111 protein-coding genes, 1 tRNA gene and 3 riboswitches (1 of these 115 running past the window's edge) are annotated in these 115,343 nt (G+C 43.4%); of the genes, 42 read left to right on the forward strand and 70 right to left on the reverse strand.

The features are described from left to right. Nucleotides 1-152: 152 nt before the first annotated feature. Complete coding sequence (locus AB5N96_RS07215) at nt 153-710, reverse strand: nitroreductase family protein (RefSeq protein ID WP_499705095.1); 558 nt, start codon at nt 708-710, stop codon at nt 153-155. 97 nt (nt 711-807) lie between these two features. Here AB5N96_RS07215 and AB5N96_RS07220 point away from each other — a divergent pair, with 97 nt between their 5' ends. The 3 genes from AB5N96_RS07220 to AB5N96_RS07230 all read left to right on the forward strand — a co-directional run bounded on the left by AB5N96_RS07220 (nt 808) and on the right by AB5N96_RS07230 (nt 3,407). Next, nucleotides 808-1,380, forward strand: a complete 573-nt coding sequence (locus tag AB5N96_RS07220) for a glycerol-3-phosphate acyltransferase (RefSeq protein WP_499705096.1) — start codon at nt 808-810, stop codon at nt 1,378-1,380. Nucleotides 1,381-1,462: 82 nt separating this feature from the next. Further along, a complete protein-coding gene (locus tag AB5N96_RS07225) occupies nt 1,463-2,308 on the forward strand; it encodes a DegV family protein (protein WP_204589568.1) in 846 nt (281 codons plus the stop codon). Nucleotides 2,309-2,378: 70 nt separating this feature from the next. Then, the gene (locus tag AB5N96_RS07230) at nt 2,379-3,407 is read left to right on the forward strand and encodes a DUF2804 domain-containing protein (RefSeq protein WP_499705097.1); all 1,029 of its coding nucleotides are present in this window, start codon (nt 2,379-2,381) and stop codon (nt 3,405-3,407) included. A gap of 343 nt (nt 3,408-3,750) precedes the next feature. Here the strand turns inward: AB5N96_RS07230 and AB5N96_RS07235 are convergent, their stop codons facing one another. From AB5N96_RS07235 to AB5N96_RS07255, 5 genes are all read right to left on the reverse strand, one after another. Continuing rightward, nucleotides 3,751-4,455, reverse strand: a complete 705-nt coding sequence (locus tag AB5N96_RS07235) for a glycerophosphodiester phosphodiesterase (protein WP_499705098.1) — start codon at nt 4,453-4,455, stop codon at nt 3,751-3,753. Nucleotides 4,456-4,895: 440 nt separating this feature from the next. After that, nucleotides 4,896-5,765, reverse strand: coding sequence for a GNAT family N-acetyltransferase (locus tag AB5N96_RS07240; protein WP_499705099.1), 870 nt, complete (start codon nt 5,763-5,765; stop codon nt 4,896-4,898). Further along, nucleotides 5,762-7,591 (reverse strand): ABC transporter ATP-binding protein, encoded by a 1,830-nt coding sequence (locus AB5N96_RS07245; protein ID WP_499705100.1) that lies wholly within the window; start codon nt 7,589-7,591, stop codon nt 5,762-5,764. The genes AB5N96_RS07240 and AB5N96_RS07245 overlap by 4 nt, the downstream gene beginning before the upstream one ends. Next, a complete protein-coding gene (locus tag AB5N96_RS07250) occupies nt 7,575-9,311 on the reverse strand; it encodes an ABC transporter ATP-binding protein (RefSeq protein WP_499705101.1) in 1,737 nt (578 codons plus the stop codon). Before AB5N96_RS07250 ends, AB5N96_RS07245 begins: the two co-directional genes overlap by 17 nt. A gap of 76 nt (nt 9,312-9,387) precedes the next feature. Then, nucleotides 9,388-10,296 (reverse strand): DMT family transporter, encoded by a 909-nt coding sequence (locus tag AB5N96_RS07255; RefSeq protein WP_275580364.1) that lies wholly within the window; start codon nt 10,294-10,296, stop codon nt 9,388-9,390. Nucleotides 10,297-10,435: 139 nt separating this feature from the next. Here AB5N96_RS07255 and AB5N96_RS07260 point away from each other — a divergent pair, with 139 nt between their 5' ends. Further along, nucleotides 10,436-12,130, forward strand: coding sequence for a sensor domain-containing protein (locus tag AB5N96_RS07260; RefSeq protein ID WP_499705102.1), 1,695 nt, complete (start codon nt 10,436-10,438; stop codon nt 12,128-12,130). A gap of 303 nt (nt 12,131-12,433) precedes the next feature. Here AB5N96_RS07260 and AB5N96_RS07265 read toward each other — a convergent pair whose 3' ends face one another. From AB5N96_RS07265 to AB5N96_RS07285, 5 genes are all read right to left on the reverse strand, one after another. After that, nucleotides 12,434-12,925, reverse strand: a complete 492-nt coding sequence (locus tag AB5N96_RS07265; RefSeq protein WP_204589562.1) for a threonine/serine exporter family protein — start codon at nt 12,923-12,925, stop codon at nt 12,434-12,436. A gap of 9 nt (nt 12,926-12,934) precedes the next feature. Continuing rightward, on the reverse strand, nt 12,935-13,675 hold the full coding sequence (locus AB5N96_RS07270; protein WP_204589561.1) for a threonine/serine exporter family protein: 741 nt from the start codon (nt 13,673-13,675) through the stop codon (nt 12,935-12,937). Nucleotides 13,676-14,421: 746 nt separating this feature from the next. After that, complete coding sequence (locus AB5N96_RS07275; RefSeq protein WP_499705103.1) at nt 14,422-16,371, reverse strand: beta-propeller domain-containing protein; 1,950 nt, start codon at nt 16,369-16,371, stop codon at nt 14,422-14,424. A 145-nt stretch (nt 16,372-16,516) separates the two neighbouring features. Beyond that, complete coding sequence (locus tag AB5N96_RS07280) at nt 16,517-17,677, reverse strand: saccharopine dehydrogenase family protein (RefSeq protein WP_499705104.1); 1,161 nt, start codon at nt 17,675-17,677, stop codon at nt 16,517-16,519. A gap of 240 nt (nt 17,678-17,917) precedes the next feature. Next, entirely contained in the window at nt 17,918-19,390 is a 1,473-nt protein-coding gene (locus AB5N96_RS07285; RefSeq protein ID WP_499705105.1) for an aldehyde dehydrogenase family protein, read from the reverse strand. Between the two features lie 209 nt (nt 19,391-19,599). On the opposite strand from AB5N96_RS07285, the gene AB5N96_RS07290 reads away from it, so the two are divergent. Further along, complete coding sequence (locus tag AB5N96_RS07290) at nt 19,600-20,274, forward strand: TVP38/TMEM64 family protein (protein ID WP_499705106.1); 675 nt, start codon at nt 19,600-19,602, stop codon at nt 20,272-20,274. A gap of 15 nt (nt 20,275-20,289) precedes the next feature. On the opposite strand, the gene AB5N96_RS07295 is transcribed toward AB5N96_RS07290, so the two are convergent. The 3 genes from AB5N96_RS07295 to AB5N96_RS07305 all read right to left on the reverse strand — a co-directional run bounded on the left by AB5N96_RS07295 (nt 20,290) and on the right by AB5N96_RS07305 (nt 22,749). Continuing rightward, nucleotides 20,290-20,781, reverse strand: coding sequence for a flavin reductase family protein (locus tag AB5N96_RS07295; protein WP_204589554.1), 492 nt, complete (start codon nt 20,779-20,781; stop codon nt 20,290-20,292). Nucleotides 20,782-21,093: 312 nt separating this feature from the next. Further along, a complete protein-coding gene (locus tag AB5N96_RS07300) occupies nt 21,094-21,843 on the reverse strand; it encodes a gamma-glutamyl-gamma-aminobutyrate hydrolase family protein (RefSeq protein ID WP_499705107.1) in 750 nt (249 codons plus the stop codon). A gap of 39 nt (nt 21,844-21,882) precedes the next feature. Beyond that, on the reverse strand, nt 21,883-22,749 hold the full coding sequence (locus tag AB5N96_RS07305) for a DUF1028 domain-containing protein (protein ID WP_499705108.1): 867 nt from the start codon (nt 22,747-22,749) through the stop codon (nt 21,883-21,885). Between the two features lie 136 nt (nt 22,750-22,885). Here AB5N96_RS07305 and AB5N96_RS07310 point away from each other — a divergent pair, with 136 nt between their 5' ends. Continuing rightward, nucleotides 22,886-23,206 carry a YflT domain-containing protein gene (locus AB5N96_RS07310; protein ID WP_499705109.1) on the forward strand — a complete coding sequence of 107 codons (321 nt, stop codon included), beginning with the start codon at nt 22,886-22,888 and terminating at the stop codon, nt 23,204-23,206. Between the two features lie 127 nt (nt 23,207-23,333). Next, complete coding sequence (locus AB5N96_RS07315) at nt 23,334-25,424, forward strand: type IA DNA topoisomerase (protein WP_499705110.1); 2,091 nt, start codon at nt 23,334-23,336, stop codon at nt 25,422-25,424. A gap of 18 nt (nt 25,425-25,442) precedes the next feature. Here AB5N96_RS07315 and AB5N96_RS07320 read toward each other — a convergent pair whose 3' ends face one another. Further along, nucleotides 25,443-25,811 carry a rhodanese-like domain-containing protein gene (locus AB5N96_RS07320; RefSeq protein ID WP_499705111.1) on the reverse strand — a complete coding sequence of 123 codons (369 nt, stop codon included), beginning with the start codon at nt 25,809-25,811 and terminating at the stop codon, nt 25,443-25,445. A 116-nt stretch (nt 25,812-25,927) separates the two neighbouring features. Beyond that, complete coding sequence (locus AB5N96_RS07325) at nt 25,928-26,782, reverse strand: YflT domain-containing protein (protein WP_499705112.1); 855 nt, start codon at nt 26,780-26,782, stop codon at nt 25,928-25,930. A 183-nt stretch (nt 26,783-26,965) separates the two neighbouring features. On the opposite strand from AB5N96_RS07325, the gene AB5N96_RS07330 reads away from it, so the two are divergent. After that, on the forward strand, nt 26,966-27,163 hold the full coding sequence (locus AB5N96_RS07330) for a hypothetical protein (RefSeq protein WP_392454759.1): 198 nt from the start codon (nt 26,966-26,968) through the stop codon (nt 27,161-27,163). A gap of 182 nt (nt 27,164-27,345) precedes the next feature. Here the strand turns inward: AB5N96_RS07330 and AB5N96_RS07335 are convergent, their stop codons facing one another. Then, nucleotides 27,346-27,810 (reverse strand): YusW family protein, encoded by a 465-nt coding sequence (locus AB5N96_RS07335; protein WP_204589547.1) that lies wholly within the window; start codon nt 27,808-27,810, stop codon nt 27,346-27,348. 97 nt (nt 27,811-27,907) lie between these two features. On the opposite strand from AB5N96_RS07335, the gene ytxJ reads away from it, so the two are divergent. Next, complete coding sequence (ytxJ, locus tag AB5N96_RS07340) at nt 27,908-28,243, forward strand: bacillithiol system redox-active protein YtxJ (protein ID WP_204589546.1); 336 nt, start codon at nt 27,908-27,910, stop codon at nt 28,241-28,243. Nucleotides 28,244-28,257: 14 nt separating this feature from the next. Continuing rightward, nucleotides 28,258-29,082, forward strand: a complete 825-nt coding sequence (locus tag AB5N96_RS07345; RefSeq protein ID WP_392454761.1) for an STAS domain-containing protein — start codon at nt 28,258-28,260, stop codon at nt 29,080-29,082. Nucleotides 29,083-29,127: 45 nt separating this feature from the next. Here the strand turns inward: AB5N96_RS07345 and AB5N96_RS07350 are convergent, their stop codons facing one another. Continuing rightward, nucleotides 29,128-29,361, reverse strand: coding sequence for a YczO family protein (locus tag AB5N96_RS07350; RefSeq protein ID WP_392454762.1), 234 nt, complete (start codon nt 29,359-29,361; stop codon nt 29,128-29,130). Nucleotides 29,362-29,374: 13 nt separating this feature from the next. Next, nucleotides 29,375-29,680 (reverse strand): DUF3243 domain-containing protein, encoded by a 306-nt coding sequence (locus AB5N96_RS07355; protein WP_392454763.1) that lies wholly within the window; start codon nt 29,678-29,680, stop codon nt 29,375-29,377. A gap of 197 nt (nt 29,681-29,877) precedes the next feature. On the opposite strand from AB5N96_RS07355, the gene AB5N96_RS07360 reads away from it, so the two are divergent. Next, complete coding sequence (locus AB5N96_RS07360) at nt 29,878-31,602, forward strand: mechanosensitive ion channel (protein WP_499705113.1); 1,725 nt, start codon at nt 29,878-29,880, stop codon at nt 31,600-31,602. 112 nt (nt 31,603-31,714) lie between these two features. After that, nucleotides 31,715-33,322 (forward strand): AarF/UbiB family protein, encoded by a 1,608-nt coding sequence (locus AB5N96_RS07365; protein WP_204589542.1) that lies wholly within the window; start codon nt 31,715-31,717, stop codon nt 33,320-33,322. Nucleotides 33,323-33,379: 57 nt separating this feature from the next. Here AB5N96_RS07365 and AB5N96_RS07370 read toward each other — a convergent pair whose 3' ends face one another. Further along, a complete protein-coding gene (locus AB5N96_RS07370; RefSeq protein ID WP_239584819.1) occupies nt 33,380-34,570 on the reverse strand; it encodes a CynX/NimT family MFS transporter in 1,191 nt (396 codons plus the stop codon). Between the two features lie 216 nt (nt 34,571-34,786). On the opposite strand from AB5N96_RS07370, the gene AB5N96_RS07375 reads away from it, so the two are divergent. Both AB5N96_RS07375 and AB5N96_RS07380 read left to right on the forward strand, forming a co-directional pair. Further along, nucleotides 34,787-34,981 (forward strand): hypothetical protein, encoded by a 195-nt coding sequence (locus AB5N96_RS07375; protein WP_204589540.1) that lies wholly within the window; start codon nt 34,787-34,789, stop codon nt 34,979-34,981. 163 nt (nt 34,982-35,144) lie between these two features. Further along, nucleotides 35,145-35,233: riboswitch (cyclic di-GMP riboswitch) on the forward strand. A gap of 47 nt (nt 35,234-35,280) precedes the next feature. Continuing rightward, the gene (locus AB5N96_RS07380) at nt 35,281-36,144 is read left to right on the forward strand and encodes an amidase (RefSeq protein ID WP_499705114.1); all 864 of its coding nucleotides are present in this window, start codon (nt 35,281-35,283) and stop codon (nt 36,142-36,144) included. Between the two features lie 142 nt (nt 36,145-36,286). On the opposite strand, the gene AB5N96_RS07385 is transcribed toward AB5N96_RS07380, so the two are convergent. Further along, complete coding sequence (locus tag AB5N96_RS07385) at nt 36,287-37,768, reverse strand: phytoene desaturase family protein (RefSeq protein WP_499705115.1); 1,482 nt, start codon at nt 37,766-37,768, stop codon at nt 36,287-36,289. A 136-nt stretch (nt 37,769-37,904) separates the two neighbouring features. Here AB5N96_RS07385 and pepF point away from each other — a divergent pair, with 136 nt between their 5' ends. Both pepF and AB5N96_RS07395 read left to right on the forward strand, forming a co-directional pair. Then, nucleotides 37,905-39,713, forward strand: coding sequence for an oligoendopeptidase F (pepF, locus tag AB5N96_RS07390; protein WP_499705116.1), 1,809 nt, complete (start codon nt 37,905-37,907; stop codon nt 39,711-39,713). A gap of 75 nt (nt 39,714-39,788) precedes the next feature. Continuing rightward, complete coding sequence (locus AB5N96_RS07395; RefSeq protein WP_499705117.1) at nt 39,789-40,763, forward strand: class I SAM-dependent methyltransferase; 975 nt, start codon at nt 39,789-39,791, stop codon at nt 40,761-40,763. 314 nt (nt 40,764-41,077) lie between these two features. Here AB5N96_RS07395 and AB5N96_RS07400 read toward each other — a convergent pair whose 3' ends face one another. Together AB5N96_RS07400 and AB5N96_RS07405 are read right to left on the reverse strand one after the other, a co-directional pair. Beyond that, nucleotides 41,078-41,977, reverse strand: a complete 900-nt coding sequence (locus AB5N96_RS07400; protein WP_499705118.1) for an acetamidase/formamidase family protein — start codon at nt 41,975-41,977, stop codon at nt 41,078-41,080. 26 nt (nt 41,978-42,003) lie between these two features. Beyond that, the gene (locus AB5N96_RS07405) at nt 42,004-42,561 is read right to left on the reverse strand and encodes a hypothetical protein (RefSeq protein WP_204589534.1); all 558 of its coding nucleotides are present in this window, start codon (nt 42,559-42,561) and stop codon (nt 42,004-42,006) included. A gap of 88 nt (nt 42,562-42,649) precedes the next feature. On the opposite strand from AB5N96_RS07405, the gene AB5N96_RS07410 reads away from it, so the two are divergent. The 3 genes from AB5N96_RS07410 to AB5N96_RS07420 are packed head-to-tail and all read left to right on the forward strand — an operon-like array spanning nt 42,650 to nt 45,199. Next, nucleotides 42,650-43,618, forward strand: coding sequence for an ABC transporter ATP-binding protein (locus tag AB5N96_RS07410; RefSeq protein WP_204589533.1), 969 nt, complete (start codon nt 42,650-42,652; stop codon nt 43,616-43,618). Then, nucleotides 43,615-44,262 (forward strand): ABC transporter permease, encoded by a 648-nt coding sequence (locus tag AB5N96_RS07415; protein ID WP_204589532.1) that lies wholly within the window; start codon nt 43,615-43,617, stop codon nt 44,260-44,262. The genes AB5N96_RS07410 and AB5N96_RS07415 overlap by 4 nt, the downstream gene beginning before the upstream one ends. A gap of 16 nt (nt 44,263-44,278) precedes the next feature. Continuing rightward, nucleotides 44,279-45,199 (forward strand): glycine betaine ABC transporter substrate-binding protein, encoded by a 921-nt coding sequence (locus AB5N96_RS07420; protein ID WP_499705119.1) that lies wholly within the window; start codon nt 44,279-44,281, stop codon nt 45,197-45,199. A 241-nt stretch (nt 45,200-45,440) separates the two neighbouring features. Here AB5N96_RS07420 and AB5N96_RS07425 read toward each other — a convergent pair whose 3' ends face one another. The 5 genes from AB5N96_RS07425 to AB5N96_RS07445 all read right to left on the reverse strand — a co-directional run bounded on the left by AB5N96_RS07425 (nt 45,441) and on the right by AB5N96_RS07445 (nt 50,604). Beyond that, nucleotides 45,441-46,688, reverse strand: a complete 1,248-nt coding sequence (locus tag AB5N96_RS07425) for a NupC/NupG family nucleoside CNT transporter (protein WP_204589581.1) — start codon at nt 46,686-46,688, stop codon at nt 45,441-45,443. Nucleotides 46,689-46,868: 180 nt separating this feature from the next. Next, the gene (locus AB5N96_RS07430) at nt 46,869-47,879 is read right to left on the reverse strand and encodes a FecCD family ABC transporter permease (protein WP_204589530.1); all 1,011 of its coding nucleotides are present in this window, start codon (nt 47,877-47,879) and stop codon (nt 46,869-46,871) included. Then, nucleotides 47,876-48,886: a FecCD family ABC transporter permease gene (locus AB5N96_RS07435; protein ID WP_499705120.1), complete on the reverse strand. Its 1,011-nt coding sequence runs from the start codon at nt 48,884-48,886 to the stop codon at nt 47,876-47,878. Before AB5N96_RS07435 ends, AB5N96_RS07430 begins: the two co-directional genes overlap by 4 nt. A gap of 1 nt (nt 48,887) precedes the next feature. Continuing rightward, entirely contained in the window at nt 48,888-49,808 is a 921-nt protein-coding gene (locus AB5N96_RS07440) for an iron-hydroxamate ABC transporter substrate-binding protein (RefSeq protein ID WP_204589528.1), read from the reverse strand. Between the two features lies 1 nt (nt 49,809). Beyond that, on the reverse strand, nt 49,810-50,604 hold the full coding sequence (locus tag AB5N96_RS07445) for an ATP-binding cassette domain-containing protein (RefSeq protein ID WP_204589527.1): 795 nt from the start codon (nt 50,602-50,604) through the stop codon (nt 49,810-49,812). 119 nt (nt 50,605-50,723) lie between these two features. Here AB5N96_RS07445 and AB5N96_RS07450 point away from each other — a divergent pair, with 119 nt between their 5' ends. Continuing rightward, nucleotides 50,724-51,764, forward strand: a complete 1,041-nt coding sequence (locus AB5N96_RS07450) for an NAD(P)/FAD-dependent oxidoreductase (protein ID WP_204589526.1) — start codon at nt 50,724-50,726, stop codon at nt 51,762-51,764. Between the two features lie 631 nt (nt 51,765-52,395). Here AB5N96_RS07450 and AB5N96_RS07455 read toward each other — a convergent pair. From AB5N96_RS07455 to AB5N96_RS07490, 8 genes are all read right to left on the reverse strand, one after another. Next, nucleotides 52,396-52,842, reverse strand: a complete 447-nt coding sequence (locus AB5N96_RS07455; RefSeq protein ID WP_499705121.1) for a DUF4385 domain-containing protein — start codon at nt 52,840-52,842, stop codon at nt 52,396-52,398. Nucleotides 52,843-53,042: 200 nt separating this feature from the next. Then, nucleotides 53,043-53,222, reverse strand: coding sequence for a hypothetical protein (locus tag AB5N96_RS07460; RefSeq protein WP_239584818.1), 180 nt, complete (start codon nt 53,220-53,222; stop codon nt 53,043-53,045). Nucleotides 53,223-53,284: 62 nt separating this feature from the next. Further along, nucleotides 53,285-54,706, reverse strand: coding sequence for an NAD-dependent succinate-semialdehyde dehydrogenase (locus AB5N96_RS07465; RefSeq protein WP_499705122.1), 1,422 nt, complete (start codon nt 54,704-54,706; stop codon nt 53,285-53,287). Between the two features lie 15 nt (nt 54,707-54,721). Further along, nucleotides 54,722-55,903 (reverse strand): iron-containing alcohol dehydrogenase, encoded by a 1,182-nt coding sequence (locus AB5N96_RS07470; RefSeq protein ID WP_499705123.1) that lies wholly within the window; start codon nt 55,901-55,903, stop codon nt 54,722-54,724. Between the two features lie 11 nt (nt 55,904-55,914). Next, a complete protein-coding gene (gene ahlS / locus AB5N96_RS07475) occupies nt 55,915-56,763 on the reverse strand; it encodes an AhlS family quorum-quenching N-acyl homoserine lactonase (RefSeq protein WP_204589521.1) in 849 nt (282 codons plus the stop codon). A 116-nt stretch (nt 56,764-56,879) separates the two neighbouring features. Continuing rightward, on the reverse strand, nt 56,880-57,890 hold the full coding sequence (locus tag AB5N96_RS07480; RefSeq protein WP_499705124.1) for a LacI family DNA-binding transcriptional regulator: 1,011 nt from the start codon (nt 57,888-57,890) through the stop codon (nt 56,880-56,882). 104 nt (nt 57,891-57,994) lie between these two features. Then, nucleotides 57,995-58,888, reverse strand: a complete 894-nt coding sequence (locus tag AB5N96_RS07485) for a DMT family transporter (RefSeq protein ID WP_239584817.1) — start codon at nt 58,886-58,888, stop codon at nt 57,995-57,997. 12 nt (nt 58,889-58,900) lie between these two features. Further along, nucleotides 58,901-59,830 carry an AEC family transporter gene (locus AB5N96_RS07490; protein ID WP_499705125.1) on the reverse strand — a complete coding sequence of 310 codons (930 nt, stop codon included), beginning with the start codon at nt 59,828-59,830 and terminating at the stop codon, nt 58,901-58,903. Between the two features lie 147 nt (nt 59,831-59,977). Between AB5N96_RS07490 and AB5N96_RS07495 the strand changes: the two genes are divergently transcribed. From AB5N96_RS07495 to AB5N96_RS07515, 5 genes are all read left to right on the forward strand, one after another. Then, nucleotides 59,978-61,159, forward strand: a complete 1,182-nt coding sequence (locus AB5N96_RS07495) for an MFS transporter (RefSeq protein WP_204589517.1) — start codon at nt 59,978-59,980, stop codon at nt 61,157-61,159. Nucleotides 61,160-61,248: 89 nt separating this feature from the next. Continuing rightward, nucleotides 61,249-61,803, forward strand: coding sequence for a glycerol-3-phosphate responsive antiterminator (locus AB5N96_RS07500; protein ID WP_204589516.1), 555 nt, complete (start codon nt 61,249-61,251; stop codon nt 61,801-61,803). Nucleotides 61,804-61,989: 186 nt separating this feature from the next. After that, nucleotides 61,990-62,814, forward strand: a complete 825-nt coding sequence (locus tag AB5N96_RS07505; protein WP_499705126.1) for an MIP/aquaporin family protein — start codon at nt 61,990-61,992, stop codon at nt 62,812-62,814. Between the two features lie 13 nt (nt 62,815-62,827). Then, on the forward strand, nt 62,828-64,318 hold the full coding sequence (glpK, locus tag AB5N96_RS07510) for a glycerol kinase GlpK (RefSeq protein WP_499705127.1): 1,491 nt from the start codon (nt 62,828-62,830) through the stop codon (nt 64,316-64,318). A gap of 218 nt (nt 64,319-64,536) precedes the next feature. Next, on the forward strand, nt 64,537-66,156 hold the full coding sequence (locus AB5N96_RS07515) for a glycerol-3-phosphate dehydrogenase/oxidase (protein ID WP_204589580.1): 1,620 nt from the start codon (nt 64,537-64,539) through the stop codon (nt 66,154-66,156). 85 nt (nt 66,157-66,241) lie between these two features. Here the strand turns inward: AB5N96_RS07515 and ptsP are convergent, their stop codons facing one another. After that, nucleotides 66,242-67,960 carry a phosphoenolpyruvate--protein phosphotransferase gene (ptsP, locus tag AB5N96_RS07520; RefSeq protein WP_499705128.1) on the reverse strand — a complete coding sequence of 573 codons (1,719 nt, stop codon included), beginning with the start codon at nt 67,958-67,960 and terminating at the stop codon, nt 66,242-66,244. Next, on the reverse strand, nt 67,957-68,226 hold the full coding sequence (locus tag AB5N96_RS07525) for an HPr family phosphocarrier protein (RefSeq protein ID WP_204589512.1): 270 nt from the start codon (nt 68,224-68,226) through the stop codon (nt 67,957-67,959). The genes ptsP and AB5N96_RS07525 overlap by 4 nt, the downstream gene beginning before the upstream one ends. Nucleotides 68,227-68,344: 118 nt before the next feature. Here AB5N96_RS07525 and AB5N96_RS07530 point away from each other — a divergent pair, with 118 nt between their 5' ends. Continuing rightward, nucleotides 68,345-68,494 (forward strand): hypothetical protein, encoded by a 150-nt coding sequence (locus AB5N96_RS07530; protein WP_499705129.1) that lies wholly within the window; start codon nt 68,345-68,347, stop codon nt 68,492-68,494. Here AB5N96_RS07530 and AB5N96_RS07535 read toward each other — a convergent pair. Next, nucleotides 68,480-69,766 (reverse strand): Zn-dependent hydrolase, encoded by a 1,287-nt coding sequence (locus tag AB5N96_RS07535; RefSeq protein ID WP_239584816.1) that lies wholly within the window; start codon nt 69,764-69,766, stop codon nt 68,480-68,482. The genes AB5N96_RS07530 and AB5N96_RS07535 overlap by 15 nt on opposite strands. Next, the gene (locus AB5N96_RS07540) at nt 69,766-71,292 is read right to left on the reverse strand and encodes an AbgT family transporter (RefSeq protein WP_499705130.1); all 1,527 of its coding nucleotides are present in this window, start codon (nt 71,290-71,292) and stop codon (nt 69,766-69,768) included. The genes AB5N96_RS07535 and AB5N96_RS07540 overlap by 1 nt, the downstream gene beginning before the upstream one ends. A gap of 204 nt (nt 71,293-71,496) precedes the next feature. Between AB5N96_RS07540 and AB5N96_RS07545 the strand changes: the two genes are divergently transcribed. Beyond that, a complete protein-coding gene (locus tag AB5N96_RS07545; protein ID WP_204589509.1) occupies nt 71,497-72,678 on the forward strand; it encodes a M20 family metallopeptidase in 1,182 nt (393 codons plus the stop codon). 4 nt (nt 72,679-72,682) lie between these two features. Then, nucleotides 72,683-74,428: a helix-turn-helix domain-containing protein gene (locus AB5N96_RS07550; RefSeq protein ID WP_499705131.1), complete on the forward strand. Its 1,746-nt coding sequence runs from the start codon at nt 72,683-72,685 to the stop codon at nt 74,426-74,428. Nucleotides 74,429-74,486: 58 nt separating this feature from the next. Here AB5N96_RS07550 and AB5N96_RS07555 read toward each other — a convergent pair whose 3' ends face one another. From AB5N96_RS07555 to AB5N96_RS07575, 5 genes are all read right to left on the reverse strand, one after another. Further along, nucleotides 74,487-75,296, reverse strand: coding sequence for a DUF368 domain-containing protein (locus tag AB5N96_RS07555; RefSeq protein WP_499705132.1), 810 nt, complete (start codon nt 75,294-75,296; stop codon nt 74,487-74,489). A 109-nt stretch (nt 75,297-75,405) separates the two neighbouring features. Continuing rightward, nucleotides 75,406-75,960, reverse strand: a complete 555-nt coding sequence (locus AB5N96_RS07560; protein WP_499705133.1) for a class F sortase — start codon at nt 75,958-75,960, stop codon at nt 75,406-75,408. Nucleotides 75,961-76,018: 58 nt separating this feature from the next. Further along, nucleotides 76,019-76,819 (reverse strand): DUF4397 domain-containing protein, encoded by an 801-nt coding sequence (locus AB5N96_RS07565; protein WP_499705134.1) that lies wholly within the window; start codon nt 76,817-76,819, stop codon nt 76,019-76,021. Nucleotides 76,820-77,058: 239 nt separating this feature from the next. Beyond that, the gene (gene yfkAB / locus AB5N96_RS07570; RefSeq protein WP_499705135.1) at nt 77,059-78,177 is read right to left on the reverse strand and encodes a radical SAM/CxCxxxxC motif protein YfkAB; all 1,119 of its coding nucleotides are present in this window, start codon (nt 78,175-78,177) and stop codon (nt 77,059-77,061) included. Between the two features lie 87 nt (nt 78,178-78,264). Further along, nucleotides 78,265-79,131, reverse strand: a complete 867-nt coding sequence (locus tag AB5N96_RS07575) for an SDR family oxidoreductase (protein WP_204589503.1) — start codon at nt 79,129-79,131, stop codon at nt 78,265-78,267. A gap of 113 nt (nt 79,132-79,244) precedes the next feature. Here AB5N96_RS07575 and AB5N96_RS07580 point away from each other — a divergent pair, with 113 nt between their 5' ends. After that, entirely contained in the window at nt 79,245-80,039 is a 795-nt protein-coding gene (locus AB5N96_RS07580; RefSeq protein ID WP_204589502.1) for an alpha/beta fold hydrolase, read from the forward strand. Between the two features lie 50 nt (nt 80,040-80,089). Here the strand turns inward: AB5N96_RS07580 and AB5N96_RS07585 are convergent, their stop codons facing one another. The 5 genes from AB5N96_RS07585 to AB5N96_RS07605 form a co-directional block, all read right to left on the reverse strand. After that, a complete protein-coding gene (locus AB5N96_RS07585) occupies nt 80,090-81,010 on the reverse strand; it encodes an ArsA family ATPase (RefSeq protein ID WP_499705136.1) in 921 nt (306 codons plus the stop codon). An 11-nt stretch (nt 81,011-81,021) separates the two neighbouring features. Further along, nucleotides 81,022-81,285: a cory-CC-star protein gene (locus tag AB5N96_RS07590; RefSeq protein WP_204589500.1), complete on the reverse strand. Its 264-nt coding sequence runs from the start codon at nt 81,283-81,285 to the stop codon at nt 81,022-81,024. A 48-nt stretch (nt 81,286-81,333) separates the two neighbouring features. Then, the gene (locus AB5N96_RS07595) at nt 81,334-83,070 is read right to left on the reverse strand and encodes a carbon starvation CstA family protein (protein WP_499705137.1); all 1,737 of its coding nucleotides are present in this window, start codon (nt 83,068-83,070) and stop codon (nt 81,334-81,336) included. 167 nt (nt 83,071-83,237) lie between these two features. Further along, nucleotides 83,238-84,170: a glutaminase A gene (glsA, locus tag AB5N96_RS07600; RefSeq protein ID WP_499705138.1), complete on the reverse strand. Its 933-nt coding sequence runs from the start codon at nt 84,168-84,170 to the stop codon at nt 83,238-83,240. 105 nt (nt 84,171-84,275) lie between these two features. Further along, nucleotides 84,276-84,482 carry a helix-hairpin-helix domain-containing protein gene (locus AB5N96_RS07605; RefSeq protein WP_499705139.1) on the reverse strand — a complete coding sequence of 69 codons (207 nt, stop codon included), beginning with the start codon at nt 84,480-84,482 and terminating at the stop codon, nt 84,276-84,278. 110 nt (nt 84,483-84,592) lie between these two features. On the opposite strand from AB5N96_RS07605, the gene AB5N96_RS07610 reads away from it, so the two are divergent. Then, nucleotides 84,593-84,665: transfer RNA gene (locus tag AB5N96_RS07610), tRNA-Val, on the forward strand. A gap of 87 nt (nt 84,666-84,752) precedes the next feature. On the opposite strand, the gene AB5N96_RS07615 is transcribed toward AB5N96_RS07610, so the two are convergent. From AB5N96_RS07615 to AB5N96_RS07635, 5 genes are all read right to left on the reverse strand, one after another. Then, nucleotides 84,753-85,478: a hypothetical protein gene (locus AB5N96_RS07615; protein ID WP_499705140.1), complete on the reverse strand. Its 726-nt coding sequence runs from the start codon at nt 85,476-85,478 to the stop codon at nt 84,753-84,755. Between the two features lie 93 nt (nt 85,479-85,571). Next, on the reverse strand, nt 85,572-86,132 hold the full coding sequence (locus tag AB5N96_RS07620; RefSeq protein ID WP_204589496.1) for a DEAD/DEAH box helicase family protein: 561 nt from the start codon (nt 86,130-86,132) through the stop codon (nt 85,572-85,574). 77 nt (nt 86,133-86,209) lie between these two features. After that, nucleotides 86,210-86,431, reverse strand: a complete 222-nt coding sequence (locus AB5N96_RS07625) for a transcriptional regulator (protein ID WP_499705141.1) — start codon at nt 86,429-86,431, stop codon at nt 86,210-86,212. Nucleotides 86,432-86,530: 99 nt separating this feature from the next. After that, nucleotides 86,531-87,451: a 1,4-dihydroxy-2-naphthoate polyprenyltransferase gene (locus tag AB5N96_RS07630; RefSeq protein WP_204589494.1), complete on the reverse strand. Its 921-nt coding sequence runs from the start codon at nt 87,449-87,451 to the stop codon at nt 86,531-86,533. Nucleotides 87,452-87,499: 48 nt separating this feature from the next. Continuing rightward, on the reverse strand, nt 87,500-89,509 hold the full coding sequence (locus tag AB5N96_RS07635) for a penicillin-binding transpeptidase domain-containing protein (protein WP_499705142.1): 2,010 nt from the start codon (nt 89,507-89,509) through the stop codon (nt 87,500-87,502). A gap of 170 nt (nt 89,510-89,679) precedes the next feature. Between AB5N96_RS07635 and AB5N96_RS07640 the strand changes: the two genes are divergently transcribed. Continuing rightward, nucleotides 89,680-90,081: a hypothetical protein gene (locus AB5N96_RS07640; RefSeq protein ID WP_204589492.1), complete on the forward strand. Its 402-nt coding sequence runs from the start codon at nt 89,680-89,682 to the stop codon at nt 90,079-90,081. A 46-nt stretch (nt 90,082-90,127) separates the two neighbouring features. Here AB5N96_RS07640 and AB5N96_RS07645 read toward each other — a convergent pair whose 3' ends face one another. From AB5N96_RS07645 to AB5N96_RS07660, 4 genes are read right to left on the reverse strand one after another with little or no spacing between them, the layout of a single operon-like run. After that, a complete protein-coding gene (locus tag AB5N96_RS07645) occupies nt 90,128-90,790 on the reverse strand; it encodes an RNase H family protein (protein ID WP_204589579.1) in 663 nt (220 codons plus the stop codon). 24 nt (nt 90,791-90,814) lie between these two features. Beyond that, the gene (locus AB5N96_RS07650) at nt 90,815-91,009 is read right to left on the reverse strand and encodes a hypothetical protein (RefSeq protein ID WP_204589491.1); all 195 of its coding nucleotides are present in this window, start codon (nt 91,007-91,009) and stop codon (nt 90,815-90,817) included. A 29-nt stretch (nt 91,010-91,038) separates the two neighbouring features. Then, the gene (locus tag AB5N96_RS07655) at nt 91,039-91,509 is read right to left on the reverse strand and encodes an SRPBCC family protein (protein ID WP_204589490.1); all 471 of its coding nucleotides are present in this window, start codon (nt 91,507-91,509) and stop codon (nt 91,039-91,041) included. Then, a complete protein-coding gene (locus AB5N96_RS07660; protein ID WP_392456775.1) occupies nt 91,506-91,925 on the reverse strand; it encodes a DUF1801 domain-containing protein in 420 nt (139 codons plus the stop codon). Before AB5N96_RS07660 ends, AB5N96_RS07655 begins: the two co-directional genes overlap by 4 nt. A 92-nt stretch (nt 91,926-92,017) precedes the next feature. On the opposite strand from AB5N96_RS07660, the gene AB5N96_RS07665 reads away from it, so the two are divergent. Continuing rightward, nucleotides 92,018-93,178, forward strand: coding sequence for a YbfB/YjiJ family MFS transporter (locus AB5N96_RS07665; RefSeq protein ID WP_499705143.1), 1,161 nt, complete (start codon nt 92,018-92,020; stop codon nt 93,176-93,178). 106 nt (nt 93,179-93,284) lie between these two features. Next, a complete protein-coding gene (locus tag AB5N96_RS07670) occupies nt 93,285-94,511 on the forward strand; it encodes an MFS transporter (protein ID WP_499705144.1) in 1,227 nt (408 codons plus the stop codon). Between the two features lie 53 nt (nt 94,512-94,564). Here AB5N96_RS07670 and AB5N96_RS07675 read toward each other — a convergent pair whose 3' ends face one another. Both AB5N96_RS07675 and AB5N96_RS07680 read right to left on the reverse strand, forming a co-directional pair. Continuing rightward, the gene (locus AB5N96_RS07675; protein ID WP_499705145.1) at nt 94,565-95,905 is read right to left on the reverse strand and encodes a GntP family permease; all 1,341 of its coding nucleotides are present in this window, start codon (nt 95,903-95,905) and stop codon (nt 94,565-94,567) included. Nucleotides 95,906-95,922: 17 nt separating this feature from the next. Next, nucleotides 95,923-97,044 (reverse strand): glycerate kinase, encoded by a 1,122-nt coding sequence (locus AB5N96_RS07680; protein ID WP_499705146.1) that lies wholly within the window; start codon nt 97,042-97,044, stop codon nt 95,923-95,925. Between the two features lie 121 nt (nt 97,045-97,165). Here AB5N96_RS07680 and AB5N96_RS07685 point away from each other — a divergent pair, with 121 nt between their 5' ends. Then, nucleotides 97,166-98,236: a CdaR family transcriptional regulator gene (locus AB5N96_RS07685; protein ID WP_499705147.1), complete on the forward strand. Its 1,071-nt coding sequence runs from the start codon at nt 97,166-97,168 to the stop codon at nt 98,234-98,236. 218 nt (nt 98,237-98,454) lie between these two features. On the opposite strand, the gene AB5N96_RS07690 is transcribed toward AB5N96_RS07685, so the two are convergent. The 3 genes from AB5N96_RS07690 to AB5N96_RS07700 all read right to left on the reverse strand — a co-directional run bounded on the left by AB5N96_RS07690 (nt 98,455) and on the right by AB5N96_RS07700 (nt 100,316). Next, on the reverse strand, nt 98,455-99,591 hold the full coding sequence (locus AB5N96_RS07690) for a glycerate kinase (RefSeq protein WP_499705148.1): 1,137 nt from the start codon (nt 99,589-99,591) through the stop codon (nt 98,455-98,457). A gap of 11 nt (nt 99,592-99,602) precedes the next feature. Further along, nucleotides 99,603-99,884, reverse strand: coding sequence for a hypothetical protein (locus AB5N96_RS07695; protein ID WP_204589486.1), 282 nt, complete (start codon nt 99,882-99,884; stop codon nt 99,603-99,605). Between the two features lie 76 nt (nt 99,885-99,960). Then, nucleotides 99,961-100,062, reverse strand: a riboswitch (SAM riboswitch). Between the two features lie 56 nt (nt 100,063-100,118). Further along, the gene (locus AB5N96_RS07700; protein ID WP_204589485.1) at nt 100,119-100,316 is read right to left on the reverse strand and encodes a hypothetical protein; all 198 of its coding nucleotides are present in this window, start codon (nt 100,314-100,316) and stop codon (nt 100,119-100,121) included. Between the two features lie 102 nt (nt 100,317-100,418). Here AB5N96_RS07700 and AB5N96_RS07705 point away from each other — a divergent pair, with 102 nt between their 5' ends. Together AB5N96_RS07705 and AB5N96_RS07710 are read left to right on the forward strand one after the other, a co-directional pair. Beyond that, entirely contained in the window at nt 100,419-100,787 is a 369-nt protein-coding gene (locus AB5N96_RS07705) for a DUF2188 domain-containing protein (RefSeq protein WP_392454873.1), read from the forward strand. A 12-nt stretch (nt 100,788-100,799) separates the two neighbouring features. Then, complete coding sequence (locus tag AB5N96_RS07710; RefSeq protein ID WP_499705149.1) at nt 100,800-101,351, forward strand: NADPH-dependent FMN reductase; 552 nt, start codon at nt 100,800-100,802, stop codon at nt 101,349-101,351. Between the two features lie 10 nt (nt 101,352-101,361). Here the strand turns inward: AB5N96_RS07710 and AB5N96_RS07715 are convergent, their stop codons facing one another. After that, complete coding sequence (locus AB5N96_RS07715) at nt 101,362-102,237, reverse strand: patatin-like phospholipase family protein (RefSeq protein WP_499705150.1); 876 nt, start codon at nt 102,235-102,237, stop codon at nt 101,362-101,364. A gap of 165 nt (nt 102,238-102,402) precedes the next feature. Here AB5N96_RS07715 and cysK point away from each other — a divergent pair, with 165 nt between their 5' ends. Then, complete coding sequence (cysK, locus tag AB5N96_RS07720; protein WP_392454874.1) at nt 102,403-103,320, forward strand: cysteine synthase A; 918 nt, start codon at nt 102,403-102,405, stop codon at nt 103,318-103,320. A gap of 54 nt (nt 103,321-103,374) precedes the next feature. Then, the gene (locus AB5N96_RS07725) at nt 103,375-104,037 is read left to right on the forward strand and encodes a type 1 glutamine amidotransferase domain-containing protein (protein ID WP_499705151.1); all 663 of its coding nucleotides are present in this window, start codon (nt 103,375-103,377) and stop codon (nt 104,035-104,037) included. Nucleotides 104,038-104,168: 131 nt separating this feature from the next. On the opposite strand, the gene AB5N96_RS07730 is transcribed toward AB5N96_RS07725, so the two are convergent. Then, nucleotides 104,169-104,816, reverse strand: coding sequence for an EAL and HDOD domain-containing protein (locus tag AB5N96_RS07730; RefSeq protein WP_499705152.1), 648 nt, complete (start codon nt 104,814-104,816; stop codon nt 104,169-104,171). A gap of 197 nt (nt 104,817-105,013) precedes the next feature. On the opposite strand from AB5N96_RS07730, the gene AB5N96_RS07735 reads away from it, so the two are divergent. Further along, nucleotides 105,014-105,457 carry a GNAT family N-acetyltransferase gene (locus AB5N96_RS07735; RefSeq protein WP_499705153.1) on the forward strand — a complete coding sequence of 148 codons (444 nt, stop codon included), beginning with the start codon at nt 105,014-105,016 and terminating at the stop codon, nt 105,455-105,457. A gap of 54 nt (nt 105,458-105,511) precedes the next feature. On the opposite strand, the gene AB5N96_RS07740 is transcribed toward AB5N96_RS07735, so the two are convergent. After that, entirely contained in the window at nt 105,512-106,990 is a 1,479-nt protein-coding gene (locus tag AB5N96_RS07740; protein ID WP_499705154.1) for a glycine betaine uptake BCCT transporter, read from the reverse strand. Between the two features lie 139 nt (nt 106,991-107,129). On the opposite strand from AB5N96_RS07740, the gene AB5N96_RS07745 reads away from it, so the two are divergent. Beyond that, nucleotides 107,130-107,510 carry a DUF2500 domain-containing protein gene (locus AB5N96_RS07745; RefSeq protein WP_499705155.1) on the forward strand — a complete coding sequence of 127 codons (381 nt, stop codon included), beginning with the start codon at nt 107,130-107,132 and terminating at the stop codon, nt 107,508-107,510. A gap of 240 nt (nt 107,511-107,750) precedes the next feature. On the opposite strand, the gene metH is transcribed toward AB5N96_RS07745, so the two are convergent. The 3 genes from metH to AB5N96_RS07760 are packed head-to-tail and all read right to left on the reverse strand — an operon-like array spanning nt 107,751 to nt 114,122. Then, nucleotides 107,751-111,188, reverse strand: a complete 3,438-nt coding sequence (gene metH / locus AB5N96_RS07750; RefSeq protein ID WP_499705156.1) for a methionine synthase — start codon at nt 111,186-111,188, stop codon at nt 107,751-107,753. Then, entirely contained in the window at nt 111,169-113,013 is a 1,845-nt protein-coding gene (locus AB5N96_RS07755; RefSeq protein WP_392454882.1) for a bifunctional homocysteine S-methyltransferase/methylenetetrahydrofolate reductase, read from the reverse strand. The genes metH and AB5N96_RS07755 overlap by 20 nt, the downstream gene beginning before the upstream one ends. After that, a complete protein-coding gene (locus tag AB5N96_RS07760) occupies nt 113,010-114,122 on the reverse strand; it encodes a methionine biosynthesis PLP-dependent protein (protein WP_499705157.1) in 1,113 nt (370 codons plus the stop codon). The genes AB5N96_RS07755 and AB5N96_RS07760 overlap by 4 nt, the downstream gene beginning before the upstream one ends. A gap of 80 nt (nt 114,123-114,202) precedes the next feature. Further along, a riboswitch (SAM riboswitch) is annotated at nt 114,203-114,310 on the reverse strand. A 194-nt stretch (nt 114,311-114,504) separates the two neighbouring features. Between AB5N96_RS07760 and AB5N96_RS07765 the strand changes: the two genes are divergently transcribed. Together AB5N96_RS07765 and AB5N96_RS07770 are read left to right on the forward strand one after the other, a co-directional pair. Next, nucleotides 114,505-114,834, forward strand: a complete 330-nt coding sequence (locus AB5N96_RS07765) for a PadR family transcriptional regulator (protein ID WP_204589473.1) — start codon at nt 114,505-114,507, stop codon at nt 114,832-114,834. Further along, on the forward strand, nt 114,831-115,343 hold the 5' portion of the coding sequence (locus tag AB5N96_RS07770; RefSeq protein ID WP_499705158.1) for a DUF1129 family protein. Its footprint extends 174 nt past the window's final position; only the first 513 of its 687 coding nucleotides appear in the window; it begins with the start codon at nt 114,831-114,833; the stop codon falls past the right edge of the window. Before AB5N96_RS07765 ends, AB5N96_RS07770 begins: the two co-directional genes overlap by 4 nt.

The following is a 115,343-nucleotide window of genomic DNA, read 5'->3' on the forward strand; positions in this document are numbered from 1 at the left end:
TTTCGGTTGGCTAGACCTGAAAATATCGTATGATGAGGGGATTTTTTTGTCCATAGCTGAAAGCTCTCAGGAACCCCTTGCATTGCAGGGGGTATTCAGATTACAAAAAAGCTGAACACGTCCACTTGCGACGCGTTCAGCTTTTCAATTTTTTATTCAAAATAAGATAAAATCTCGTTTACATCTTTACGTGGCTTTGCTTTTGGCGCTTCATCAAAATAGCCGAATTGCAACATACTGATGATACGCTCGCCCGGCTGAATCCCTAGGCTCGATCGGAATTTAGGATGGTCAATAAATGGTGGCGTCTTCCAGCAAGACCCGATTTCCATCTCCCACGCAGCAAGTTGCATGTTTTGAATCATTGCACTTGCAGCTCCAAAATCCTCTAAGCGTTCTTTTTGACGCGCATCTTCTGGTACCACAATAAATAAAACCGCACCAGGAAGCATAAACTTAGCTAAAGCCGTATGAAGTTCTTCTTCACTCATATCGCGCCACTTTGGAACTGCGACTTCTTTTATCGCATCCACCATACGCTCCATCGATTCACCCACTGCACCAACTAACCGCCAAGGTTCACGTGTTCCATGATTCGGTGCCCAAGTTCCTGCCTCTACAATCTTAGCAAGAGCCTCTTTCGTCACCGGTTTCCCATTAAATTTCTTGATGGATCGTCTTGTTTCAATTGCCTCACGTACATTCATCATTCATCTCTCCTTATCGCTCTTATTGTACCAAATACCAAAGCGCTTCCGCTATATCACATGGTACACTTAACTCACCAACTTCAAGAGGAGATTTCCTATGATTGAAATGATTTACTGGATAGCAAGTTACTTCGTCGGTACCGTGTTGACCGCTTGGTTTGTAGGCAAATGGAAAGGTGTCGACCTCAGAGAACACAAAAGTGGCAATCTTGGTGCACGAAATGCGGGAACAGTTCTTGGAAAAGACGCGTTTATCGTGACATTTTTAGGCGATGCCGGAAAAGGTGCACTCATCGTGTGGATCGGTCATCTACTGAATCTGCCTCCAAATTCGATTGCTGTAGGTGCAGTCGCTGTGACACTCGGCCACCTCTTTCCTCTCTGGTTAAAAGGACGTGGTGGCAAAGGGATTGCTACGTTCATTGGAGTGGCGCTTGCTTTTCATCCAATCAGTTTCCTAGCGGTTATTGGCGTCATGCTCATCGGACTAGTCATTACCCGCAGTGCAACCCTGTCTATGAATCTCGCATTTCCAGCCTACGCAATTGCTCTAGCTTTTGAAAATGTTATATCCAGCGCACTATTTTTTCTACTCATTGTCATTATCTTATGGCGTCATAGATCTGATACAAAAGAGTCCTGGGACGACGCTTGGTGGCACTCTAAATAAATTCAACTTTTGATTTATTCACCTTCATATCATGCTATACTTATTATTCAAAGAATACTATTAAAGGAAGTGTCCACATACGATGACCAAAATTGCATGGGTTACAGATAGCAGTGTTTTTCCTTCTGAAAGAGTAAAGAATCACCCAGACGTTCATATCGTTCCTCTGGCCATTCATTTTGATAACGAAACGTATCTTGATGAAGTGACAATCACTAAATCGGAAGTCTACAGTCGTTTAGCGAGTGATAAAGAAAAAGCAAAGACGTCTCAGCCTCCTGCAGGTGAATTCGCAAAATTGTATGAAGCCTTGAATGAAAAGTATGATGCCATCATTTCTGTACACTTGGCGAACGAATTAAGCGGAACAATCGCATCTTCGAGAAGTGGCGCTGAAATTGCAGAAGTCGATATCCACCTTGTGGATTCTCACTCTCTTTCTGCAGGTATTACAGAACTTCTTGAGCACGGGCTTGATTTACAAGAGCAAGGCCATTCAGCAGAGGAGATTGCAGATGCCCTTCGCACACGCGTAAAAGATTTTGAAAACTATATCTTGATCGGAAGCTTGGATCAACTGTATCGCGGTGGTCGCTTGAGCAGTGCGCAGTTCTATCTCGGAAGCCTTCTGAAAATCAAACCAATCATCCATATCGCGCCGAATGGAAAGTTGAACGAAGGAGAAAAAGTTCGTTCGATGAAAAAGGCAAAGCAGTCGCTTCTTGATAAAGTAGGAGCAGCATATGCAAAACAACCAATTAAACGCATTTACTTGATGCACGGGAACTCTGAAGCAGAAGCGCGAGAATTCGAGGCTTCCTTAAAAGAGGTCGCCCCCACTAGCGAAATCATTGTTGGGGATATCAGTACGGTCTTAGCTGTTCACGCTGGGCAAGGTACACTGGCTACACTTTGGTACAACAATTAACACCTTTGACACAGCTAGAGTAGATGGAACTATGTTACAGTTAGCGTAGACTATACTCGAGGTGACTGCCATGGGAAATCAACATAGTGAAAGACTTTTAGAGCAGCCTGTACAACTGTGTGATGCAAAGGGCCAATTAAATCCGCTAGCGATTGGGTATGCAAAAAGCCCGCTCATCGAAAGCAACTTGAGCGGAAACTATTTGCGCAAGAAAAAGTGGAATTATTGGTGTGTATTTGGTGAGGAAATTTTATTTTCCGCCACCATCAGTCATATGGACTACGCTGCTGTTTGCTTTGTCTATATGTTTCACTACGATTCCCAGCAGCTCATTGAAAAAACAGTTACACTCCCACTTGGACGTGGTGTAAAAATGGCACCTGGCGTTCTGGATACAGTGAGCGCGGAGTCGAAAGAAATGACATTGCGTTTTGTAGGCCATCAGGATGGTTACACATTGTTGAATGTTCATATTCCAGACTTCGACGGTGAGCCTCTGCATGCCAGCTTAAAAATAACGCACCCCGAAAATCAGGAATCATTAAACGTCGTCATCCCTTGGGACCGAAACCATTTCCAATTCACTGCGAAGCATCATACGCTACCGGTAGAAGGTTCTGTGCACCATGGTGGATACGAGTATTCCTTTGATGCACAAGAGAATTTTGCTGTGCTCGATTACGGGCGGGGTATGTGGCCACGCGAAGCGACTTGGAACTGGGGATTCGCCTCACAGCGTATCGGTTCGCGTCGCGTCGGGTTGAATTTTGGTGGCAAATGGACAGATGGCACAGGCATGACGGAAAATGCTGTCATTGTTGATGGCAAGCTTTACAAAATCAGTGAAGATGTGTTGTTCGGGTATGATCGCAAGGATTTCAAGAAGCCTTGGACGCTAAGAACGAAATTTTCTTCGGATGTAAACCTCACGTTTATTCCTTTCCATGAGCGAGTGGCTAGAACGGATGCAAAGCTTGTGTATTCAGAGGTCCATCAACTGTTTGGCTACTTTAAAGGCACAATTTATCTAGAGGGCTACGGTAAGTTAGTGATTTCGCATATGTTGGGGTGTGTGGAAGAGCATAGTGCTAGATGGTAATTGAAAAGTTGAGTTCCGTTGCGGGGCTGCTTTCCGAGGGCGCGTCGTGAGCTCCTCGGCATAAGAGCACGCCTGTGGGGTCTCACGTTCCGCTTTTGATCCCTCCGGAGTCAAGCCCCTCCACTCCACTCAACTTTTAACTTTAAAATAGGCATACCACTAAGAGAAACACACTCTCTTATGGTATGCCTTTTCTATTTGGAAACAGCCCCCATAAGGTACCTGGTACCCAAACAATTCCAACACAATTTATGAATATTTAGAAATGAACGCAGGAATGCGGGTTTCTGTTGCATATTTGGTGAATAGTCATGAATATCAGAATAGTTTGTGGGACAGGTACCTATAAAAACTTCTCCGGGAAGTCTGTAAAGATGGCCTCGACTCCTGCTTTTTCGAGCATATCAGCGTACACTTTATCGTTCACTGTGAATGCACGAATCGGAATTCCCGCGGCCCGTAGTTCTTGTCCCATTTGACGCAGTGCCGTTGGAAACAGGACATGCGCGTCTGGTGCCGGAATTGTTTTTAAATAGGCCGGAAAGTCGACCATGACTTCCATTGTAAGACATGCGGTATGTATCTGTGGATAAGTCTTTGAGACATAGCGTAGCACCTCGTGATCAAACGAAGATAGAATGACGCGCTCCTCAAATCCTAGCTTCTGAACCAACTCCATGACTCGGTCGGCCATCCCAGGGTACGGGAAGATGTCGGATTTGAGTTCAATATTCAACACATGGTCGGTTTCCACAAAAATCGTCAACACTTCGTGCAGAAACGGAATACGTTCCCCGTTAAAATCTGCGGCTTTCCAACTCCCCGCATCCAATTGGCGCAATTCTTCACTTGTCATGTCTTTTACGAACCCTTTGCCGTTTGTTGTCCGGTCGACAAGTTCGTCATGAATCACTACAAGCTCCCCGTCCTTTGAAAGATGAACGTCTAATTCTATGCCTTCTATTGGCAGTTTACTGGCTGCTTCAAAAGCTGCTAAAGTATTTTCCGGATAAACACCCGAGCACCCACGATGCGCAAAAATTTTCATTGTCTCGCCACCTCTTCTCTAGTCAAAAAAACCCGAGAGAATTGGACTCTCGGGAGGTTTATAGTTAGTTAAGTAAAAGAATGCATCTTACTTCTACATTCAAGTTGAGCGGAATGGAGGAAATCTTTTGGTACATAGCTGAGCTATGTTGCGGGGCTGACTCCGGAGGGATCAAAAGCGGAACGTGAGACCCCACAGGCGTGCTCGTACGCCGAGGAGGCTCACGCCGCGCCCTCGGAAAGCAGCCGCGCAATGGAGCTCAGCGTATTCAAATCAAACTCGGCTCCACAAGCAAAGGTTGAAAGGTAGTTTCGACTTCGAATGGAATCGGGTTGCGCCTCCTATAAATCCCGCAAGAAGCCATCGCATCCCATGAAGCAAAGAGCGCTTCACGGGCTCCGCTGTCATCTTGCACAATTTCTGACCAGTCTGCTCCACATCTAGTTTTTCCAATACTTCGTATGATTCACCGTCTGAAACCCGACCCGCTCATAAATCGAAAGCGCAGTCTCATTGTCCGTTTCGACATCCAAATAGACCGTCTTAATGCCCTCGTTGTGCGCATACTGTTGCGCGTAGCGTAGAAGATTACTTGCTACACCTTGGCCGCGTGCCATCGAATGAACAGCAAGTGCCGTCACCCAAATGCGGTTGCTTTCGCGCACAATTGTCATGGCGCCAATTGCATCCGTTCCTGAGTGAACGAGGAAGAACTGGCGGTTTGGTGCATGCGTCGTAAATTCAATCAAGGCGTCCACTTCTTCCGAAGAGTCTCCAAAAGCATTTTCAATAATAGCTTTTAAAGCCTCACGATCTGTTTCCTCATTATATGCACGAACATCTAATCCGGAATCCAGTTCTACTGGTTTGGCAAGAGCTTTCATCGTCCGCTCGGAATAGGCGTACGTGTAGCCGAGCTTTTTTAAGAATGCCGCGGAATGCGGACTGTTCGACGGGTTCATGGCTGTCTCAGAATTGAAATCGCGCTTCTCGAACTCTTCGAGTAAGCGTTCATAGATACGGACGCCTAGTTCTTTACTGCGACGCTCGGGATGCACCATGATGCTCCACTCGTAATCTCGTGTATGAATTGGGTCCATTGCAGAAGCAAAGCCCAGTAATTCATCTGTGTCTTGGCGATAGGCCAATAAGCAAAATCCATAATAATGCGGATCTTTCAAGTTTTCCACACCAAAGATTGGTGCATAGCTGATGCTGTCCTGAGAAGAGGCAGCGGCAACGAGTTCGCTGATTTCTTGCCATGTTTCCTGGTCAACAGGTGTCGACACGACTACTAAATCTTCTGTCATTCGTTTTCTTCCTTTCCAGACATGAGCATTTGGTAATAGCGCCCCTTCTGTGCAAGTAGCTGCTTTTGCGGACCTCCCTCAACGAGACGTCCATGCTCCATTACAAAAATCATATCAGCTTGGCGCACAGTATTCAATCTATGGGCAATAACAAAACTTGTGCGCCCTTCCATCAACCGCTCAAGTGCATCTTGAATTTTCATTTCAGTGACCGTATCAATACTCGACGTCGCTTCATCAAGCAGGAGTATTGCTGGGTCTGCCACAAGTGCACGGGCAATTGAAATTAACTGCTTTTGCCCTTGCGAAATTTCACCGCCATCTGCATTTAAAACTGTGTGATAGCCGTCTGAGAGCTTCATGATGAAGTCGTGGGCATTTGCCTGTTTCGCCGCTTCCATGACCTCTTCGTCTGTCGCATTCAACTTTCCGTACCGGATATTCTCCATTACGGTCATCTCAAATAAGAATGGATCTTGTAAGACAAATGCCATTTGACTGCGAAGTGTCTGACGCGGAATATCTTGTATCCGAATCCCATCAATTAAAATCTCACCCGCATCGGTTTCATAGAAACGAGCGAGTAGTTGCATCATCGTCGTCTTCCCTGCACCGGTCGCCCCAACAAGAGCCGCGGTCTGACCTGGTCGTACTTCAAGGGACACATTGTTGATGACGGCTTGTTCTTCCTCTTTATTGTAGCGGAACACGACATCCTTAAACTCCACATGTCCACGAAGAGTGACAGCATTTTGTTGTTTCCCCGTGTCCTCTTCCGGTTCCTCATCAATGATTTTAAACACACGCTCAGCACCTGCGATGGCAGATAGGACCGTGTTGAATTGGTTCGAAAGGTCATTCAAGGGACGCGTGAACTGGCGTGCGTACTCCGTAAAGATGACGATTTCACCAATTGAGATCTGGTCGTAAAACGCGAGGATCCCTCCGATGGCTGCGACCATCGTAAAACTCAAGTTATTCAGTAAGTTCATTACTTTTGGAATAAAGCCGGAATATGTCAGTGCCCAGAATCCTGTATTGCGAAGCCGTGAGCTTTTCGCTGAAAATTCGTGCATCATTCGCTCTTCTTGTGAGAATGCTTTGACGATACGCTGACCGGAAATAGTTTCTTCAATCATCCCGTTCAGCTCACCGACTGCTTTTTGTTGTTCTTTAAAAAGCTTTGATGTACGTTTTGTGATCCATCTAATTGCAACGAACATGACGGGTACAATCGTCAATGTGATCACCGTCATTAAAGGACTAAGTAACAGCATGACTACCGTCGTTCCCACAAGCGTTAAAATACTAGAGAACACTTGGATAAACGATGTATTGAGTGTCTGACTGACGTTTTCAATGTCGTTTGTCACGCGTGACATCAATTCCCCGTGCTGTCTACGGTCAAAAAACGAGACCGGAAGACGTTGCAAATGGCCAATCAATGTTGTGCGCAAGCGGTAGATTGTCTGCTGGGCAATGCCGATCATCCAAAAGTTTTGGAGGTAAAGCGACACGGACCACCCGACATAAATCACCGCAAGCCAGATGATGATCACAGAGAGTCCAGAGAGGTCTCGATTTGTAATATAGTCATCAATAATCCGCCCGACGAGATACGGCCCGGCAAGCGCGAGCACCGATGATACCAATACGAGCGCAAGTACTACAATCAATAAGAAACGTTGTTCATCGACAAATTGCCAAACACGGTACAAGACAGACTTCCAATCCGACGCTTTGTCGACTTTTTTCTCAGACGTCCCGTTAATATCTTCTTTAGTTAAAATTGGTTCATAGCCAAACGGTTTACGAAAGAAGCTCATGTTCGTCGCCTCCTTCCTGTTGAGACTCGGCAATCGCTCTGTACAGTTCAGATGTTTCCATCAACTCTTCATGCGTACCGAAACCAGCCACTTTTCCTTCGTTTAATAATAGGATGGCATCCGCGCCTTGTGCTGTACGGATTTTCTGTGTGATGACAAGCATGGTTGCCGACTCTTCATCCAGTGCTTCCCACAATGCATTTTCTGTGTTGACGTCGAGCGCACTTGTACTATCGTCAAGGAGCAAGATTTCCGGGCGGCGTACGATGGCACGTGCTATCGATAAGCGCTGCTTCTGTCCACCAGAGAGATTGACACCTTTTTGGCCGACGCGTGTCTGGTACTGATTCGGGAACTCTTCGATTGATGAGTGGATTTGAGCTTTGCGCGCAGCATTTACAAGCCACTCTTGCTCTGCTTCTGTGTCACCCCAACCGAGATTTTCTTCAATACTCCCTGTAAATAAAATGGATTGCTGTGGTACATACCCAATCGTCTCGCGTAACTCGCGAAGAGGCCACTGTTCTGCAGCGATACCATCAATCCGAATCGTTCCGCGGGTCACTTCAAAGAAGCGTGGAATCAGGTTAAACAGGGTCGATTTCCCTGCACCTGTCGCGCCCATTACAGCAAGTTTCTGACCAGATTGGAGTTTGAAGGAAATGTTTTCAAGTACCCATTCTTTTGTATTCGGATAACGGAACGAGACATTATCGAACTCGATTTCTCCGAACGCACGTCGTGGGGACTTTCCACTTTCAAGACCTTGCTCCAGCTCCTCGTCTACTAGCAACACTTCTTCCATACGCTCACTTGACGCTTTCGCACGAGAGAAGAAGATGATGATGAATGCAAACATCGAGAATGCCCCTGTCATACGCATCACGTAGTTGACGATGGCAACAAGGTCACCCAGTGGCGCTTCTCCTGTATTGACCAGGTCAGCCCCAAACCATAACACGGCAAGTAAACTGATATTCATGACAAGAAGTAGGACCGGGAGAATAAACTCCATGATGCGGAAGGCTGTAACGTTCACTGTGCGAAGTTCGTCTGCGACACCGTTAAACCGCTCAGCCTCGTAGCGACCGCGCAAATAAGCTTTTATTAAACGGACAGCTTGCAAGTTTTCCTGGATTTGACGGTTCAGACTGTCAAGCGCCTTTTGTACACGCGTAAACATATGCATCCCTTTGCGGCTCATCCAGTACATGAACACGAGGAGGAACGGGAACCCGATTACCAAGTAAATCGCAAGCGATGGATTGACGATGAACGCCATGATAATACTACCGATGACGAGCAACGGTGCACGGAGCATGATACGCAGTCCCATAAAAATTACGTTTTGTGTCATCGTCACGTCTGTAGTCAGACGCGTGATCAGGCTAGCGTTTGGAAAACGTAAAAATGCCGTCATCGTAAAGTCTTGCACTTTTCGGAACAGTGCCATGCGGATATCGTATCCATAACTCTGTACGATATGAGAAGCGATTACAGTGTTTGTAATCGCTCCAAAGAACGCAATAAACGAAATTGCGACCATCCAAATCCCTAAATTGATAATGACTTGGGGGTCATTCGCTAAAATTCCGTCATCGATTATTTTAGCAATCAATAACGGTTGGACGAGCTCGACAGCAAGCTCTAAAAACATCAAAAATAAGGCGAGGACGATGAGTCCCCGATACGGTGTTAAATACGAAAAGACTGTTCTCATGTTGCACCTCAAAATTCTTCGGAATACGAATTAATCACTTCTTTTATTATGACACACCGAAGTCGAAAAACAAGTCTCAATGTTCTGATTGTTTTTCCCCAGCAAGCGTTAGCCACGTTATAAACAACAGCATAATAATCATCCCTACGTATTGAAGTGAACCAAACACTTGGCTGAACCAGAAAAACGAAATCACCATAGCCGTCAATGGTTCCATACTTGATAAAATACTTGTTTCAACCGCTGTAATAAACTTCATACTAGATAGGAAGAGAATAAAGGCGAGCGTTCCAACAATGATGATGGCAAGCGTCATCCCTGCAACTGTAGGATTCACAAGCTGGCTCCACTGACCAGTTGTCCATACCCTACTTCCCACTCCAAGAACAACTCCACCAATCACCATCCCCCAACCAACCACGAGGAGAACGCCCCACTCTTGCATCAATCGGGCTGGGTACACTGTATAAAACGCAAAGGCGATACCGACAGCAATACCCCAAAACAACGCTTCACCAGAAATCGCCAGCTGTGCAAAGTTTCCATTGGTTAGCAACAATACTAGCCCGCCGAGTGTCCCGATCATGCCTATCACTTGATACATCGGGGGAAACTGTTTTAATTTCCATGAAATGAACAGAATGATATAGACCGGACCGATAAACTGTAAGAGTGTGGCAACAGTTGCATTACTCGCATCGATCGCTGCGACAAACGTGTATTGCACAGCAAGCATCCCGAATATCCCGAATAGCAAGAGTCTCCAACGCCATGCAGTATCTTTCCAAATTTTAAAGACAGGTTGCTTCTTCATTCGCAAAAATAACAGGACAAGAGTACCTGCTACAATTAAACGAACTGTCAGGAAGAATGGTACAGAGAGGGGGAAATGTTCAAGTAGCCATTCCATCATCGGCCCACTCGCCCCCCAGAGCATAGCCCCGGTCAAAATTAATAGTATGCCTTTCCAACGTTGTGATTTCAAATTTATATCCCCCTGTCCATTTTCGTAGTATGTATTTCGGCTAGCGTAGAACTTTTGATACAGACAACAATTATTTGTAATGACTGTTTGGTAAAAATGAATTATACTGATAAAAACGAATTGTAAAGGAGTTCTGATAATGGCTCAAACTAACTATACACTTGATAATTTGCAGCATTCATTCGAAATGAAATCCATTTCAAGTGAGTGGGAACAGGTAAAAGCTGGTTTAAAAGAAGGCTTTATGTTCTATGTCCTTGATGCTACAGGAATTATCCTCTCCACCAATTCAAAATTTCTGGAACGAAGTGAATGGACTCCTAAACGTGTCATTGGCAAATCAATTTGGCAATTATTACCTGACGAAGAATCTTCTCGACACAAAGGTCATCAACTATTGCAACAGCTAGAACGTGGAGCCATTTGGCAAGGCCCTATAGAAAAATCGACAAAGTCAGGGCAGTCCTATTGGGTTCAGGCGCTTGCCATTCCAATCTTTGATGAAGAAGACATTTTGCAGCACAGCTATATCATTGAAGAAGAAATCACGGATAAAAAGACGATGCAAACAAAACTCGAGGAAGCTGCTTACACGGATCTTGAGACTGGTTTACTGAGTCGTTACAAAATGGAAGAGATCATGAAGGAACAGCTTTCCAAAAAGGTGGAGTTCACCTACGTCCTACTTTCAATCGATAAATTCTATACATTGAAAGAATTAATGAATGAACAGCACGAGGAAGCTCTTTTACATGAATTCACAAACCTTTTGAAAAAGTATTTTCCAGACTCAGAAATCGGACGAATGGGTCGAAATGAGTTTGCCTTGATCACACCTCTAAGTGACTGGTATATCCAAGGCTTTAGCGACTTTCTAAAATCGTATCCAGTTTATCTAGATTCAAAATCTGTTGCCATCACTGTAAGTGGTAGCATGACCCGGTATCCCGATGACCAAAAGACGCTTCACCACATTGTCGAAGCGGCGCATAACTCGCTGCAACGCGTGAAACAGCAAGGCGGGAACTTGATTACAACACTCCCAAAAGATGCGCACTCGAAATTATCCCGACGAGTAGAAATCGAAAAAGAGCTTATGGTCGCACTTGATCAACAGCATCTCGAGGTCGTCTATTTACCAATCATCGATACCGTCACAAAAAAAGTCTCAAGTTTTGAAGCGCTCGTTCGGTGGGAAAGTGAGACACTTGGTGCAGTTTCTCCAGAAGAATTGATACCTATTGCTGAACAAACAGGGTTAATCAACGACTTAGGTACTTTTGTACTGGAAAAGAGTTGTCAACAAGCAGCAGAATGGCAGCAACAAGGCTACGACATCAAGGTCAATGTCAATCTGTCTGTACGAGAATTCCATGATAAAAATATGGCACGCACCATTATGCAGATTTTGCAGCAAACCGGATGTCCTGCCAACCGTTTGCAAATTGAAATTACAGAGAAGTTCGCTTTAGAAGCGGAAGCAGAAAAAACAATCATTGAACAGATGCACGCATTGAACCGTGAAGGCGTTCGATTTGTTCTTGATGATTTTGGTTCTGGCTATGCTTCTCTTCGCTACCTGCAGCTTCTTCCAATCGAGAGCTTGAAGATTGATCGGGTTTTCATTCAGTCGATGACAAAAAATGATAAAGTCCTTCGCTTAATTAAAGGGATGGTATCTCTAGCGCATTCCCTTCAAATTCGGGTATTGGCGGAAGGTATTGAATCTGAGCAACAGATGAAGCAGCTTCAGGCAATGGGTTGCGATGGGTTGCAAGGCTTCCATATTTCGAAGCCGCTCAAAGTCAGCGAGCTTAGTGAGTATTTTGAGTGACTTTTAGATGTGGAGAACGCCGCTCAAGAAACTCCGAGGAAATCAGACGTGCCCGTGAAGGCGCTCTTCAGCCTTTGCGGGTGCGGCTGATTCCGGAGCTGCTTTCCGAGGGCGCGGCGTGAGCCTCCTCGTCGCAGGCTCCTGCGGGGTCTCACGTTCCGACTTGAATCCCACTGGAGTCAGCCCCTGCACTACACTCAACTTTTAAGCATTTAAACTAGTGACATAAGAAAACTTTAGCGCATTCATTTTTGAAACTATGTATACAGAAAACCAAGCGCCTACGAGACGCTTGGTTTTTCTTTATAACTGACGGGTGTCTTCGATATTCACGAGGGCATCCGTCTTTTTCTTTTTTGTAAGCCGTCCATACACTTTAGAATAGATTTGCATAATAATTTCCGCAAATACTAACCCCATCGCAATGGCACCTGATATTAAGAGCGCCCGTGTACCGAGCTCAATTGCCGTCAAATAATCTTGTTCTACAACATGGCGCATAGCATTGTAGGCAGAACTCCCTGGAACAAGGACGATGATTCCTGTAACACTAAATAAAATCATAGGCATCTTCCGACGTCTCGCAAAAATATGCGACAAGAGTGCAATCGTGAACGCACCTAAAAATGTTGCGACCACTTGGTCATCTGTCTGGCTGCGTGATATGGAGAAAACGAGCCAACCGACCGTTCCGACGACGCCGCAGTGAATCAGCATTCGACGTGGCGCATTAAACAATACACCGAACGCCACAGCTGCTAGAAAGCTTAAAACGGCTTCTACTAAATAGTCCATAGCTCCTCCTTAAAATGACAGCACTAGCGCAACCCCAGCCCCAATTGCAAAGGCAGTCAGGAAGGCTTCTGCTCCTTTTGATAATCCAGACACGAAATGCCCAGCCATTAGGTCACGTACTGCGTTGGTGATCAATAAACCTGGCACTAATGGAATGACCGAGCCGATGATCAAGCCATCGAGATTCGAACCAAATCCAAGATAGACTGCAGAATATGCGGCAATCCCTATAATCAGCGCGGCAAAGAACTCTGCAAAGAACTTCACGCGTGTCTTTACTTCTAATAAAGTCGCTATCACATATCCTAGCGCTCCAATTACCATAGCCGCTGGCAAGTTCAAGATATCAAACCCCAGCAACAATAAAAATGCGCCAGACGTGATACCAGCTGCAATGATTTGTAACCAGAATGGGAACGTTTTATGTTCTGTTTCGATTTTTCGTAGTTCATCATACGCCTCTTCAATCGTCAGCTCTTGATTCACCAGTCGACGAGAAATCGAATTGACCATCGCTACTTTTTCAAGGTCCGTCACGCGCGTATTGACACGCATGAGTCGAGTTGGTGCGTTGTTATTTCCACTAAACATGATTCCCGTCGGCATGACAAAGCTTTGGGAGCCGATTAGGTGTTGCGACCTGGCCATGCGTTCCATCGTATCTTCTGCTCGGTAGGTCTCAGCGCCTCCTTCAATCATCAGTCGGCCAGCGAGTAAGCAGCACTCAACGGTTATTTCGTAATTTGACATGTCATGCCCCCTTTCGGTTCTGTCCTTAGTCTAACGAATAATCGGGCGGGAATACAATGACTAAATAATTTTCGCACTCTTAAAGAATTTATTTTTTTTAATCTAGAGCTAATAAACGAAGAAGCAACCCTGGTAGTCCATGGTTGCTCCCTCATTTTTATAGAATTGTAGTGAAAACTCCGCGAAATATATGTTGAGTGGAATGGAGGGGTTGACTCCAGTGGGATTCCAGTCTGACGTGAGATCCCGCAGGAGCCTGCGACGAGGAAGCTCACGCAGCGCCCACGGAAAGCAGCCCCGCAGTGGAACTCAACGTCTTGAAAGGGGTTCGACTTCGAATGGAATCGAGTTGCGCCTCCTAGAAATCCCGCAAGAAGCCATCGCGGCCCATGAAGCAAAGAACGCTTCACGGTCCACGCTGCCTTCTCGCACAATTTCTGAACAGTCGGCTCCACATCTAAAAATAAAGTTGAGTGGAATGGAGGGGTTGACTCCAGTGGGATTCCAGTCTGACGTGAGATCCCGCAGGAGCCTGCGACGAGGAAGCTCACGCAGCGCCCACGGAAAGCAGCCCCGCATTGGAACTCAACTTTTCTAAATGCCGTTCTCCACATCTTAATGGAATCGAGTTCCGAACGCCAGAAACACGCTCCGGAATCAGCCGCACCCACAAAGGCTGAAGTACACCTTCATGGGTACGTCTGATTTCCTCGGAGTTTCTAGAGTGGCGTTCTCCACATCTAAAACTAAAAGTCTAAACTAGCCTTCTTCGCAAAGGAATTAAAATCATAACTCTCGACTCGACGATTCGCCAGCGTATACAGCGTATCCTCCACATAAGCTAGACGATGAATCATCTGATTCCACTCCTCATACTCTTGCCCTGGCACTAAGTCGTTCATTAGCGCGGCTTTCAACTGAATACCTTGCTCTGGTGTTACAGAATAAATATGGGCGCCGTCTCCTTTAAACTTCACATTCCCACCAGCTGCCCCCTCATAAATCGTGACTGGGAAGCCGTAGTAGCCGCGCTCTTTATGAATCATCAGTGCTTTATGGTCATACTGGACAGGTGAGTAAGTACCTGGACCGCCAATGATTTCAACATCTTGCTCTATCGGATTCGAAAGGTCCGTCACATCAAATAACGAGAGCTTCATACCTGCTGTCACAAGACTCGGCTCTTTGGCCCCAGGGAATGTAACCATCTCAGTTTCGTATCCAATCCCTAGAAGATGGTTTTCACCCACCGGATGCAGATAGTTACTGAATCCAGGAATTTTTAATTCCCCTAGAACACGCGGATCTTTTGGGTCAGACAAGTCGAACACGAATAAAGGGTCTGTTTCTTTAAATGTAACCATATATGCTTTATCACCCATGAAACGTGCGGAGTAAATGCGTTCCGTCTTTGCAAGACCTGTTAATTCGCCAACACGATTCATCTGATCATCCAAGATGAACAAATGATTCTCTGAAGGTCGCTCTTCGTTCCAAGCGTCACCTTCTGTTGTCACAACGCGGAAATGATTGTCGTATTCGTCCATCGAGAATTGATTCAATAAATGACCTTCTACCCGATGCGTCCCTATATAAGAAACGTCGGTGCCTTCAAAATCAAACTTGAAAATGTCAGTGTCACGAACACCTGGATTCCAAATACGGAGATCCATCAAACTGTCCCCATCCTCTGAATCGTTAGCCTCTGCATTGTAGACAGTAGTCGTTAAATAAAGAGATTCTTGTGACATGTAGAATTGCTCACTGCTTCCAAGATAGCCTTCTGTAGTCAATTGAGCTTCTGAAAGGTCATCTAATGAAATTGCAGAGATCAATGTATATCCACCTTCTAACGTATCAGGAAGGATTGTAATTTCTTCATATGGAAGAACGGTTGGTTCGTCACTTTTTTCAGAATCGAACTGAAACGGACGCAACTCGATATCTTCATTTTCCTCTAGTGCCCAGACGCGGTTGTAAAGACTTGAAGTGAAGTAAATTGTATTGTTCGTCAAACGTGCGTGTCCCATATACCCTTCTGCCCCTACTTCACGAACTAGTTTTGGATTGGTCGGGTCTTCTAAGGAATAGATGCTAGCTAATGTCATCCCATCATATGGCATCCAAACCTTCCCTTCGGCGGCTGGTTGAATTGGAACTCCTTCGTACATATGGTTTTGATTCATCACAATTAAATAGTCGTCTGTTAAAAATAAATTTGAGGGATAGCGATTCCCACCAAATCCGATGCTCCCTGCATTGACTAAAGCATCCGGGTTGCGAATATCAACGATCATTACATTTTGCTCAGAAATCATATAAATAAAGTCTTCGTTCAATTTGACGCTGTCTGCTTCATCAACGCCCTCTACTTGATTATTCGTGGAAGAAACATCCGCACTTTTACTATCAGATGAAGCATCTGTGGACTCTTCTACACCAGAAGACATGGCTTCTTCCGCTTCAGTGCCACTCGCTCCCTCCATTGCTTGAGACTGCATCGAATCATGAAGTTTACGGACACGTTCAAAATACTCACGCAATTGATTTTCTGCTGTGACCGTTGTCATTTCATCATATCCACGAACTGTTTCCCCCGTCACTAGATCGCCTTCCCTCGTAAATATAAAATATGCACTTAAAATCAAGACACCTACAAAAACGGTTGCCAACAGCGGCATTGTCCATTTCTTCATTGTCGTCCCCTCTTTTCATCTCATTTTTCTACTCCATTAGACTTATAAAATGGAAGAAGGTTACACCCACGGAAAAGTTATTTTTCGACGTATTTCCCGGGAAATAAACAAGACCTGCAATCCGTGTCGATTGCAGGTCTCTGGTTTATAGTTGTTCAGATTTTACAAATTCTTTGATTTCGACGCCACGTGCCGCCATTTCTCGCATATACAAATCGCCTGGTACGATTGTCTCAGGTGGGAATACACCTGTTGATGTAATGGTTCCGTTGCCAATCATTTGGGCTACGACAGAAATCGTGTTTGCTGTCGCTCGTGCCATTGCTGTTGTACCAGAAAGCTCATCTTTTGTCGTTACGAGTTCGTATATGTAACTCTTCTCTGTTTCTCCTTCGAACCCTTCTACAATGACGCGAAGTAAAACCGCATCTTTCTTGTCTCCAAGCCGAAGTTTTGGAGTTAGCACTTCACGTAACACGTCCCGTGCAGATACAACATGCCCACCTGCGTTAACCATCGTCTCTTTATTTGTTAGACCAAGATCGACGAGCAGTTTAAATTTCTCAGCATGCCCTTTGTAGCGAATGGTCTTGTACTCTAATGTGTCGATTCCTGAGAACGTATGTCCCAATGTGGACGTACCGCCTGCAGTGTGGAATGCTTCAAGCTCATCAAATCCATCAAATTGAATAGGTTCGATTTCGGATAGCGAGTCCACTTCTTGCATTTCTCCGTTTCGAATGACATGCGACCTATCTGTATAGTGATCAAAAACGCCATCTAAGGAGAAGACCAAATTGTATTTGAAAATCCCTTCTGGTTCGACTGGAATTCCACCGACATATAACTTGATACTCGATACTTTATCAAGTTTTTTGGCGCCGTGCCCTGCCAAGATATTAATCATTCCTGGAGCCACCCCTAGATCCGGAATCATCGTAACACCAGCAGCCTTAGCTTTTTCATCAAGATTTAAAATGTAGTCTGTAGCGCCCCCAATGTGCCCACCTAGGTCCACCGCGTGAACACCAAGCTCAATTGCAAGTTCTGCGACGCGTTGGTTGAACGAGTAGTAAAGTGCGTTGACTATGACATCACAGTCGCGTATTAAAGACTTCATCGACTCATCGTCAGTTGCGTCCAAATGGCGCACTTCAAGTTTAGGGTTTTGTAATTTTTGAGCAAACATCTCTGTTTGGCCAACATCCAGATCTCCAATGATGACTTTTTCAACGTTTTGACTTTTAACTAAATCGGTTGCTGCTTCTTTCCCCATTAAACCAGCACCTAATACACCTACGATCATTTGTGAATCCCCCTTTGTTTACGGTTCTCTTACCCCTTTGTAACGACTTTGTAGAATGGAGTTCTCCACATCTAATACTAATGTTGAGTGAAATGGAGGGGTTGACTCCAGTGGGATTCCAGTCTGTCGTGAGATCCCGCAGGAGCCTGCGACGAGGAAGCTCACGCAGCGCCCTCGGAAAGCAACCCCGTAGTGTAACTCAACTTTCTAGTGCGGCGTTCTGAACAGTCGGCTCCACATCTAGTTAGTATCAATCTGAGCCCGTTGCAGCTTCCCACTGAAATCAACGTACACGCTCTTCCACTCTGTATAGACGTCAAGTGCCGCTACACCAGAATCTCGGTGTCCGTTTCCTGTTCCCTTTGTCCCGCCGAACGGTAAGTGAATCTCAGCACCCGTCGTTCCAGCGTTGACGTAAACAATCCCCGTATCCAGATCACGCTGTGCGGTGAAGATCGTGTTGACGTCTTGTGAGAAAATTGAACTTGAAAGTCCGTATTTTACACTATTATTCACTTCAATCGCTTCATCTAACGAAGAAACCTCAATGATGGATACAACAGGACCGAAGATTTCTTCTTGCGCAATACGAGAATCCCACGGTACATCTGTGAACAGTGTTGGAGCGTAGTAGTTTCCTTTCGCCAAGTCTCCATCCTTTAAGATTTCACCACCTGCTAACAGCGTCGCACCATCTTGTTTTCCAATCTCCACATAGCCATGAATCTTTTCAAGTGCTGCTGCATTGATGACCGGTCCGATTTTCACGGATTCGTCCGTCCCGTCCCCAATTGTGAGATGTTTCATCTTCTCAAGCAAACGCGTCTCGAGTTCTTTCTTGACATCTTTATGCGCAATGACACGACTACATGCCGTACAACGTTGACCTGCAGTACCAAATGCACTCCATAAAATACCGTCTACTGCTAAGTCAAGATTCGCATCATCCATTACGATGACTGCATTCTTTCCGCCCATCTCAAGAGACACTTTCTTTAAGTGACGTCCACCAAGTTCAGCTACTTTGCTACCTGTCTCCGTCGAACCTGTGAAGGAAATCACTTTAACGTCTGGATGTTCAATCATTGCCGTACCTACTTCAGACCCTGAACCAAATACGATATTGGCAACACCTTCTGGAAGACCTACTTCTTCAAAGATTTTCGCCATTTCATAGGCCATCATTGGTGTCTCTGTAGCCGGCTTCCAAAGGAATGTATTTCCTGCAACTATAGCCGGGAACGATTTCCAAGTTGCGATGGCTACCGGAAAGTTCCATGGTGTGATGAGTCCAACAACACCAATTGGTGCACGCACACTCATCGCAAATTTATCAGCGAGTTCTGAAGGTGTTGTTTCTCCAAACAAACGTCTTCCTTCACCCGCCATATAGTAAGCCATATCGATTCCTTCTTGGACTTCTCCACGACCTTCTTCAATTACTTTTCCCATTTCTTTTGTGAGCACTTGAGACAAATGTTCTTTTCGCTCTTCCATCAAGCGACCAATTGCATATAAATACTGTGCACGCTTTGGAGCGGGAACTTTTGCCCATTTCTTCTGAGCAGTTTTTGCCCCTTCGACTGCCTTTGCCACGAGGTCCGCATCTGCCATTGGAACATGTGCTAGAACTTCTCCTGTAGCTGGATTTAGTACTTCTTTTGTGTGCCCAGATTCGAGCCATTCTCCGTTGATAAAATGTGTTAACTTCATTCGATCCCTCTTTTCTAGTTGTCAGTACGAAAAAGCCCTTAATTTGAAAGCGCTTACAGATAGTATTCTACAGACTCAAAGAAGTTCCTTCTATTTTTTTCAAATTTTCATCATATATGTGAATTTAGATGCTGAGAAGCTAGGCGTACTAAAATGGGCAACGCGTGGGAATAATGCTATGATAGAACGACTAGAGAGGTGACGATGACATGAAAAAATGGATGATAGTTCTCCCCATTGCCCTACTGATTTCCTGTTTATTAGTCATTCATTTTGACCTCTTCCGCTACTTGTATGAAAGAGATATTGACAGAGCACAAGCTTATTTGACTAGAAACTGGGCGTCTACACTATTACTAACCTTCTTAATCATGTTGATTCAACATACATTTACTATATTCCCTTTATTACTCGTCATCTCTATGAATGTTTTGATTTATGGACTACTACCAGGGTTTTTATGGAGTTGGTTTGCAAGCCTTCTGGCATCCGCCCTCGTTTTCTACGCTGTTCGGTATTTAGTAGATGACTTGGTCGTCAGAAAAATCCCGAAATCAATTACACGCTCAATAGAAGCAAACAGCTTCCTGTATGTATTTCAAGCCCGTATCATTCCATTCATTCCTACTAGCCTCGTAAACTTAGCTGCAGGTCTTAGTCACGTGAAATTCATGCCATTTATCCTAGCTACCGCTATAGGAAACTTTATCTTTTTCTTCCTTTTAGCATTAGTGTCAGAAGGTTTATTAGAAGCGACAACGGAGCAATTTTCACTCTTTGGTATAGCGTTCGCGGCTCTTCTTATTTATTTAGTTCTCATGTGGAAAAAGCGTAAATGGAATAAACCAAAAGTGAAGACAGAAGAAAACCCGCCACAGCTGTGACGGGTTTTTGTGGAATTACGACTGTTGATAAAATGCATCTGGAATTTTACCGAATAAGCGCTTGTGATAAAGTAGCGGCTCTTTGTCTTCATTATGAATAGAAGTTACTTCTCCAATTAGAATCATGTGGTCTCCAGCATCCACTGTATTGTAGACCGTGCACTCTAGCTGGGAAGCCGTGTCTTTTAATACAGCGACTCCATTTTGACCTGGGTGCCATTCACACTTGCCGAAGCGATCATCTACACGACTTGCAAATAGCATACATAAGTCGCCTTGGTCAGCAGCTAAAATGTTAACATTGAAAGTAGTTGCATTTGTGAAAGCATCGTAATAAAACGCGTTTTTATCGATGGACCATAAAATTAAGAGAGGATCTATCGAAACCGATGCGAATGAATTTACGGTCATTCCAATCGGATTTCCGTCTGCATCTTGTGCAGTGACGACAGTAACGCCTGTCGGATAATTCCCTAGCGCTTGTTTAAATTGTGTAACAGCGTCCATACGGATCACTTCCTTCTTTCTAGTGTTTGTTCTCTTTTATCATACTAGATTGAGGAGTGAAATGCTTTCCATATACTCTCATTCAAAAGGCTGATTTTTAGTTAGCAAAAGAGCTACATAAAACAAAATATGGAGTTCTCGTAATTGAGTAACTCCATTCTGTTTGGTGTTGGGTGTGTAGGGGAAGCGTTCCGCGGGCGCGGGCTGAGCCAAGGTCTCAGCTTCCGCTTTTAATCCCGCTGGAGTCACCCCTACCCACTCTCGATATTCAGTTCTTTCGATACTATATACCCATGAATTTTTCAACTAAATTTATTGTCGATCTCGCTTTTTTGAATCATCAATTTCTTTTCTGCGCTTGATTGCTTGCTTCATGAACGCTTCAAAAATCTTACCTGAAGTTTCGTCACCAGCCATTGCAAATTCTTCCGGATGCCACTGGAAGCCGAATGCAAATTCATGTGTTTTACTTTCCATCGCCTCAATGATTCCATCTGTTGCACGTGCAACGACTTTCAAATCACGCCCAACTTGATCACATGCTTGGTGGTGGAATGAATTCACACGGAACTTTTCCTCCCCAAGAATTTTACCGATTTTAGAGTCCAAATCTAGCTCTACTTCATGAGAGCGGTAGGTACGAGGACCTTTTTGTAGGTGCAGATACGATTTTTCTTCTCGTTGCGCATGAATATCTTGGAACATCGTCCCACCTTGCACAATATTCAACATATGCAGTCCGCGACAGACACCGATATATGGTTTATCGAGTTCTAGCATTCGCTTTACAAGTTCCGATTCCATTTGATCGATTTCAGGTGCGATCTTGCCAAGTTTCAAATGCGGATTTTCATTATAATAAGAAGGGTCAATATCTTCTCCACCGGTAATAAATAGTCCATCCAGGCGAAGCGAAAGTTCATCTAGATTTTCATCCCCCATTACTGGAATCATAAGAGGTAAGCCCCCGTATTTTAATACAGTTTCTACATATACAAAAGGTAACCAGAAATGATCTTGATTTTGTGACATTTCTGCAGATATCCCTATAAGTGGTTTCATGTCATTCATCCTTTCAAGTACAATGACTATCTATACCCACTATTTCTTTGCTGTGAAACCTCTCGCCTGTTCTTCCAAATACTCGAGTACACGGCGATCAACTTGACCTCTAGATTGTTGACGCTCTTCGAAGTTCTCCGTATGATGATACGTATCTAGTGCCTCAAGAACTTCGTCTGTTGAAACTTCTTCCAGTTTTAAATAACCGAGTTGATGAAGTGATGTTGCAAGTTGGGCTTCTAGTTCTTCTGTGATAGCTAATACATCGTCTTCTCCAGTCTTCTCAAAATACAGATGACGAAGTTTCAATAACCTTCCCAGTTCTTGCACAGGATCTTCGTGATCATCTATTCGCAGATCAATATAGCGATCCGTATACCCGCCGTAGCTCCCATTCTCTTTCACAACAAGTAAAGCTGCTGATTGCCGCCCTCGACTATCTCCACCAGCTGCATCTCCTGCGAGTAAAGCTGCTAGCAAACGCTCAGCCAAAGGACCTTCCGTTTGCTCAAATGTCGCCTCCATCTGTTCCACCACTTGCTGGCTCACTAAGATATTTCCTTGAATCGCATAATTTTTAGCTGCTTTTCCACCAGCCCAGTCGTAACAATCATCCCCTGTGTATGTAGCGCTTTGGCCTGTAGCATCCACTATACCCACTTGCCGCCATGCTGCATTTTCATCTTTTTTCGTAAGTGTCTCTACTACTTCAAGCGGGGAATGTCCTTTTTCTAATAATTCTAGTCCTCCAACTCCATAAGAAAGATTAGCAAGAGATTGTGTTGCGATAGCACCAACACCAGCTTTTGCAAACGGTACAACGGCTCCTACCCCTAAAAATTTTGAAGCAACTGCAATCCCGAGCTCTTTAGTTTCTGGATCAAATCCTACAATTGAAAATGTCATCGTATGCTCCTCTCAAACCTCATTCTATTTTCAGTGTAATCTGAAAACTTAGCTTTTCAAAGTAATTTGGTTTAGCTTTTTGTGAACTGGGTAATTTTAGAGTAGACGACAGATAAAAACTTGGAGGGATTCACTAATGGCTATGAAGTACACAGTAGAAAATTCAGTACAAGCAAAGCAAAAGGTTGAAGAACTAGAGGCTCAAGGATATTCACGAGACGATATTTATTTGTTCGCTCACTCAAAAGATCGTGAAGGTCATATTGCAGACGTATTAGATACTGAAAAAGTCGGCATGAGTGAAAAAGGATTTTTTGAATCAATGAAAAATGCGTTTAGTAAACGAGGAGACCAACTTCGAAGCGATATGCATGCTGCCGGATTGACAGAGGCAGAAGCCGAAACCGCTGAGGAAGAGCTTGATCAAGGTAAGTTGGTTCTCATCGTAAATAAATAAAGGGGCAATTGCCCACCATCTGAGCTGCCTACATCTGTAGGCAGTTTTATTTTGCCTTCTAGTGCAAAAACACGTATACTTATGAACATACGTTCCCCTCCACTCTCTCTTCGAAAGGAATCCTCTTATGAAACCACTTATTGTAGCTGAAAAACCTAGCCAAGCAAAAGCTTATGCCGATGCATTCAAGACAAAAAAGCAAAAAGGATATTACGAAATTTTTCCAGATGAGATTTTTCCAGATGGTGCACTAGTAACCTGGGCAATCGGACACTTGGTTGAGCTACGAGAACCAAAAGAATATGATGCTAAATGGACAAGATGGTCACTGAAGTCACTTCCTATCCTTCCTGATGCCTTTGAATACAAAGTTGCTCGAGGCAAATATGAACAGTACAGTATTGTTCGAAAACTTATGAAAGAAGCAAGTTTCTTAATCAATGCGTGCGACATCGACCGGGAAGGTTCGAATATTTTTTACTCGATTTTGACACTCACAGGCATTCGTTCAAAACAAGTGAAACGGTTGTGGATTAACTCCCTCGAAACGTCGGAAGTGCGCAAAGGCTTCGCCAACCTTCTCCCAAACGACCGAGATCTACGTCTATATGAAGAAGCGCGTACGCGTCAAAAAAGTGACTGGTTGGTAGGCATGAACGCTTCTCGCATCTATACAATTTTGTTAAAGAAAAAAGGTGTGGCGACTGTATTTTCGATTGGCCGTGTGCAATCCCCTACTTTATATCTAATTTATCAGCGCACTCTTGAAATTGAGGACTTTCAACCAGAGCCATTTTTTGAGCTGGAAGGTAAATTTTCAACAGAGAATGGCAGTTATAAAGGAAAAGCTAAGATAAAAGAGAAAGAGCGAAAGATTGTTGAAAACATTTTAGAAGAGCACAAACTAGCAGAAGGACAATCTATACAGGCGACAGTTTTGGATGTCGTAGAGAAACAAAAACAGATACCACCTCCCCAACTTCATTCGCTCTCAAGCTTACAGCTCGCTGCGAATAAGAAGTGGAAGGCGAGTCCGTCTGCCGTTTTAAAGGCAGCACAAAACTTGTACGAAAAGAAAATCATTACGTATCCACGAACCGATACACGTCATATCACACCATCTGAATTTCACTATATAAAAAACATCGCGGCTGACTTGCAATCGTACATTGGATGTTCGTTCCCTTTGCAAACTGCTCCATCCAAACGATTTGTTGATGCTAGTAAGGTACAAGAACACTATGCCATCATTCCAACACGAAAAGTTCCCAAGGTCGGGACTTTGAGTGGCCTTGAAAAAAACTTGTATGATGAAATCACTCGTACTACTTTAGGAATGTTCCATTCAGCATTCGTCTTTCGTGAAACGACGATCACGACAGACGTTTCAGAATTACCGTTTTATACAAAAGGCACTGTTCCTCTAGAGTTGGGGTGGAAGCAGTTATTCCCACAAAAAGAAAAAGAAGAATTTCTTCCAAATGTAGAAAAAGGGCAATCTGTCGAAGGAACCGTTCATATTGCGGAAGGCATCACAAAACCTCCAAAGCTCTATACGGAGGGACAATTGATTCAGGTCATGAAGACATGCGGAAAGCTAGTGGAAGACGCGGAAGACGCCGCATTGTTAAAAGAAGTAGAAGGACTTGGTACGGAAGCTACACGAAGCGGTATTATCGAGACATTAAAAAAGCAAGCCTATATTGATGTTGTGAAAAATGAAGTGCAGATCACAGAAAAAGGACGCATCCTTTGTCAATCTGTTGAAGGTACTTTGTTAGCAAGCCCTACAATGACCGCTAAATGGGAGAGCTATTTACAAAAAATTGGTCGAGGAGAAGGGACAGAGAGTCAGTTCCTTACGCAAATTACAGCTTTTATTCAACAAACGCTCGAAACTGTGCCTAGTCATTTAGAGACAAAGCAGTTCGCTGCACTGCCGGAAGAAGAAAGTGCAAGTCAGGCAATTACTTGCCCGCTTTGCAAGCAAGGTACTATTGTCTTGAAGAAGAGCTTTTATGGATGTTCGCGCTATAAAGAGGGGTGCACACAAACATTCCCCCTTCGAGTAGCCAGTAAAAAGTTATCACCTTCTGTTATCGAAACTCTATGCACGAAAGGTCGAACAGGCAAATTAAAAGGATTCACCTCAAAACAAGGCAAATCCTTTGCTGCACATTTAAAACTTGTGGACGGTAAAATTACATTCGATTTTTAAACAAGAGGCATGCAAGAATCAGTTATCAACTGTGCCCGTCCAACTTGACATGCCTTGCTTTACGTTTATTACTTCGTAACCATCTTCTGCTAGCAGGTCACTTGCTTGTTGGGAACGATTACCAGATTGACAAACGACCACGTACTCTTGATTCGGATCTAATCCCTCAAGATTTCCAGCGCTTATTTCAGAGAGCGGTTTGTTCATAGCTCCTGGAATGTGGCCAGCATCATATTCGTTCGTTTCGCGCACGTCAATAACGAGTGCTCCTTGCTCTTGGTACTCTGTGACTTCACTGATATCTATAGTTTCGTATACTGCTCCTTCACTAGAACAGGCAGCTAAAAGTAGTGATACCACACCAATTAAAATTGCTAACTTTTTCAATTCATTCACCTCATACTAAAAATACCCTATAAGGTATGGGGATGTCTATTAAAAAAACTCGCCACTTAGGCGAGTTTTTGAATTTCATTTCTGAACAGTCGGCTCCACATCTTAAATTAATAATTACTTCGATCCTGCATGTTATTCTCAGAACGACGGTTTTCAATTTCCTCTACACGCTCTTCATGCTCGTGGTTCGATAAACTATCTTCAATCGCTGAAGGCTCACGTCCCTCATCTTCTAAAGCTGGGTTTAGTTCACCAAAAGCAGCAGGTCCTAAGTTCGGGTCAGTTCCAGGTGATTCTGCACCATAGGATTTTGATTCATCGTAAGCTACAGGTTCTGACGTAGATGATTCAAAACGAGTAGTATCGTGGTGGTCAGATTCCACCGTCTCCGCATTTGTCATTTGAGGTTTCACTTCAAATGCATCATCCTGCACAACATGGTCTTCGTCGTATCCTGTAGGTTCGCCTTTAAATAACTCGCGATTCTCTTCAGGCGTATGTTCGCCTAGAGCGGGTTCATTATCAGTAAAGCGTTTGTTCACAAACTCCGTTCCAACCGTACCTGTAGCATTTGTTTCTCCGTGATAAGATTCATACGAATTCCCTGTCTCACCAAATGTTGCGTAGTCATCTGACCGTACCTCACCTTCAACATAAAGAATCGCTCCACCATTTGATAAATCATTAGCGTAGCTCTCTCGTTCATGATCTTCTAAATTCAAGCGATGCAGACTTTCAGAAGTTGCGTCCTCACCAGTGAAGAAAGATTTAAATCGATCCCAAAAAGATCCTGCTTCATGTGTATCGATTTGTGTATCCGTTGCATGCAGATGAAAGCGGTCAGGGTCTTTCGCTACAACGTGAATATCTGACTCATTGTATCCTTGCGCTCGCAATGATTCGATTTTCTGGTTCATTTCTTCCTGTGTCCAAGCTACTTCTACGTGTCGTTTGTTTTCCATTTAATAAGTTCCTCCTTCAAATTGGTAATTTTTTTGTTGTTAACTAGCTATTCCTTACTTATAGAACACCTAAACCTGTTGACTCGAAATGTCATTTTTGTCATCAACTTGTGATGTTTAGTCTGGCGAAAGAAGGGGATAATACATACTAGAACTACAACTAGTTATGAAGGAGTGATAGAAATGGCAGGGAAAAATAATAAAGCGCTACTTGCTGCACTTGGTCTCGGAGCTGCTTATCTTATGCGAAACAAGGAATCACGTGATAAGTTAGCGAAACAATTTGAAACGTTTACGAACACTCCAATGCGTGGACAGAAAAATAATGCGAACACTACAGGTCAAGAAACGCCTGAGTCTATGAGACATCAAGGACTTTAGATGTGTAAAACGCCACTCTAGAAACTCCGAGGAAATCCAGCGTGCCCGTGAAGGCGTACTTCAGCCTTTGCGGGTGCGATGGATTCCGGAGTGTGTTTCTGGCGTTTGAAACTCGATTCCAACCTGGAAAAGGTGTGTTAGACGGATTGTTCGGCAAATAAAAAAAGCCCTGAGGGCTTTTTTTATTTGCGATCTTCCCACTTCACTTCAGTACCATCTTCAAATTCCACTTCCAATTCAAACTCCTGATAATCGGTTACACCAAATGCTTCCGTTACCTGGGCAATCACATCTTCTTTTGCCAGATCAGCAGATAATTCAAAAGTAGAGAATATAGGATCAAGAGCCGTTACCGCTTCATCTCCACCCAAATTAATATCTTCTAACTTATTCACATATTCAAGTTCTGCACCTGACCTACCTGATTCAAAGTCAACATCAATGGCATCGTTTTCATCCGCCGTGTCGATGGAAAGATCAAAACTTGAGAAACCATATCCATCCGTCGTAACAAGATCACTATTTTCTACAGGAGAAGATTCTGCAGGTTGAGATTCTACAGTATTATCTTGTGTTTCATTACACCCAGCTAAAATTCCTGTCGTTAGAAGTAATGATACACCTGTCCATTTCGCCGTTTTTTTCATTTCCACTCTTCCTTTCATAAATCCATTTAAAATTATCTTTCCCCTAAACGATTTGTGTTAAACTGAAAAAAGACACTTGACAGAAAGGATGAAGACGTTGACCAATCTACTTGAAATTACATCTCGCGAGCAGTGGAAAGAACTACTAGAATTATCCGAAACACAACCTTTTTTCTTATTTAAGCACAGTACGACTTGTCCAATTTCTGCATTTGCACACCGCCAAGTCACCAATTTTCAAACAGACCTTCCTATCTATTTTGTAAAAGTGATTGAAAATCGTCCGATTTCTTTAGAGATTGCAGACGATTTAAATGTTACACATCAATCACCACAAGCTATTTTAGTTATGCATCGCTTAGCAAAATGGGATCAGTCTCATTACGACATCACAGAAGAAACGATGGCTTCTGCCATTGATTTCTTAATTTAACAGGAGGCCCTCCCATGGATCAAATTGTCCGCGTAAGTCAGTATCTGCAAGAAAATGCTGAACAATTAATCGATAAGATTGTAGAAGATGCATTGAAACATATTACGTTTGAATTGTCGGAAGAGCAATTGCAAATTGCACGGCAGCAAAATATCGAATTTCTTCGAATGATGGCTCGTTCTTTCCCAGCAACAGATGAAGAAGCTGCTGCTGAATTACTAGACTGGGCGGAGAAACAAGGTGAAACAAATTCACAAAACATGGACGAATTTTCTCAATCCATAGAACCCTTTGCTCAAAACCGATTAGTATACTCTAAACATATTGCACAAGTAGCACTAGATTTAGAAGTAGGTCCTGCTCAGATTGTTCGAATCATGAACCGTTTCAATTATCTATTAGATGTTGCGATGGTCCAATCGATTCAATCGTTTGAAAAACATCAAGCAGCCAAGTTACGGGAGCGCCAAAATCAAATCAATGAACTTTCTGCACCTGTTGTCCCGGTTCAAGATGGTGTCGCTATACTCCCTCTAATTGGAATGATTGATTACGACCGTATGACTTATGTGTTGAATCATGTCGTTCCAAAGATCCCAAAGATGGAAGTTGATCACTTGATTATCGATTTTTCAGGGATTTTGACCATTGATTCTGAAATTGCACAACACATTTTTACTCTGCACAATGTATTACAGCTACTTGGAATACATTTATATTTCACAGGCATGCGTCCGAATATTACAATGGCCATCGTACAAGGGAATATCGACTTCTCTGATTTCCACACGTATGGTTCTGTACTTCAAGCACTAGCAGCAATCGAAAAAACACGATAATAAAGAAAGACTGCCGGCATTCTATCGCCGGCAGTCTTTTCTGTATTAATCAGGATAACGTTCTTCACTCGAAGACGAATCTTTCGTGTGACGAGGTTTGTCCTCATCTTTTACCTTTTGATTCAATTCTTCGACTGGAATTGTATCCACAGTCTTCATATCATCATGCATATCATAAATACTTTCTTGATCCGTTTTCATTACCTCCGGATTATCCATGATACGCCCTTTTATATCTTGTTTCTCTTGTGTTTGGTCTTTTTTAGGATCGTGTCTCATAAAAAACTCCTCCTTATTTACGTACCATGTTCACAAGCATATGAGCAAGTGCATGCTGTTGCTCTTTATCTCCAGAACGCCATAATTCTTGTAATAAATTCTCTTCTGCGTTGCGTGGTTCTTCTTTTTTAGCCAGATATCCCGCGACTACTTCTGCTGTCTTCGCTAATTGTTCTTCTCCTAGACCCATTTTTTCTCCAAGAGCTACTTTATCTCCTAAATAAGATTTGAATCTATCAAAGTCTTGTAAGATCTGCTCCTTTTTTTCAGGTGATACGTTTTCCATTTCGTTTTGTACTTTGTTTTGAATGTTGTCCATTAGTGTCCAACTCCCTTTTGTAATATTTGTTCTATGCTTTCAGGTACATCCTCAGTTTTTCCAACCAAACACTCTTCTAAACATTTTTCCAAAAATTTGATTCGATTGGTCTAGGGGGTTTATATCCAATGTTAATGGGTATAGTTTACTAGATTGGCACAGTTTCAACTTATTTTACTAAAGAGGAGGAGATTTTATTGTTTAATGAGTTTTATGTACGTGACATGCTTTCATTTTTACCTGATCTTTTATTAGCACTTCTTGTTTTATTAATTGGATTTTTCATTGCAAAGTTCGTGGAGAAGCTCGTTTATAAAGGTTTGCGTAAGTTGAACCTTAATGAACGATTAGGTAACACAAAATCAAAATGGTCTGTGGAGAAAGTGATCAGTAAAGTAGTTTTCTTTATTCTATTATTGTTAGCTTTCGTTCTATTCTTTAACATCATGAACCTACATACTTTTGCTGCTCCGTTTGCTAGTATGTACGATACTTTAACAAGCGCATTCTTAAACATTCTAAAAGCTGGTTTGATTTTACTAGTCGCTTGGGTACTTGCCACTCTTGTAAAGAAAGGCATTCAAATGCTTGGCAACAAAGTAGACTTCAACCGCTTTGGTGAAAAAGCAGGGATAACGACTACTGGTGAGCAGACAACAAAATGGACAGATACAGTAGCAAATATCGCTTATTACTTGATCTTCCTATTATTCTTACCAGCCGTACTGAATGCACTTGGAATTGATGGATTAAGTGGTCCATTCGAAGATATGCTTTCAAGCTTTATCAATTTCATCCCTAAATTAGTATCTGCTGCAATTGTCTTTGCAATTGGATTCTTCCTTGCAAAACTTGTTCGTAATTTGGTAGAGAAATTCCTACACTCGGTTGGAATCGATCGTTTTACAGATAAACTGAATTTAAAAAATGATACCTCTACCTCTAATACGAGCCTTTCAAAAATTGCTGGTTTAGTGGCTTTCATTTTGATTTTGATTCCAATCACAATTACCGCTCTGGAAATTCTTGATTTAGAAGGAATTTCTGGTCCTGCGATTGCCATGCTCAATGACATTATGTCGATGATTCCACAAATTATCGTAGCTATCATCTTAGTCATTGTTGGTATCTATGTAGCAAAATTTGTGAAAGATTTTGTAATCAACTTATTGAATGGGTTTGGTATCAACAACTTAGCTAAAAAGATGGGTTTAAACTCTACAAATGCAAAGAACTTTGATATAGCGTCTATTATCGGAACTATTGTCCAAGTAGTAATCGTCTTGTTATTCGTTATGGAAGCACTGCAACTCGTTAACTTAGAGTTCATGGTTTCACTTGGAAGTGCAGTCTTCGCTTACCTTCCAATGGTAATTGCTGCATTAGTTATCTTAGCTGTAGGTTTCTGGTTAGCAAACTTAGCTGAAAAATTAGTAGGAAGTTTGATGAAGGATGCATCAGGATCTCCTCACTTCTTACGCCTAGTAGCTAAGTATGCTATCTTAGGATTTGCATTCTTCATGGCACTTAGCCAATTAGGATTCGCACCTGGTATCATTCAATCTGCCTTCATCTTAATCTTGGGTGGAGTAGCACTTGCTTTTGGTTTAGCCTTCGGACTGGGTGGACGCGAACATGCATCTCGTTACCTAGATCGTATGGAGAAATCAATTGATGAAGCAGAAGTTGATAAAGAGAATTACGAGCAGAAAAAAGAAGAAATGAAACAAAACGCGAAAGACGATGTAAAGGCTGCTCAAGAAGAAGAGCGCTTTATGCACGGAACTTCTGCTCATGGAGACGAGACACTAGCACAAGACGTCCCTCAAGATACAGGATTTAATCTTCCTGAAACAAATGATCTTCACCCATACCACGATTCACCGGAAGATCACCGTACTGACGAAGACCGTAAAGAATAACTTTATTTCCCCTCGGGCAGGTTCGCACAGCGGCCTGTCCGATTTTTTATGTGAGTTCTTGGACTCTTGGTTTCAGGCGCACTATAATGAGAGCTACAAGGAGCGATGTCGAGTGAAAAATGTAGCCTGGTACCGGATGTATCGAATAGTTTGGATGTCGATTAAATTTTTCCTGCAAGTCTACTTCTTCCAAAGAAAATATCGCGGTCGATTTACTCCTTCCGTTCAAGTGAAGTGGGAACGACTCATTGTAAAACAAGCGATAGAATACAAAGAAACAGCCCTGTATTTAGGCGGACTCATGATAAAAGTGGGACAATTTCTATCTGCACGTGCAGACGTTTTGCCTCAAGCCTTTATTGAAGAATTAGAGGGGATGACAGACCGTGTCCCTCCTGTGGAACGCGAGCTTGCTATGAAAGTTTTAGAAGAAGAATGGAACGGGCCCACCTCTCAATATGTCACATCCATCTCAAAAGAATCGATTGCATCTGCTTCCATCGGAGAAGTTTATAAAGCTACGCTTCTCGATGGCCGTGATGTTGCCGTAAAGATTCAACGCCCAGGCATCGAACGTATTATTCGGTATGACTTTCAGGCGATGCGTGTCGTTATTTGGCTTGCCAAGCGATTTACTACATTCACTAAGCAAATCGATTTTGACCTACTTTATAGAGAAATGGAAAGTACGTTGCTTCCTGAATTAGATTTCCTGCAAGAGTTGCGTCATGGTCGGTCGTTCCAACAACGGTTTCGTGATTTAGATGGCATCTGTTTTCCCATCTATTTTGAAGAGTATTCCACACGTAGAGTATTGGTGATGGAATGGATTGAAGGAACGCGAATCACGAATGTCTCTTATATGGAAAAACACGGTATTGATCCTACAGAAGTGACGAAACGGTTATTTAATTTGTTCTTAGAACAGATTCTGCGCAGTGGTGAATTTCATGCAGATCCACACGCTGGCAACATGATGATTCAACAAGATGGCACGATTGTTCTTTTAGATTTTGGAATGGTCGGAGCGATTACTCCTGATCAAACGCGCTCCATTATGAAAGCTATTCAAGGTATCTTGCTTGAAAATGACGATGAGATATTGGATGCACTTGAAGAGTTGAATTTCTTGTTACCCAATGCAGATCGGCCACTTTTGGCAGATACGATTCGACGCATGATTCATGCATACGAAACGAATGAGCTAGCTAAAATGGACAGTTATATTATCGAAAGACTGCTGACCGATATTCGTCATATTGTTCGCACGCAGCCTGTTCAATTACCTGCAGAATTTGCATTCTTTGGTCGAGCACTTACAACGTTTGTTGGTGTTCTCCATGCACTCGATCCGAGTGTGGACTTATTGGCTCTTGGGAAACCACGCATCTTGAGTTGGACACGAGATAAAGCACTTGGAAACGAAGATGTGAATCAACAAGACCGTGTCTTATCCTGGCTTCAAAAAGGGGCTGTTCCTTTACAAAAGGTGTATTCACTTTTGGATGAACCTGCCCGCTTACGCAAATTAGTTGAAGCTACAACAATCGAAAAAGTACGTGTGCAACATATCTTTTTAGATCGGGCTGTCCATGCGTTGATGGGAGCTATTTCATTAATTGCCTTTTTCACAGGCATATTCTTTCAACATGTTTGGCTCTCTACCCTATCAGCCATTTTCGGGATTGTATTCTTACGAAGCTTTTACAAAAAACGTTGAGCGATATGTATAAAAAAGAAGCCTCCGACTGAACTGTCGAGGCTTCTTTGCATCTAGTTAATTGCGTACGTATCGATTTCCTGCTGCGTGAAGTGCTGCAACTAGCAACAATACACATGTCACAATGAATAGAATTGTCGGCACATACCAGCTACCTGTTGTTTCATTCACGAATGCGAACAATACAGGTCCTGCTGCTGCAAGAAGATATCCAATAGATTGAGCAATTCCCGATAATTCTGCTGCATCCATAGCTGTCTTCGTGCGTAGCGTGAACATCATCATCGTCAGAGCAAAAGATGTACCTCCAGCGAATCCAATTAAAATCATCCAAAGGATTGTCATTGCTCCATTTGGATCAAGCAGTAAGCCAGTGAATCCAATGATGTAAAGAACACTGAAGAACCAGACAAGTGGACGTTGATTTACCATTTTCGCTGCCAAAATCGGAGCGATGAAGGTCATCGGTAACTGGGCAAACTGCATAAAGGATAGCATATACCCTGCAGAATCTGGGCTCATGCCCTTTTCAATCAACATCGCCGGTAACCAAGCGGCTGTCGTATAGAAAATCAAAGACTGTAACGCCATCATCAGTGTCACGCTCCATGTGACAGGAGATTTCAAAATAGATGGATTATCTACTATTTCTGAAGTGGCATCAATCGGTTCCGTCTTACGATGTTTCAATTGAGGTAACCAAATAACAATTGCCAGCACTCCAAGAATTGCCCAGACTCCTAATGAACCTTGCCATCCGAATGATGTTTCTGCTGCAACTGGATAGGCAATTCCTGCTCCAAGTGCTGCTGATAAGTTCATGACGACAGAGAATACGGCTGTCAATAAACCTACATGCAGTGGGAAACGATCTTTAATAATGGATGGTAATAACACGTTACCAAACGCAATCGCAACACCAATAATAGCTGTTCCGAAAATCAATAGTGTAATTGAGCCACCCGAACGGAGCGCAATTCCCCCAACAAGTAACACTATGGACCATAATAAAGTAGCTTCTGTTCCAATTTGCTTGGCCACTTTAGGTGCAAACGGTGAAACTACTGCAAATGCCAATAATGGAATCGTTGTAAGTAGTCCTATTAATGTCGTTGACATCATGAGGCCGTTTTGAATAAATTCCGTTACCGGTCCAACTGCTGTTAGAGGAGAACGGAGAGTCAGTGACAAAAAGATAATTCCGAGTATAAACAGCACTAGTCCCTGCTGTTTCGTTGGTTTTGTCATATATATCCTACTTTCTATCATTGTAAATGTATCAAACCTTATTTAGTATACACCATTTCATTGTATGATGTCAGACCTCTATCTTAATTTCCTATGTGTTTTGCCCTATTTTAAGTAGTAGAGGTTTGTTCAAACAGGTGTCTGGGTATTTATTAGTCAAGTGCACGAAATACCTGTAAGGAAAGTAAAACAAACCGACATTTAGGAGGAATTCAAATGGAAAAATTAGTAGCCGGTCAAAAATGGTTTAAAGTTGGAGCAGCAGCATTCTTATCTTTAGGTTTACTAACAGCTTGTGGAGATGGCGTCGATCAAGACAACATCGATGATGGTACAGAGCAAGAAATTGAAGAAGATGTAAATGACGCAGAAGATAATATGGATGACACGGATGAAGAAGATTCAGAGTAATTCATGGTCCAAATCCCTACCCTCTATCTAACTAGATAGAGGGTTTTTCTATGAAGTGCCCTAAGTCCCTACTGTTCTTTGATTTCAAATTTTTCATACTATAAAAATAAGAAATTCGCACTCTTTCTTTTTTATTTTTTCGATTTATACTGACACTAAAAGTTGTTGTAAACGGCAAACTTGTCCGAAAGGCAAGGACGCAAAGCCATGAGCCTAAGCATACAGTGTATGTAAGGTCGTCAGGTTGCCAACATCCTACTAGGATGCTTGGTCAAACATCATCCTAGGAGGGAATCATCATGAAAAAAATCGTTGTTCTATTCTTTACTCTCTTGCTATTCATCGGAGGTAGTCCTGCAATGGCGCAAACACCAGACCGTGCAACTTGGCTATGGAACCCATGGATGTTCTATGATTCGCCAGAGTCCACATTAGCGTTCTTACAACAAAAGAAAGTTTCAACTGTCTTTGTGCAAATCGATTCAGACATCCCACGCACAAACTATCATGCATTCTTGACAGGTGCTCATAAAGCGAATATCAAAGTGTTTGCTTTAGACGGGGCTCCAAACTGGGGCAACACTACTGGCGCTAAAGCAAAAAACAAATTCAAAAACTGGGTAGCCAATTATCAAACAACTGCTCCAGCTACAGCAAAGTTTGATGGCATCCACGTAGATATCGAGCCTTACGGACTTCCTGAATGGGAAACGAAACGTGCCGCAACTGTTCGAGGCTTTCAAAATGTAATCACAGAGCTTGCTACCTTTTCAAAGACACACAAATTACAGTTTGAAGCAGACATTCCATTCTGGTTTGATGAGATCACTTATAAAAATCCAGCTTACGGAAAAGGGAACTTAGCAGAGTGGACAATCAAAAATACAGATGGTGTTGCCTTAATGTCTTATCGCGATACAGCACAAGCGATTATTGATATTTCTTCAAAAGAGATGGCTTGGGGGAATACGTATGGAAAGAAAGTTCGTGTAGGTGTCGAAACGATGGAGTCTAAGGACTATCCTTTCATTAGTTTTCATGAAGAAGGCGAACAGGCAATGGAGCATGCTTTAGTAGATGTAAACAATACGTTTAGCGGCCATTCTTCATTTGCAGGAATTTCTGTGCATCACGTTGGAAGTTGGATGAATATGCGCCCTTAAAAAACCGTCAAAATAAAGAGAGTTTGTATAGTGTGCAGGGGGAAGCTTTCCGCGGGCTGAGCTTCGGTCTCAGCTTCCGCTTTTTATCCCGCTGGAGTCACCCCTGCACACTCTATCAAGTTAGTCACTTTATCACACCATTTTAAATAAATGGTTTTTTGGCAATAGAACGGGCCGCATGCAATCCACTCGTTGTGACGCCAATTGTACCCCCTCCTGGGAAGATATGATCTCCACATAAATAGAGACCAGGTAAGCCTGAGCGATGGGACGCTGCACCAAATAACGCATGCCAAGGCGTTTGTGCAAATCCTCCAACGTATCCATTTGTGCGCAGTGTATAGTTCTCCCAGCCACGCGGGGCACCATCTTCAATAAAATCGATGGCTAGTTGAAATCCCGGGTAATACTGTTCGACAGCATCTAAAATCCGCTTCTTTATCATTTCTCTATATGCGTCATAAGATTCTTTTGTTTTCCAGTATTCCAAGTTTGTATGGGTAGAGATGGTAACCGTCTGATACCCTTCCGGCGCACGTAATCGGTCTTCTGGTTTTGAAACAGAGACAAAGAAGTGCCACCCTTCGTCCATCTCTCCATTTGGTCCATGTGAGATTTGCTGGAAAGGTGCAAAAGACTTCTCTAGTTTGGAAGAGTCAATCGCAATATAAAGGGAGTATGTACCCCACGTCGACTTTTGAGGCATCAGTTTTATTTTTTTCGGTAGTTGTTCCCATTGATGCGGCTCGAGCAATCCTTCCAAAGAACGTGGATCTCCATTGAATACAACTGCATCCGCTTCGTAGATGGTTCCTCGATGGTCCTCTACTGTCCATCCCGATCCGTCTCGTGTGAGTTTTGTAACAGTACGTGGCTTTTTCACTCGGCCACCATGAGACATAATCACTTCCGCTAGCACTTCCCCAAAGCGATACAGGCCTCCATTCACATAATAGGCGCCTTCATGATAAATATCGAGTGCAATGCATGAAAACAGTGCAGAGGCATGCCGAGAAGTCGTCTGCATACTATCGATTAGAATCCCATCTAGTATATGCCGAAACTCCTCAAGGTCGTGTAGCCCGTGCTTTCTTAGGATAGACTCAAGTGGTTGGAGTAAAATAGGTACTAGCTTCAAATGGGTGGGGCGAAGAACTTTTGCTACTGCCGTCACATCTTGAAGTTGGTCAGGTGGCATCACAGGCAGAGGCTTCATCAATGTTCGAATCCGGTTCGCTAAATCGAAAACTTCTTGGTAGAAACCTTCAATTTTCTCCTCATTTCCAGGAAAGGCGCGTTGCATCTCCTTTACATGCTTTTGCCGGTCCTTTGAAAAAGAAATTGTTCGGTGCGGATGATGAAGATCCATAACGTGGTCTAGCTGTTGTGCTTCCACTTCCACGTTCAAATACCGAAAAATCCGTTCGTGAATGCCGCCAGGTTCTAATGCCATACCAAGTGTTGCACCAGTAGCGAATGTATAGGGGTGACGTCTGTATTTCCCGGCACACCCAGACAGCTCAGTCATCGCTTCTAAAACAGTGACCTGCGCACCGTCTTTTGCCAGTAATGCACCGGCAGTCAATCCTCCAATCCCTGACCCAACGACTATCACCTTTTTCATAACCCCGCCCCCTTTTAGTTCTACAGTAAAAAAAGTAGAAGAAGAACGCAATTTCCCTGCCTGACACTTTCTATTTTTCTGATTAGTCGGTATACTTGTAATTGATTCGAAAACCGTAATAGTTAGGAGAGAAATTATGAGTTTACCAAACCGTACAGAAGTACCAACACAAGAAACGTGGGATTTAACCCACCTGTTTGCATCAGAAACTGACTATGAAGCTGCTATTAAAGAATTAAAAGAAAGTGTCACATCTTTTGAAACAACCTACCATGGCAACATTTCAACTGCTGAGGATGTGCTGAAAGCTGTAGCTGCTTATGAAGCCATCTACAAGCAATTGATTCCAATCGGTACATATGCAAGTTTAGCAATGAGTGTAGACCAAACAAATGAAGAAGCACAGATGCGCGCGAGTAAATTTGGTTCTGTATCTGCACAATTAGGAAGCCAAATGGCATTCTTAGAAAGCGAGCTTTTAGCGCTATCTGAAGACGTATTAACGGAAGCGAAAAATCAATCTGCAGAATACAGCAATTATTTAGAAGAACTCCTTCGTGCAAAGCCGTATCAATTGCATCCAGAAGTAGAGAAGACATTAGCTGCTCTTTCTACAGCATTCGATGCGCCTTATGAGTTGTACAACACAACTAAAATGGTCGACATGAACTTCCCAGATTTTGAAGCAAGCGGTAAAACACATGGCTTGAGCTATGTTGCATTTGAAAATGAGTTAGAAACAGAAAACGATTCAGAGGTTCGTCGTACAGCATTTGCTGCTTTCTCGGAAAAGCTGCGTCAATACCAGCACACGACTGCAAAGACGTATGACATGCACATCCAACGTGAAAAAACGATTTCAGACCTTCGCGGCTATGACAGTGTATTTGATTACTTGCTGTTCAACCAAGAAGTAGATCGCACATTGTACGACCGTCAAATTGACTTGATCATGAATGAATTAGCTCCGCATATGCGCAAGTACGCCAAATTACTTCAGCGTGCGCATGGTTTAGATAAAATGACTTTTGCAGACTTGAAAATCTCACTAGATCCTAGCTACGAGCCAGAGGTGACGATTGAAGAATCGCGCAAGTACATGCAAGACGCACTTGGAATTATGGGCGAAGATTATATCGATATGGTCAACCGTTCATTCGATGAGCGCTGGACAGACTTTGCTAACAATAAAGGAAAATCAACTGGCGCATTCTGCTCAAGCCCTTATGGTTTCCACCCATACATCTTGATCTCATGGTCTAGCAAAATGAATGAAGTATTCGTTTTAGCACATGAATTAGGCCACGCAGGTCATTTCTACAACGCGCACAAGCATCAGAACGTATTCAACTCACGTCCGTCTCTTTACTTCATCGAAGCTCCATCGACAATGAATGAGATGTTAATGGCTAATCACCTATTGAGCACTTCGAATGATCCGAAATTTAAGCGCTGGGTGATCTCGTCGATTGTAGCGCGCACATACTATCACAATTTTGTCACACATTTATTAGAAGCAGATTACCAGAGAAAGGTTTATGAACTAGTCGATTCAGGGAACAACGTAAATGCAGGCACATTAAATAAACTGAAACGTGAAACACTTGAGCAATTCTGGGGTGATGCTGTCGAAGTGACAGAAGGCGCAGAACTGACTTGGATGCGCCAGCCACACTATTACATGGGACTTTATCCATACACATATAGTGCAGGTCTCACAATCTCGACTCAAGTTTCCAAACGCATCTTAGATGAAGGCCAACCAGCTGTTGAAGAATGGTTGAAAGTTCTTCAAGCGGGCGGTACGAAAAAACCTGCTGAACTTGCGAAAATGGCTGGTGTGGACATCACAACAGAGCAACCTCTTCGCGACACAATAGCGTATATTGGTGAATTGATTGATGAACTTGAAAATCTAACAAATGAGATAGAAGCACAGAGCTAAACTGCTGTCTGCTTCTGTCTTTCTGAAACGACCTAGGCTCTAGGTCGTTTTCTAATAAAGTGAGGAGTGGACGGTATGGTTAGACAATGGAAACGCGTTTGGGAAGCACGTAAATGGATGAAACAAAATGAAGGATTTTTGCCAACTTGGCATGCTTATTTGGGGTACCGTCTAAATTTCTTTGATGAACTCCAGCAGAATGGTGCTGTCGGTGCACAAGTCAAAGACCGTGAACTTCTAGAAAACTGGGTGCAAACGGGCTTGATTCTTGGTCACTTGAAGAAAAAAGGCGACAAGATCTATCCAAGCACGCAAATGAAGAATTATTTCACAAAATCAAGTGAAGTAGCAATCGGTGACTTACTCGTTGAAATGATGGAGTTACATATTCCTTCGTTAATGGATTATGCACCTGTGCTAAAAGGAGAGACACCTCGCCGCACGTTTGATGGAGATGAGCACGGCACAGCTGTGGCAACCACATCTTCCTTCATTGAACAAATCAGTTACCGTGCTGTAAAAAAAGTTGTTTCTGAAATTGGTTGCGAAACCATTTTAGATATCGGCTGTGGAAATGCAGGATACATCCGACGTCTCGCAGAAGAATTTCCACATAAAGAGTTTGTAGGCATCGATTTAAATAAAGCAGTTGTAGAAGATGCTAAAAAGAACACACAAAGCCTGACAAACGTACGTATCGAACAGCAAGACCTTCGTGAATGGGACAATGAAGGCAAAACGTTTAGTTGCATCATGATGCACAATCTCCTTCACTATTTCTCTCCAGTAGAGCGTATGGAATTGATGAAAAATATTGAAGGTCTTCTAGACAAAGATGGCGGCATCTCTTTGATTACTCCACTTTATTTATCCGATCATGGCCAGGAGTTTTCGGCAGCGTTTAATAATTTCTTATCCGTCCATAAAAATCTGCATCGTCTGCCAACTGCTGAAGATGTAGAAGTTTTAGCTGCTGCTATTGGTCGCAAAGTCACGAGCTTGAAGCCGATTGTGAAAGAAGGCGGATGGTACTCGATCGTAATCAAATAGTCATAGATGAGGAGAACGTTTTCATCACTTATTATGTTGAGTTCCGTTGCGGGGCTGCTTTCCGAGGGCGCGGCGTGAGCCTAAGGAGAAGCACTTTAATCATTCAAATTCTACTGGAAATGATTGCGTAAGAACAAACTAAGAAGAATCGCGCAGGGGCCGCTCGAATTGAGCGGCCCCTGTCCTTTTCATTTTTAATTTGGTCTTGAAAGCAATCGTTGGAAGTAGAATTGAATTGTTAAATAGCACTACTAAAAAGCAGCATGCCTCTTCTACTTGAGAGGCATGCTGCTTCTGTTTTTTAGTGACCACACTTATAAAAGTTTTGTCTCAAGTTGATCTAAAATCGATTTTGGGAACACAGCACGGACCGTCATCAACGGATCGACCATTTGGCACACTTCCACATTCCCAACCGCACTCATCAACATCAAAGCATCCTCAAATGACAAGTTTGAATACGCAACTAAACGATTCACCAATAAGTCAGTCGCCAGCTTTGCCGCTTCATCCAGTGTCTCAGCTGAAGCGATTTGCGTGAAGTAGCGCCCATTTTCTAAAATCGGTTGTTCGATTGTCATACCTTTTATAACTTCAAACTTTACTGTTACAGATCCGGCGACTTCCACACCCGATACAGAAACTTCTCCGTCCCCCATCGCTGCATGCAAATCTCCTAAAGCAAATAAAGCACCCGGTGTATGGACTGGAAAATAGAGTGTTGCTCCCTCAGTGACCATCTTGTTATCCATGTTCCCACCATGTGCTCCAGGTGTCCCACAGTTTACATCTTCCCCTGCTGGTGCGACCCCAATGACACCAATCATTTTTCGCACCGGCAAGCTCAACTGATTGAACAATACACGCCCATACCGCACATGCATCACTTTTGCTTTCATTTCTTCTACCTGTTCACCAAGCGCACCTAGACCAGGCCCTACCATCATGACACCCTTCACATCTGTTTCAATGGCCAAGATAGTAACCTTTAAAGCATCTCCAGGCTGAGCACCTTCTACATAAATGGGACCTGTTGCGGGATTGATTTGATCCCAGTCCAGTTCTGCAAGAGGCTGTTTCTCCGATTTGATTTGATCTGTAAAGCAATCAAATGTTTCAATCGTCAAGCTCTCTCCATCTTGTGCCGTATAAATCGGAGTATGATTTTTAGAAAACGAATAAATTTTCCCTTCCGTCTTTGCAATCACTTTCATGAATCGAATCGCCTCCAAGTTGTCTTTTATAACTCATCATACGTGAGCGGAATATCTTGGCTACGAATGAGAGAATTTAGTTTCCCTTGTGCTTGCGTCACAAAACGCGTTTCATTGACCTCTGTTGATGCTCCATCGTTGAAGCGGAATGTGTACCAAGATGGATCTTCTGATTCGGGCGGACGAACATGGTAGATGACTTCTTCAACATCCTGCCACCCATATACTTGAAGCTCTTGTTGGAAAGGGGCCCGGTACACAATTTCTTCCTCTGTGACTTGAAAATACCCTAATGCAGCTCCATAAAAACAATAAAGTGATGCGCTGAGTAGTAGAATTGACGTCAGCACCGTCCACTTCTTCACATCTAAAATCCACAAGAGTAGTGGCGCGGCTACTAGTAATCCAACGGCAACTCCATATAGTAGATAACTTGATGGATACACATAGGTAAACAATCCATTACGCACATAATAAGCAGTTTCTGTAACGACCACTGGCGCAATCAACCAAATAATAGGAGAAAAAAGTAGCATACTAATGGCAATCGCCATAAAGACATGTCGAGCACTATAATTTTTCATAAAATCCTCCTGTTTTCCCGTTTAGAATAAAAGTTAGTAGGGTATAAAAGTACTATTTCCTGTTCAAAAAATGAAAGGAGACAACACTATGATTGAATTAAAAGATGTCACAAAAACGTTCCCGGATGGGACAAAGGCATTAGACACGATTACTGTGACAATCCCCGAAGGTAGCTTAACTGTCATTATCGGGCCAAGTGGATGCGGGAAAACTACGCTGATGAAATGCATTAATCAATTGGAAAAACCCTCATCAGGAACCATATCTATACATAATAAACCTATCTCTAGTATACCTGAGGTTGAACTTAGACGCGATATCGGATATGTCATTCAGCGGATTGGCCTCTTCCCCCACATGACGATTGAGAAAAATGCGAGTTTAGTCCCTCAACTAAAAAAATGGCCAAAAGAGAAAGCACAGGAACGTGTTCGAGAGCTAATGAATCTTGTTGGCTTGAACCCAGATACATATTTAAAACGCTATCCGCTTGAGCTTTCAGGTGGACAACAACAACGAATTGGTTTTGTACGCGCATTGGCGGCTGACCCTTCTATTCTTTTAATGGATGAACCTTTTAGTGCACTTGACCCGATCAGTCGCGAACAGCTGCAAGATGAGTTGATTTCTCTTCAGAAGAAAATCCAAAAAACCATCGTGTTTGTGACCCATGATATGGATGAAGCATTGAAAGTGGCCGACCATATCATCTTGATGCGAAATGGGAAAATCGAGCAAATGGGATCACCGGATGAAATTATTCAAGCCCCTGCGAATGAATTCGTAACGCAGTTCATTGGTCTAGAACGTTTGCAAAAAAATCGTTCTTGGTTGGACGTACCACTCCATGCTTTAGAGTTAACTTATCAGAAAGAACTTGATCCATCGATTCGTTCTTTCCGTATTAGCAATAAGGCGACAGTTCGAGAAGCTATTTCTCAATTTGAAAAACATCAGGTGAGTCATCTTATGGTAGCCAACGGAAATGAACTTGTTGGATTTATCGACCACTTTGCACTTCTACAGTCTGCTACAAATCAGGAGGTGGGCGCATGAATACACTCACAGAGTTTTGGCAGACCATCGATTCGCGAAGTGATTTAATATGGGATTCATTTGTACAACACATGTATTTATCATTTGTTGCTTTGTTTATAGGATTACTGATTGCTTTACCGCTCGGGATTTTAGTTGCCCGCTATCAACGTTTGGCTGAACCTATCATTGGCGTAACGGCAGTTTTCCAGACGATTCCGAGTCTAGCGCTTTTCGGATTTTTAGTACCTCTAATCGGCATTGGTTCCAACACGGCTTTAATCGCTTTAACGATTTACGCCCTCTTACCAATCGTTCGGAACACTTACACTGGTATTACCGGCATTGATTCTTCAATCATTGAAGCCGGAACCGGGATGGGAATGACAAAAGGAGACATCCTTTGGCGGATTCAATTACCACTTGCCCTTCCTTTCATTATGGCGGGAATTCGGACAGCCACAGTGTTAACGGTCGGGATTGCGACACTAGGTACGTTTGTTGGAGCCGGTGGACTTGGAGATGTAATCTACCGAGGACTTCAATCGTATAACAATTCATTGGTACTTGCAGGAGCTCTTCCTGTTGCATTTATAGCATTATTTTTTGACTTCACATTGAAGTGGGTAGAAAAACGCAGTACACCAAAAGGGATGAAACGATAACGAGGAGGAAATAAAAATGAAGACATGGAAAAAAGGAATGGTTGCAGTAACCAGCACGGCTGCACTAGTATTAGCGGGATGTGGTGGCGATTCATCAGGTGGAGACGGCGATAATGAAATCGTTGTCGGAGGCAAACCTTGGACAGAGCAGTTCATCTTACCTCAAATTATTGGTCAATACTTAGAAGCCAATTCTGATTATGATATTAAATATCAAGAAGGACTTGGGGAAGTATCGATCCTAACACCAGCAATTGATAATGGAGATATCGATATTTATGTCGAGTATACAGGAACAGGTTTAAAGGATGTATTAGGACTTGATTCTGAGGTTGGAGAAAGCGCAGAAGATGTTTTCAATCGTGTAAAAGAAGGCTATGAAGAAGAGTTCAATGTAACATGGTTAGAACCACTCGGCTTCGAAAACACATATACACTGGCTTACACAGAGGACAGCGGCATTTCGGCGATGACGTATAGCGATTTAGCTGAATTGTCCAAATCACAAGATTTAGTATTTGGAGCACCGCACTCGTTCTATGAGCGTCAAGGTGACGGCTATGATGATTTAACGTCGACATATGGTTTTGAATTCTCAGGCACTGAAAGTTTAGATGCCAACATTATGTATGAAGCATTGCGTAATGGCGACGTGGATGTCATTCCTGCCTTCACAACAGATGGCCGTATCGAGCGTTTTAACCTTCAAATGACGGAAGATGATATAGGCTTCTTCCCGAAATACGATGCAGCTCCACTTGTTCGTATGGAAACACTTGAACAATTCCCTGATCTTGAAGAGTTGATGAATGCGTTAGCAGGTAGCATTTCTGAAGAGGAAATGATTGCTATGAATGCTCGCGTAGATATTGATGGCGATCGCGCAGAAGATGTAGCACGTGACTTCTTGATTGAAAAAGGTTTAATAGAAGAATAAGTTTGATAAAGAAAATTTCGACTTCGAATGGAATCGAGTTGCCGCTTCAGATTTAAAATTAGTTTCCATAACATGACTGAGGGCACAGAAATGAGTTTCGATGGCACAGAAATGCTCGCTCGGGGAACAAACCTACTCCCGCAGGGTACAAAAATAGCCGCTCAGGGCACAAACCCCAAGCGGCGTTCTTATTTTGTTTCGACTTCGAATAGAACCGAGCTGCGTTCTCCACATCTAAACCTTAGAAGAACATTCCTGCCACAGAAGCGCTTAGTAGTGAAGCAAGCGTACCTGCTGCTACTGCGCGAATTCCTAGACGAGCGATATCCGGACGACGGTTTGGTGCAAGTTCTCCAAGACCACCGAGTAAGATTGCCATCGAGCTCAAGTTTGCAAATCCACAAAGTGCAAAGCTGACTACAAGAACTGTCTTAGGAGACAAGTTTGGAATTTCTGGTGCGAATGCAGAATAGGCTACGAATTCATTTAGAACTAGCTTTTGCCCAATGAATGAACCCGCTTGTACAGCCTCAGCCCACGGAACACCGATAACAAACGCAAGTGGAGCAAAAATCCAACCTAAGATTTTTTCAAGTGTAAGAACTGGAAGTTGGAAATCCAAATTCACAAAGTTTAATAGCCAGTTCATACCGCCTGTTGCGCCACCTAACAAACCATTGATCAATGCAATCAATGCGATGAACGCAATCAACATTGCCCCAACATTAAGAGCTAAACGAAGTCCATCACTTGCTCCGTTTGCCGCAGCGTCAATGACGTTAACTGAATTTGTGTCTTTTTCCATTTCAAAGTTTGTATCGTCAACTTCTTCTGTTTCAGGAATCATCATTTTGGCCATGATCAGACCTGCTGGTGCAGCCATGAAACTCGCTGCTAGAAGGTATTCTAAAGGAACACCAAGTAATGCATACCCGACAAGTACAGAACCTGCAACGGATGCAAGTCCTCCAGTCATTACCGCAAACAACTCAGATTTCGTCATTTTCGATAAGAATGGTCGAACGACAAGCGGTGCTTCTGTCTGCCCAACGAAAATGTTCGCTGCTGCAGAAACCGATTCCGCTTTACTAGTACCTAATAGTTTAGATAATGCGCCACCAATAAATTTAATGATGATTTGCATGACGCCAAGGTAGTAAAGAACAGAGATTAAAGAAGAGAAGAAAATAATGATCACAAGAACTTGGAAAGCAAAGACGAAACCTACGCCGTCTACTGGATCTCCAAGAGGACCAAATACAAAGGCAATCCCTTCATTTGCGTAGCTAATCATATTTTGAACAGCATTCGTTAAACCTAATAACGCTTTACGACCAAATTCCCATTCTAATACGATGAATGCAAAGAGAATTTGAATCGCTAAACCACCTAAAATTGTACGTGGTTTAATGGATTTCTTTGCTGAAGACAGTAAAAATGCAATTCCAAGGACGACAACAATACCTGCAAGACCCCAGAGAATATTCAACATGTGCACCTTCTTTTCGTTTAGTGTGTAAGAAAGGAAAACGCTTTCTTACATGAGTCACCCCTTGAAGATGTCTGACGACAGACAACTATCGGCATCTTATCAAACTTTTCACGAAAAGTAAATGAAAAGCTCTCTCACTCGCCGAATTCTATCTATTGTCTTATTTTCACATGTTCCCTATCTTTTTGCCATTAATAAGTACACAAAGTACGGTGCACCAATGAGTGCAACGATTACACCTGCTGGGATATTCCCGCTATCGAGTACTGTGCGTCCAATAGTATCAGCGACTAATAAAAATAGACCTCCGATTAATAGACTAATCGGCAAAAATAATTGATGCCGTGGACCTACAAGTTGACGAGCAATATGAGGAGCCATCAGTCCTACGAATGAGATTCCACCAGTCACCGAGACCGCTGACGCAGCAAGAGCAACGGCAATGACACTCAAGGTCATACGTTCACGTTCAATTGGCAGTCCAAGCCCTATCGCCACTTGTTCACCTAAACCTAAAATATTTAACCTGTAGGCTTTTATAAGAGCAATCGGTATGAGCACAATCATCCATGGAAGAAGCGATACAACGAATGGCCAATCTGTTCCCCATATATCTCCTGCCAACCAGCGGGCAATAAAATCAACTTTTTCCCGGTCTGCTGAAGATATCAATAACACCATTAAACCCGACAGCGCCATCGAGAATCCAACACCTACTAACACGAGACGCACGGGTTGAACGCCGAGTATACGGTCGTATGAAAAGAAGTAAATCGCAGCAGCTGTTAAAAAGGCTCCTAAAAATGCGATGACGGGCAATGCGTAAACAAATACGCCCACTTCAAGCGGGAAAAATAAGAAGTATATAGCTACGGCAACCCCAGCTCCAGAGTTGATCCCGATAATTCCTGGGTCCGCCAAGTCATTTCGCGTGATTCCCTGCAATAATGCACCTGATAATGCCAATGCCATTCCCGCAAGGAGTGTGACTAAAATACGTGGCAAGCGAATATCAAAGAACACAAACTCTTCTTTAAAGGAACCATTCCCTGACAAGATGGCACCGATTCGGTCATACGATACTGCCGCATCACCAAGACCTAAACTTACAAAGATTGTCGTGAGAATAGCTAAGGCAAATCCACCAAGGTAATACTTTTGTCGTTTTCTAGCCTTTGCATCAATCATCGGAAAGCACCTCCTCCTTTACGAACTAAGAACAGGAAGAAAGGCAAGCCTAAAATAGCTACGACCGATGCAACAGGTGTTTCATAGGGTGCATTGATGGTTCGGGCAACCGTGTCTGCAAAAAGCATGAAGAGAGCTCCGACGACCAATGACATCGGCAACACAAACCGATAATCTGTACCTACAATTGGGCGTACTAAGTGTGGCACCATCAAACCAAAGAACGCTAAATTCCCCACAAGCGCTACAGCTGAACCTGTTAACATCACAACAAGTAAAAACATGATGATTTTCACACGCAGCGTCTTTTGCCCAAGACCTACTGCCACTTCCTCACTTAGACTTAGAATTGTCAAATGACGTGAGTACAGGATAGACACAAGCCCTCCTACTACCACGAACGGCACCATGATGCCTACTTGTGTCCATGTTGTACCAATCATGCCTCCTGCTGTCCACATCGAAACCTGTTGTGAAAGTTTGAAATAGATTCCGACCCCTTCAGCAATCGCATAAAGGAAAGCGGAAATCGCAGCACCTGCAAGTACAATGCGAATTGTCGAAAATCCTTCTGGGTGAAACGAACTCAATCCAAAGACGAGAGCAGCTCCAACAGCGGCTCCTATGAAACAAGCAATCATTACTCCGATATAAGGCAATGATGGAAACAGCGCTAGTCCTACAGCAAGTGCCGCATTAGCTCCCGCTGTGAGACCTAATAGGCCTGGATCAGCGAGCGGATTACGTGTCATCCCTTGAATAATTGCCCCGGAAACGCCAAGAGCCGCGCCAACGAGGGCAGCGGCTACTTCACGTGGAATACGAATTTCTTGAAGGATCACAGCAGCACTGGTCAATTCACCGATACCAAAAGCCGCTAAGACGTCTTTGAATGAAGTGTTCGCTGCACCTACCACGATGGCGAGTACAAATGCAGCAATCAGAACGACAATACTGATTGACAGTTTATAACGAAACGGGTAGTTTTGTAGCTTCCACTTCCACATATTATTCTCCTAAAAATCCGTCTTCAAATGTATCCAATTGGAAATCTAATGTAATCGGGTCATTGAAGTAGAATGCTTTTGAGTCTACTTCGATTACACGGCCCTCTTTCACAGCTGGAATGTTTTTAAATGTTTCTGTTTCTGCAAACGAGTTGTCCGCTTCTGCACTGCGACTCCAAACAATGTAGTCTGCTGCGTATTCTGGGAGTACTTCTGTTGATAACGCATAGTAGCCATCGCTAAGGGCCATTTCTTGCACTTTTTCTGTCATACCAAGCCCCATTGCTTGATATAAGATTTCTGTTCCACGGCCCCAGTTATCGCCGAATACGTACAACTGTTTATCAAAGCTTTCGATAACTGAAACGGTTGTATCTTCTCCGATTTCAGTTTTGATCTGTTCTCCAATTTCTTTTGCGCGTGCATTGAAGTCATCTACCCATGCTTGTGCTTCTTCTTCTTTGTTTAACAATTTACCAATTTCAACGTGTTGTGTTAAGTAGTCCACCTGGCCGTATGTATACGTGACGACTGGTGCAATTTCACTCAACTTATCTACATTTTTCATATCCGATAGACCAATGATTAAATCTGGGTCAAGCTCAATAATTTTTTCTAAGTCCTCATCTGTTACAACTTCCACATCTGCAAGCTCTTCTTGGAAGTTCGGGTTGTCTTTCGCCCATGAGTCAACACCAACAAGTGGGACATCCAGTGCCATCACGTTCCCTGCAAAGGATGCTAGAGAGATAACGCGTTGTGGATTTGCTGGTACTTCAACTGGTCCGTTTTCAGATTCATATGTGATGGTGCCCGATTCTTCTGTTTCTTCTCCTGCCCCTGATTCAGTAGTGGGATCGCCACATGCAGCAAGAACGAGAACAGATGCTAGTATAAGTAAAAATGCATAGATTTTTTTCATATTAATTTTCTCCTCTGATTAAGTTGTAGGTGATACAAATGGGTTTTTGTGTGCGTGGATCTGTACCGATTTCCGCATCGATATTGAATAACTCCCGTAACACGTCTTTGCGAATGACCTCTTCAGAAGTTCCAGCCGTCTTGATCTGGCCAAATTTCATTCCGATGATGTAGTCTGCAAAACGAGCTGCGTGATTGAGGTCATGGAGAACCATAACGATTGTGCGCTTTTCTTCTTGATTTAGCTTTTGCAGCAGTTCAAGAATTTCTAATTGGTGAGCCATGTCGAGATAGGTCGTCGGCTCATCAAGAAAAATCATGTCCGTCTCTTGTGCGAGCGCCATCGCAATCCATACACGCTGTCGCTGTCCACCTGACAAAGAATCGACGGGATGCGTTTCAAAGAATTTGGTCCCTGTCACTTCAAGTGCCCAATCAATAATTTCAAAATCTCGTTTCGTCAGTTTCCCAAAGCGTGATTGGTGTGGGAAACGGCCATAGGAGACGAGTTCTTTGACGGTTAATGCCCCCGCACTGTCCGGCGTTTGAGGAAGCACCGCAATCTTTCGAGCAAGAGACTTGGTGTCTTCTTTTGCAATCAGCTCGCCATCAAGAACGACTGCTCCTTGCTGATGCGGAATGATACGAGTCATCGCTTTCAGTACTGTAGACTTCCCGCAGCCATTTGAGCCAATGATAACGGTAACTTTCTCATCTGGAATCTCTACAGAGAGTTTTTCGACAATGGTTCGGTCCCCATATTTAATTTGTAAGTCTTGTGCATGCAATCGCACCACTGGCCACACTCCCGCTGATAAAGATTCTCAATTTCATTTACAAACCTACTTTAATACGCTACAATCGAGATGTCAACTAATAAATGATAACTTTTCTCAATAAGAATGGGGCGGATGACATGAGAGAGCTATTTGATATAACGATTATTGGAGCAGGTCCAGCCGGCTTGTATTCTACTTTTTATAGTGGTTTGCGCGGTATGAAAACAAAACTGATAGATGCACAGGACGTTCTTGGCGGAAAGTTGAACGTATATATGGAGAAGATGGTGTGGGATGTTGGGGGTCAGCCTCCACTCCCTGCTGCGAAATTAATTGAGCAGTTAGTGACGCAAGCAAAAACCTTCGATCCGACAATTTCCTTGGGTACCAAAGTAACGCACTTGGAGCGCTTAGAGGATGAGAGCTTTGTTGTACATACTGCTACTGGAGAGAAACATTACTCGAAAACCGTTGTACTCGCTCTTGGAAGTGGTATTTTAAAGCCTCAAAAGTTAGCAATCGAAGGCGCAGACCGGTTCGAAGTGGCGAACCTCCATTACGTCGTGAAGTCTCTTGGTCAATTCAAAGACCGGCATGTCGTCATTTCGGGGGGCGGGAATGCAGCCATCGATTGGGCAAACGAACTGGCTCCTCTTGCTGCTTCTGTGACCGTTGTCTACCGGAAAGAAGCATTCACAGGTGCACATGAAGCACAGATTGATCAATTGATGAGAAGCGGTGCGAACTGTTTGTTTAATACAACGATTTGTAAGCTAGTAGCGGATCAGGAAGGTCATGCTATTGAGTGCGTGGAAGTGAAAGATGAAGTGACCGGCGAAATCTCTACGCTTCCGGTCGATGAAGTGATTATCAATCACGGCTATGAGATTGATGCAGAACTTTTGAAGAACAGCACATTTGATTTCGAACTAGACGAGTATTCACGGGTCATTGGTTCTGATTCAAGCGAAACATCGGTTCCGGGAATTTTTGCAGCCGGTGATATCTTGATCCATAGCAGTAAAGTGAATTTAATTGCAGGGTGCTTCCACGATGCGGCAAATGCAGTAAATCGCGCGAAGCTCTACATTGAACCCACTGCGGAGAAAGTTGCGATGGTTTCTTCTCACAATGATGTGTTCAAGGAGCGAAATAAGGAGCTTCAGTATTCTAGTTGATTGGTGCCTGTCACTATTTGGAAACCACTTCCATTTGGTGCCTGTCACCCTTAAAAAGCTGTCGGCTTCAATCTGAACGAACATTCATCGGATGAATACGTAATTTCTTCTGCACTAATCAGGATTTCTTCTACTGAAACTGATTTTTCTTCTACACTAAACGTGATTTATTCTACCGAAGTCATATTATGGAAACTAATACAAAACTCAGACCTGATTTCCTAAGGACCTTACTAGTAAGATCTTATGACTCTTACAATCGACAAGAGGAGGTAGTGAGTTCCTGACCATGTGCAATTTTTTTGATTTGCTGCTGGACATTTAGATGTTGAAGACGCATTATCGAAACTAAAGTTTAGTGTAGTGGAGGGGCTGACTCCAGTGGGATTCCAGTCTGCCGTGAGATCCCGCAGGAGCATGCGACGAGGAAGCTCACGCAGCGCCCTCGGAAAGCAGCCCCACAACGGAACTCAACTTTTCTAGAGCAGCGTTCTCCACATCTACATGGAATCGAGTTGCGCCTCCTAGAAATCCCGCAAAATGCCATCGCGGTCTATGAAGCAAAGAGCGCTTCACAGTCCACGCTGGCATTTCGCACAATTTCTGACCAGTCGGCTCCACATCTAAAAAATCATCCAAACTCTTTTTGATGCTTCTTCTTCCGCTTCAAATAATCCTCATCTTCCCGCAATTTGTCCCAATACTCTTTAAAAATTGCAGCAGATTCTGCTTTTTCATCGTTGATTTGACGCTCTTTGATAGACCCGTCTTCATTGTATTTCCTTCCACCTTTATAATTCGCATAGCGCCTCGCTCGTGTGTACCCCATCTGAATAAACTTGCGCGCCATGTCCATCCCAACAAAGTCATCTTTTTTTCTATAGTCTTCAAATAGCTCCATAATTTCTTCAGCAGACTTTTTGGCGATGTCTGGTGTTTTAAAGCGCCAGTGTGGCAGTATCTCGGATTTGTATGGCTCCACTAGTAAGACGCCTTGTTCACCTCTTCCAACCCGGTAGAGTTCCGGCTGTTTGCGAAAATCAATTACTTCAAAATCTAAGTCATAATCAAAGGGCATCGCATTTCGCTCCTTTTCTCTTTTCTTTAGTAGTCACTACCCTAAAAAAAGATGCATGAAAACAAAAACGAACTTTAGAGTGTTTAAGCCCTTACTAGCAAGACCTTAAGTATCAAAAAGCACTTTCTAGTAAAACCATTACACTCATTTCTCACAAAACAAAAAACCACAACCTGCACACAGGTTGTGGTTCCAGACAATTAGCTACCCATTTTGCGACGCGTCGTACTCACTTTTTTACCCGCTTGTTGCGATTGCATTTTCTTACCGCCAGCATCTCCAGCGTGGTTTGCTTGGCCTTGTTGTTGCTTATTCTTCTTCGCTTCAAGTTGTGCTGCGACAGCTTCTTTCAAAGACATTTTTTTCGGTTGCTCTGACATCCTGTCATCCCCTTCCATTCATGTAGTCTGAACGTATCACGGGAGCCAGTGTGCTGTCAAAGTTATTCGGCAAGATCAAGAGAAATATATTTGATTTCCAAGAACTCATCCATTCCATAATGACCACCTTCACGGCCAATTCCACTTTGCTTGAATCCGCCAAATGGAGCTTGTGGAGAAGATGGAATGCCATCATTTAAGCCAACGATGCCATATTCCAAGTTTTCAGCGATATAGATGCCTGTGTTGATTGATGATGTATAGACATAGGCAGCTAAACCGAAATCCGTATCGTTCGCACGCTCAATTGCTTCGTCCACATCTTTAAATGTAGTAATCGGAAGGAGAGGTCCAAATGTCTCTTCGTTCATACATAGCATATCGTCTGTTGCATTCATAAGTACTGTAGGTTCAAAGAACAAACCTTCTTTAATTTCTCCACCCGTTAATACTTTTGCACCTTTGTCTTTCGCATCTTGAACATGCTTCTCCACTTTTTCAATAGCGTCTTCATTGATGAGTGGACCCACTTTGACGCCTTCTTCTAAACCATTTCCGACTTTCAATTGCTTGGACTTTTCTGCTAAAGCTTGTGCAAATTTATCGGCGATTTTCTCATGCACATATACACGGTTGATACAGACACATGTTTGCCCCGCATTGCGATACTTTGCTGCCATAACATGTTCAACGGCTTTATCAAAGTTTGCATCATCCATGACGATTGACGGTGCATGGCCACCTAGTTCAAGTGATATTTTTTTGACCGTCTCTGCAGCACCTTTCATGAGCTCTTTCCCCACTTCAGTAGAACCCGTGAACGTCAATTTACGCACGCGCATATCTTGCATCCACTCTTCTCCGATGGCTTTCGAGTCTCCAGTCACTACGTTAACGACGCCATCTGGAATCCCCGCTTCTTTTGCCAGTTGTACCATGCGGATTGCAGTGAGTGGTGTTAAGTTGGCTGGTTTGATAACGACTGTACAACCACTTGCAATGGCTGGACCTACTTTACGTGTGATCATGGCTGCAGGGAAGTTCCATGGCGTGATAACGGCTACGACACCTACTGGTTGTTTGTGTACAAAGAGACGCTTATTCGCAGTTGTGGCAGGGATTGTTTCACCATAAATACGCTTCCCTTCCTCTGCATACCATTTGAAGAATCCATTAGCGTATTTCACTTCACCCTTGGCTTCTTCCAAAGGCTTCCCTTGTTCACGTGTCATCAGTTCGCCAAGTTCGTCTGTATGTTCATCCATCAGACGTGCCCATTCTGCTAACTTTTCAGTACGTTCGTAGGCGGATAGCTTCGACCACGTTTTGAACGCTTCAAAAGCCGCGTCTGTTGCTTGACGTGCTTCCGTCTTTCCACCTTTAGGGACAGTTCCGACGACCTCACCTGTTGCTGGATTTGTGACCTCTTGTTGTTCTAAGTCTTGGCCTGTCTCTTTTCCATCTATAATTAGTGAATAGTTCATCGTTCCACTCCTTTTTTATGTTGGTTCTGTAAGTTTACCACTGTAAGCAGCACGGTAAACGTTACGAATATCCTCTTCATGAAGTGGAAGTGGACTTCTCGCGAGAATCCGTTTTTGTTTGACCCCATCTTGCGTCAAAGATTCAATGGCGGATTCCGGAATATCAAACTCTTGCAATGTATGCGGAATTCCAACGTCTTTTACGAGTCGTACGAGTTCGTCCACACAAGCATACGAGGCTTCTTCATCACTCATTAGCGCGGCATTGCCGCCTAATGCTTCGAAAATATCACGCATCCGCTTCTCTGACGACTTCCGGATATAGTTCATGACGTATGGAAGCAAGACCGCATTCGATTCTCCGTGTGGAATGTGGAACTGACCACCAAGTGGATACGCAAGTGCGTGGACACCCGCGACCCCTGCATTGAAGAATGCTAGCCCTGCGATGTAACTGCCGTGACTCATCGCTGTGCGCGCCTTTTTGTTTTCTCCATCATGCACCGCTCTACGAATTGAGCGGCTCATCAACCGGATCGCGTGTAGTGCTAGTGCATCGGACGTAGGAGAAGCGTTGACAGATACGTAGGCTTCAATAGCGTGCGTTAAGGCATCGACACCTGTAGCTGCAGTGACGCGAGGCGGGACTGTGACGGTTAGTGCTGGATCAACTATAGCGACATCAGCAATCAATGCTTCGTGAGCAATTACGTCTTTTGAAGAATCAAGAGACAATACTGAAATATTCGTGACCTCTGAACCTGTGCCAGCCGTTGTTGGAATTAAAATTTTCGGTAGTCCTTTTTCGGTGATGGAACGAGTCGCTGTCAGATTTAAGTAATCTGCAACGTCACCTTCATTCTTCGCAAGGACTGCAGCGAGCTTCGCTAAGTCCAGTGCACTGCCTCCACCAAAACCTACGACTAGGTCGAAGTTTCCTTCTCGAGTGAACTTCACGAGTCGTTCTCCAAGAGCAAGAGGTGGTTCAGGTTCAACATCAGTAGAAACTTCGACTTCCCACCCTTTTTCACGAAGTGGTTCTGTTGCACGTGCTGTCAATCCGAGTTTTGCGAGCATAGGGTCTGTGATGACCAAAATTCGTTTTGGATTGAATTTCTCGACCTGTGGAACAAGTTCTTCAAGTGATCCCCAACCTGTGAAACTAAGTGGTGCAAATACCAACTGCGAATAACTCATCCAATCTCTCCTTACTCGTAGTAACCTTCTGTGGATTTTCTAAAATTAGCAAATTGATTGGCATCATGGCCGAACCACACTTGTGAATTGGTTTCTTTTGCTAACTTGCGAATCCGTTCAACAGTCGCATTGTAGCCAACCGAATCATAGAGTATACCCGGTGGTTTGACAGGTGGGCCAAAGCTCTCTGCGGTGTAAATGGCATCGGATGCTAAAATGATGCCACCCGTTTCCGGCATATCAATGCGGAGGCCGAGCATTCCCCAAGCATGACCGCTTCCGAAGTTCAGCACTTCTACTCCCGGAAGTAATTGTAAACGGTCTTCGGAACGTTTGATTGTATTCCATTGGAGATTGTTTTTGATCCACGCATCAATATCTCCCCATACATAGGCACCTTCTTTTTGATTGCGCGCGTATGTTTGAAGTGTGCCGTTAAACTCGTCTTCATGCACGATAATTTGTGCATTTGTAAACAGTTCTAGACATCCAGCGTGGTCCAAATGAAGATGGGATGCGACCACGTATTTGATATCTTTTGGGTGTACTCCAAGTTCTCCTAAACGATTGTGTAAGTAGCAGGCTTCCGGCATATCAATTGGAAACATTTGTTGCGTCGCTTGACCCCAGCGTCCTTCAGGTCCCATCGAGTTTGGGTTACAAGCGGTATCAAATAGTATTTTTCCTTCGGGGTGATCAATCAGTACGGTGTAGACAGGGAATTCAACAAACTCAGTGGGTGCAGTAGGATTCGTAATCGTTGCCGGGTTGTGCATCGCAATCATCCAGTTCTTGTCCATGCGCATCCGGCCATTGTCCATTACATATAACTTTTTTTGCGGTTGAATAATATGTGCCACTCTGATTTCCTCCTTTTTATCCCGTGAAAGAAGCAACAAACGGTTCTACTTGATAGTGCTCGATAGCCCCACCCCCTTAAAATGGTTACGTATTCATTTTACTGAAAGCGATTTCATTATGTGGTATCGCTTTTGTTGTAAGTTGTTGTCGTTCCACGCTCAATCAATTGAACTGGCAATGTTTTTTGAATCCACCTTGTTTGTGTTTTTTCCATTAATTGAAACAACGCTTCAATGCCAAGCTCTCCTAGATTGCTGGTGGACTGCGCAGAGACTGTCGTTAAATTGAAAGATGCATGTCGGCTCCATGTCACATTGTCGATACCCATCACACTAATATCTTCTGGAATTCGGTAGCCAAGCTCTTGCAACACATCCAACGCATAAATCGCAATGGAATCTGTCGCAGCAAATAGTGCACTCGGTCTCTCCGATTGCTCAAGCAGTTGCAATATCCGTTCACGAATTGCTTCCGCGCTCGTATCCGTCTCCACTATCCATTTTTCGTTGGGGACGTATCCATTCTCTATCATCATTTGTTGGAACCCTTTTAATCGGCCGGCAAACGTGCTCATTGTGAGCGGTCCCCCTATCCAGGCAATGTTTGTATGTCCGAGTGCTAGCAAATGTTCGGCGCCAAGCCTACCCGCCTGTTCATTGTCAATTTCAATATAATGACTCTCTTCATGCGGTTTCCGATTAAAATAGACAAATGGTACATTGAATCGAGATAATCTCGAATGTATCGGATCATCTAAATAAATAGACGATAAGATCATGCCATCCACTTTGGATTGGGCGAGACTCTCAAATACTCTTTCATTACTTCCAAAGTCTTCAAAGTGAACAGCTACTTGATACCCACGCTGTCTCGCAAATCGGATAATGGCTGTGACAGAATCCGCGAAAAATGGATTATGTAGAGGGCCAGATACAAGAGCAATAGATTTTGTAGAATTGCTGACAAGGGATCGTGCGATTGAATTCGGATGATAATTCAGTGCTTCAATTGCCTCAATTACTTTTTTACGAGTCTTTTCTTTCACTGATTCCGGTGTATTTAAAACACGTGAAACGGTCGTTTGAGAAACACCAGCAAACTTCGCCACATCTTTTGAAGAAACCATGTTTTTCTCCCCCATCAAATTACCGCCATCATAATCTATTCACGCTTTCATTGTCAAGAATTTTCAGATAATAAAAAGAGCATACATAAGTATGCCCTTGAAACTCATTGCTTTATAACTTTCGGTTTTCGCCGCATCTGCTGCAATAAGAACAAAAATACTCCAGCGAGAACAAGGACTCCACCAACCAGTTGCCAACCTGTTAAACGTTCTCCTAGAAGCCAAACAGCAAGTAATGTAGCCCCAACCGGTTCTCCGAGGATACTCATCGAAATCGTTGTAGCGTTGACATAGTTCAATAACCAGTTGTTGATCATATGCGAAATTGTCGGTACAACCGCCAGCAGAACAAAAATTCCCCACTCTTGACCAGAATATCCCGTAAACTGTACACCGGCAATCAAGTTATACAAAACCAGTGCAATCCCTGCAAACCCAAAAACGGAAAAACTATAAATCCAGTGTGAGACTTTTTTTACTGCACTCTGCCCAATCAGCAAATATCCAACGACTGCGATGACACTTAAGAAGGAAAGAATATCTCCTAAAATCGCAGCAGAACTGAGTCCGAAATCTCCCCATCCAATCATTACGGCTCCCACGACTGCAACTCCCATCGTGACCAAGGCTGCTCGCGTCGTCCGTTCACGGAACACAATAAATCCACCAATCAATGACACAATCGGTTGTAGAGCAAGAATGATAGTCGAACTTGCCACGGTAGTCAGTTTCAACGAACCGAACCATAACGCAAAATGAAGGGCGAGAAACACGCCAGAAAACGCGAGAAGTCGCCATTCTCTAGCTGTTACGTGTTTGAATTCAGCACGTCGCACCCAAACAACCGGAAGCAAAAACAAAGTCGCAAGCAACATTCGGTACATACTCAAAATCGTTGCAGGTGCATCCGACCATTTTACGAAAATGGCAGCGAATGAAATCGCCACGATTGAAATAAACAGAGGAAAAATAATCTTAGGTGAAGATTCTTGTGCCAACTCGTACACGTCCTAACCAAATAAAATAGTAGATACATAAATGACAACCGTGACCGTCAACGCGCTCACAATTGTTGAAAATAATACCGTCTGTGCTGCTGTATCCGCATCCACATCATATTCTAATGCCAGGCTAGCGCTATTACGAGATGTCGGAAACGCACTTGCAATCAGTAACGACTGCGCAATTACACCGTCTAGCCCTAGAGCAAGAATCAAACAGAAGGCAATGACTGGTCCCATGAATAACCGGAAAAAGCTGCTGAGAAAGACTGTCTTATTGATGATCGACTTCACTTCGATGGTCGATAATTGAGCACCGAGTGTAATCAAAGCAACCGCAACAAACCCATCTGCTACATAATCAATTGGAATTCGAATGGGTGCAGGTATGGGGAGTGCGAAAATATTTAAAAGTGCACCTAAAACAAGTGCTAACACAATCGGCATCTTTAGCACTTCTTTTACAATGGCAGCACCGGATTTTGTAGTAGAAATCAAATTATAGAGTCCATATGTATAAGTAGTGATATTTTGCAAAATAACCATAATAACTTGAATAGCTACACCTACAGGATTGGCCACAAACAAAAGTTGCGCAACCGGTAATCCGTAATTTCCAGAGTTAATCAGTACAATACTATTTTTAAATACTGCACTTTCTTCCCGTGGCAATTCCAGCAATTTGGCCCCAAGCGACCCAAGAGCCATTTGAGACAAAATAAAAAGTACGATAAAAACGATAACTTGCGACAAAACAGAAAGTGAAATCACTGTTTCATATAAATTAATGAATACAGCTGCCGGCATAAAACAATAGGTCACAAGATGCGACAAAGCTTTTAAACGGAATTTAAATTTCACTTGTAAGAGTGCACCTAATCCAAGCAAGATAAGGATTGGGACGATGATTTGAAAGAATAGCAATGTAAAATACGCCATAACTCGCTCCCCCCCTCTGCTTTCATACTAGACCTCTTTTTGAATTCTGCCAACATTCTTTTTTCGTAAAACGAAGCGTTTCAGTTCGCTATTTTATTTTTGAGTCCGTATAATAGGTGAGTACTGAAAAGAAAGTGAGAAAAAAAGATGACAAAAGATCAAAAGAAAAAATTAGCAATTTTGATGCTCAACATGTTCATTGCCGTCGGAAGCTTTGGATTGATCCTTCCGATTTTACCTGAATACCTTCGTGAACTAGGTGAAGGAGGCACTGCAGCCGGGATGATTATCGCCTTGTTTGCAGGTGCTCAATTGATTTTCTCGCCAATCGGCGGACGTTGGACGGACCAATATGGTCGTCGCAAAATGATTATTCTCGGCCTCTTTGGTTTAGGATTCTCTATGTTATTGTTCTACCTCGCACCAAGTATTCTATTTGTGTACATATCCCGCTTCATTGGTGGGGTAGGAGCCGCGTTCTGTATCCCTGCAATTTTCGCGTACGTAGCGGATATCACAACGATGGATCAACGTGCAAAAGGCAACAGCTTTATCTCTGCCTCGATGTCTTTAGGTATCGTTGTAGGTCCTGGTATTGGTGGATTTTTAGCGGAATATGGAACAAAGACACCGCTATTAGTTTCTGCAATCGTCGGACTACTGGCGGTTGTAATTTCCTACTTCACTTTGCAAGAAAGTCAACCAGAAGGCGACGTGATGACGCGTCCACAGTCTTCTTTACTGGATGACGTGCTGCAATCTCCTAAAAAGCCGTACTTCATTCCACTGATTATTATTATGGTGATGAGCTTCGGTCTGATTGCGTATGAAACGGTCTTAGGTTTGTATGTCGATGCGGCGTTTGGTGCGACTGCCCAACAAATTGCTTGGATGATTACAGCCACAGGAGCTGTCAGTGTTGTCATTCAATTATTTGTTGTCGACTATTTGGTACGACGTTTCGGAGAGCCTGTGCTATTGATCGTCTTCTTAGCAATCGCGGCTCTTGGTTTCTTCCTATCCCTTATCGCGACGAGTTTTGCGATGTTCTTCGGAATTACGTTACTTGTATTCCTAGCAACGTCTCTACTTCGTCCAGTCTTGACGACGATGATTTCTAAGATGGCTGGAAAAGAGCAAGGCCTTGCGATGGGTCTGAACAACTCGTATATGAGTATCGGGAATATTTTAGGACCGCTACTTGCAGGCGCTGTGTATGATATTGACATGAAGTATCCCTTCATGCTCGGTTTGGTCGTGTTGCTTGCAACGTTGATGTTATCGATTAGTTGGAAGCGCAAGGCTTCCCTACCAACTGCATCCTCTTAATCGTTTCATTCAACCGTAGATTCATTGATTCGGTGTATAATCAATCCAAAGATAGTAGTTTTCTCATACGAAAGGGCTGGTGTCGCGATATGCCGTTTGAAGGACAAAAAATTTTACCTGCTATCCAATCTATGAAAGACTTTGACAAAATGCTGACCTATTCTTTTCGTTACGGTGTGTTTTTGAATTTACATGTAGGGATGTTAAAAAGCGCTTTCGATTATGCAAGGTCTAAAAACAAAAAAATGTTTCTTCATATGGATTTGATTCAGGGCTTGTCAAACGATGAATTTGCGACTGAGTATGTGTGTCAAGTGATCAAACCATACGGAATTATCTCAACAAAAAGTAGTGTTATCAAAAAAGCTAGGCAACTGAATGTCAAGGCTATCCATCGTACCTTTGTTATTGACTCAAATGCTTTAGATCGAAGCGTTCAATTGATTAATAAATCAGATCCTGATTATATTGAACTTTTACCAGGTGTTGTTCCTAAAGTAATTGAACGTGTAGGGATTACAACTGGTAAACCTATAATCGCAGGTGGCTTAATCGAAACAGAGCAAGAAGTTGAAGAAGCACTCCGAGCTGGCGCCATTGCGATCACGACCTCTTCTATTGCTTTATGGACGGCCTTCTCTTGAAAACAGAATAGTATGGCTACACGTTGACACCGCTTTCATTGTTTGATATGTTAGTCACAAGTTAATATTCAGTGTAGAGAATCAAGAGACCCACTGGTGCTTCCACAATTCATGAATTGTGGAACCTATCTATGGGTCTTTTTATTTTATAAAAACCAACATTTACCAAGAGAGGGAGCAATGTATATGAGTGAATTTTTGGCAGAATTAATCGGTACAGCTATTTTGATTATCTTTGGAGCAGGGGTTTGTGCAAATGTAAATTTAAACAAATCGTTTGCACGGAATAGTGGATGGATCGTCATCTCGTTTGGATGGGGTCTTGGAGTCGCTATGGCAATTTATGCAGTCGGACAATTTAGTGGAGCTCATTTAAATCCTGCAGTAACACTTGGATTAGCCTTTAACGGAGATTTCGCTTGGGCGAAAATCCCATTATATATCTCGGCTCAAATGATTGGCGCTTTCATAGGTGCAACAATTGTATGGCTACACTTTTTACCGCATTGGAAAGCGACAGAAGATCCGGCAACCAAGTTGGGAGTATTCTCAACTAGCCCTGCCATCCCTCACTATTTCTCCAATGTATTAAGTGAACTCATTGGTACTTTTGTGTTAGTTCTTAGCATTTTAGCAATTGGGGCAAATGAATTTACAGAAGGCTTGAATCCATTTATTGTGGGGATGCTCATAGTAGCATTAGGACTTTCTTTAGGTGGAACGACTGGGTATGCCATCAATCCAGCTCGTGACCTTGGACCGAGAATTGCTCACTTTCTCTTACCGATTGCAGGCAAAGGAAAATCAAATTGGGGATACGCTTGGGTTCCTGTATTAGGTCCAGTCCTCGGAGGGTCATTGGCAGGAGTATTTTACAAGGCGTTCTTTACAAATGACGTCACAATTTGGTTCTGGATTGTTTTAGGTACAACAGTCCTTTGCTTACTGGCTTTATTAGTAGTAGACAAAAGAGAATCTCAAGCTGAAAAAAACAAAAAATTATTTGCTTAGAGGAGATTATAAAATGGAAAAATATATCTTATCACTAGATCAAGGAACGACGAGTTCAAGAGCAGTCTTATTTAATATAAAAGGTGAAATCGTAAAAATCAGCCAAAGAGAATTTACACAGATTTTCCCCAAGCCAGGTTGGGTCGAGCATAATGCAAGCGAAATTTGGGGATCTGTTTTGGCTGTAATTGCCACTGTTTTATCTGAATCTGGAGTGAAACCGGACCAAATCGCAGGAATAGGTATTACAAATCAACGAGAGACAACCGTAGTATGGGATAAAGAAACTGGCTTACCCGTCTATAATGCTATCGTATGGCAATCTCGACAAACTGCTGATATTTGTGAAGAGTTAAAAGCACAAGGTCATAATGATTTGTTTCGTCGCAAAACAGGTTTGCTAATTGACGCTTACTTTTCAGGTACAAAAGTAAAATGGATTCTAGATAACGTTGAAGGGGCAAGAGAAAAAGCAGACGAAGGTAAATTACTTTTTGGTACCATTGATTCTTGGTTGATTTGGAAGCTCTCAGGAGGAAAAGCGCATATTACAGATTACTCGAATGCGTCCCGAACACTGATGTACAATATTCATGATTTAGAATGGGATCAAGAGCTGCTTGATATTTTAGGAGTACCAAATTCGATGTTACCTGAAGTGAAATCCTCATCTGAAATTTATGCGAAAACAGTAGATTATCACTTCTTTGGACATGAAATTCCAATTGCAGGTGCTGCGGGTGATCAGCAAGCTTCATTATTTGGACAGGCTTGTTATTCAGAAGGTATGGGTAAAAACACCTACGGTACAGGATGCTTTATGTTAATGAACACTGGTGAAAAAGCCGTTTCTTCATCTCATGGCTTGTTAACTACTCTCGCATGGGGCATTGATGGAAAAGTAGAATATGCATTAGAAGGCAGTATTTTCATTGCGGGAAGTGCCGTTCAATGGCTTCGAGATGGAATGAGAATGATCAAAGATGCTCAATCTACTGAAGACTATGCAAAACGTGTTGATTCAACTGACGGAGTTTACGTTGTACCTGCTTTTGTAGGTCTTGGAACACCGTATTGGGATAGTGAAGTCCGAGGTGCAGTGTTTGGATTAACAAGAGGTACAACAAAAGAACATTTTATTCGGGCGACACTTGAATCCATAGCCTATCAAACAAAAGATGTACTGAATGCAATGGAGAAAGATTCAGGTATCCAGCTTAAAAAGTTACGCGTCGATGGTGGAGCTATTCACAATGATTTTCTCATGCAATTCCAAAGTGATCTCCTAGACGTAACTGTTGAGCGTCCAGTAATTGGGGAAACTACTGCTTTAGGCGCAGCCTATTTAGCAGGACTTGCTGTTGGTTTTTGGAAGAGCCGTGATGAAATTGCAGACATGTGGAAAGTGGATAACAATTTCGAGGCCAAAATGTCTGAAGAGCTTCGCACAGACCTCTACTCGGGTTGGAAAAAAGCTGTGACAGCAGCTATGGCTTTTAAATAATACGAATTTATGATAGAATTTACTTAAGTTAATAAATGGGTACAGAATGAGAGAGGCCTGAATTCATTATGATGCATGCATCATAATGTGATTCAGCCTCTCTTTTTTTTATCTAAAAAATTCGTTTATTTAGAGAACCACATACACTAAAACTGAAAGGCGGAAGTAAAGTGATACAAAATTTTTCGAGTCTAAATAGAGACGCGCAAGTAAACAAGATGAGCCAACAGGAATACGATTTAATTGTCATTGGCGGAGGGATTACTGGGGCCGGTATTGCTCTTGACGCTGTAACAAGAGGAATGAAAGTTGCTGTTGTTGAGATGCAAGATTTTGCAGGTGGAACATCTAGTCGATCTACCAAACTTGTCCATGGTGGACTGCGTTATTTAAAACAATTCGAAGTGAAAATGGTGGCTGAGGTCGGGAAAGAGCGGGAAATCGTCTACGAAAACGGACCTCATGTTACGACACCAGAATGGATGCTTTTACCTATCCATAAAGGTGGAACATTCGGAAAGGTAAGCACATCCTTTGGTTTGCGTGTTTATGACTATTTAGCTGGCGTCAAAAAGAAGGAGCGACGCAAGATGCTTTCTGCTCAGGAAACGCTAGCTCATGAACCTTTAGTAAAAAAAGATGGATTACGCGGAGCTGGGTATTATGTAGAATATCGTACCGATGATGCACGATTGACCCTTGAAGTCATAAAAAAAGCTGTGGAATACGGAGCAGACATAGTCAATTACGTGAAAGCACAACGCTTTATCTATGATCAAAAAAAGATTACTGGAATTGAAGTGATGGACCAATTATCTGGTACACCCTATATCCTCTCAGGAAAAAGAGTTGTAAATGCAGCGGGCCCATGGGTCGATGAAGTCCGAAGCCTGGATTACTCCAAAAACTCAAAACAATTGAGATTAACTAAAGGTGTTCACTTGGTAGTAGACCAATCCGTCTTCCCTTTAAAGCAAGCTATTTATTTTGATACGCAAGATGGTAGAATGATGTTTGCCATACCGCGTGACGGCAAAGCCTATGTAGGCACCACAGATACACTTTTTGATAAAGATAATGATATTGCGAATCCTAAGATGACTGTTGAAGACCGTCAGTATATTTTAGATGCCATTCATTATATGTTCCCAACAGTTCACGTAACGGTTGATGACGTTGAATCGAGCTGGGCTGGCGTTCGTCCACTTATATTTGAAGAAGGCAAAGACCCCTCTGAAATATCGCGTAAAGATGAAATTTGGGAGCAAGAAAGTGGACTAATCACAATAGCTGGGGGCAAGTTAACAGGATACAGAAAAATGTCAGAGCACGTAGTTGACCTTGTCTCTAAGCGTTTAAAATCAGAAACGAAACAAACCTTTAAAAAATCTAAAACAATTCATTTACCTATCTCTGGAGCGGATTTTGGGGGCTCTCAAAATTATCATTCCTTCGTTGAAAAGAAGGCTCTTGAAGCAGTTAAGTTCGGGTTAACTCCGGATGAAGGCCGTCATTTCGCCTCATTTTATGGCTCGAATGCAGATCAAATTTTCAAAATAGCACATGCTGCAACTGGGATGAAAATGGACGGTTCTTTGACACTCGCTGTTTATTCCGAAGTCGTCTATGCCGTGCAAAATGAAATGATCGTGAAACCTGTAGATTTCTTTATTCGCCGCACGGGAAGATTGTTTTTCGATATCAATTGGGTCCAACTTCACAAAGCATCCATTCTAGAGCTTATGAAAAATCTGTTAGGCTGGGATGAAGCAACCTATAAAACATACCAAGAGGAATTAGAAAAAGAAATTCACGATGCCATAATTGCCCTTCGTTAATTTCTCCTTGGCTTAAAAAATATAAAAAGATATATAGTGACTAGCACTATAGTAAACTCAGTTCCTTTCTCTTGGAACTGAGTTTTTAATTCCTCTTACCTATAATCTCTTTCATAAAATGTTCTACTTCTTCAGCTGTAGATAGAGACATGATATGACTCAAATGACCTTCCCACTTAGATTTTGAGAGTTGTGAAATCCGGGAACGAGCTTTTAAAATTGAGGAAGCACTCATTGAGAATTCATCGAGCCCGAGAGCTAGAAGTATGGGTATAGCTATGTCATCTTCTGCCATTTGACCACACATGCCTACCCATTTACCTTGCTGATGAGCAGCATCAATTACATTTTTCACTAAGCGTAGAATTGCCGGATGATAAGGTTGGTATAAATAAGAGACTCTTTCGTTCATGCGATCCGCTGCAAGTGTATACTGGATCAAATCATTTGTACCGATAGATAAGAAATCCGCCTCTTTAGCGAAATGATCTGCAATTACAGCCGCTGAAGGCACTTCCACCATCATACCTATTTCTATCGATTCACTTACCGCGATTCCTTTTGAAATAAGCTGTTCTTTTTCTTGAATGAGTATTGCTTTAGCCTTCCTAAACTCGTCAAGAGTGGCAATCATGGGGAACATTATTTTCAAATTACCGTGCACACTTGCCCGCAGAAGTGCTCGGAGTTGTGTTCGGAACATATCTTGCATTTCTAAAGAAAGTCGTATTGCTCGAAGACCTAAATACGGATTCATTTCATCAGGAAGCTTAAAATAGGGAAGTTCTTTATCTCCACCACAATCTAAAGTACGGATGACTGTAGGTCTGTTTTTCATACAATCCAGCACAGATTTATATGCTTCGTATTGCTCTTCTTCACTGGGAAAAGAATCTCGTCCCATGTACAAAAATTCCGTTCGGTATAAACCGATGCCTTCACTACCGTTTTCAATTGCTCCTTTAACATCTTCGGGGGTTCCAATATTGGCAGCGAGCTCTACTCGATGTCCATCCAATGTAACAGTAGGTTTGTTTAAATACTTTGTCATCTCTACTTTATTGGCTTCTAGATCGGCACTTTTAGCTCGATATGCAGAAATAATTTCTTCACTGGGGTTAACATAAACTCTTCCTTCTATTCCATCCACAATAACCACTTGGCCGTTCTCTATAGTCGAAGTTGCTGTGTTCGTTCCAATTACTGCTGGAATTTCAAGGGTGCGAGCAAGTATTGCAGTATGTGAAGTCCGACTGCCTCTATTGGTAACAAAACCTTTAACGAAATCAAGATTTAGTAGGGCTGTTTCAGAAGGAGACAAATCGTTCGCTATAACAATCACTTCTTCAGAAATGAGCGATAGATCAGGAAGTGTTAGACCTACTAGATGAGTTAGTACTCGTTTTGCGACATCGCGAATATCTGCCGTTCTTGCTCTTATGTACTCATTGTCCAAAGCATCGAACATGGCAATGAACCTATTTGTCGTTTCTTGAAGTGCCAATTCTGCATTTAAGCCCCTACCAATTTTTTCTTTAATCGGACCTATGAATTCAGGGTCTTTCAAGACTAAAAGATGCGCAGTAAAAATTGCTGATGTATCTGACCCCAATTTAAGTTGTGTCTGCTTTTTTATTTCTTTCAATTCGTCTTCAGCAGCAAAAATAGCCGATTCGAAACGCTTAATTTCTTTATCCGTATTGGTAACAGCTTTTTTTTCGATAGGTAAAGCAGTGTCTTCTATACGAAGTGCTTTGGCAATAGCAATTCCATTTGATGCTGCTAAGCCCGCAATAGACTTCATCCTGTAGCCAATCCTTCAGTTTTCATTAACGCATCTACAACAGCCATTAAATCTTCTTCGTCAGAACCGTCGGCAATAATTTTGATCGTGCTATCTTTTGAAATGCCTAACGACATAAGACCCATAATCGATTTCATATTTACTTGTCTTTCTTGATATTCAAGCTTTACTTCAGAGGTAAATGGTGTCACTGCTGCTACCAAGGTGGCAGCGGGTCGTGCATGAAGGCCTTCTACACTTGTAATTTTATAACTTCGTTCAATCATCTTATTCTCCTTTCTAGTTTCACTGGAATTATTAAAGGAAATGAAACATAACTCCTTCTTCACCTTACTTAAGATTTTAAACTTACCATAGGGTAATGACTAGTATGACGGTAGTATCATGACAAATTCATTATTTTATATGAACAAATGGTTACTTTATTTAGATATTTCCATGAACATCCGGAATGATCGTTTGAACAAGACGAAACAACAAAACCTGCCTTTCTCATTGTTTGAGAAAAGCAGGTTTGTTTTAGTTCTCAGCTAGAGCAAGCAGAGCCTCCGTCATGACGGCGACACCTTTCACGCAATCCGATAACTCCGTCCACTCATCTGGTGAATGACTTTTCCCATTGTGACTCGGCACAAATACCATGCCAGACGGAACATACTTCCCCATAATCATGGCATCATGACCGGCACCACTGACAAGCGGCATGGTAGAAAGGCCGCACTTTTCGGCGGCTTCTCGAATCACTTGTTGGATTTGATCTGGCACTAACACAGGAGGAATTTGCACATCTTGTTCCACTACAACTTCTAAACCACGTCGTTCTGCAATTTCATATGCAGCTTGTTGGATGCGAGAAAGTAGCTCCGCACGTGTATCCTCATAAATATCACGCACATCTACCGTTACTTGCGTCTCGCCTGCAATCACGTTCGACCCGTTCGGATGAACATGCAGTTTCCCCACAGTTGCTACAGCTGTTTCGTTGATTTCACGGGGGAACTTTTCAACAGCTAAAATAAGTTCTGCTGCAGCAGGCACCGTATCTTTCCTTGCATCCATGGGTGTGTTACCAGCATGGTCGGTATTGCCTTTGTATGTTGCTGTCAGCCAGGCAGGACCAGCAATTCCTTCAACGACCCCTATATCTGTACCTGTTGCTTCGAGTTTCACGCCCTGCTCGATATGGAGTTCAAGAAAGGCATGGATTTCTTCAGGGTGACGTTTATGCTTTTGTACATCTTCGGCAGTAAAACCACTTTCTTGCATTGCATCGACAAGCGCAACTCCCTCATCATCGGAAAAACGTAGCAAGTCTTGGTACGTCACTTCTCCCATCAACACACGGCTCCCGAAAATTCCGTTACGGAAACGCGCGCCTTCCTCATCCACAAAGACAACGACTTCAATTCCACGCTTCGGCTGAATCCCTCGCTCCTGCATCGCTTTGATTGCAAGCAGACTGCTGATACAACCAAGAGGACCATCAAATGCTCCTCCGTTAGGTACGCTGTCTAAATGCGATCCCGTCATGACAACAGGCAGCGTTGAATCTTGCCCTTTATACAGACCATAAAGATTGCCGATTGCATCTTCCCGCACTTGTAACTTTACTTCTTGCATCCAACGCACAAATACGGCTTTTGCTCGTGTTTCGGTATCAGTATAGGGAAAGCGGTGCATCCCGCCTTCAGATGTCCTACCAATTTGCATAAGTTCATTTAATTTGTCAGCGATTTCTTGCGCATCAATCCCAGGGAAAGTCGGAACATCTTGCAAGTTTTGCACTAAACGTTCGTATGTAAACATCATTCTCCTCCTAACGGATACTCAATAACTGCTCCTGGTCCTAATGGTAGTCCTAAGAAGTACCAAATCGCAAAGAATACGATCCACGCAACCCCAAAGACAATCGAGTACGGGAGCATGATGGAAATGAGTGACCCAAGTCCCAAGTTTTTATCATAGCGTTTAGCGAGTGCGAGCAAGATAGCAAAGTAAGCAAACATCGGCGTAATCGGATTTGTGATCGAATCACCAATACGATATGCAAGTTGAGTGAATGCCGGGCTATAGCCGAGTAGCATAAACATCGGAACAAAGACAGGTCCCACAATCGCCCATTTAGCTGAAGCCGATGCAATGAAAAGATTCAAGAAGGCGGAGAACAAGATGAAACCGATCAATAACGGCAACCCCTTAAAGCCAATCCCTTGTAAAAGTTCTGCTCCGTTCACTGCCATGATGATGCCGAGATTACTCCAATTAAAATAAGCAATGAACTGTGCTGCAAAGAACGCGATGATGATATAAAGTCCCATCGAACTCATCGCCTTCCCCATCTCGTTCGCTACATCTTTATCGTTACTTAAAGCTTTTGTAGTGAAACCGTAAGCAAGTGCCGGGAATAGGAAGAGCCCCATAATGACAGGCACTAAAGAACTCATAAACGGAGAAATGACAATGCCTCCGTCTTCTCCACGCAACCAGCCATTTTCCGGAACGATTGTAAGTGCAATTAACGAAAGGAATACAAGTGTTGCAACACCTGCAAGCTTTAGCCCTTTTACTTCAACAGCTTGCAAAGGCTCCATTGAAAGCTTCGGACCTGTGTATTCCGGAAGACGTGGCTCGACGATTTTTTCTGTCACCCAGATCGCGAGTGGCACGATGATGAAACAAGATCCGAACAAGAAGTAAAAGTTCATTGCCGGATTGACGACAATATCCGGATTCACAATCTCAGCAGCTGTTTGTGTAAACCCTGCAAGTAAGGCATCCAACATATTGACAATCAAATTGGCACTGAAACCACCTGCAACCGCTGCATAGGCAGCAGCCATCCCAGCAATCGGGTGTCGCCCCACACTCATGAATACTAGTGCTGCAATTGGCGGTAAGACGATAAAACCAGCATCTCCCGCCATGTTAGCAAGTACACCTGCAAATACAATGGCAAACGTAATCATCTTCTTAGGTGCCGCTTGAACGACCTTACGAAGAAGAGCAGAAATTAGACCCACACCTTCGGCAAGTCCGACCCCAATCATGGTTACGAGCACAAGACCCAGTGGTGGGAAACTCGCAAAGTTTGATACCATTTTCGTCATAATCTCTTGAAAGCCGGTTTTCGTTAATAGGCTGATTGCTTTTACTTCCTCGTTTGTCCCTGGGTTTACCACAGACAAGCCGGCCATCGCTGCAAAATGAGAGACTACTAAAATAGCTAAAGCAAATAAGATAAACAGGGTGACTGGATCCGGCAGTTTGTTTCCAACCTTTTCAACGATATCTAAAAATCTCGATAACAATCCGCGCTTCTTCGTAACTTCCATAAGACTCTCCTCCAACTTTTCAGAAAATTAATAGTTTTCATTATAACGCTTTATCCAGATAAAGCTATGTGTGTTTATCCAAAATGAAATTCTATTCATTGTATAAATGAACAACTAAACTTCACTTACTTTGTGTAACTATCCATAGATATTGGAATTTGTCAGTGTATAATGAAAAGTAGTAAAATTCATGGAGGTTAGAAAATGTCTACAACATCCGAACTATTTGCACAAATCGAAGGTTTATATGATGAGATGGTGGCCATACGTCGTCATCTTCATGAAAACCCTGAACTATCTTTTGAAGAAGTAGAGACCCCAAAATTCATTGCAAACTATTTAACTGAACTGGGAGTTGAAGTGGAAACCGGTGTTGGCGGGCGTGGTGTCATTGGAAGAATTTATGGCGGAAAGCCCGGCAAGACTGTCGCACTGCGGGCAGATTTCGATGCGTTAGCTATTCAAGATGAGAAAGATGTTCCTTACCGCTCAAAGGTCGCCGGAAAGATGCATGCTTGTGGACACGACGGGCACACGGCAACTTTATTGGCAGTAGCAAAAGTGTTACAAACAAATCGTGAACTTTTGACAGGAAATGTTGTACTTATTCATCAATTCGCTGAAGAATTGGCACCGGGTGGGGCGAAACCAATGATAGATGCCGGATGTCTCGACGGGGTTGACGCAGTATTCGGCATGCACCTTTGGTCAATGGTTCCTCACGGTAACATCGGATGGGCTCCTGGTCCGTCTATGGCTGCAGCGGACCGATTTGCAATCAAAATCAATGGACGCGGCGGTCACGGCGCTTCCCCTCACGAAACAATCGATAGTCTCTATTTGGCTACTCAAGTCGTTAGCCAGTTCCAGTCAATCGTTAGTCGCCGCCTCGACCCGTTGCAACCAGCTGTATTGACTGTAGCAACGTTCAATTCTGGGTCCGCATTTAACGTCATTCCAGATAGCGCAGAGATTGGTGGAACAGTTCGCACATTCGATACGGCAGTTCAAGATCAGATCATCGAAGAGATGGACCGTGTGATAAAAGGTGTCTGTGAAGGAAGCGGTGCCACTTATTCATTTGATTTCTTTAAAGGGTATCCAGCTGTTGTAAACCATGAGAAGGAAGCACATCTAGTTGCCAACGCAGCGACTAAGGTTGTCGGAGCAGAGCACGTCGTCCAGATGCAACCTATCATGGGAGGAGAAGATTTCTCTTACTTTTTATTAGAACGTCCAGGCGCATTCTTCTTCACAGGAGCAGGAAACCCTGATGTAGGCGCAACCTACCCACATCACCATCCAAAATTTGACTTTGACGAGCGTGCAATGGTTGACGCTGCAAATGTTCTGATTCAAGTGACGTTTGATTACTTGGAAGGTTAATATCATGAACGAGTCTTTATCAAAGCGCCAACTCGAATCCCTTCTCTATGCTTCGAATGTGATGAACAGTTCACTAGATATCGATACGATTATTGAGTCTCTGTTGCAAGTATGTGTATCGCAAGTGGAAGCGATTGATGGGGGCGTCTTGTTTTTATTTGACGAAGAGCGACAACGGCTGATTGCTAAAAAGACCACCGTTCTAGATAAAACCATCATCGATAAAGTAGCATTAAAACCGGGTGAATCTATGACTGGTCAATGTTTCATTCGGAAAGAAATCGTTCTCTACCAGGGACGTGACTCTGTGACTTCTCTGACCAATACATTGACACCTGAAAATAAAGAGTATCTTCATCTATCCGTGCCGACAATGCCGTACTCCACAATTTGTGCTCCACTACTTGTGAAAGGTCAGTGTTTGGGTGTTATCACATTAGATGCATTTCAACCTGTTGAAATCACGGACGAAGATTTAAAGCTAGTAAAAGCTATTTCGCAACAGGCCGCATTGACTCTTGAGAATGCTCGTCTCTACCAAAAACAAGAGCAAGCTATGAAAGATGTAAAACGCGTAAATCATGCATTACAACGAGCTTCAACTATTCATAGAGAGTTAACAGAGCTCGTGTTGAACGGGAAGTCACTAGAAGAAATCACCTACTATATTGAGGACAAGTTAAGAATCGTATGTGCAGTGGTGAATGAAGAGGGTGAGTATTCTGTTACACCATCCACCCTTGAATTTGAGCCGATTTTAAAAGCATACTCTCAGGATCTACGCCAACAAATTCAAGTGGCGGAAACAAATTACCATCTTGCATCATTTCGTTTAGGTTCGCGACTTGAATCTGTTGGTTGGTTAATTTGTGCAAAAAATGAACCGTTTGATGCAATCGACAGTAACACACTTGAGCACGCGAGTAGTATTCTTGCGATGGAACTGATCAAACGCAGAGCTATAGAAGATGCGCAACTCCAGATGCGTGGGGAATTTGCTGAACAGTTGTTCTCTGGTGTTTTAAAAGAGGATCTACCTTTACTTGCCAAAAGACTCCACCTACCCGTAGAGGGGGAATTTGTTGTTACGATTGCTCGTTTTGATGCGCCAATCGAGAGGGTGATCATGTACCCAAAAGTTATTCAACAGGCAACAAAATACTTACAAGGCTTTACGCACTTTACGTCACTGGATAGTAGAGAGTTGAAAGTTCTTATTCATTTAACAAGCGAACAAGATTCTCAGGAGATTCAATTAATTTGGAGCCAGTGGTTACGAGAGCTGAAGACATTGACAAATCGTTCTGTTGTTGTTGGAATTGGGAAAACACATGCTCATCTAAGACGCGCATACTATTCATCACAAGAAGCTTATCAATCGTTAAGGTATCTAGAAAAACGAGACCTCCGAGACACCTCTATCCGTTTCGATGATTTAGGTCTACACAGGTTATTACTACAAGCACCAAAGGCTGAAATTGAAGGCTTTATCGAAGAAACATTAGGGCCGCTCATCCGCTATGATCGTGAAAAAAACGGAGAATTAATCGCAACCCTTGGCGTGTATTTCCACTCCAACCAACAAATGAAAGCTACGTCAGAAATACTTCATATACACGCCAACACTTTAATTTATCGGTTGAAGCGGATTGAAGACATTACGGGTCGTTCCCTGACAAAAGTGGAAGATCTATTAGCCCTCCATACAGCTCTTGAACTCTTTCAAGACTCTATAGAGGCACGAATGTAAACTTGATTATATACCAAAAAGCATGCATGCCCTCGGGCACGCATGCTTTTCTTCTTTTTTATACAGAGACACGATTCAGCAGATGGACAATAATCCAGCCCGCCGCAAACGTCACTAAACTTAGCATCCATTGCAAGCCGCTTTCCGGTAATCCAGGAAATACCACAGCAAGAGAACCTAAAACCAAACCGATGATCACAGCAAACGTAATTCCCGGTTTATGCGTGAGCAAATAACGAATAATTTTACTACTTACAATAAATCCTACTCCCACTCCGGCTCCAATGATGAGAATAAGCGGAATGTTCAGCTCGGAAAGTGCACGAATTACAGTCGGATAAACGCCGATTAACAATAAGATGAAGGAACCACTGATTCCAGGTAACAACATCGCCATACTCGCTAACCAACCTGAAAAGAACAGTAAGGCCATTGTCGCTGGCGATAAATTCGTGATGATATCTGCTTCAGCCGGGCGAATAAACGCCATACTTGCCACCAAAATTGTTCCAATAACAATGGCAATCCAGTACGAAGACTTGAAGCTTGCTCTAGAATCTAATTCTTTAAATAACATCGGAATTATCCCAATGATTAGTCCTAAAAAGAAAAATTGTGTAGGTGCAAAGTAATTTTCTAACAAAAAGTCAATCACTCGACTTAACGATAAGATGGTGATGACCATACCAAGACCAAGCGGAATCAAGAATAGTGCATGACGCTTCCATTCCTTACTAAAAAATCCGCTAATCGCTGCAATGAGGCGATCATAAATGCCTAAAATAACAGCAATCGTCCCACCACTGACACCCGGAATTAAATCGGCAATCCCCATTGCAAAACCACGTAAAATATTTTTCCATTCCATGAAACGTACCGCTCCTTTTTTACAACTCACATTGTTCTAGTATAGCGGAACTCATCGAACTTGCACAATGCAAAAAGGCAATGCCTTTTGAGACATTGCCTTTTCTAGACTAATTGATAAGTTTGGCATAGACGATTAGTCGTTCCTCGCGCGTCCCCCATTCTCGGTTGTAGGTACCGGAACAAGTAATCAACACGAGTTCAGGTGAAGAGGTATACCCGAACACTTCAGAAACATCTGCTAGGGCAAGGGGTATTGACTCTAGCTTATAAATCTCAAATGTCAGTGTCTCATCTTCCCCTGCGACTTCAATGACGTCACCTGCTTGTACATCTGCAAGATCCCAAAAGATGGCCGGACCTTCTACTCCATCTACGTGACCCGCGATGACAGCACGTCCATTTTGCCCTGGATTATATCCAGGTTCAAACCAGCTCACTTCATTGATTTCATCCGGCACTGCCATTTCACCCTTCTCATTCACACCTAAGTGTTGAACAGGCGCTTCCACTCCAATAGAAGGGATGCGTATAGTTTGTGGCGAGATACCTTTAGATAAAGCAGCATTTATAGGATTTTCAGTAGGTTGCACTGCTGATTTAACAACTGGTGCCACACGCTCACTTGGAGCTTCTGCTTCAAATCCAATAGTCTCTGTTTTCACTGCCACCTCATCTACAGGCGCGCAGCCTGCAAAGAGGAGCAGTGAGAGAAGAAAAACACTAGTTTTGAAAACGACTGCGGAATGCAAATGCTCCACCCATTACTAGCACTAATCCACCAGCAAGTAATAAGTACATCATTGTGTTTTGCTCAGGAGTTCCAAGACCTGTAGCTGGCATTTCTTCAGGAGATCCAGCACCTTGGTAGTCTACTAAAGCAAGTACTTCTAAAGAGTCTGCAGTGTTGATTGCAAACACACTATATACTGTGTTAGCAGCTAATTCAGTTCCTTCTAAAGGAAGAACTTGAGTGCCATCTGGAGTGCGGATTTCAAGATCATACGTACCCGCTTCTAATTCCATGTAATCTGTGATTCCAGGGAAAGTAGCGCCAGCAAATACTGCGTCTCCACCGATTAGACCGACATCAACAGTTGGTGCATCTGGTGATAAGTGTCCTACGCGGATTTTTGTCATACCTTCAGATACTTCCATAGAATCTTCAGCTACAACGAATTCAAGAGATTCAACTAGGTTAGCAGCAGCTACAGTGTAAGCTTTACCAGCTTCAACTGTTAGGTCAGCTTGTAATACTGCGTCACCTTCCATGTATTCACTACCAGCAGCAAATACTTCCACATTGTGTGTCCCAGCAGGTACATCTAAATAGCCAGAGTCTGCTTTGAATGGTACATCTTCAAGTGTCAATTCACCGTTTACATAAACATCAACATTTGGAGCATCTGGGGATGCGTGGACAACTCGTACTTTCGCGCCTTCATGGCTATCAGCGAAAGCAGTTACTCCTAGTGAAAATACCATGGACAAGACGACTGCAAGTGTTACCAAGATTTTTTTCATCTTCTTCTCTCCTCTGCTTGTTTAATGTTTGTACACCTTTTGTACAACTTAGTTATACCGCATATACAAAGATTGTACAAGTGAAAAGGCTACCAAAAAGACTGAATGCTTCAAATTAAATATATTCTACTATTTAAATCATAATTACATCATTTTTTCACTAAAAGTTTGACGATTACTATACAAAAAAAAGAAAACCTTATACAAGTTGATTTGCATCGTCTTGTATAAGGTCTTCATCAAACTCTTGCTTTACGATTTTGAAAATTAACTGTTGGGTAATAAGCATCTTTGACCAGAAGATTTGGCCCGAGGCAAGAAACCGCTGGACAATGGCAATTCATAGATTGGGCTGTTTGTGTTTCTAACCAAGAATTATAAATTGCAGGTAAGGAGGATTCTAGTAGGTTTCCAACTTTCGCCGCTTCACCAAAGTCTGTAACCGCTACTTCTCCCGTAAAGATATTGATATTGAGCCGTGATCGTCCATCCGGGTCATTTCGCACGGTGACGTTCGGTTGTTTGCGAAGTTCTTTTAGCAGATCAATATCTTCTTGTACGGAACTGCAAGCATAAAACGGAAGTGTTCCAAACAACATCCAAACAGATGGGTCTCGCACATCAAGTAATCGTGAAATCGCTTGTCGGGTTTCTTCTAATGATAGAACATCCAAGTTGGAAGCAAAACTAACCGGATACATTGGATGAACTTCATGACGGCTACACTTCATTTCTTCTACAACTTGTCGATGAATTTCTTCTATATAAGGAAACGTACGTTTATTCAGCATTGTTTCTGCCGATACAAACACGCCCATTTCGGAAAGTCGACGGCTGTTTTCAATCATTACATCGTACTGTTTACGACGAACAGAAACAGGGGGCGGTGTTGGCATGTTCGCAAATCCACCTTCGATAAAGTCTTCCGGCGTTCCCCAATTGTGAGAGATGTGAAGAACATCTAAGTAGGGGGCAATTGCCTCATAGCGTTCAAACGGCATCGTAAGGTTGGAGTTGATTTGGGTGCGAACGTCTCGTGCTTTGGCATATTTTAAAAGGGGTAGAATCACTTGTTCGAGAGACTTCTTCGAGAACAAAGGTTCTCCACCTGTTAAACTGAGTGTTCGCAAGTGAGGAATCTCATCCAACTTAGCGAAGAGTTTATCCATCGCAATCGGATTTGGGTCTTTAAGTGCAAGAATGTCACCCACCGCACAATGTTCGCAACGCATGTTGCATAAGTAGGTTGTAGTCAGTTCAATACTTGATAGTGTAAGTTTCCCGTGGCGGCTGATATCAAAATAGGCTTCCCAATCGTCTTGAGTGGGTGTTTGATGCGGTGTTGTATGTAAAACCATTAGGTGTACTGCCCTCTCTCTAGTAAATTTCCATGTTCTATTGTACATGCTTTAGGCCAAAGAAAAAAGAGCAGCCTTCGCTACTCTTTACGAACTCATCAACATTCCACCGTTAACATGGATACATTGACCTGTCATATACGCGCCGTCTTCAGAAGCCAATAACACATATGCGCCGACCAAATCACGCGGTTGTCCAGGTCGGCCTAAAGGTGTCCCTACTCCAAACTCCTCCACATGCTCTTTATCAAATGTTGCAGGAATCAGTGGTGTCCAAATCGGCCCAGGAGCTACCATGTTCACCCGTATGCCTTTTGGTGCCACATTTTGAGCCAGGCTACGCGTAAAGCCGACGATTGCCCCTTTTGTTGAAGCATAATCAATCAACTCTTCGTTCCCCATATACGTTGTCACAGATGTTGTGTTTATAATTGAGCTGCCCTGTTTCAAATGAGGGAGTGCGAATTTCGATAGATAAAAAATCGGATAGATATTTGTCTTATACGTAAGATCCCATTGCTCAGCTGTTATATCTTCTAGCGACTTCTGCGGGAATTGTTTTGCCGCGTTATTCACAAGAATATCGAGCTGTCCAAACTCATCGACAGCTTTCTGAACGAGCGTCTTACAGAAGTCTTCGCTTGAAACGTCACCTTTCATAAGGAGCGCTTTTCCTCCCCGTTCTTCTACAAGTGCTTTTGTCTCTTCTGCATCTTCATCCTCATCTAAATAATTGATAATAATATGCGCACCCTCTGCCGCGAAAGCTATGGCGACGGCTTTTCCAATCCCACTGTCGCCCCCTGTAATAAGCGCGACTTTGCCTTTGAGTTTTCCAGCCCCGATATAGTCCGTCGGATGGACAGGTGCCGGATCCATTTTTGACTCTACCCCTGGTTGTGTACTTTGCGTCTGAGGTGGTTGACCATCTTGTTGACGTTCATGAATATTCATCGAATTCCTCCTCCATGTTTGCTCTTTTACTTATTTTCCCTAGCATCGGCATTTAAAACGTTTAGTTTTCTAGTAATTGGGCATAAAACAAGTAACGAGAAGGAGGCACCAGAATGTTGACAACTACAGTAAATGATATTCAACTCACTTTCACAGAAAAAGGTTCCGGACCCGCTGTGTTGCTACTTCACGGACTAACAGGAAATCGGCATATGTTTGATGAGGAAGTAAAAGTCTTACAAAAATATGTACGTGTCATCGCACCTGACCTTCGTGGACACGGCGATTCAACACGCCCCGCGACTTATACTCTTGATTCAATGATAGAGGATTGCGTGGCACTGATCGAGGAACTCGGTTTATCTCGCCTCTCTATCATCGGCGTTTCAATGGGCAGTTATATCGCACAAGCTCTTGCTATTCGATTAGGTGAAAGAGTAGAGAAACTTGTATTGGTTGCAACAAAATCTTCTGGAAAAACCTCTTCCATGCAAGCTCTATTTGAGTCTCACAGTGAGGAACTTGAGGGGTTAACCCACAACGCGAAAATCTTAAAAGCGTCCAAATACATGTACCATGATTTGCAGGCTGTTGGACAATGGAGCAAAGAAGCAGCGAAAAAGTCAGATTCCATGACAGCTGACCAGATTCAAGCTGCAAACGATGCACTTCTTGGATTTGATTTCAAAGATGAACTACAGAGAATTTCAGCAAAAACTCTCGTCATCAGTGGGGACCATGACCAATTAAATCCGGCAGAAGAAGGACGAGAGACCGCTCGACTCATCCCACATGCAACGTTTGCCGAATTCAATGAGTCTGGACATGCACCAAATGTCGAGCAGCGGCTCTTGTATTTGGACTTTATTCTCGAGTTTTTAGAAATCGAGCGTAGACAAACTCCTTAATCAAAAAGCACCTTCTTTAGATTCATACCTAAAGAAAGTGCTTTTTTTTACTACTCCAAATGCGCTGCGTATTTTTCAAATTGCTCTTTCGTTGAAATATCTCGAGCAAAAAATGGAATTCTGATTTTCCTCTGCTTCGGAAAGCGCTTGTCAATCGTCGCGAGATATGGTGCTTCTGCTTCTTTACGCTCAATCATAAACGCACCCTCCACTTCATCAGGTAACACTTTATTTACAATCAATGTGCGAACATGGATGCCATAATTGTGAAGAAGATCGACGGCTTTCTGAGTCTCTAAAATGGGCAATCGCTCAGGATTCAAAACAAAGATGTATCCTGTCATCGTCTCATCTAATAAAACCTCCCGTACCGCTTTAAATCGACGTTGCCGTTCTCGCAACACATCATAAATCGGGTCTTCTCTCGGTTTTCCGTCATTTAAAAGTTGTGCATAATTCTCATTCGTCTTTTCGCGCTTCTGTAACAACCCTTCAATCCATACACCCATTAGCTCCGGTAACGTCAGCAAGCGGATCGTATGACCTGTCGGAGCCGTATCAAAGACAATCTTGTCATAGGTCGCGCGCTCATCCAACACAATCGATACAATCTTATCGAAAAGCGCGGCTTCATCTGCTCCTGGAGAAGCTTTAGCTGTATCAAGCTGTCTGTATACTTCTTGCATCATGGTCGGATTGACGGTTCCTTTTACATTCACCTTCACTTGGTCAATATATTTGGTCGTTTCGGTCTCCGGGTCAATTTCTAGCGCAAACAAGTTCGGCGCGACCTCTTTCCCTTCCCCGCCGATCTGGGTGTCAAAGATATCTCCTACATTGTGCGCGGGGTCTGTAGAGACAAGTAACGTTTTCAACCCATCAGCTGCAAACTTCCACGCAATCGCAGCCGCTGATGTCGACTTTCCAACCCCGCCTTTTCCTCCTACAAATACAATCTGCTGTGTCGTCATGGTGTATCCCCCTAACAACAACGGAATCCCGTCATTGGTGATTTATCCATCCCCATCCGGAGATGCCAGTCATGAAATTGTTCCATCATATATGGATATAATTCCAATGTGTAATAGTAGGCCGGATTTGGAATTCCAAGCATCTCGGAGTACAACATGAATAAAAACATATCGTCTTGGTCTCTGAGTTCCCGTACGATTTCAGATCGGTGTGGCATCGATAAGACCTCTTCATAAAATGCCACCAATGCCTTCATCTTCTCAAAGAGTGACATGTCTCTTCCTCCTTCATAGAAAAGAACCGCCTTGCAGCGGCCCTAGTTTTACTCGTCGAAATTGTAATTCGGATCGATTCCTTTACGGAGAGCAGATGCAGCTGTCAACAAGATCCACAGTGTGAATCCGAAAATGATAGCTCCGAATACGAACAATAGGGTATTCGGGTTACTTCCCCATATCGCCCATTGGAAGAAGACTTGTTGCGCCATCGCATACATCGTCATGAAAATCAGGAAGATCATCGGGATGAGTGCAACCCAATAGTTTCTGCCTAACCACTTCAACCAAATTGTTAGAAGCAATAGTGAAATTCCTGCTAACAATTGATTCGACGTTCCGAATAACGGCCATAGCAAGTAACCACCCGAACCAAATCCGTTTGGTCCTTCTGGAATCAATACAAGTGCTGCTGAAGACGCTACTGCAATCGTCGTCGCTACATGTGTTTTTGTTAAGACTGGAAGATTGTACTCTTGTCCAAGCTCCGCAATGATATAGCGCATAAGACGTACAGAAGTATCGAGCGTTGTAGCTGCGAAACTAATAACAATGATGGACACAATGGTCGTCGCAATGTTTGCTGGAATGAAAAGACCTTCTGCGAGTTGGGCAGCCCCTTGTACGAAGTTTCCTAATCCACCACCACTTGCAGCGGCAAAGCTTGAATAACTCTCGCGGAACGCATCTGCAGTCGGGAAGAATGTAATGACGGCAATGATGGATACAAGTGCTAGCACACCTTCTCCAACCGCTCCGGCATACCCTACAAAGCGCGCATCTGTCTCTTTATAAAGTTGCTTAGACGATGTCCCGGAAGAAACCAGTCCGTGGAATCCAGAAATCGCGCCACATGCGATTGTGATGAAGAGTAATGGCAACCAAGAAACATCATTTGTTTGGTTCGTCATAGGTGCTGTGATTTGCGGGTTGGTGAACAGAAGCCCAGCATATAAAATGAACAAACCAACAACTAATTGATGCGAGTTGATAAAGTCACGTGGCTGTAAAAGTTGCCACACCGGTAATGTGGAAGCTATGTAGACATACACCATCAAAAATACAATCCAAATAAAGAACGCTGTAGAAATAGCGCCTAATCCAAACAATCCAGCGCCTTCTTCGCCGCCCATGTAACGGACAAGGTCAATCTGCAACCAGTCAACACTACTTGCGATGACAGCTGTCGCATACATTACAACTAAAGCGATCAAACTTGGAATCAACATCTTGCCTTGCTTTTTATACACCGAATATCCGATCCAAATCGCGAGCGGAATTTGAATCATGACTGGTAAGACAGCCGCTGGGAATGAAATAAAGAGATTTGCGATTACCCAAGCAAACACTGCGTTTACCATTAATACTAAAATTAAAATAATGAATAAGAACAAAATCTTTCCGCGCTGGCCAATTAGACGGTGAGCAAGTGTACCGACAGATTGTCCTTTATTTCGAACGGACAATACAAGTGTTCCGAAATCATGGAACCCTGCTGCAAAAACTGTACCTAAAACAACCCATAAGAAGGCTGGTAGCCATCCCCAGTAAACAGCAATTGCAGGACCTAAGATTGGTGCAGCTCCTGCTACAGATGTAAAGTGATGACCCCATAGAACCCATTTGTTTGTCGGCACGAAGTCTACCCCATCTTCAAAACGATGAGCAGGTGTCACGTAATTCGGGTCAAGCTTGAAGATTTTCTCTGCTAGAAACTTAGAATAAAACCGGTAACCTAAAATAAAAACAAATAACCCTATCGAGGCAAGTGCAATCGCATTCATTTCCAAATCCCCTCCCATTTTCCAGTAGTGATTACTACCTCATCATAATATAAGGCAATAATTATTTCAATATTAGAAATACACTAATTATTATGGGGTATTTGGAACTTCTTTTACTTAACGTAAGAAAAAAGGCCTGTCGCATTTTGCGAGAGGCCTTAGTAGTATCAAAATACAGAGAGGTCCCATTGTTCTGAGAGCTTTTTTAACAATTGGATTCCCTTCACGCTATTCCCTCTAGAATCAAGTGGTGGAGATAAAATGCCAATCCCCATCCGGTCACTGACAACAGCTAAAATACTTCCGGAAACACCACTTTTTGCAGGAAACCCAACTTTGATGGTGAAGCGTGAAGACGCATCATACATTCCACTAAGCAGCATGTAGGCATTTGCTGTTTTCACATTGGCATCTTGCAAAATTCGTTCGTTTGAAAAAGGATCAATTCCTTTATTGGCAAGAAGCGAACCCATTCGGGCAATGTCTTCGACAGTTACAGCGATGGAACACATTTGGAAGTATAAGTCGAGCGAGTCTTCTGTATCATGGATAGATCCCGATGCCTGCAAGAAGTAAGCAATCGCTTTATTCCGAAGGGCTGTGGACTTTTCAGAGTCAAAGACTTCGACATCGACGTAGATACCATCATCTCCTGTAAGTGTCCGAGTAAACTCCAGCATATTTTGCAAAGCTTCCGGCCCTTCTTTTTCTGCAATCATCGAACTGAGCACGATGGCACCAGAATTAATCATCGGGTTGTGCACGTTCCCCTCTGATGTACTTTGAATCCCCATGATGGTGTTGAAGGGGTCCCCTGTCGGATCTAGAGTGATTCGTTCAAAGACGGCTTCCTCTCCGTAATTTTCTAAGGCATATAAGAAAATCACGACTTTTGAAATACTCTGCATCGTAAATTTGAAGTCGATGTCTCCACTCGAAATGGAACGTGCTTGTGTGTCCATAATGCTGACGGCAAAGATATCAGGGTCTACGCGTTCGAGGGCAGGTATATAAGAAGCAACCTTTCCATTGTTTTCACAGTTTCTCTCACAGTCAATGAAGAGTTCTTCTAGTTGTTTTTCATATTCTTTGAGTGTCATCGAGTCTCCTCTTTTCCTTTAAGATTCTGGTTTTAGTTTACCAGGTATCCAATGGGGACAAAACACCTTTTGAATCAACTGTAGTTGGAAATGATAGGCCTACTTTCATTCTTTGAATGGTAGACCATGTTCCGTCATTGCCGCTTTTAGTAGGCGAATCGCTTTCGGACCAACCCCATGATACGAGAGCAATTCTTTTTCAGACATCTTGCTGATTGCCTCTAATGAATCTAAGCCATTTGCATCGAGCGCTCGTACTGCAGGCTTTGGAAGTGTGGTGGGAACCGGTGTAGAGTTCTGTTCTTTTCCCATGAGAGATACCTCCTTCTTTTTTATTAAGCTCTTATGTACTACTTCAATTTATAAATAGTTCTTGCACTCTTGATTGAAAGAGGTATAATAATCTTTGTCAGTAAAAAATAGATCCTGTAGCTCAGCCGGGAGAGCGCCACCTTGACAGGGTGGAGGTCGCTGGTTCGAACCCAGTCGGGATCATTGGGTGCCAAACCCACGTGGAAGCTGTCGGAACACGGCTTTCACATGAAAGAGTCCTAGTAGACCGTATGTCTAGGGGCTCTTTTTTTATATAAAAATAAGAATCAAACTGTACACTACTGCCCCTAAAAAGAACGCACGAAAACTACTTTCACTTTCTTCTGGCAATTCTTCCTTCATAACATTCAAAATAATTCCACCTGCCAATAAAGCGACTAAATAAGATAGAATAAATGGATGCAAATCTGTAAATGTGGCGGCTGCCCATCCTACGGCAATTGCAGTAGCAAGAAGCCATCTTCCGTAGCGCGCATAATCACGGTCATGTTGTTCATCTAAACTTATATCAATCGTAATGAAATGAACACCAAGTGCCACAAAGAACGCAAGTGGACCTAAGGACTCGGTAAATTCCTCGCGAACAAGTAAATAACCAATACTGAAGTTATACAAAGTGAAAATTCCAATATGTACCCAGAATACACCTGGATTGTGTGTAAGGGAAGAACCCTCACGCCGTCCTTTATGCGAAGACTTTACATATTTCTCTAAGCCATAAAAAAGCACGAGCCCCAGTAGAGCAAGTAAATAAATATGATGTTCAATAAACCCTAAGATCCCCTCACCCTTCAAGCTCTCTTGGAAGTCTGCTAATTCAGGAAGTAAATGAAGAAATACGTAAGCAACAGAGATTCCTCCTGCTATCGATAAAAAATGACTGCGTGGTCGTTTTCGTAAAAACTTTAAATGACGCGCGAATAAATGGATAAGTACAAAACCAATCATACAAAGTACACTCGCAACAAAGCCCATAGTTTTCACCTCCTGTCCTACTATTCCCTTTTCCTATTTGATTTGAACCGCTTCCCAAACAAAAAACGAGCATACTGCAGTATGCCCGTCGCGCTAAAATTGAAAATGCTTTTTTATTTCTCGTGCTGTCTCTTCAGCAGTTTTTGTCATCGTATCTAGTCGAAGATAATTCGAGAACGAAATCTCATCAGGTAGAGAATTCAGCCGGAACCTCTCAGCCGTTGTGATGACATCGTTTCGAGACCATTCTAGATTCCGCTTAAATGGTTTGTGTTCTAAACGGTTCGGTGTGCTATTGCGTGCAAGGCGCTCTTCAAGATCTGCTTCTAATTCAACATAATAAATTTCAGCATTCTCCGCTTCGAAAGTATCCACTACATTTTGTACATAGTCCCAATCGAGTTGTTTATCAAATCGCCATACGAATGTGAAAATGAGGCCCTCTAAATCACTCTTTGCGACTTCTTCAAAGATTTGGTTTCTGAATGAATTTACAAGATCTTGCCCTTTTTTCGTACTATAATCAAAAAAATGCGAGACCAAATCAATGGTCATATGATTGTGAAACAATTTTAATTCAGTGATTTTGGCAAGTTCTTGCCCGACAGTCATCTTCCCAACAGCTTGAGGTCCAAATAGTAATACTAACTTCATTTCAACATCCCCTGACATCTATCCACTTAAGAAAGTTTTTCCTAGTGTACCATAGACAAGCTGTCAGAAAATGCTTTTTATAAAATGGCACGCTCTTTATGGAGGACGGGTTGACATGCGAGCACATGATGGACTAAAAAAGTTCGTTTCGCTTGTTTCGCAGTATCCCAAATCCACATTTTATCACCGTTCAACTTCAACACTCTGATTCGTCTTTTCGTTAATTTCCCAGCTTTGTCCATGTAGACTACATCCATCAACTGATTGTATTTCATTGCTTTTACAAACTGCTCACGCATCTTTTCCGACCTCCTTTGTTCTCATTATAAACGAACACTTGTTCTTTTTACAACAAAAAAGACTCGGCATCCCTAGTTTCGAAATGCCGAGAAAACTCTTTATAAAAGCCACTCAATAAACAGACCGATCGTCAGTAAAATTCCAACAAACGTATTCGTAAGAGCCGTTGATTTCATCGCGGGTCCCATCATCATCGGCTTCGTTTTTCCCAAACGGAAGCTCTTAATCGCTGTGATGGATTTTGGCACTGCGAGTAAAACTAGTAGTGCCCATGGCGTAACAATCTGTAAAACGACTAGCGCAACAATCCACACATACGACACGATAAATGCGATAGCAAGACCAGTAATTGCTCGTTCGCGTCCTAGTAAAATCGGCAATGTCTTACGCCCACCAATCGTATCTTCTTGGATATCCCGAATGTTGTTCGACATATTGATTGCCCCAACTAAGATCCCAAATGGGAAGGACAACAAAAATGCCCACATCGTCACTTCGAGCGTTTGAAGGTAATACGCAATCAAGATAAATCCAATCCCCATGAACACGCCAGCGAATAATTCACCAAATGGTGTGTAGGCAATCGGAAGAGGTCCTCCTGTATAGAAATAGCCCACAGCCATTCCCACAACGCCAATCACAATCAACCAGAAGCTTGTTGACGCCGCGATATAAATCCCAATAAACCCAGCGATTACGTATAAAATCAGAGCGACTGAAAGAACCATGCTTGGCTTTAAGCCGTGACGAACAATTCCGCCACCGATCCCAACAGACTCTGCCGTATCAAGACCTTTTTTAAAATCATAGTATTCATTAAATAAATTTGTAGCAATCTGTAAACAAAGTCCCGCTGCCATCATCGCAAGGAACAGTCCCCAGTGAATCGATGTTTCAAAAAGCGCCATCACGGTCCCTAAAATGACCGGTACAAACGTTGCCGTCAATGTATGCGGACGCGTCATCTGCCACATCAATTTGCCGCGCGAAATCGGCGCAGTCGAATCAAGTGCTGTCATGATGAAAATCTCCTTTATTCCTAAACTACATAGCACTTTATTATAGCATTATTCATACAAAAGTTTGTAGACAGTCGCCACTTTCTCCGCGACATACCCACTCCCTCCATTATCTTCAACATCTTCAATCATCATGGCTATGATAAATGCTTCCGTCTCTACAGGATAGCTGACAAAAAAGCCGTTCTCTTGTCCTTCAGCATCTAGACTTACCTTCAGTTCAGCTGTCCCCGTCTTGCCAGCTACCGGTATCCCTGGAAGGTTGACAGCTTGCGCGAATCCGTCGACGACCATGCTGCGCATACCCGCTTGTAACTCCGTAATCGTTTCAGGAGATGCGAGTCCTTCTTTCCATACCACTTGATCTTCCTCTTCTAAAAGAAGGGTCGGTTGCCACATCGTACCGTCCGTCAAAAACGGTTGGTACGTTGTTGCGAGGTGTAAAATATTTGCGAGCATTTGTCCTTGTCCAAACGACGTATCCGCCAGTTGTCCTTCAGATGAGATCGTACCGTCATTTGATACTTGAGACGATTGCAGATTTAAAAAGAATGGAATGTCTTCGCCAAATCCGAATGCCTCAAGTCCTGTGATGAACGTCTCGCGCCCCATTGCAAGTGCTTGCTGCGCGTAGTAGATATTGTCTGAGTAGACCAGTGATTTTTCTAGGTCGATTGGGTTCGGCGCTTCCGGGTGAAGGCGCGTCACACGATAGTCTCCCCACGACGCATCTTTTTGCCAAGTCGCCCCCTCAATCACAATGCCTTCGTTTGGATTTAAAGTGCCTGCTTCCATACCAATCGCCGCTGTAATCGGCTTCAATGTTGAACCTGGAGCGTAGGATGCAGCAAACCGGTTAAACAGAGGTTGGAGCGGGTCTTCACTCAACTCTTGATAACGACTCTGCGTCATACCGAGCATGAACTCAGATGGCTCAAATCCTGGAGAACTAAGAAGTGTTAACACTTCTCCTGTTTTCGGGTCAACTGTTGCGGCAGTTCCAGGCTCCCCGTCCATTGCGTCGTACGTTACGCGTTGTAATTCTGCGTCGAGGGTCAAATCGATACGCTCCCCGTCCACTGGCGCAATTTCCGCGAGTGTCACATCTTCCGCACCCTCCGCTGCTTTATCGATAAAAATACGTTTGCCACTTTCCCCACGCAACCGCTCTTCTAAGAAACGCTCAAGTCCTTGACGCCCAATCTGATCAAACTCTGTGTAACCGTCTTCTTCACGCTCTGCCAATTGTTCCGCTGTGATAGGTCCAATATAACCCACTAGATGAGAAGTCGCGGCTCCGTATGGATACTCGCGCATTCCCGTCTCTTGGAGCAACACACCTGGAATTTCAAGTAGAGCTGCACGGCTATCATCCACTTGTGAAATTTTATCAAGTGGGACAAAGACATCATCTGTTACCCAGCTCTGTCCTAGTTGTTGATCGATGTAATCGACAGAAATTCCAAGTAGTTCTGCAAGACGGGGCTTTAAGGTGTCATCTGTAAACTTACCAGGTACAAGTCCTACTTCAAAACCGGTCCCATTGATGGCTAATGCATTTCCGTTCCGGTCATAAATTTCTCCACGTGCAAAATTCTGCGTCGTCACACGTACTTGGTCCTCTGGCTCTAGCCCTGGCAAAATAAATCCCGTATCCCATTCCGCCATCCATGTCAGTTCCTCTTCTTCAACAGGCTGCCACGTCATCTCTTGTTCCCACTCAATCGGACCTGCACTCGTCTCGACTTGAATTTGCACCGGGAAAGTTGCTGGTTCAGTCGACTCCCACTCTGTATCTTCCGATGGAGCTGTAAATGTGATGTCTCTTTCTGTAATCTCCAGCGCTTCGTCTAAAGCCACTTGACGTTCAATAAATGCTGCTTCATCAAACTGCTGTTTCGTTTCATCGGATAAAAATTCTGTATAAAGTGTTTCATAATCTCCTTCGTCCCACGCGGCTATATACGCTTCTAACCGTTCTTGTGGCGTCACTTCATCCGTACAGCCGACGAGTAACAGACCGCTCATCGCCACAACGCCAAATCCCCACTTTTTCATCTCGCCCACTCCTATCTTTTCCTAATCGTACCATATCAGTTTATAAAGCGTTTATATACAGGTTGTATCATTCAAAATGTTACCACTTCCCTTTACTACAGCTCTCGGAATTGGTATATTCGCAGTGGAAGATGACAGACCACTTCTGCACAGGAAACTAGGAGGTTCTTATGGAAAAGAAATGGAGTATTCGTTTAATACAAATCTCAGCAATTTTTGGCTTTATCGGCACGTATTTAGGCTCACATATGGCAGGTGCTATGGATTACGCACTGAGCCCTGTACACGCACACATCTTGTTAGTTGGTTGGTTATCCGTATTTGCATGGGGAATTTTTTATCAGCTGTTCGAAATCAAGTATAAAAAATTGGTCACAATCCATGGCATCACAGCAATTATTGGCGCTATCGGATTGACTGCAGGTATGTGGATGTACAATTTAAATCCGTTTAACTTGAACGAGACATTTATCCTGGTGTTCTTTATTGTCGGCGGGACGATTTTATTGATTGCGTTCTTCTTGTTTGCTGTCATTACGTTCTTCACAGTCCCATCTACTTCACGTAAATAAAAAATCAGCACCTTCTCTAGCTTTCATCTAAGAGAAGGTGCTGATTTTATTTTGATACAAGTTCAATCTCCGCAGCTACAGGAATTCCTTTTAAGGCCTGAGTTGCCAAACGATTGGCTTCGTTATTTTTATGACGTGGTATCTGATGATACTCTGGCTGTAACTTCATCTTATCAAGCTTTTGATCAACACGCCGCCCCCAAGAAGCAAGGGTCGGGTCCATAATCTCCCAGTCTTCAATCATATGCTGCAACACCACTTGGGAATCTCCGCGAATCTCAACCGGCACACCTTTCGCTCCCAAAAACTCTAGCTCCTGAAGAGCCAAATGAAGTGCTGCGAATTCCGCTTCATTATTTGATGTAAAGCCTTCGACAAATGCATTTTGACGCAGTCTGTAGGACTTTCCATTTTGTTCATAATAAATGACGCAACCAAGGCCTGCTTCCGCAGTCTCACGTTTATAGCCGCCATCAAAATAGACACGGATAGTGTGTGGTTCCACTTCCACTTCTTTCATATAGCGCTTTGCTTCTTTGACTGTCCATAACGTACCACGGCTGTCGATCAAATCGACTTGTTTCACACGTCCTGTACGCTCCATATCCTCAATAAACAATAGGGCTCTTTCGAGTGGCATTTCCCCCGATTCAAAGCGTGCTTCTTGATTTCTAGGTGTTTTATAAAGCCAACGAATCGATACATTCATCATCAAGACCCCCTAAGACAAGGATTAATTCGAGTGATGCCCGTCCAGTTCCTTGTAGGCATTCATATATTTGCCGCTATCCGCGACTTCAGAATGATACAGCGCCTTTAAAGCATGCGCCTTCCCTAAATCATGTTCTTTCATCAGACCTTTTAACTTTTTCTGCAACTCACGGTCTGATTTCACTAATTGACTCATTTGTGCTTGTAAATACTTCATCTCATTCGTCTCCTTTCTTTTCTATAGAACTAGTTCTCGGATAGGTTTGCATCTTGTTCTGCTTCACGCTTCACACGCTTAACGAATTCTTCGACGACTGGACCACCATTCTCCTGCTTCTTGCCTAACTTCAGCATCGTCTTAGCTACAAAATTGATGCCTATATTTGAACCGATATATCGGAATTCTGTTCGGTCTTCTGCAAGTTTGTGTAGTTCGAATGTTAAAGTCGTCTCAAATAACTTAGCTAAAATAAATTGTATAGCTTTCTTCTTAAACGCTGGTTCATCCACAAACTCTGTAATCGTAACATGATAACTCTCTGTACGCGTGCCTTCTCGGTAGGTTTGTTTGTACGATGAGCCTGGTAACGGGTCGTTTTGCACAATCCATTCATTGCTCTCTACTTTCGGCATAATACGCTGCGGATTTGCTTCATCAAAAAGCGCCCATACTGTTTCAATCGGGGCTTCTATCTCAATTCGTTGATCCCACTTCATTCTGGATACCTCTCTTTAACTGCTGTGACGGTCCGACGAATCATTTCACGTAAAACTGCTTCATCGATATCAGCGATTTTATTGATGTATACACAACTCTTTCCAGATTTGTGTTTCCCAAGTTTTGAAAGCAATTCTTCTCTGCGATCGTCTCCTGGATCTAAGTAAAGAGCGTGAGCGGTCTTACGAGGCGAGAAACCTGTAATCGCTGCGTCCCCCTCGTGACCTGTTGCGTATTTATAATGATACGCGCCGTATCCAATAATGCTCGGGCCCCAGAGTACAGGCTCATACCCTGTTTCTTCATAGAATATGTCCAGTAAACGATACGCGTCCTGTTTTTTGGAAGGTTTCTCGATTTGTTCGATAAATTCATTGACACTAGCATCTGTCGGCTTTGTTTTTTGTTCATACACCATCGTTTCCCAGTCCCTTCTCTGACTATTTCGCAAAGCGAATTTTTCACGTATACTGAATGAAGTGAATTGAATTAACTGAGGTGAAAACTATGAAGCATCCACTCTACCTAGTGATGGGTGGCGTATTTGCACTGTTTATTGCAATGAGTATCGGACGTTTTGCGTATACTCCTATCTTACCATTTATGCAGCTAGAAAAGGGATTTTCAACTGTTTTTGCAGGCACCCTTGCATCCGCCAATTATGCAGGGTACTTGGCCGGAGCGATAGCCGGAAGTATATTACCCATTCAAACTTATCGTCGGAAACTGTTGCTCCTAAGTTTAGCCATTAGTATCTCGTTGACATTCGCGATGGGACTTGTAGAATCACCTATCGTATGGATCTTGTTCCGTTTTGTGTCCGGAGTGACGAGTGCATTTGTTTTCGTGTTGACATCAAGTATTATCTTGGACCGCCTCGCAGCTATTGGAAGGATTGGCTTATCCGGTGTGATGTATGCTGGGGTAGGTCTTGGCATTTTCGTGTCGGGTCTAGTAGTTGCTCCACTTGTCGAACGCTATTCTAGTGACGGCGCTTGGATCGGTCTTGGTTTTATTGCACTTCTTCTAGCTATGTATGTAGTGGCTGTCGTGAAAGAACCCGAGAGTTCACCTCCCTCTCAAGCACCCCCCTCATCCAAACGCCGATTTGAACCTTGGCTGATTTGGTTGTTAGTTGCATACGGGTTGGAAGGGCTTGGCTACATCATCACGGGCACATTTATCGTAGCGATTGCCGAGCAGTCCAGTGTATTTGCCGGGAGCGGGACGAATGTCTGGGCGATTGTCGGTCTGGCAGCAGTACCTTCCACGATGATTTGGGCATTCGTCGGAAATCGATTCGGCTGGATGAAATCGTTCGCTGCACTCCTGACTATTCAAGCAACAGGCGTTGTATTGCCAGCTATATCGCAGAGTCCCGTCAGTTTTTATTTAAGTGCAATTTTGTTTGGCGCTACGTTTATGGGCGTGACGGTCCTCGTCGCTTCGTATGCACGGGAAAAGTTCCCACACGCGAGCGCTCGGATTTTGTCTGTTTTAACAGTTACCTATGCACTTGGTCAGATGATGGGTCCTATTTTGGCTTCAGCTCTTGCGGATCAGACCGGTTCGTATTCACTGGCTCTTGTAGGAGCAGCCGCTGTCATTGCCCTCGGCGCATTGTGTACGCTCCCTATTATCTATTTAGAACGACAAAAGACATCCTGAATCGGATGTCTTTTTCTTCGTCAACCGAAAAATATTCCGGAAGTCTCTTGTAAATTTCGGTTTCCGGAGTATAATTCAGGTAACGAATGATGGATGGAGAACAACTATGCTAAAAATGGATCGCCCCTATAATGAACGCATTAGTATTTATAACGGAATGGCCTCTACTATGGCCGTTAATATTACCAACACCTTTTTCCCGCTCTTTATGATTACGATTTTAGGTGCGAGTAACTACCAAGTAGGACTATTGAGCTCGCTCCCTCCTTTGATTGCTTTACTCATGACCATTCCAGCAGCTATCTTGTTGAACAAAAGTAGTACGCATAAACGAATCGTCGGTACAGCCATTATCACAGCGAGGCTGTTTTTTCTTGCCATCGTCTTTGTCGTCTATCTCCCGTTGGAGTGGCAGGCCTGGGCATTTCTCGTCATCATTGGAATGATGCATGTCCCAACTGCTCTGGCAACAATCGGCTGGCAGACGCTTATCAGTGGATTAGTGGATGAACATCGCCGTGCACAGTTTTTCAGTGACCGGAACCGAATGTTAACAGTCGTCGGTTTATTCACGACTCTCTTCGTTGGAATCGTATTGCGAGACGCGACGGAGAGTGTGATGTCGTATCAGATTTTATTCGCAGTCGCACTTTGTTTTGGTTTACTTGAAGGGTTTTTAGTATTTCGCCATAAGGAAAACGATCCCGTCGTGACAGATACGAAACCAAAATTAATGGACTGGTCCATCTTCAAAGACCAGGGCTATAGATGGTTCTTAGTGGCCGCCCTCTTCTTCAATTTTACGTGGCAAATGGCTTGGGGACTTTTTAACATCTATCACGTGCGAATTGCCGAAGCGACAATTTTTTGGTTTAGTATGTTCTCTGCAGGAAACATGTTGATGCAGTTCTTTACCTATCCCCTGTGGAAAAAGTGGTCCGAGAAGTATTCCAATACGCTCGTGTTTATTGTCTTAGCAATCGGGATGGCTTCCGCGCCATTCTTTACCGTATTGACGACAAACTTCTTTTTACTGTTCTTAGTTCAAACGACTTCTGGTTTCTTCCTGTCCGGGGTTATCTTAGTCCTCTTCAATATGCTACTTGAACATAGTCCAGCGGATAAACGTACGTATTGTATCACGACATATAATGTCTTACTTTCTCTAATGGCATTTATTGCACCGCAGATCGGGATTTTGTTTCTTGAACTGTTTGGTATTGTTGAAGCTATGCACATCAATGCGTTCTTACGACTTTCAAGCAGTCTTGTATTCTTCGCCATGTTTTGGTTCTATTCGCGACATAAGAAACGTCCCGTCGTCGCACCATAATTATCAAAAAAGGGTGGAAATTCGCATGAAAGCGAATCTCCACCCTTTTTTATTTAGACAAAGATGACCCAAGCTAGCATTGTTACAGCAATCGTTGTTACACCCATCAACAACGTTGACATTGTCATAGCTTTGTAAGCATCCGTTACTTTCATGCCACTGAACTCTGTCACTACCCAGAAAAAGCTGTCGTTCACGTGACTCACGGTCATGGCACCCGCTCCGATTGCCATAACAACTAATGCAAGTGCTACGCCACCCGTGATCCCTAATTCTACAACTAAAGGAGCAACAAGCGTGGAAGTGATGACTAGGGCTGTTGTGGACGAACCTTGCGCAGTTTTCAGAGCTGCTGCAATTAAGAATGGAACAATCAAGAATAATGCCCCTGTTCCGAATGCAGACAAATCCATTGCTTCAAGTTGTTGCGCCACTCCAGTATTTCGAATCACCGTTCCAAACGCTCCACCCGCACCTGTAATCAAAAGAATAGGTGCTGCTTCTTTCAATCCGTCGCCCACCCATCCTGTCAACGTATCTTTATCATACGAAGGAAGGAGTGGAAGTGCTGCGAATACCCCTAAGAATAAAGCAACTGTTGGCGCTCCAAGGAATTGGAAGAATGCCGTGATATTTCCTTCTCCTCCCAATGCCGTCGCAATCGAACCTATTGCAATCAAAGCAATCGGCACTACAAGAGGTAGGAACGATTTCACTGTAGAAGGCATCTTGCCGAACGACGAAATGATCTCGTCGTAATCAAGTGCTTCCAAATCTTCTTCCACTTGAATCTTGGATCCGACTTTGACTGCCCAGATGTACCCGACAATGACCGCTGGAATCGAAATCAACAAACCAACCAGTATGATTGTTCCTAAATAGTCTGCTGCGCCGATATTTCCAGCTGCTGCAATCGGACCTGGTGTTGGGGGTACTAATGTATGTGTTGCAAATAAACCAGTAGCAAGGGCAATCGCCATTGATGCAACAGCGACCTTTGCACGTTTTGCCAACGCCTTTTTCAAGCTTGATAAAATAACATATCCTGAATCACAAAATACAGGAATCGATACAATGTATCCGATTAATGACATTGCAAGTTGTGGACGCTTTTCGCCAATGACACGTAGCACAACTTCTGCCATCCGGTAGGCAGCTCCTGATTTTTCTAAAATAACGCCAATAATTGTACCTGCCACGATGACAAGTCCGATACTCGTCATCAATCCACCGAATCCTTCATTTACAAAGCGCACAACATCTACTAAAGGTAATCCAGCTGCAATTCCAACAAAGAATGCTGCAACAATAAGAGAAATGAACGGATGGACTTTCAAAACAGCTGTCGAAAGAACAATCAATACGACGCCAAGTAAAATAATCGCAAATAACATAGTGGTTCCCCCTTAATTTAAAGTTTTCTCCCCAATCGCGCCGCTGCTTGAGCAAGCGCCTCATACGGCTTGGACAATGCTTGTTCCACCGTACATTCCCTTGACACAATGGCTTCTACATACGAAAAATGAGGAACGAGCAAACTCTTCTCCTGAGACGGAATCATACCAGACAACAACGCGACCTTTACCCCAACTCGTCGCGCACGTTCTGCCACCCCAAGAGGTGCTTTACCGGATAGAGTCTGAACATCCGACTTCCCTTCTCCCGTAATCACCAAGTCCGCTTCTCGCAAATACTGGTCATACTCGATAGCATCCAAAACTGAATCAATTCCTCGTTCGAGATGCGCCGGAAAGAAGGCAAGCAAGGCCATCCCTAAACCCCCTGCTGCTCCTGCCCCTGATCTCAAGTGATGCGCTTGTCCTGTCAATTTGTACACAACGTCTGCATACCTCTGGAGCACATTTTCAAGAATAGGCGCAAGTTCAGGGGTGACACCCTTTTGTGGTCCGAAAACAGCCGTCGCTCCACGTTCGCCTAGTAGTGGATTGTCCACATCGCAAGCGATTGAAAAATCACAAGAGGCGATACGTGAATCAAAATCTGAAAGGTCAATTTCTCCTAACTGTAGATAGTCCGGCAAGTGCGTTCTGAGTTCCATTCCAGAAGTATCATAAAAACGTATCCCCAGTGCTCTGAGTGCCCCAATCCCACCATCGTTTGTCGCACTTCCCCCAATTGCCACGATGAACTTGCGGCATCCCTCATCCAGTGCATGCCGAATGAGTTGACCCGTACCGAATGTCGTGGCCCGAAGCGGATTGCGGTCAGTTGGAGCTATGTGCGTAATTCCAGAGGCTTCTGCCATTTCAATGACAGCTGTTACGCCGTCTCCAAGAATGCCATAGTGAGCTACGATTTCTCGACTTAAAGGATCTAAGACAGACACATCAATCAGCCGACCAGCTGTGGCATCCACTAAAGCTTCAAGTGTGCCTTCTCCTCCGTCGGCAATCGGAACAACCGTACAGTTGATGTCTGGACGAACAGATTGAATCCCTTCTCGAATAGCCATTCCTGCTTCTTTCGCGCTAAGAGTTCCTTTAAACGAATCTGGACTGATGATGATGTTCATGATGACTCCCCTCATTTCGTAAACGCTTACAAATTAGTGTAGTGTGTATTTTCAGACAATGCATTATACTAGTTGTATAAATTATAGGATTAATTTTTATATTTTTTTGGGAGTGATGTCGATGTTGACACGTGAACTTGCAAACCAAATGGTAGAGCAAACGATGATTCGTCTGCATCATAATATCAATGTCATGGATGCAACTGGAATTATTGTGGCCTCAGGTGAAGCTTTACGTCTACAGCAATTGCATGAAGGAGCTGCTTATGTGGGGAGAACGGGAGAAACTCTGCAGATTTTTCAAGAAGATGTAAAAAAGTGGCCTGGGAGCAAAGCTGGTATCAATCTTCCCCTCCGTCATCACGACAAAATCGTCGCTGTTATCGGTATTACAGGGGATCCCAACGAACTAGCTTCTGTTGCTCCGTTAGTTCAGTTAACATGTGAACTGATGCTGCATCAATCCATTGTGACGACTGAGTCGGAGTGGCAAAGAAAGTGGAAAGATGATGCGGTGACGGAATTATTCGTGGGAGGCGAGCTTTCTGCGAGTACAGTTGAGCGTGCTAATTTATCGGGCGTTTCATTGAAAGGGCCTCTCTGTTGCAGTGTATTCAAAGATGTATCCGGACAGACGAATACACTTCGTAGAAAAATAGAAGATTTTTTAGAATGGCCAGATAAACTTGTTGGTATAGGTGTAAACGAAGAGCTAGTATTGATCACAAGCGGATTATCTCCAGAGCGGTTAGTCGAAAAGCTTGAACGCTTCTTGCGTACAACAAAGTCAGCAAAAGTAGCTGTTGGAAAGTCGGTCTCATCTGTTCAGGAACTCCAAATCAGTTTACGTTCTGCACAAGTCACTGGGCAACATCAGACCACAGCATTGGCTCAGTTTTCAGAGTTCGAAGTGACTTATTTGCTTGATCAAGTGCCTACTATCGACCGAGAAAGTTTTAGTTTCACACTATTGGACGGCCTGGACGAGAAAGCACTTGAAACGATCCGAGCGCTATTGACTCATAATTTATCGATTCAACAGGCTGCTACATTTATTGGGATCCACCGCCACACCCTAAGTTATCGCATAGAGCAGATTGAGCGATTAACTGGGCTAGACCCATTAAATTTTGAGCATGCCGTGAAGTTTTGGCTCGCTTGTGAGTGGGCGCCTAGTAAAATAATAGAGTAAGGCCTGATTTGTTAAGAACTTACTAGGAAAGGGCTTAGGTCGCTCGGAGGTTTGTGCCCTGAATGACTGTGTTTGTGCCCTGCAGAGTTTGTTTTGTGACTCGAGCGCCCGGTTTTATGCCCTCAAAATCTCCGTTTGTGCCCTGAGTCATATTATGGAAACTAATTCAGCACGCCACAAAAAAGCCTAGCAGGTAATCTTACCCGCTAGGCTTTCGTTTATTCTCCGCGTTTTACTGCGTACCAGCGCGCTGCCGCTTGTCGTAACACCTCTTCAGGCTTTTCAAGCGCTTGCTCTACTTCTTTCTCTGAAGTGGCAAGTACCACGACTTCATTGAAAACATCGTTAGCTTCTTCAGCCACATCGATATCGCCACTTCCAGCAAACAATGTCACCGGCAAGCCTTTGTCCCCTGCAAACTTCGCCACGCCATGCGGTCCTTTTCCTTCTAAGAACGTATGCGCATCAAGGCGTCCTTCTCCAGTAATTACGTGTGTAACACCAGACAATGCATTTTCCCATCCTGATCGCTTCAGCACAAAATCGATTCCGTGATACCACTTGGTCGGGAAAAATGCTTGGACGGCTCCGCCTAAGCCTCCTCCAGAACCCGCTCCTGCTCGGTCATGCAGACGAACCCCGGTATGTGCCTCGATGACATCTGCTAGCTGTTGGAGTGCTGCTTCCACTTCTTCCGACTCTTCTGCTTGCAGGCCTTTCGTCTCCCCATATAGACGCGTTGCACCTTGAGGCCCTATATATGGAATCTGTACATCACTCACTACTGCGAATGTACATTCTTGAAGACGTTTATCAAACTCTGCATCATCTAACCGATCAAGATGTTTAAGTTGTACCAAATCTCCTGACATTTCCTGACCCTCTTTGTCTAAAAACTTCAATCCAAGAGCCCGTAACATACCTGCTCCTCCGTCATTTGTTGCACTGCTCCCAATTGCCAAAATAAAATTGCGATGCCCTTCATCAAGTGCTGCACGAATCAGTTCACCGGTGCCAAACGTAGACGCGAGTCGTGGGTTCTGTTCATGCTTTTTGACATAGGAGAAACCGGAAGCTTGCGCCATCTCAATCACACATGTATGACGCGAAAGCCCTGTGACACCATACTTCGCCTCAACCGGACGGCCAAGCGGGTCATGAACAGTGGCCGTTTTGTATGTTCCTCTCGTTGCATTCATAAGCGCATCCAAAGTTCCTTCCCCTCCATCTGCAATCGGGAACTCTACAATTTCAAGCGTTGGATCGACAGACTGCAAGCCTTGTGCAATAGCACGGGTTGCTTGTTTAGATGTTAATGTTGTTTTCCAAGCATCTGAGCTGATGATGAATTTCATGGCTGTTCCCCCTAAAATAGTCGTTTGACGGATGGACCGAATAAGTAGAAATGTAAATCCTGTTTCTTTTCTTCTATACTTCGTGATAGTCGCGCAATCTCCTGCTCAAGTGCTGTAATTTCTTCGATCGCCTCATCGACTCGCTGGCGAGATATTTCTTCCCCAAGCTCCAAGTAGTGCAACTGCGCTTCTAGTGCTTTGACTTGTTGATGACGCTGCATAGCCCCCGCATAGCTTTTGACTTCTTTCGTCTTTAATTCATACAACTGCTTTTCAAGTGCTTCTTTTCCCATGTGAATCGCCTCCTAAAATTGTGCCAAACAAAAAACTCTTCCCCACGAGAGAGAAGAGTTGCAAGTGCACAATTTCTCCTCATCGTTCAGGTATCCCCTGTTGGATGGAGCACCTTACCGCGCGGGCAGGTTGCTGAGACTTCGTAGGGCCAATTCCCTCCGTCTCTCTTGATAAGAAAAGAGTTCATGTTCAGTTAGGTCAAGTATAGCAGAAAGAGGGGGAATTTCCCAGCCTCATTTCGATCGGATATCATCTTCATCAGCATTTTTATGGTTATACAGTTCATTCTCGCCATCTTTATCCGCAGGGTCTTCCCGATAAAAGAACGGATCACTATCGATTTTTTCTTCTTCAGTCAATGATTTTTCATCGCTTGGCATTGGAATCTTCCCACTATTTACTTTCTCTTTATCTTTGTCTTTTTCAAACATTGTGCATCCCTCCACTTATTCTGAATTAGTAAAGTATTCCCTCCAACCACCTGTTTAAAACGACTCGAGCAGGGAAATAGGAATTCAAGGAGGCGATTTGAAATGCCATGGACAAAAACGGACTATCCCGATTCCATGAAAAATTTAGACGCTAGTGTACGGAATAAAGCGATTGAGATGGCAAATGCGATGGTGGATGACGGTATGGAAGAAGGCCGCGCCATTTCTATTGCAACGGCGAAAGCACGTGACTATGTTAGCGGGAGTGACAATTCTTCACGCCCTCATTATGTAGTGAAAGCACATGAAGACGACTGGATACTTATGAAACAGGACGGAGAAAGGGCCATTAAGACGGCTACTACAAAAGAATCGCTTCTTGAAGAAGCAAAAACATATGTCAATGATAAAGATGGCATTTTAAAAGTGTTTAAACAAGATGGATCCGTTGAAGATACCTATTATGAATGAGGAGGAATGGTGATGAGCGAAAAATTAAAGGTAGGCATTATTTTAGGGAGTACGCGTGATGGTCGGGTCAGTCCACAAGTTGGAGAATGGCTCGTTGAAAAAGCAAAAGGACGTGAAGACGCCAATTATGAACTGGTAGATATCAAAGATTTTGACCTTCCACTGCTTGGGACAGCTGAATCAGAAGGTGTAAAACGATGGAATGAAAAGCTCGACTCCCTCGATGCCTTTGTATTTGTTGTCGCAGAATACAATCACAGCATGACGGGAGCTTTAAAAAATGCATTTGATAGTGCGAAAGAGTCTTGGCACAACAAAGCAGCTGGAATTGTCAGTTACGGATCTGCAGGAGGTACACGTGCAGCTGAGCATGTTCGACAAGTATGCGCTGAGCTTATGATTGCAGATGTACGTGTACATCCTGTCTTATCCTTATTCTTAGATTTTGAAAAAGGACAAACATTTACACCTCGTGACCTTCACAACAAAAACGTCAACGACATGTTTGACCAAGTACTCGCATGGGGCGGGGCATTGAAACCACTACGTACAAACAAAGCCTGAGGAGACTTCCTCAGGCTTTTGGCATGATGGAATATGGTTCCCCTAGCCAGTCCATTAATTCGTCAAACCCATCTCGCCCACTTTTTAAGCCGAATTCATATAACGCAGACAACCGCTGTGGATTGCGTTCTGCTCGACTGATTTTAAACGTTTCTTGTGGACGAATAACAAATGCATCGCCTTGCGTTTCTAATTCATCCAGCCAATCCAGCGTTTCATTGTAATGCTTCCATCGTGTTTCCATCTGTTCGACCAATCCAGGGTATTGTTTATACATGAACTTACTGACCCCTGAAAACCGGGAAGCTGCTTTGCGATACCCCTTTGGACGTGTCAAAACGACAACGGGGCGCTCTACTCCATCCTCAAGTGCTTTCTTTAATGGGATTGGATCGGCAATGCCACCGTCCATTAACTTTAGCCCCTTATACTCAACGGGTGCAGCCATGAAAGGTAAAGAACTAGAGGCCCGAACCACCTTCAAAATCTCATCCCGAGGTGCTCCCTTTTCAAAATAGATTGGTTTTCCACTATAGCAATCAGTCGTTCCAACGACAAAACGTTCCGGAGATGCAGAAAACGTTTCGTAATCGAATGGGACGAGTTCATTCGGCAACTTATCAAAGAGCAAGTCCATCCCAAACAATTCTCGTTTTGTCACTAAATTTTTTAAAGAAATATAATCCGGATGCGTCACATAGTCAATGGATACTTTCCGATTTCTATCTCGTTGTCTAGCTGCATAGGAAGAGCCGTGACATGCCCCTGCCGAAACCCCTATGATATATGGAAAATAATAGTCCTGCTCCATAAATGATTCTAAAATACCTCCAGTAAAAACGCCTCGCATGCCTCCGCCTTCTAAAATTAATCCAGCTCCGTTCATCGCGATCTCTCCTTTTTACTTCTCTCATTCTAGTATTTCGCAAAAGCAATCAGGAAGCAACTGGAATCTCGAAATTAAATCCTATCAAAGCACTTTGAATTGGAATTTAAATACCTGACTTGGTATACTGTTTGAACAAGAAACAACATGAAAGTAGGGAAAAAAATGACGATTTACCAAAGTATAACTGAATTGATAGGCGATACTCCTGCCGTCAAATTAAACCGCGTTGTCCCAGAAGGTGCAGCGGATGTTTATGTGAAACTTGAAATGTACAATCCTTCAAAAAGCGTGAAAGACCGCGCAGCGAATAATATGATCAAAGCAGCGGAAGAACAAGGTCTGATTCGTCCAGGTGACACAATTATTGAACCAACAAGTGGGAATACAGGTATAGGTCTTGCCATGGTTGCAGCAGCACGTGGGTACCGTGCAATTTTAGTTCTTCCTGATAATAGTACACAGGAACGAATCAATCTCTTGAAAGCCTTTGGTGCTGAAGTGGTTCTCACACCGCAAGACGAAAAAATGCCGGGGGCGATCGGAAAAGCACTGGAATTGAAAGAATCGATTCCCAATGCATTCATTCCACAGCAATTTGAAAACTCCGCAAATGCTGATGCACATCGTGGCACTACGGCTCTTGAAATCCTAGAACAAATGGATGGTGAGTTGGATGCGTTTGTAGCGACTGCTGGAACGGGTGGTACGATCACAGGAACTGGCGAGACCCTAAAAGCTCACCTTCCAAATCTGTATATCGGCGTTGTAGAACCAAAAGGCTCACCTGTATTATCTGGAGGAAAGCCTGGTCGCCACAAGCTTGTCGGAACGAGCCCTGGATTTATTCCGCCAATTTTGAATACATCAATTTACGATGAAATTTTCCAAATTGAAGATGACCAAGCCATTGACCTCTTCCGTCGCCTTGCGCGTGAGGAAGGTATATTTGTCGGGCCTTCTGCCGGGGCCGCTGTTTATGCAGCCATTGAAATTGCAAAACGCTTAGGTCCTGGAAAAAAGGTTCTTTGCATTGCTCCGGATACAGGTGAACGCTACTTATCAATGGGACTGATTGAATAAAGAAAAAGCGGGTATATAAAAGAGGTATGTTCATATTGAAAGGAGACCAAAAGTATGTCAAAACGTATTCTAATGGTATTAACCAATCACTTCGAACTACCGAACGGAAAAAAAACTGGTGTCTGGCTATCTGAATTTGGAGAAGCTTACCTCGCCTTTCAAAAAGAAGGATATGATGTAACAGTCGCGAGTCCGAAAGGCGGCGAGATTCCGATTGACCCTACGAGTTTGGAAGGCGAAGTATCCGATGAAATGCTCGCTACTAAACAATTTATTGAAAACACCGAACACCTAGATCATCAAGATGCTAGCCAGTTCGACGGCATCTTTTTACCAGGAGGTCATGGCACGATGTTTGACCTTCCGGATAATACAAAACTACAAGAGCTGATTCGCTCTATCTATGAAGCTGATAAACCTGTCGCTGCTGTATGTCATGGTCCAGCTGGTTTAGTCGGTGTCACACTTTCAAACGGCGATCCACTCGTCAAAGGAAAAAAAGTAAGTGCGTTCACAGATGCTGAAGAGAAAGATACAGGCCTTCAAGATGACATGCCATTCTTACTAGCTTCAAAGCTTGAAGAATTGGGCGCACACCACGAAGCTGCAGATAACTGGAGCGAAAAGGTAGTACGTGACGGTTTCTTAGTTACTGGACAAAATCCACAGTCAACGGAAGCTGTTGCCCATGCATTTATCGACACATTAAAAGAGTAGGCGATTGCCTACTCTTTTCTTATGTCCAGCGCCCTTTTAAATCCAGTGCTTGGCGAATCTGATTAAAATGATACAAGTATACCCTTTTCTCACCGGAAAACTCTTATAAAGAAGAATGCAGTGACTATGCTTTAAGATCGAGGAACATGCACGAGGATTTGATCGTCAATTAGCATAGGGGTGGAACTAGCGGATAATACTTCTGGCTTTCCAAAAAAATACCCTTGAAAATAAGCGTACCCTGAGTCTAAAGCTCGCTTATACTCCTCAAGTGTTTCAATTTTTTCAGCAATCAGCCGCTTTCCAGATCGTTTTGCTAATTGTTCTGTACATTTTTGTCGATCAAATGGTGCTTGAAAGTCAATTTTAATGAAATCTGCCACGCGAATGATTTCAGGAATACCTGCAACAGAAAGATTGCAATTAAAATCATCCAATCCAATTTGATAACCCGCCTTTTTCAACTGTTTCAACGCTTTTAGCAGTTCTTGATCAAACTCAATCGTCTCTACCACTTCAATAATCAACTGACCTGGTGCGATGTTCCATTGTTGATGTTGAATAAGCAAATCACGAGTAAAGTTTACAAAGACGGGGAGATTTTGACTAACTACATCTAATCCCATAACATGATAGGCAGTTTCGAGTACTTGTCGTGTAGCGTTATTTGGGTCTTGCGCAGTGTAGACGTTTTCTTCACTATTCCTATACAATAATTCATAAGCAATGACATGTCCGTTTCGATCCACTATAGGTTGCCTTGCAAGGTAGTGATTCAACTTTTTCACCTCCATTTATTCAGATTAATTAGTACTATTATACCTATTGTTTTCTGAATAATCAAACAATAAATGACTTTTGTTTGTAAAATAAAAAGGATAAAAGTCTTGGTTTCGAATTATTTTAAATAATCCTAAGGTTATAGAGGGATTGAAAACGGATATGTCGAATAGAAAAGAAAAGGGGAGGCCACACCATGTCATACGAAGTGAAACAAATTACCGATTTAAATGAAGTTTCAGTACAACACCTTGTTGAAGAAAGCGAAAATGAAGGGTATCGATTTTTGACAAGACTGGTTAAACAATATGCAGATGGATCGGAACTATTTAAAAAGCCAGGAGAAGCTTTATATGGGGTATGGAGAGACGGACATCTTGTAGGAATCGGAGGCATTTTACAAAACTCTTATGCAGATGACCATTCTACTGGACGACTTCGCAGATTTTATGTAACAGCTGACGAACGTCGAAACGGTGTTGGAACAATGTTGCTAGATGCTTGTCTTGAAAAAGCAAAAGAAACATTCAAGAGTGTCACGTGTCGCACAGATTCTGCGAAAGCAGATGCCTTCTATCGTCAAAATGGTTTCGTCCCTGTTCATCATTCACCTGATACAACTCACAGAATCACCTTCTAAACAGACAAAGACTCTTTTCGCACCTCGCGAAAAGAGTCTTTTTTAGTTCTAGCACTATAGTCGTTTACGCTCTAACTGTAACGCTTTGACTGTAGAAATCATCATCAACACCATGATGAACGAGAACGGAAGCGCGGCTATGATCAAGGCATTTTGCAAAGCTGTTAGCCCGTTAGCTGCTAAAAGGATCACCGCAATCAATGATTGTGCTACTCCCCAGATGATCTTGACAGAGTTGTCTGGATTCATCGATCCACCCGTTGTTTGCATACCTAGAACAAACGTCGCCGAATCGGCACTTGTGATAAAGAACGTGCTGATGAGAACGATCGCAATGATTGACAGAATAGTTGCGAATGGAAGTTCGTTAAATGTTGCAAACAAAACTTCCTCTGTCGCAAGCCCTGACAAGTTGATTCCAGACTTCTGTACGTTGATTGCCGTAGAACCAAACGCTGAGAACCAGAAGAAGCTCACTAAGGATGGCAGTAACAATACACCTGTTAAGAATTCACGAATCGTACGTCCTTTGGAAACACGAGCAATGAAGATCCCAACAAATGGTGCCCATGAAATCCACCAAGCCCAGTAGAAGATCGTCCAACCATTGATCCAGTCGCGACTTTCTCCGTCGAGCGGTGCAGCGCGGAACGTCATTCGAACGATGTTCTGCAAATACGCCCCTAGGCTGTCTGTAAACATATTGAAAATCAATAATGTCGGTCCAAGAACGACAACACCAATTAATAATGCAATCGCTAATACCATGTTCGTATTCGATAAATATTTAATCCCTTTACTTAGTCCCGTCCATGCCGATGCAAGGAACAGAACGGTAACTACTGCGATAATAATAACCTGCAGCGGATAAGAAACTTCAATTCCTAAGAGGTATGCTAGTCCTCCACTAATTTGAACAGCACCGAAGCCAAGAGTAGTTGCGACACCGACAACCGTTGCGAAAACAGCAAATACGTCGACGACAACACCCCATGGTCCAGACATTTTGTCTCCAAAGATTGGCTTAAGTGTTGCAGAAATTAATCCAGGTTCGCCTTTGCGGAACTGGAAGTAAGCGAGTGCTAAAGCTACAATCGCATAAATGGCCCAAGCATGTAGTCCCCAGTGGAAAAATGTATAACGCATCGAATCGCGGAAGGCCTGATCTGTTCCTGTCTCGCCTGTTGGTGATGACACCGCAAAGTGTGACAGCGGTTCAGCCGCTCCCCAGAATACAAGTCCAATCCCCATACCTGCTGAAAACAACATTGCAAACCATGTTGGACGTGAGTATGCAGGACGATCTGTATCTTTTCCTAATCGAATCTTTCCGTACGGGCTAAAAATTAAAAATAGCGTAAAAACAACCATTAGGCCCACAATAATCAAGTAATACCATCCAAAAGTAGATGTTATAAATGCTTGCATATTCGCGGTAACAGATTCAAAACCTTCCGGCACAATTGCTCCAAAAAGGACAGTTACTATAACGAGTGCAAGTGTAATCCAATATACATTTGTAACTTTTTTCACATTCTCCCCTTCTTTCTAGTAGTTTACACAATTCCCTACCCTACCTTAATTTTATGTAAGGGTCAAGTGATGTACTTTTTCGTCCACATGAAACTTCTCCACCTCTATCTCGTAAAAGAAATAAAAAGGGGGAGTTTGATTGGGTTATTCAGATCCTACATTCGGCTTTTTGGATTCGTTTGGAACAGTGTTCATAGCTGTGGTGTTTGTTGTAATTATTTCTGTTATTATTATTGGAATTGGGGGCTCTATTAAAACGTGGGCAAAAAATAACAATTCACCTCAACTCACTGTACCCACTTCAGTGAAAACGAAACGTACAGAAACGTCAGGTGGGAGTGGAGAGAGCGCCGCTAGCACTTGGTATTATGTAACATTTGAAGTACAAAGTGGTGACCGGATGGAGCTTCCAGTTCGCGGGCATGAGTTCGGGCAGCTTGCGGAAGGTGATTTAGGTTTACTAACGTTCCAAGGTACACGCTATATTAATTTTGAACGTAAGATAGAACCACAAGTATAAAATAGAATCAGCACCTTCTCTGGAGTCAGCTCAAGAGAAGGAGCTGATTTTTTTGGGTATAGCCGGGTGTTTAGTTTCCATAACATGAGGAAGTGGTGAAACTCAATAAATAACCGTCGAATCTTTCGACTTAGCCAGTGAATCTCTCCATTTATCCATCGAATCTTTCGACACAATTGCCGAACGCTCATATAAAAACGCCACTCTTTATTTAAGAGCGGCGTTCTCCACATCTAACTACTAATACACATTAAAATACCGAGCCTCCGGATGCGCAAACACCATCGCAGAAACCGATGCCTCAGGCTCCATCATGCAACCGTCCGTCAACTCCACCCCAATCCGTTCAGGCTGAAGCAATTTCCATAGCTTCTTCTGATCCTCGAGCTCCGGGCACGCTGGGTACCCGAATGAGAAGCGTTGGCCTTGGTATTTCGTTCGGAACAAATCTTGGATGGATAGTTCGACTGGATCTGGGAAGCCCCATCTCGAGCGCATCATTTCATGCATGCGTTCTGCTAAGCCTTCTGCTGTCTCAAGCGCCAAAGCCTGCAGCGCATGACTTTCTAAAAACTTTCCTTGTTCTTTTAGTTGCTGCGCCCATGTTCGGATACCTTTTCCTGCTGTTACCGTAAAGAACCCTACATAATCCATTTCCCCACCGACTGGTTTTAAATAATCGGCTAGACAAAGATGATCCGGTTTTATCTGACGTGGAAAATGGAAACGCTCAATTTCTCGCGTGTGATTTTTCGGGTCATAGATAATCACATCGTCACCGTCCGATTGCGCCGGGAAGAACTGATAAATGGCCGATGCTTGTAGAATTCCTTCGTTTACTGCCTGTTCGAACAACTGATCCGTTATTTCTTTTAATTTTATCGTTCGCTCGTCTTGTTCAGCTAGCAAGCGAGAGATTTTCCCTTTAATGCCCAAATGATGGCCAAGCAACATCTGCTGATTGATATAGGGATAGACTTGACGTAGAGAGAAGTCTCGCAAAATATGCACATCCAAATCGGCAGGAGTATAGACCTTAACATCTCGACTTACTCTAGAAGTTCCCACTGTTGCCGGCTTTCGAGGAATCTCTTTTTCGGGTGCCTCTAAGCGCTTTTTCTGATCCTCGTCGTATAAGGTCTGAATCTCTAAACGATTTTCAGGATTTTGCAAGTCATTAAAGATTTGAAGTCCGTCCATTGCATCTTTCGCGTATAGCACTAAACCATCGTATTCTTTTGCGATTTTATTTGCCGTAAATTTTCGCGTCAAGGCGGCTCCACCAACGACAACTGGCGTTTCAATGCCTGCTGCTTTCAAATCTTGTGCGGTTACGACCATCTGCTGAGCGGATTTCACAAGCAGTCCTGATAAACCGATGATATCTGGTTTATGCGTCCGTACTTGTTCAATGAGTTCTTGAGGCGTTACTTTAATTCCAAGATCTGTCACGTCATAGCCGTTGTTACTCAGGATAATATCCACTAAGTTTTTCCCGATATCATGTACGTCCCCTTTTACCGTAGCCAAAATGACCTTCCCTTTTGTCGATGACACATCTGATTGCTCCATATGCGGCTCTAAGTAAGCGACCGCTGCTTTCATGACCTCTGCACTTTGCAAAACCTCTGCAACAATCAATTGATTGTCATTGAACAGGCGGCCCACTTCTGCCATACCTGCCATCAGGGGTCCATTGATCACATCTAGCGGTGCGTCATAGCTTGCAAGAGCAGCGTCTAAATCTGGCAGTAACCCTTCTTTCGTCCCTTCGACAATATAGTAGGCCAAGCGTTCTTCTACCGTTTCCGGTAGTGCGATCACTTTCTCTTCTTTTTTCATTCCTCTGTAGAATTCCGTGAACTTCGCGAGGGTCTCATCTGTCGTATCAAACAATAGTTCTTCGGCGAGTTTTACCTCCTCTTCCGGAATCGAAGCAAAACGCTCAAGTTTTTCCGTGTTGACGATGGCGTAATCAAGACCTGCTTGCACGCAGTGATACAAGAACACAGCATTTAGCACTTCGCGACCAACAGGCGGAAGTCCAAATGAGACATTACTCACACCAAGGATCTGCGGACAGTGCGGGAAGCGTTCTTTGATAGCGCGAATCCCCTCAACAGTGGCTTTCGCCGAACCGATATACTGTTCATCTCCCGTGCCGACAGGAAAGACCAGTGCATCAAAAATAATGTCTGATGGCGCTATGCCGTATTTTTCAGTCAACAAGTGATAGGAGCGTTCTGCAATGGCGATTTTTCGTTCTGCAGAGACACCCATTCCCTTTTCGTCGATGGTTCCGACAACTACGGCTGCTCCGAACTGGTGCACAAGCGGCGCTATGGCTTCAAAACGTTCCTCCCCGTCTTCTAAATTGATGGAGTTAATGATGACTTTTCCTTGTGAATAACGCAGGGCCACTTCTAATACCTTTTCATCTGTTGAATCAATCATTAATGGGACCTTCACTTTTTTCACAACTTGTTGGATGAATTGATCCATATCTTCTACTTCTTCACGGTCCGGGTCAGCGAGGCAAATATCGATGATTTGCGCCCCATTTTTAACTTGTGCACGCGCAATTTCAGATGCCTCTTCTAATTTGCCCTCTTGAATGAGACGCTTAAATTTTCGAGACCCAATGACGTTCGTGCGTTCCCCGACTAAGATCGGACGAGTAGACGGGTCGTCGTAAACGAACGGCTCGATACCGGAAACTTTGTGCTCATCATGTGTTGTCGCCGTGCGCGGTTGATACTTTTCAGCAACTGTTGCAAGGGCACGAATATGGTCTGGTGTCGTCCCGCAACACCCTCCTAGTAAGTTCAGCCATCCTTTTTCTAAGAATCCCTCCATTTTGGTAGCGAGGGACTCGGGTGTCTCGTTGTAATTTCCTTCTTCGTCTGGAAGCCCAGCGTTCGGATAACAACTGACGTAGCTAGACGCTAACGTCGATAGAGAACGCAAATGGTCGCGCATAAATTCAGGACCCGTCGCGCAGTTCAGGCCCACAACAAGCGGATTCATATGCTCTAGCGAAATGTAAAACGCCTCGATAGACTGACCAGCAAGTGTGGTTCCCATTGGTTCAATTGTTCCGGAAACGAGAATCGGCAGTTCACGACCGCGGCTTTTGAATGCGTTTTGAATACCTAAGTTCGCCGCTTTCACATTTAGCGCATCTTGGCTTGTTTCAACAAGCAGTACGTCTACGTCACCATCTAGTAATCCTTCTGCCTGTACTTGATAATCCTGAACGAGTGCATCAAACGAGATTCCCCCTGTAACCGATAACGTTTTTGTGGTCGGTCCCATTGCTCCTGCTACAAAACGAGGTCTTTCATCTGTTGCGAATTCCGAGGCGACACGCTTTGCAATTTCTGCTGCTTCTTTGTTCAATTCATACGCTAAGTGGCCAAGGTCATACTCGTCCAACACGACTGGTGTAGCTCCAAATGTGTTGGTCTCTACAATGTCAGCCCCAGCTTCAAAGTAAGCAGCATGAATTGATTCGACGACATCGGGTCGTGTACGAACTAAGTACTCGTTACACCCTTCGTATTCTTCCCCACCAAAGTCTTCAGCCGATAGGTCTGCTTGTTGGATCATGGTTCCCATCGCCCCGTCTAAGACGAGAATTTTCTTCTGGAGTTGCTGTTCAAATGTGGAGCTGGTCATACGATTCCTCCTTGTTGCGTGTCTTGATAAAGTCAATCAATTCAAGTGAGAGCTCATAACGGAGAAATGGTGTAATCAGATAGATTCCGTTAAATAACTTGACCGCTTCTTCTAGCAGTTCTTTTGTAATCGTCATGCCGACTTCAAGTGCTGTTGCAGGGTCTTCTCCCGCTTCTCGCATACGCTGTCTTGTCACTTCTGGAAGACGAATCCCTGGAACTTCGTGATGCAGAAACTCTGCGTTGCGCGACGATAATAAAGGCATGATGCCGACGAAAAACGGTTTATCGACTTGTTTTGCTGCTTCTGCAAGTGCATGTAGCTGATCGATTCCAAAAACCGGTTGCGTAATAAAATAATCCGCTCCTGCTGCGACTTTCTTTTCAAGCCGCTTGATCGAGGCATCCATATGGCGGTAATTCGGATTAAATGCTGCCCCCACCGAAAACCGTGTCGGTCTCTCCAGTGATTTCCCCGAAAATGATAATCCACGATTGTTCTGCTTGATAAGCTCGATTAGTTCTAAACTTGATAAGTCGTAGACAGATGCTGCTCCCGGAAAGTCCCCAATTTTGGCAGGATCTCCTGTGATGGCGAGCAGGTCTTGTACACCAAGCTCATGGAGACCCATTAAGTGCGATTGGAGACCAATCAAATTTCGATCACGGCATGTTAAATGAACAAGTGGCGTGGCATCGTATCGTTCTTTGATGATGGCTGCCACTGCATCATTCCCGACTCTCGGAGAAGCTAGAGGATTGTCAGCGAGTGTTAGTGCATCGGCACCAGCTTCATGGAGAGCTTGAATTCCTTCGTAGAATCGGTCGGTATTTAAATGCTTTGGTGGGTCAAGTTCCACGAGAATTGTCGTTTCCTTCCGCACTTTTTGAAGTAGTGGGGACTCGGCTGAAACTTGCTCGATTTGTGGGTCAGATTTTTTTGCCGTGATTTGTTTAGTCGAAATCGGCGTGCGGTCGCCTAGAGTTTCTGCGATTGCTTGAATATGGCCAGGCGTTGTTCCACAACAGCCTCCGATCAAGTGGACACCTTGTTGTCTCAGCTCCTCCGCAATTTCTGCAAAATAGTGAAACTCTTCTGCGTACGAATAGCGACCTTCTTCCACTTGAGGAAGACTCGCATTCGGATAGACGGAGAGCAATGCCTTTTTGGGAATCGGAACTTGCTTGAGAGCACTCAGCATATGGAATGGACCCATTCGACAATTGACACCAACAACATCGGCTCCTGCAACTTCCAACTCTTCAAATGCTTGTGCAAGTGAATAGCCGTTTTGCAATACACCCACTTCATGCATCGACACTTCTGCGATAACCGGTAACTCACACTCTGCCTTTGCGATTTGCACAACGGCTTTTAGTTCTTCAAAATCGTAGTACGTTTCGAGTAACAGTGCGTCGACGCCTTCCATTAAGAAAATATAGAGCTGTTCTCTAAAACTGCGTTTGATTTCATCGAGTGGAATGTCTTGTTTGATTCCACGCAATCCTCCAAATGTTCCAAGGACGTATACCTCGTCCCCCGCAGCTTGTTTGGCAAGTTTTACTGCCGCTGTATTGATGGCTTTCACTTGTTCTTGCAAACCATAACGTGCGAGTTTCACGTAATTCGCTGCGTAGGTGTTTGTCTGAATCACTTCCGCTCCTGCTGCAATATACTGTTCATGTACACGCAGGACGTCTTCCGGGTGAGAAAGGTTTAGTTCTTCATTGCAGTGATCGACGCCGTACGAGTAAAGCAGTGTGCCCATTGCCCCGTCCGCCACTAAAACACGGTCTTGCAGTTGTTCCAAAAACGGTCGTTTCATTCGGCTTCACCTACTAACCCATCTAAAATATGTTGCAGTTCTGCTTTCAAATCGTCCACATGTTCAATGCCTACAGAAAAACGAAGAAGTCTTCCGCAGATTCCGACTCGTTCACGCTCTGCTACCGGAATATCGGCATGGGTTTGTGTTGTCGGGTAGGTGATGAAGCTTTCAACTCCACCAAGACTTTCTGCAAATGCAATGAGTGTAAGACCCTCGAGGAATTGTGGTACCCACTCTTCTTTCTGTAACCGAAACGATAACATTCCGCCTTTCCCTGGATACAACACGGAATCAATTGCTACGTGTTGTGTTAAGAACTCTGCAAGTTTCTGCGCATTTTGTTGTTGGCGCTCGACTCGGAGGCCCAACGTTTTAAGACTTCTCACTAACAGCCAACAGTCTAACGGACTAGGTACGGCCCCGATTGAATTTTGAATGATTGTGAGTTGCTCACCAAGCGCCTGTCCTTTTGTAATAACAGCACCTGCTAACACATCATTGTGGCCACCCAAATACTTCGTCGCACTATGAATGACAATATCTGCTCCTAGCGTGATCGGTTGCTGCAGAATTGGTGTATAGAAAGTGTTATCGACGATCAGCAGGATTTCGTGTCCTTTTGCCAGTTCGGCAACAGCTTGAATGTCTGTTTCTTTCATCAATGGATTTGTTGGAGATTCGATGAACACTGCTTTTGTGCGCTCAGTGATGGCAGCCTCGATTGACTGAAGCTTTGAAGTGTCTACGTAACGGAAGTGTAAACCCGTCCGTTCTTCTAACTGATGGAACAACCGATAGCTCCCTCCGTATAAGTCTTCGGATACGACTAGCTCATCACCCAACTTAAATAACTGAAGTACAGCGTGAACAGCCGCCATTCCTGAACTGAAGGCAAAACCATGATCACCTCTTTCAAGGTCCGCCAGTGTTAGCTCGAGGGAAGTTCGCGTAGGATTAGCAGTTCGCGAGTAATCATACCCCGTTGATTGCCCGATTCCTGGGTGGATGTAGGCTGTTGAGAGATGAATAGGAAGGCTTACTGCTCCGGTTGCTGAGTCACTTCGGTTCCCGGCTTGTGCGAGTTTGGTTTCTAGTTGATGTGTCATATTTACTCCTCCTAAGTAGTGGAAGGTATAGAAAAACGCCCTCTTATTAAAAATAAGAAGGCGTGTAATCAATTCTATCCCTCTTATCTATCAGAACACAATGGTTCTGCTGGAATTAGCACCATACTGCTTTGCAGCTGGTTGCTGAGGTGTCGTAGGGCCAGTCCCTCTACCTCTCGCGATAAGAAATTGCGTATTTAGTTCGGTCTTCAAAGCTTTTTACCACTTTAACGCATTGAAGGAAGATGTGTCAATAGAATTTCAAGCTTTTAGTTGACTTCCCATTTCTCACACAGTAGACTGTAATTAACTACTTTGCATTACCAAGTAGCTATTTTTTCACCCCGCTATCTTGCATTACAAACTAGCAAGGAGGAGCGCTATGACAGTTCGCAGTCAACTACTGAAAGGTTTTCTTGACGGATGTGTTCTTGCAGTTATCGATAAACAAACTGTGTATGGATATGAATTGTCCAGGAAGTTACAGGATTCCGGTCTTCCCGATGTCCCAGAAGGCACCATTTATCCGGTCTTATTACGGTTGCAAAAACAGGGCTTGATCGTCAGTGAAATGCGTCCATCTGAGTCTGGACCGAATCGCAAATACTATTCCATCACACAAAGTGGACAAGCCACATTGGCAACCATTCGCAACGAGTGGCAATTGCTGTCTGTCCCACTACATGCATTATTAAAGGAGGAAAGCGAATGAAAGCACATGAGTTAATCAAACTGAACAATGAAAAACGCGAGTTATTACATGTTCCAAATAAAGTGTATTACGAGCAATTGATAGTTTATATCCGAACGAAGCTTCTATTGTCCGAGCAAAAGAGTGAAGAAGTCTTGATGGATATGCTTGATCACTTGCTTGAAGCACAAGAAGACGGAAAATCTGCAAAAGATGTATTTGGAGAGGATCCAAAGGCTTACGCTGATGACGTCATCGAACAAATTCCACAAGAAGAGAAACGCGACATGGTGAAGTTTTGGGGACGCATGGCGTTCCAGCTGCTCGCATACTACTTTATCGCGCGCGGGGTTATTATGGCTGCGATTGCCTACTTCGATGAAATGCCAGATGATCGTATTTACTTGATTCCATCGTTGATTCAAGTTGGGTTGATGGTGTTCATTGTGTGGCTCTTGATCCGCTTAGTGTTCCGTCAATTGCACAAAACCTCGTTTGAAGAGGCAAGCTTGAAATCTCGTTGGAAAGAA

It is taken from the genome of Chryseomicrobium imtechense (genome assembly GCF_041475995.1).
In the GTDB taxonomy this organism is placed as follows: Bacteria; Bacillota; Bacilli; order Bacillales_A; family Planococcaceae; genus Chryseomicrobium; species Chryseomicrobium aureum.

Bases quoted from the DNA above. Each gene is read 5' to 3' on its own strand.
- AB5N96_RS07215 (WP_499705095.1), bottom strand. From the start codon at position 710: ATGATGAATGTACGTGAGGCAATTGAAACAAGACGATCCATCAAGAAA.
- AB5N96_RS07220 (WP_499705096.1), top strand. From the start codon at position 808: ATGATTGAAATGATTTACTGGATAGCAAGTTACTTCGTCGGTACCGTG.
- AB5N96_RS07225 (WP_204589568.1), top strand. From the start codon at position 1,463: ATGACCAAAATTGCATGGGTTACAGATAGCAGTGTTTTTCCTTCTGAA.
- AB5N96_RS07230 (WP_499705097.1), top strand. From the start codon at position 2,379: ATGGGAAATCAACATAGTGAAAGACTTTTAGAGCAGCCTGTACAACTG.
- AB5N96_RS07235 (WP_499705098.1), bottom strand. From the start codon at position 4,455: ATGAAAATTTTTGCGCATCGTGGGTGCTCGGGTGTTTATCCGGAAAAT.
- AB5N96_RS07240 (WP_499705099.1), bottom strand. From the start codon at position 5,765: ATGACAGAAGATTTAGTAGTCGTGTCGACACCTGTTGACCAGGAAACA.
- AB5N96_RS07245 (WP_499705100.1), bottom strand. From the start codon at position 7,591: ATGAGCTTCTTTCGTAAACCGTTTGGCTATGAACCAATTTTAACTAAA.
- AB5N96_RS07250 (WP_499705101.1), bottom strand. From the start codon at position 9,311: ATGAGAACAGTCTTTTCGTATTTAACACCGTATCGGGGACTCATCGTC.
- AB5N96_RS07260 (WP_499705102.1), top strand. From the start codon at position 10,436: ATGGCTCAAACTAACTATACACTTGATAATTTGCAGCATTCATTCGAA.
- AB5N96_RS07265 (WP_204589562.1), bottom strand. From the start codon at position 12,925: ATGGACTATTTAGTAGAAGCCGTTTTAAGCTTTCTAGCAGCTGTGGCG.
- AB5N96_RS07270 (WP_204589561.1), bottom strand. From the start codon at position 13,675: ATGTCAAATTACGAAATAACCGTTGAGTGCTGCTTACTCGCTGGCCGA.
- AB5N96_RS07275 (WP_499705103.1), bottom strand. From the start codon at position 16,371: ATGAAGAAATGGACAATGCCGCTGTTGGCAACCGTTTTTGTAGGTGTC.
- AB5N96_RS07280 (WP_499705104.1), bottom strand. From the start codon at position 17,677: ATGATCGTAGGTGTATTAGGTGCTGGTTTAATGGGGAAAGAAGCAGCA.
- AB5N96_RS07285 (WP_499705105.1), bottom strand. From the start codon at position 19,390: ATGAAGTTAACACATTTTATCAACGGAGAATGGCTCGAATCTGGGCAC.
- AB5N96_RS07290 (WP_499705106.1), top strand. From the start codon at position 19,600: ATGAAAAAATGGATGATAGTTCTCCCCATTGCCCTACTGATTTCCTGT.
- AB5N96_RS07295 (WP_204589554.1), bottom strand. From the start codon at position 20,781: ATGGACGCTGTTACACAATTTAAACAAGCGCTAGGGAATTATCCGACA.
- AB5N96_RS07300 (WP_499705107.1), bottom strand. From the start codon at position 21,843: ATGAAACCACTTATAGGGATATCTGCAGAAATGTCACAAAATCAAGAT.
- AB5N96_RS07305 (WP_499705108.1), bottom strand. From the start codon at position 22,749: ATGACATTTTCAATTGTAGGATTTGATCCAGAAACTAAAGAGCTCGGG.
- AB5N96_RS07310 (WP_499705109.1), top strand. From the start codon at position 22,886: ATGGCTATGAAGTACACAGTAGAAAATTCAGTACAAGCAAAGCAAAAG.
- AB5N96_RS07315 (WP_499705110.1), top strand. From the start codon at position 23,334: ATGAAACCACTTATTGTAGCTGAAAAACCTAGCCAAGCAAAAGCTTAT.
- AB5N96_RS07325 (WP_499705112.1), bottom strand. From the start codon at position 26,782: ATGGAAAACAAACGACACGTAGAAGTAGCTTGGACACAGGAAGAAATG.
- AB5N96_RS07330 (WP_392454759.1), top strand. From the start codon at position 26,966: ATGGCAGGGAAAAATAATAAAGCGCTACTTGCTGCACTTGGTCTCGGA.
- AB5N96_RS07335 (WP_204589547.1), bottom strand. From the start codon at position 27,810: ATGAAAAAAACGGCGAAATGGACAGGTGTATCATTACTTCTAACGACA.
- AB5N96_RS07345 (WP_392454761.1), top strand. From the start codon at position 28,258: ATGGATCAAATTGTCCGCGTAAGTCAGTATCTGCAAGAAAATGCTGAA.
- AB5N96_RS07350 (WP_392454762.1), bottom strand. From the start codon at position 29,361: ATGAGACACGATCCTAAAAAAGACCAAACACAAGAGAAACAAGATATA.
- AB5N96_RS07355 (WP_392454763.1), bottom strand. From the start codon at position 29,680: ATGGACAACATTCAAAACAAAGTACAAAACGAAATGGAAAACGTATCA.
- AB5N96_RS07370 (WP_239584819.1), bottom strand. From the start codon at position 34,570: ATGACAAAACCAACGAAACAGCAGGGACTAGTGCTGTTTATACTCGGA.
- AB5N96_RS07375 (WP_204589540.1), top strand. From the start codon at position 34,787: ATGGAAAAATTAGTAGCCGGTCAAAAATGGTTTAAAGTTGGAGCAGCA.
- AB5N96_RS07380 (WP_499705114.1), top strand. From the start codon at position 35,281: ATGAAAAAAATCGTTGTTCTATTCTTTACTCTCTTGCTATTCATCGGA.
- AB5N96_RS07385 (WP_499705115.1), bottom strand. From the start codon at position 37,768: ATGAAAAAGGTGATAGTCGTTGGGTCAGGGATTGGAGGATTGACTGCC.
- pepF (WP_499705116.1), top strand. From the start codon at position 37,905: ATGAGTTTACCAAACCGTACAGAAGTACCAACACAAGAAACGTGGGAT.
- AB5N96_RS07395 (WP_499705117.1), top strand. From the start codon at position 39,789: ATGGTTAGACAATGGAAACGCGTTTGGGAAGCACGTAAATGGATGAAA.
- AB5N96_RS07400 (WP_499705118.1), bottom strand. From the start codon at position 41,977: ATGAAAGTGATTGCAAAGACGGAAGGGAAAATTTATTCGTTTTCTAAA.
- AB5N96_RS07405 (WP_204589534.1), bottom strand. From the start codon at position 42,561: ATGAAAAATTATAGTGCTCGACATGTCTTTATGGCGATTGCCATTAGT.
- AB5N96_RS07410 (WP_204589533.1), top strand. From the start codon at position 42,650: ATGATTGAATTAAAAGATGTCACAAAAACGTTCCCGGATGGGACAAAG.
- AB5N96_RS07415 (WP_204589532.1), top strand. From the start codon at position 43,615: ATGAATACACTCACAGAGTTTTGGCAGACCATCGATTCGCGAAGTGAT.
- AB5N96_RS07420 (WP_499705119.1), top strand. From the start codon at position 44,279: ATGAAGACATGGAAAAAAGGAATGGTTGCAGTAACCAGCACGGCTGCA.
- AB5N96_RS07430 (WP_204589530.1), bottom strand. From the start codon at position 47,879: ATGATTGATGCAAAGGCTAGAAAACGACAAAAGTATTACCTTGGTGGA.
- AB5N96_RS07435 (WP_499705120.1), bottom strand. From the start codon at position 48,886: ATGTGGAAGTGGAAGCTACAAAACTACCCGTTTCGTTATAAACTGTCA.
- AB5N96_RS07440 (WP_204589528.1), bottom strand. From the start codon at position 49,808: ATGAAAAAAATCTATGCATTTTTACTTATACTAGCATCTGTTCTCGTT.
- AB5N96_RS07450 (WP_204589526.1), top strand. From the start codon at position 50,724: ATGAGAGAGCTATTTGATATAACGATTATTGGAGCAGGTCCAGCCGGC.
- AB5N96_RS07455 (WP_499705121.1), bottom strand. From the start codon at position 52,842: ATGCCCTTTGATTATGACTTAGATTTTGAAGTAATTGATTTTCGCAAA.
- AB5N96_RS07460 (WP_239584818.1), bottom strand. From the start codon at position 53,222: ATGTCAGAGCAACCGAAAAAAATGTCTTTGAAAGAAGCTGTCGCAGCA.
- AB5N96_RS07465 (WP_499705122.1), bottom strand. From the start codon at position 54,706: ATGAACTATTCACTAATTATAGATGGAAAAGAGACAGGCCAAGACTTA.
- AB5N96_RS07470 (WP_499705123.1), bottom strand. From the start codon at position 55,903: ATGAGTTATTCGCAGTTGGTATTTGCACCACTTAGTTTCACAGGTTGG.
- AB5N96_RS07480 (WP_499705124.1), bottom strand. From the start codon at position 57,890: ATGGTTTCTTCAAAAGATGTGGCGAAGTTTGCTGGTGTTTCTCAAACG.
- AB5N96_RS07490 (WP_499705125.1), bottom strand. From the start codon at position 59,830: ATGGCGTATTTTACATTGCTATTCTTTCAAATCATCGTCCCAATCCTT.
- AB5N96_RS07495 (WP_204589517.1), top strand. From the start codon at position 59,978: ATGACAAAAGATCAAAAGAAAAAATTAGCAATTTTGATGCTCAACATG.
- AB5N96_RS07500 (WP_204589516.1), top strand. From the start codon at position 61,249: ATGCCGTTTGAAGGACAAAAAATTTTACCTGCTATCCAATCTATGAAA.
- AB5N96_RS07505 (WP_499705126.1), top strand. From the start codon at position 61,990: ATGAGTGAATTTTTGGCAGAATTAATCGGTACAGCTATTTTGATTATC.
- glpK (WP_499705127.1), top strand. From the start codon at position 62,828: ATGGAAAAATATATCTTATCACTAGATCAAGGAACGACGAGTTCAAGA.
- AB5N96_RS07515 (WP_204589580.1), top strand. From the start codon at position 64,537: ATGAGCCAACAGGAATACGATTTAATTGTCATTGGCGGAGGGATTACT.
- ptsP (WP_499705128.1), bottom strand. From the start codon at position 67,960: ATGAAGTCTATTGCGGGCTTAGCAGCATCAAATGGAATTGCTATTGCC.
- AB5N96_RS07525 (WP_204589512.1), bottom strand. From the start codon at position 68,226: ATGATTGAACGAAGTTATAAAATTACAAGTGTAGAAGGCCTTCATGCA.
- AB5N96_RS07530 (WP_499705129.1), top strand. From the start codon at position 68,345: ATGACAAATTCATTATTTTATATGAACAAATGGTTACTTTATTTAGAT.
- AB5N96_RS07535 (WP_239584816.1), bottom strand. From the start codon at position 69,766: ATGTTTACATACGAACGTTTAGTGCAAAACTTGCAAGATGTTCCGACT.
- AB5N96_RS07540 (WP_499705130.1), bottom strand. From the start codon at position 71,292: ATGGAAGTTACGAAGAAGCGCGGATTGTTATCGAGATTTTTAGATATC.
- AB5N96_RS07545 (WP_204589509.1), top strand. From the start codon at position 71,497: ATGTCTACAACATCCGAACTATTTGCACAAATCGAAGGTTTATATGAT.
- AB5N96_RS07550 (WP_499705131.1), top strand. From the start codon at position 72,683: ATGAACGAGTCTTTATCAAAGCGCCAACTCGAATCCCTTCTCTATGCT.
- AB5N96_RS07555 (WP_499705132.1), bottom strand. From the start codon at position 75,296: ATGGAATGGAAAAATATTTTACGTGGTTTTGCAATGGGGATTGCCGAT.
- AB5N96_RS07565 (WP_499705134.1), bottom strand. From the start codon at position 76,819: ATGAAAAAAATCTTGGTAACACTTGCAGTCGTCTTGTCCATGGTATTT.
- yfkAB (WP_499705135.1), bottom strand. From the start codon at position 78,177: ATGGTTTTACATACAACACCGCATCAAACACCCACTCAAGACGATTGG.
- AB5N96_RS07575 (WP_204589503.1), bottom strand. From the start codon at position 79,131: ATGAATATTCATGAACGTCAACAAGATGGTCAACCACCTCAGACGCAA.
- AB5N96_RS07580 (WP_204589502.1), top strand. From the start codon at position 79,245: ATGTTGACAACTACAGTAAATGATATTCAACTCACTTTCACAGAAAAA.
- AB5N96_RS07585 (WP_499705136.1), bottom strand. From the start codon at position 81,010: ATGACGACACAGCAGATTGTATTTGTAGGAGGAAAAGGCGGGGTTGGA.
- AB5N96_RS07590 (WP_204589500.1), bottom strand. From the start codon at position 81,285: ATGTCACTCTTTGAGAAGATGAAGGCATTGGTGGCATTTTATGAAGAG.
- AB5N96_RS07595 (WP_499705137.1), bottom strand. From the start codon at position 83,070: ATGAATGCGATTGCACTTGCCTCGATAGGGTTATTTGTTTTTATTTTA.
- glsA (WP_499705138.1), bottom strand. From the start codon at position 84,170: ATGACACTCAAAGAATATGAAAAACAACTAGAAGAACTCTTCATTGAC.
- AB5N96_RS07605 (WP_499705139.1), bottom strand. From the start codon at position 84,482: ATGGGAAAAGAACAGAACTCTACACCGGTTCCCACCACACTTCCAAAG.
- AB5N96_RS07615 (WP_499705140.1), bottom strand. From the start codon at position 85,478: ATGGGCTTTGTTGCGAGTGTACTTTGTATGATTGGTTTTGTACTTATC.
- AB5N96_RS07620 (WP_204589496.1), bottom strand. From the start codon at position 86,132: ATGAAGTTAGTATTACTATTTGGACCTCAAGCTGTTGGGAAGATGACT.
- AB5N96_RS07625 (WP_499705141.1), bottom strand. From the start codon at position 86,431: ATGCGTGAGCAGTTTGTAAAAGCAATGAAATACAATCAGTTGATGGAT.
- AB5N96_RS07630 (WP_204589494.1), bottom strand. From the start codon at position 87,451: ATGACAGCACTTGATTCGACTGCGCCGATTTCGCGCGGCAAATTGATG.
- AB5N96_RS07635 (WP_499705142.1), bottom strand. From the start codon at position 89,509: ATGAAAAAGTGGGGATTTGGCGTTGTGGCGATGAGCGGTCTGTTACTC.
- AB5N96_RS07640 (WP_204589492.1), top strand. From the start codon at position 89,680: ATGGAAAAGAAATGGAGTATTCGTTTAATACAAATCTCAGCAATTTTT.
- AB5N96_RS07645 (WP_204589579.1), bottom strand. From the start codon at position 90,790: ATGAATGTATCGATTCGTTGGCTTTATAAAACACCTAGAAATCAAGAA.
- AB5N96_RS07650 (WP_204589491.1), bottom strand. From the start codon at position 91,009: ATGAAGTATTTACAAGCACAAATGAGTCAATTAGTGAAATCAGACCGT.
- AB5N96_RS07655 (WP_204589490.1), bottom strand. From the start codon at position 91,509: ATGAAGTGGGATCAACGAATTGAGATAGAAGCCCCGATTGAAACAGTA.
- AB5N96_RS07665 (WP_499705143.1), top strand. From the start codon at position 92,018: ATGAAGCATCCACTCTACCTAGTGATGGGTGGCGTATTTGCACTGTTT.
- AB5N96_RS07670 (WP_499705144.1), top strand. From the start codon at position 93,285: ATGCTAAAAATGGATCGCCCCTATAATGAACGCATTAGTATTTATAAC.
- AB5N96_RS07675 (WP_499705145.1), bottom strand. From the start codon at position 95,905: ATGTTATTTGCGATTATTTTACTTGGCGTCGTATTGATTGTTCTTTCG.
- AB5N96_RS07680 (WP_499705146.1), bottom strand. From the start codon at position 97,044: ATGAACATCATCATCAGTCCAGATTCGTTTAAAGGAACTCTTAGCGCG.
- AB5N96_RS07685 (WP_499705147.1), top strand. From the start codon at position 97,166: ATGTTGACACGTGAACTTGCAAACCAAATGGTAGAGCAAACGATGATT.
- AB5N96_RS07690 (WP_499705148.1), bottom strand. From the start codon at position 99,591: ATGAAATTCATCATCAGCTCAGATGCTTGGAAAACAACATTAACATCT.
- AB5N96_RS07695 (WP_204589486.1), bottom strand. From the start codon at position 99,884: ATGGGAAAAGAAGCACTTGAAAAGCAGTTGTATGAATTAAAGACGAAA.
- AB5N96_RS07700 (WP_204589485.1), bottom strand. From the start codon at position 100,316: ATGTTTGAAAAAGACAAAGATAAAGAGAAAGTAAATAGTGGGAAGATT.
- AB5N96_RS07705 (WP_392454873.1), top strand. From the start codon at position 100,419: ATGCCATGGACAAAAACGGACTATCCCGATTCCATGAAAAATTTAGAC.
- AB5N96_RS07710 (WP_499705149.1), top strand. From the start codon at position 100,800: ATGAGCGAAAAATTAAAGGTAGGCATTATTTTAGGGAGTACGCGTGAT.
- AB5N96_RS07715 (WP_499705150.1), bottom strand. From the start codon at position 102,237: ATGAACGGAGCTGGATTAATTTTAGAAGGCGGAGGCATGCGAGGCGTT.
- cysK (WP_392454874.1), top strand. From the start codon at position 102,403: ATGACGATTTACCAAAGTATAACTGAATTGATAGGCGATACTCCTGCC.
- AB5N96_RS07725 (WP_499705151.1), top strand. From the start codon at position 103,375: ATGTCAAAACGTATTCTAATGGTATTAACCAATCACTTCGAACTACCG.
- AB5N96_RS07735 (WP_499705153.1), top strand. From the start codon at position 105,014: ATGTCATACGAAGTGAAACAAATTACCGATTTAAATGAAGTTTCAGTA.
- metH (WP_499705156.1), bottom strand. From the start codon at position 111,188: ATGACCAGCTCCACATTTGAACAGCAACTCCAGAAGAAAATTCTCGTC.
- AB5N96_RS07755 (WP_392454882.1), bottom strand. From the start codon at position 113,013: ATGAAACGACCGTTTTTGGAACAACTGCAAGACCGTGTTTTAGTGGCG.
- AB5N96_RS07760 (WP_499705157.1), bottom strand. From the start codon at position 114,122: ATGACACATCAACTAGAAACCAAACTCGCACAAGCCGGGAACCGAAGT.
- AB5N96_RS07765 (WP_204589473.1), top strand. From the start codon at position 114,505: ATGACAGTTCGCAGTCAACTACTGAAAGGTTTTCTTGACGGATGTGTT.